Source organism: Pseudomonas sp. Irchel s3h9 (assembly GCF_900187475.1).
Classification (GTDB): Bacteria; Pseudomonadota; Gammaproteobacteria; order Pseudomonadales; family Pseudomonadaceae; genus Aquipseudomonas; species Aquipseudomonas neuropathica.
This window is the reverse complement of the sequence record NZ_FYDH01000007.1, coordinates 229,102-321,866: the sequence shown is the minus strand read 5'-3', so window position 1 is coordinate 321,866 and position 92,765 is coordinate 229,102. Positions and strand designations below refer to the sequence as shown.

General features: G+C 59.9%; 74 protein-coding genes, 1 tRNA gene and 2 pseudogenes. 55 read left to right on the top strand and 22 right to left on the bottom strand.

Translation table 11 applies throughout. The features are described from left to right. The coding region (locus CKW26_RS14435; protein ID WP_141228961.1) for a transposase at positions 1-121 on the top strand (121 nt) is incomplete at its 5' end. Positions 122-152: 31 nt separating this feature from the next. Here the strand turns inward: CKW26_RS14435 and CKW26_RS14430 are convergent. After that, entirely contained in the window at positions 153-848 is a 696-nt protein-coding gene (locus CKW26_RS14430) for a pirin family protein (RefSeq protein ID WP_093431306.1), read from the bottom strand. 277 nt (positions 849-1,125) lie between these two features. Between CKW26_RS14430 and CKW26_RS14425 the strand changes: the two genes are divergently transcribed. Beyond that, the gene (locus tag CKW26_RS14425; protein ID WP_095049086.1) at positions 1,126-3,600 is read left to right on the top strand and encodes a UvrD-helicase domain-containing protein; all 2,475 of its coding nucleotides are present in this window, start codon (positions 1,126-1,128) and stop codon (positions 3,598-3,600) included. Positions 3,601-3,649: 49 nt separating this feature from the next. On the opposite strand, the gene CKW26_RS14420 is transcribed toward CKW26_RS14425, so the two are convergent. After that, positions 3,650-3,922 (bottom strand): DUF1652 domain-containing protein, encoded by a 273-nt coding sequence (locus tag CKW26_RS14420; RefSeq protein ID WP_025109621.1) that lies wholly within the window; start codon positions 3,920-3,922, stop codon positions 3,650-3,652. A 263-nt stretch (positions 3,923-4,185) separates the two neighbouring features. On the opposite strand from CKW26_RS14420, the gene CKW26_RS14415 reads away from it, so the two are divergent. From CKW26_RS14415 to CKW26_RS14350, 14 genes are all read left to right on the top strand, one after another. Continuing rightward, on the top strand, positions 4,186-5,001 hold the full coding sequence (locus CKW26_RS14415) for an AraC family transcriptional regulator (protein WP_095049085.1): 816 nt from the start codon (positions 4,186-4,188) through the stop codon (positions 4,999-5,001). 52 nt (positions 5,002-5,053) lie between these two features. Then, positions 5,054-6,460, top strand: coding sequence for an FAD-binding oxidoreductase (locus CKW26_RS14410; protein ID WP_095049084.1), 1,407 nt, complete (start codon positions 5,054-5,056; stop codon positions 6,458-6,460). 42 nt (positions 6,461-6,502) lie between these two features. After that, a complete protein-coding gene (locus tag CKW26_RS14405) occupies positions 6,503-6,847 on the top strand; it encodes a cupin domain-containing protein (protein WP_034154173.1) in 345 nt (114 codons plus the stop codon). 58 nt (positions 6,848-6,905) lie between these two features. Continuing rightward, entirely contained in the window at positions 6,906-7,991 is a 1,086-nt protein-coding gene (locus CKW26_RS14400; RefSeq protein ID WP_095049083.1) for a polyamine ABC transporter substrate-binding protein, read from the top strand. 456 nt (positions 7,992-8,447) lie between these two features. Then, complete coding sequence (locus CKW26_RS14395; protein ID WP_095049082.1) at positions 8,448-9,893, top strand: serralysin family metalloprotease; 1,446 nt, start codon at positions 8,448-8,450, stop codon at positions 9,891-9,893. 93 nt (positions 9,894-9,986) lie between these two features. Next, a complete protein-coding gene (locus CKW26_RS14390; RefSeq protein ID WP_156685509.1) occupies positions 9,987-10,409 on the top strand; it encodes an AprI/Inh family metalloprotease inhibitor in 423 nt (140 codons plus the stop codon). Between the two features lie 209 nt (positions 10,410-10,618). Beyond that, entirely contained in the window at positions 10,619-12,394 is a 1,776-nt protein-coding gene (locus CKW26_RS14385; protein WP_095049081.1) for a type I secretion system permease/ATPase, read from the top strand. Further along, positions 12,391-13,740: an HlyD family type I secretion periplasmic adaptor subunit gene (locus CKW26_RS14380; RefSeq protein ID WP_034154169.1), complete on the top strand. Its 1,350-nt coding sequence runs from the start codon at positions 12,391-12,393 to the stop codon at positions 13,738-13,740. The genes CKW26_RS14385 and CKW26_RS14380 overlap by 4 nt, the downstream gene beginning before the upstream one ends. A 2-nt stretch (positions 13,741-13,742) precedes the next feature. After that, positions 13,743-15,113 (top strand): TolC family outer membrane protein, encoded by a 1,371-nt coding sequence (locus CKW26_RS14375; protein ID WP_095049080.1) that lies wholly within the window; start codon positions 13,743-13,745, stop codon positions 15,111-15,113. A gap of 263 nt (positions 15,114-15,376) precedes the next feature. Further along, positions 15,377-18,328: an autotransporter serine protease gene (locus CKW26_RS14370; protein WP_095049079.1), complete on the top strand. Its 2,952-nt coding sequence runs from the start codon at positions 15,377-15,379 to the stop codon at positions 18,326-18,328. 192 nt (positions 18,329-18,520) lie between these two features. Then, positions 18,521-21,598 (top strand): autotransporter serine protease, encoded by a 3,078-nt coding sequence (locus tag CKW26_RS14365; protein ID WP_095049078.1) that lies wholly within the window; start codon positions 18,521-18,523, stop codon positions 21,596-21,598. Positions 21,599-21,653: 55 nt separating this feature from the next. Continuing rightward, positions 21,654-23,342 (top strand): polyurethanase, encoded by a 1,689-nt coding sequence (locus CKW26_RS14360; RefSeq protein ID WP_095049077.1) that lies wholly within the window; start codon positions 21,654-21,656, stop codon positions 23,340-23,342. Positions 23,343-23,551: 209 nt separating this feature from the next. Then, positions 23,552-25,405, top strand: a complete 1,854-nt coding sequence (locus CKW26_RS14355) for a polyurethanase (RefSeq protein ID WP_095049076.1) — start codon at positions 23,552-23,554, stop codon at positions 25,403-25,405. A 241-nt stretch (positions 25,406-25,646) separates the two neighbouring features. Further along, the gene (locus CKW26_RS14350) at positions 25,647-26,021 is read left to right on the top strand and encodes a hypothetical protein (RefSeq protein ID WP_095049075.1); all 375 of its coding nucleotides are present in this window, start codon (positions 25,647-25,649) and stop codon (positions 26,019-26,021) included. A 138-nt stretch (positions 26,022-26,159) separates the two neighbouring features. On the opposite strand, the gene CKW26_RS14345 is transcribed toward CKW26_RS14350, so the two are convergent. Continuing rightward, entirely contained in the window at positions 26,160-26,384 is a 225-nt protein-coding gene (locus tag CKW26_RS14345) for a YgdI/YgdR family lipoprotein (RefSeq protein WP_095049074.1), read from the bottom strand. A gap of 194 nt (positions 26,385-26,578) precedes the next feature. Here CKW26_RS14345 and CKW26_RS14340 point away from each other — a divergent pair, with 194 nt between their 5' ends. Genes CKW26_RS14340 through CKW26_RS14325 form a run of 4 tightly spaced genes read left to right on the top strand, consistent with a single transcriptional unit; the run spans position 26,579 to position 33,085 of the window. Further along, the gene (locus tag CKW26_RS14340) at positions 26,579-28,231 is read left to right on the top strand and encodes a VRR-NUC domain-containing protein (RefSeq protein WP_095049073.1); all 1,653 of its coding nucleotides are present in this window, start codon (positions 26,579-26,581) and stop codon (positions 28,229-28,231) included. Then, positions 28,228-30,546 carry an ATP-dependent DNA helicase gene (locus CKW26_RS14335; protein ID WP_095049072.1) on the top strand — a complete coding sequence of 773 codons (2,319 nt, stop codon included), beginning with the start codon at positions 28,228-28,230 and terminating at the stop codon, positions 30,544-30,546. The genes CKW26_RS14340 and CKW26_RS14335 overlap by 4 nt, the downstream gene beginning before the upstream one ends. A 5-nt stretch (positions 30,547-30,551) precedes the next feature. Continuing rightward, entirely contained in the window at positions 30,552-32,492 is a 1,941-nt protein-coding gene (locus CKW26_RS14330; RefSeq protein WP_095049071.1) for a PAS domain-containing sensor histidine kinase, read from the top strand. A 56-nt stretch (positions 32,493-32,548) separates the two neighbouring features. Then, on the top strand, positions 32,549-33,085 hold the full coding sequence (locus CKW26_RS14325) for a hypothetical protein (protein ID WP_016983364.1): 537 nt from the start codon (positions 32,549-32,551) through the stop codon (positions 33,083-33,085). 304 nt (positions 33,086-33,389) lie between these two features. Here the strand turns inward: CKW26_RS14325 and CKW26_RS14320 are convergent, their stop codons facing one another. The 4 genes from CKW26_RS14320 to CKW26_RS14305 all read right to left on the bottom strand — a co-directional run bounded on the left by CKW26_RS14320 (position 33,390) and on the right by CKW26_RS14305 (position 37,467). Next, entirely contained in the window at positions 33,390-33,686 is a 297-nt protein-coding gene (locus CKW26_RS14320) for a hypothetical protein (RefSeq protein WP_095049070.1), read from the bottom strand. 188 nt (positions 33,687-33,874) lie between these two features. Further along, the gene (locus CKW26_RS14315; protein WP_095049069.1) at positions 33,875-35,218 is read right to left on the bottom strand and encodes a sodium:proton antiporter; all 1,344 of its coding nucleotides are present in this window, start codon (positions 35,216-35,218) and stop codon (positions 33,875-33,877) included. Between the two features lie 90 nt (positions 35,219-35,308). After that, on the bottom strand, positions 35,309-36,166 hold the full coding sequence (locus CKW26_RS14310; protein WP_095049068.1) for a glucose 1-dehydrogenase: 858 nt from the start codon (positions 36,164-36,166) through the stop codon (positions 35,309-35,311). A 146-nt stretch (positions 36,167-36,312) separates the two neighbouring features. Beyond that, on the bottom strand, positions 36,313-37,467 hold the full coding sequence (locus CKW26_RS14305; protein ID WP_095049067.1) for a MalY/PatB family protein: 1,155 nt from the start codon (positions 37,465-37,467) through the stop codon (positions 36,313-36,315). Between the two features lie 334 nt (positions 37,468-37,801). On the opposite strand from CKW26_RS14305, the gene fdnG reads away from it, so the two are divergent. From fdnG to CKW26_RS14265, 7 genes are all read left to right on the top strand, one after another. Further along, positions 37,802-40,867, top strand: coding sequence for a formate dehydrogenase-N subunit alpha (fdnG, locus tag CKW26_RS14295; protein ID WP_141231862.1), 3,066 nt, complete (start codon positions 37,802-37,804; stop codon positions 40,865-40,867). After that, positions 40,868-41,803, top strand: coding sequence for a formate dehydrogenase subunit beta (gene fdxH, locus CKW26_RS14290; protein ID WP_093431371.1), 936 nt, complete (start codon positions 40,868-40,870; stop codon positions 41,801-41,803). Next, positions 41,800-42,465 (top strand): formate dehydrogenase subunit gamma, encoded by a 666-nt coding sequence (locus tag CKW26_RS14285; protein WP_095049065.1) that lies wholly within the window; start codon positions 41,800-41,802, stop codon positions 42,463-42,465. The genes fdxH and CKW26_RS14285 overlap by 4 nt, the downstream gene beginning before the upstream one ends. 3 nt (positions 42,466-42,468) lie before the next feature. After that, entirely contained in the window at positions 42,469-43,395 is a 927-nt protein-coding gene (fdhE, locus tag CKW26_RS14280) for a formate dehydrogenase accessory protein FdhE (RefSeq protein WP_095049064.1), read from the top strand. A 60-nt stretch (positions 43,396-43,455) separates the two neighbouring features. Then, positions 43,456-44,859, top strand: coding sequence for an L-seryl-tRNA(Sec) selenium transferase (gene selA / locus CKW26_RS14275; protein WP_177409254.1), 1,404 nt, complete (start codon positions 43,456-43,458; stop codon positions 44,857-44,859). After that, the gene (gene selB / locus CKW26_RS14270) at positions 44,856-46,772 is read left to right on the top strand and encodes a selenocysteine-specific translation elongation factor (protein ID WP_095049062.1); all 1,917 of its coding nucleotides are present in this window, start codon (positions 44,856-44,858) and stop codon (positions 46,770-46,772) included. The genes selA and selB overlap by 4 nt, the downstream gene beginning before the upstream one ends. A gap of 6 nt (positions 46,773-46,778) precedes the next feature. Beyond that, positions 46,779-46,874 (top strand) — tRNA-Sec (locus CKW26_RS14265). 156 nt (positions 46,875-47,030) lie between these two features. On the opposite strand, the gene CKW26_RS14260 is transcribed toward CKW26_RS14265, so the two are convergent. The 5 genes from CKW26_RS14260 to CKW26_RS14235 all read right to left on the bottom strand — a co-directional run bounded on the left by CKW26_RS14260 (position 47,031) and on the right by CKW26_RS14235 (position 53,888). Then, a complete protein-coding gene (locus CKW26_RS14260) occupies positions 47,031-47,390 on the bottom strand; it encodes a DUF6124 family protein (protein ID WP_095049061.1) in 360 nt (119 codons plus the stop codon). A gap of 619 nt (positions 47,391-48,009) precedes the next feature. Next, positions 48,010-48,369 (bottom strand): DUF6124 family protein, encoded by a 360-nt coding sequence (locus CKW26_RS14255; protein WP_095049060.1) that lies wholly within the window; start codon positions 48,367-48,369, stop codon positions 48,010-48,012. 490 nt (positions 48,370-48,859) lie between these two features. Next, positions 48,860-50,155, bottom strand: coding sequence for an OprD family porin (locus CKW26_RS14250; RefSeq protein ID WP_095049059.1), 1,296 nt, complete (start codon positions 50,153-50,155; stop codon positions 48,860-48,862). A 334-nt stretch (positions 50,156-50,489) separates the two neighbouring features. Continuing rightward, positions 50,490-52,193: an amidase gene (locus CKW26_RS14240; RefSeq protein WP_095049057.1), complete on the bottom strand. Its 1,704-nt coding sequence runs from the start codon at positions 52,191-52,193 to the stop codon at positions 50,490-50,492. Between the two features lie 312 nt (positions 52,194-52,505). Then, positions 52,506-53,888: an aspartate aminotransferase family protein gene (locus CKW26_RS14235; RefSeq protein WP_095049056.1), complete on the bottom strand. Its 1,383-nt coding sequence runs from the start codon at positions 53,886-53,888 to the stop codon at positions 52,506-52,508. Positions 53,889-54,045: 157 nt separating this feature from the next. Here CKW26_RS14235 and CKW26_RS14230 point away from each other — a divergent pair, with 157 nt between their 5' ends. From CKW26_RS14230 to CKW26_RS14215, 4 genes are all read left to right on the top strand, one after another. Then, positions 54,046-54,651, top strand: a complete 606-nt coding sequence (locus tag CKW26_RS14230; protein WP_095049055.1) for a TetR/AcrR family transcriptional regulator — start codon at positions 54,046-54,048, stop codon at positions 54,649-54,651. Positions 54,652-54,724: 73 nt separating this feature from the next. After that, entirely contained in the window at positions 54,725-55,840 is a 1,116-nt protein-coding gene (locus CKW26_RS14225) for an AI-2E family transporter (protein WP_095049054.1), read from the top strand. A 108-nt stretch (positions 55,841-55,948) separates the two neighbouring features. Continuing rightward, on the top strand, positions 55,949-56,737 hold the full coding sequence (locus tag CKW26_RS14220; RefSeq protein WP_095049053.1) for a DUF2092 domain-containing protein: 789 nt from the start codon (positions 55,949-55,951) through the stop codon (positions 56,735-56,737). Between the two features lies 1 nt (position 56,738). Next, the gene (locus CKW26_RS14215) at positions 56,739-57,323 is read left to right on the top strand and encodes a hypothetical protein (protein WP_095049052.1); all 585 of its coding nucleotides are present in this window, start codon (positions 56,739-56,741) and stop codon (positions 57,321-57,323) included. Here the strand turns inward: CKW26_RS14215 and CKW26_RS14210 are convergent, their stop codons facing one another. Then, entirely contained in the window at positions 57,324-57,917 is a 594-nt protein-coding gene (locus CKW26_RS14210; RefSeq protein ID WP_095049051.1) for a hypothetical protein, read from the bottom strand. 124 nt (positions 57,918-58,041) lie between these two features. Here CKW26_RS14210 and CKW26_RS14205 point away from each other — a divergent pair, with 124 nt between their 5' ends. After that, complete coding sequence (locus CKW26_RS14205) at positions 58,042-58,686, top strand: nucleotidyltransferase domain-containing protein (protein WP_095049050.1); 645 nt, start codon at positions 58,042-58,044, stop codon at positions 58,684-58,686. On the opposite strand, the gene CKW26_RS14200 is transcribed toward CKW26_RS14205, so the two are convergent. Continuing rightward, positions 58,660-59,322: an NAD(P)-binding domain-containing protein gene (locus CKW26_RS14200; RefSeq protein WP_095049049.1), complete on the bottom strand. Its 663-nt coding sequence runs from the start codon at positions 59,320-59,322 to the stop codon at positions 58,660-58,662. The two genes, CKW26_RS14205 and CKW26_RS14200, sit on opposite strands and share 27 nt — an antisense overlap. A gap of 99 nt (positions 59,323-59,421) precedes the next feature. Here CKW26_RS14200 and CKW26_RS14195 point away from each other — a divergent pair, with 99 nt between their 5' ends. After that, the gene (locus CKW26_RS14195) at positions 59,422-60,309 is read left to right on the top strand and encodes a LysR family transcriptional regulator (RefSeq protein ID WP_095049048.1); all 888 of its coding nucleotides are present in this window, start codon (positions 59,422-59,424) and stop codon (positions 60,307-60,309) included. A gap of 31 nt (positions 60,310-60,340) precedes the next feature. Here CKW26_RS14195 and proP read toward each other — a convergent pair whose 3' ends face one another. The 3 genes from proP to CKW26_RS14180 all read right to left on the bottom strand — a co-directional run bounded on the left by proP (position 60,341) and on the right by CKW26_RS14180 (position 63,070). Then, on the bottom strand, positions 60,341-61,843 hold the full coding sequence (proP, locus tag CKW26_RS14190) for a glycine betaine/L-proline transporter ProP (protein WP_093431427.1): 1,503 nt from the start codon (positions 61,841-61,843) through the stop codon (positions 60,341-60,343). Positions 61,844-62,093: 250 nt separating this feature from the next. Next, the gene (locus CKW26_RS14185) at positions 62,094-62,753 is read right to left on the bottom strand and encodes a DUF3313 domain-containing protein (RefSeq protein ID WP_095049047.1); all 660 of its coding nucleotides are present in this window, start codon (positions 62,751-62,753) and stop codon (positions 62,094-62,096) included. Further along, complete coding sequence (locus tag CKW26_RS14180) at positions 62,753-63,070, bottom strand: hypothetical protein (protein ID WP_093431433.1); 318 nt, start codon at positions 63,068-63,070, stop codon at positions 62,753-62,755. The genes CKW26_RS14185 and CKW26_RS14180 overlap by 1 nt, the downstream gene beginning before the upstream one ends. A gap of 148 nt (positions 63,071-63,218) precedes the next feature. On the opposite strand from CKW26_RS14180, the gene CKW26_RS14175 reads away from it, so the two are divergent. The 6 genes from CKW26_RS14175 (at position 63,219) to CKW26_RS14150 (ending at position 69,634) form a co-directional block, all read left to right on the top strand. Further along, the gene (locus CKW26_RS14175; RefSeq protein WP_095049046.1) at positions 63,219-63,941 is read left to right on the top strand and encodes a response regulator; all 723 of its coding nucleotides are present in this window, start codon (positions 63,219-63,221) and stop codon (positions 63,939-63,941) included. After that, positions 63,938-65,266, top strand: coding sequence for an ATP-binding protein (locus tag CKW26_RS14170; protein WP_095049045.1), 1,329 nt, complete (start codon positions 63,938-63,940; stop codon positions 65,264-65,266). Before CKW26_RS14175 ends, CKW26_RS14170 begins: the two co-directional genes overlap by 4 nt. A gap of 56 nt (positions 65,267-65,322) precedes the next feature. Then, positions 65,323-66,612, top strand: a complete 1,290-nt coding sequence (locus CKW26_RS14165; protein ID WP_095049044.1) for an FAD-binding oxidoreductase — start codon at positions 65,323-65,325, stop codon at positions 66,610-66,612. Positions 66,613-66,637: 25 nt separating this feature from the next. After that, entirely contained in the window at positions 66,638-67,195 is a 558-nt protein-coding gene (locus CKW26_RS14160; protein WP_095049043.1) for a helix-turn-helix domain-containing protein, read from the top strand. A gap of 21 nt (positions 67,196-67,216) precedes the next feature. Then, positions 67,217-68,563, top strand: coding sequence for a glutamine synthetase family protein (locus CKW26_RS14155; protein ID WP_095049042.1), 1,347 nt, complete (start codon positions 67,217-67,219; stop codon positions 68,561-68,563). 102 nt (positions 68,564-68,665) lie between these two features. Next, complete coding sequence (locus CKW26_RS14150; RefSeq protein ID WP_095049041.1) at positions 68,666-69,634, top strand: aldo/keto reductase; 969 nt, start codon at positions 68,666-68,668, stop codon at positions 69,632-69,634. Positions 69,635-69,637: 3 nt separating this feature from the next. On the opposite strand, the gene CKW26_RS14145 is transcribed toward CKW26_RS14150, so the two are convergent. Further along, the gene (locus CKW26_RS14145) at positions 69,638-71,611 is read right to left on the bottom strand and encodes a GTP-binding protein (RefSeq protein ID WP_095049040.1); all 1,974 of its coding nucleotides are present in this window, start codon (positions 71,609-71,611) and stop codon (positions 69,638-69,640) included. Between the two features lie 781 nt (positions 71,612-72,392). On the opposite strand from CKW26_RS14145, the gene CKW26_RS14140 reads away from it, so the two are divergent. The 14 genes and pseudogenes from CKW26_RS14140 to CKW26_RS14075 all read left to right on the top strand — a co-directional run bounded on the left by CKW26_RS14140 (position 72,393) and on the right by CKW26_RS14075 (position 85,873). Beyond that, positions 72,393-73,634, top strand: a complete 1,242-nt coding sequence (locus tag CKW26_RS14140; protein WP_218251766.1) for a M48 family metallopeptidase — start codon at positions 72,393-72,395, stop codon at positions 73,632-73,634. Further along, positions 73,631-74,065 (top strand): VOC family protein, encoded by a 435-nt coding sequence (locus CKW26_RS14135; protein ID WP_095049038.1) that lies wholly within the window; start codon positions 73,631-73,633, stop codon positions 74,063-74,065. Before CKW26_RS14140 ends, CKW26_RS14135 begins: the two co-directional genes overlap by 4 nt. Then, positions 74,059-75,183, top strand: coding sequence for a PQQ-binding-like beta-propeller repeat protein (locus CKW26_RS14130; protein ID WP_095049037.1), 1,125 nt, complete (start codon positions 74,059-74,061; stop codon positions 75,181-75,183). Before CKW26_RS14135 ends, CKW26_RS14130 begins: the two co-directional genes overlap by 7 nt. Positions 75,184-75,219: 36 nt before the next feature. Continuing rightward, complete coding sequence (locus tag CKW26_RS14125) at positions 75,220-75,867, top strand: class I SAM-dependent methyltransferase (protein WP_095049036.1); 648 nt, start codon at positions 75,220-75,222, stop codon at positions 75,865-75,867. A 73-nt stretch (positions 75,868-75,940) separates the two neighbouring features. Continuing rightward, entirely contained in the window at positions 75,941-76,759 is an 819-nt protein-coding gene (locus CKW26_RS14120; protein WP_141231859.1) for a hypothetical protein, read from the top strand. Positions 76,760-76,840: 81 nt separating this feature from the next. Continuing rightward, positions 76,841-77,827 (top strand): ATP-binding cassette domain-containing protein, encoded by a 987-nt coding sequence (locus CKW26_RS14115; RefSeq protein ID WP_095049034.1) that lies wholly within the window; start codon positions 76,841-76,843, stop codon positions 77,825-77,827. Next, a complete protein-coding gene (locus CKW26_RS14110) occupies positions 77,827-78,633 on the top strand; it encodes an ABC-2 family transporter protein (protein ID WP_095049033.1) in 807 nt (268 codons plus the stop codon). Before CKW26_RS14115 ends, CKW26_RS14110 begins: the two co-directional genes overlap by 1 nt. Continuing rightward, positions 78,630-79,418 carry an ABC transporter permease gene (locus tag CKW26_RS14105; RefSeq protein WP_095049032.1) on the top strand — a complete coding sequence of 263 codons (789 nt, stop codon included), beginning with the start codon at positions 78,630-78,632 and terminating at the stop codon, positions 79,416-79,418. Before CKW26_RS14110 ends, CKW26_RS14105 begins: the two co-directional genes overlap by 4 nt. A 63-nt stretch (positions 79,419-79,481) precedes the next feature. Next, positions 79,482-80,282 carry an amidohydrolase family protein gene (locus CKW26_RS14100; RefSeq protein WP_176471316.1) on the top strand — a complete coding sequence of 267 codons (801 nt, stop codon included), beginning with the start codon at positions 79,482-79,484 and terminating at the stop codon, positions 80,280-80,282. Further along, positions 80,264-81,847: a M20/M25/M40 family metallo-hydrolase gene (locus tag CKW26_RS14095; protein ID WP_095049030.1), complete on the top strand. Its 1,584-nt coding sequence runs from the start codon at positions 80,264-80,266 to the stop codon at positions 81,845-81,847. The genes CKW26_RS14100 and CKW26_RS14095 overlap by 19 nt, the downstream gene beginning before the upstream one ends. 108 nt (positions 81,848-81,955) lie before the next feature. After that, entirely contained in the window at positions 81,956-84,661 is a 2,706-nt protein-coding gene (locus CKW26_RS14090; RefSeq protein ID WP_095049029.1) for an AAA domain-containing protein, read from the top strand. Positions 84,662-84,712: 51 nt separating this feature from the next. Beyond that, positions 84,713-84,853: pseudogene (locus CKW26_RS30265) on the top strand (glutamine synthetase); the annotation flags it as partial. 77 nt (positions 84,854-84,930) lie between these two features. Beyond that, positions 84,931-85,419 carry a DUF2867 domain-containing protein gene (locus CKW26_RS14080; RefSeq protein WP_095049027.1) on the top strand — a complete coding sequence of 163 codons (489 nt, stop codon included), beginning with the start codon at positions 84,931-84,933 and terminating at the stop codon, positions 85,417-85,419. 91 nt (positions 85,420-85,510) lie between these two features. Then, positions 85,511-85,873, top strand: coding sequence for a metal-binding protein (locus tag CKW26_RS14075; RefSeq protein ID WP_095049026.1), 363 nt, complete (start codon positions 85,511-85,513; stop codon positions 85,871-85,873). An 87-nt stretch (positions 85,874-85,960) separates the two neighbouring features. On the opposite strand, the pseudogene alaE reads toward CKW26_RS14075, so the two are convergent. Together alaE and CKW26_RS14065 are read right to left on the bottom strand one after the other, a co-directional pair. Beyond that, positions 85,961-86,355: pseudogene (alaE, locus tag CKW26_RS14070) on the bottom strand (L-alanine exporter AlaE). A 97-nt stretch (positions 86,356-86,452) separates the two neighbouring features. Next, on the bottom strand, positions 86,453-87,376 hold the full coding sequence (locus CKW26_RS14065) for a LysR family transcriptional regulator (protein WP_095049025.1): 924 nt from the start codon (positions 87,374-87,376) through the stop codon (positions 86,453-86,455). Between the two features lie 178 nt (positions 87,377-87,554). On the opposite strand from CKW26_RS14065, the gene CKW26_RS14060 reads away from it, so the two are divergent. Next, a complete protein-coding gene (locus CKW26_RS14060; protein WP_093431462.1) occupies positions 87,555-88,202 on the top strand; it encodes a hydrolase in 648 nt (215 codons plus the stop codon). Between the two features lie 175 nt (positions 88,203-88,377). Further along, positions 88,378-88,623 carry a hypothetical protein gene (locus tag CKW26_RS14055; protein ID WP_095049097.1) on the top strand — a complete coding sequence of 82 codons (246 nt, stop codon included), beginning with the start codon at positions 88,378-88,380 and terminating at the stop codon, positions 88,621-88,623. A gap of 64 nt (positions 88,624-88,687) precedes the next feature. On the opposite strand, the gene CKW26_RS14050 is transcribed toward CKW26_RS14055, so the two are convergent. Together CKW26_RS14050 and CKW26_RS14045 are read right to left on the bottom strand one after the other, a co-directional pair. Next, a complete protein-coding gene (locus tag CKW26_RS14050; RefSeq protein WP_095049024.1) occupies positions 88,688-89,986 on the bottom strand; it encodes a carbohydrate porin in 1,299 nt (432 codons plus the stop codon). A gap of 85 nt (positions 89,987-90,071) precedes the next feature. Continuing rightward, on the bottom strand, positions 90,072-92,477 hold the full coding sequence (locus tag CKW26_RS14045; protein ID WP_095049023.1) for a glucose/quinate/shikimate family membrane-bound PQQ-dependent dehydrogenase: 2,406 nt from the start codon (positions 92,475-92,477) through the stop codon (positions 90,072-90,074). Positions 92,478-92,765: the final 288 nt, after the last annotated feature.

Below are 92,765 nucleotides of genomic sequence, written 5' to 3'. Positions count from 1 at the left end.
CACCGGTCAGTTGGAAGGAATAAACAATCGAATAAAGGTCATCAAGCGGATGGCGTACGGTTACCGAGATAGCGAATTCTTTTTCATGAAGATCAAGAGCGTCTTTCCCGGTAATCCGTGAAGAACCCTTTTTTTGCCTGCCATTCAAGCCATCAGGCCAGATCCACCAGGACGATTTCGCTGTCCTCAAGGGCCGTAACGCTCAGCACCCGTTCCTGCGCTACCGCCACGCCGTCTCGAGCTTGTGCGCGCAAGCCGTTGACTTCAATCAGGCCAGTGGCCGGCACCAGGTAGGCGCGACGGCCTTCATCCAGATGATATTCGGCAGTTTCGCCCGCCTTGAGGTTGGCTGCGACCAATCGCGCATCAGCGCGAATCCGCAGGCTCTGGTCATCGCCGTCCTTGCCGCTGGCCAAGGTGACAAAACCTTCGCGCTGGCCTTTCGGGAACGGTTTGGCACCCCAGGAGGGTGGTGCGCCGGTTTCCGTTGGCAGGATCCAGATCTGAAAGATCTTGGTGTCCTTGGCTTCCAGGTTGTATTCGCTGTGAGCGATGCCGGTACCCGCGCTCATTACCTGCACGTCGCCAGCTTCGGTGCGGCCCTTGTTGCCCAGGTTGTCCTGGTGAGTGATAGCACCTTCACGAACATACGTGATGATTTCCATGTCGCGATGCGGATGCTGGGGAAAGCCAGTGCCGGCTGCGATCACGTCATCGTTCCACACCCGCAGGTTGCCCCAGCTCATGCGCTGCGGGTCGTAGTACTCGGCGAACGAAAAGTGGTGATGGGCATCCAGCCAGCCGTGATGGGCGCCGCCCAGCGAGCTGAAGGGTCTGAGTTCAAGCATGATCGTCTCCTCAAAAGGTTCGACGCGAGGTGTGAAGGGCGCACCCGACGCGGGACCGGTGGTTTATGACGGCCATCATCTATCAGTCAATAATCGATAAAAAGCGTAAAAAGTGCGGCGTTATAATCGAAATACTCGATAAGAAAATAGTTGTGAAGCATCTCATCCCACCTTCAGTTCATCGCCTAAACCAATGACCTGAAAGCATTTCGCTAGAACTGAGCGGCAAATACAGACACCATAGCCGCAACAGCCTCACACACTGGAGCCCGTCAGCGTGGCGCAACACACCCCCGATCTTCCTCCCGAACTTCGCCCCTTGGCCGAGATGCCATGGTTCAAACGCCTGGCTGCACGCTTCTTCGGCCACGGTTTGACCCGACTGCGCGCGCAGCACCGTGCGTCGTGGTTGCACGGTCAGGCCGATGGTTTCCGCAGTGGCCATACCGCTGGCGTCGAATATGGCTTTAAGGAAGGCAAGCTTGAGGGGCTGGAAGAGGGCCGGCAGGTGCTGCTGATCCGTGACAGTCGCAACACCGAGCATCGCCCGCCCAGCGTCGACAATCATCTGTTCGATGATTGGCGCCTGCCGTTGACGGCCGAGCTGAAAAAACGCATGAAGGCCGATGTTGCCCGTTTGTTGCCTGAGCATGCTCAGCCAAGTACCGCGCAATGGAAGATGATTTTCAGCGAAACCCCGTCAACCTCAGTGGTTGCCGGCGCGGGCGCGGGTAAGTCCACCACGCTGGTTCTGCGTATTCTGTTGCTCAACCACTATCTGGGTTTTGAGCTGGATTCGATGACCGTAGTGACCTTCACCCGCGAGTCGCGCAAGGATTTCATCAACAAACTGATCGAGCTGTTCGCGCTCTGGGGGCACGCGCTGAACCTGCGCCAGGCACGCGAACTGGTGCGTACCTTCCACTCGCGCATTCTGCCGATGGTGCGCAGCTTGCCGGGTTTCGAGCGCTTGCAGGCCTTTGAAAACCTCAGTCATCGAGTTCAGGGTGCTGAGGAGGAGGTCGACAGTAATCCGTTCGACCTGCGCATCAACGATGCGCAACGTCAGCAACTCAACGCCTGCTATCACCGCTTGTTCAACGAGGACGAGCGTTTTCGACATCTGATTCAGCCACTGTCGCGCGCGGGTTTGCAGCTCAAGGAGCTGGAGCGTGATCACCCGGATGTGCAGAAGCGCGTCGCGGTAACGGAGCTGGCATCCCGGCGCGACGAAGAGCTGTGCGACGCCATCGAAGATCTGTGGTTCCGCGCGGGTGCTTGGCCGATCAAGGGCATTGAGCCGAATCGGCAGAGTTTCGATATCAACGGCGCGAAATTTCATTGTCATGGTTACATTCCGAGCCTGGATGCGTGGGTGGTGCTCGGTTTCGATCCGCGGGAAAACCCGCAGGTCAGTCGGCCAAACGCCAAGCTCAGCGTGCGCGCAGAGTGGGCAGTCAAGCGCACCCTGTTTCAAGCTTTCTGTCGTAAGCCTTTGATTTGGCTTGATAGTTATGAGTCATCAAAACGTGTTCTGGCTACTTTGGCAGGCGATGCCAGTGCCGGGCCGGGCTTCGATTACAAGGTCAAGGGTGAGCTGGCTTCCGCGCCATTGCTCGACTGTTTTGTGGCGGCGGCAGGCTTCATCGAGAACCTCGGCCTGGATGTGCCTGACGCGGTCGGTCGCATGAGTTTCGCCAAGGACGACCCGGATCGTTTCTTCTTTGAAGCCTTGAGTCTGTTCTGGCGCGCCTTTGAAGATCATTTGCTCGATCAGAAACCGCCGATCATGACCTACAACCGCATGTTCGCGCTGTTCAGCGAGCATTCGCCGGAGAACCTCAAGCTGTTGAGCGACGAGTTACTCAGGCCGTTGTCGCACTTGATGATCGACGAATTTCAGGACGTTTCGCCACAGATCGTCTCGTGGATTCGTGCAAGTCTGACGGAAATCCGCAGTCGTGGCCCGGCCATGCACGTCGGGCGGGGCGCGCAGCGTTCGTCGTTGCTGTGCGTCGGTGATGACTGGCAGTCGATTTACGGTTGGCGCGGCAGTTCGCCGAGTTATTTCATGGCGTTCGACAAGGAGTTCCCGTCGCCGAGCACTACGCGGGTAATGCTCAGTGATAACTACCGCAGTCACCAGCACATCATTGATGCCGCTGAACATATCGTTCGCGCGGCACCGGCGATCCCGGGCAAAAAAGCCAAGGCCAGCGGCGCACCCAAGCCGTTGCAACCGGTCAATGTGCTGGAGCGCGACGATCAGGCCTTGGGCCAGCGCCTTGCCGAACATTATCGTCAAGGTCACTCAATCTTGATGCTTTATCGAAAAAGCAGCGATAAGTTATTGATAGAAGAGCATATTCAGTCTGTAGTTAATGTTGATTCGAGCTTGCCGTACGAAGCGCGACGCCTGAAGCAGCTGACCTACCACAGCGCCAAAGGCTTGCAGGCTGACGCGGTGTTTCTGCTCGGTGATTGCCAGCATCTGACCAGTTCGCCCTACAAGAATCAGGTCTATCGCATGGCGGGCCTAGGCAAGTCGGGCGACAGCGAGCCCTACGACACGGCGCAGAAAGACGAAATCCTGCGCCTGGCGTATGTCGGCATCACGCGGGCGGTCAGCCATTGCTACTGGTATGTCGAACCGCAGGAAGCGCAAGCGGTGAACATGCCCCGGGCGTCCGACCGGGTGGCCAAAGGCAAACCGTTCTTCGTTGATCACCGCGCCGCCAAGCAAACCGCGTAAGCACAAAAAAGCCCGCATCGCTGCGGGCTTTTCGTTTTAAATCATAAACTTATGCGTAACTCTTGAGAGACTCCGGAGGAATGAACGCTTCCAGCTCGTCCTCCACAGCCTCGATGATTCGCTCGACATCCGCTGCATTCATCACCGTCGCGCACGGGATCCCGGCGATAGCGATCATGGTTTCGCCGCTGGCACGATCGAACAGTCGGGCGATCATACTGCCCGGTGCGTCCATCGTTGCCTCGAAACCCATCGGATGGAAATGCCAGCGCATCAACTGGCATGCGTTGGGGAACGTGACTTTGCTTGACCCTTTATTCATATGTTGCCCGCCTTCTTCATCGAGCGCTTCCGTTTGCTCATGTTAGGTGGGAAGAGCCTTCATTGGCTCAACCGGTGACTGACATTAAAAGTAGCATCCGCATGTGAAATTCCTGTGAGATTTTTCAGTTCATTTTGCGATTGCTTCGCATTTTTTGATGTAAGTCACGGCCTACGCAATCATCGCCAGAACGCCACTATGGATTAGTCATTGAAGCCTGTGGCGAACTTGGGCAAGCTCGGGTTTTTTGTGCCGAGCCCTTTATGCACGCCGACGACGACGGCCCTGAACAGACCCAAGCCACGGCTGCAACGGTCATGCGCTATCACCTGAGCTGGAAACACCGCGACCTCGACAGCGTCATGGCGCTGTATCATCCGGACATTCAGTACAACGATTTCTTCCAGAACCGCGTGCTCGGCCTCAACGAGTTACGCGAGTACGTGCGCGTCAGCATGCCGCGAGAATCCGACGAACTGCTTGAGCATTGCGACCGCATTCGCGTCGACGGCAACACCGCATTCATCCAATACGAAGTGACCTTGCGCGGCGGCGACGGTCTGGTGTCGTTTCGCTCCAGCGAGGCGCTCACGGTCAGGGACGGGCTGATCTGGCGCGTCAACGAATACGCTTCGCTGGTGCGCACGCAAACTGCTGGCAAGGCCTCGTCAAGTCAGCGCCCGGCAGTCAGTCGCCTGGGCTTGTCGCCGCGTCAGTTGAGCTTTATGGCCGAAGACCTGCAGCAGTATTTCGAAAAGCAACAGCCGTATCTTGATCCCGAACTCGATTTGCAGCGGGTGGCGAAGGAGTGCGGGTACAGCCGCAATCAGATTTCCTATCTGCTCAACCAGGTGCTCGGGCAAAGTTTCTATCGCTACGTCAATCAGGCGCGCCTGCAACATCTGCTGCGCTCGCTCGATAACGCCGCGCCGCCGGTGCGCATCGATGAACTGGCTTTCGCTGCGGGTTTCAATTCGTTATCGGCGTTCTACAGCTGTTTCCGTCAGCACACCGGTCAGTCGCCCAAGGCTTACGCGAAACAAATTTCTTTGCGGGCACGCGCGCAAGACATCCACTGAGCACAGCCACTAGGATCGACGCCATCGAAGGTTTTCAGTGGCGGAGTCTTGCATGCCGGCGTGGCGCACTATCAGTTTGTGGATGGACCAACTCGATGAGCCGCTGACCGCGCGGCCCGAGCTTGAGCGTGATCTGGACGTCGACGTGGCGATCATCGGCGCCGGTTACACGGGCCTGTGGACCGCGTACTACCTGAAGAAACTCGCGCCGGGACTCGACATCGCGATTGTCGAAGCACAGACCGCCGGTTTCGGCGCTTCCGGTCGCAATGGCGGCTGGTTGATGGGCAACCTGCTCGGCGAAGATCGTTTGTTGGCCGGCCTCTCGCCGGAACAGCGCCGCGCGTCCTTTGATCTGCTGCACAGCATTCCCGATGAAGTGGAAGTCGTCCTCGAACGCGAAGGTATCGATTGTGATTACCGCAAGGGCGGCGTGTTGTACTGCGCGGCGCGTTACCCGGAACAAGAAGCCTCTCTGCGCGAGTACTTGGGCAAACTGCACGCCCAAGGCCTGACCGACGACGATTATCGTTGGCTCAGCCCCGAGCAACTGGCGCAGCAGATCCGCGTCGCCAAGCCTTATGGCGGGATTTACGCGCCGCACGTGGCGACCATCCACCCGGCGAAACTGGTACGCGGCCTGGCGCGCACCGTGCAGAGCATGGGCGTGAAGATCTACGAAAACAGCCCGGTTACCCATTGGCAGTCGGGCAGTCTACGCACAGCGAAAGCCAGCGTGCGCAGTCGCTGGATCGTGCCAGCCGTCGAAGGTTATTCGGTGACCTTGCCACCGCTGGGCCGCTATCAGCTACCGGTGCAAAGCCTGATTGTCGCCACCGAGCCATTGTCTGCCGCGACTTGGGACGAAATTGGCCTCAGCCGGGGTCAGGCGTTCAGCGAATTCAGCCGTCAGGTCACTTATGGCCAGCGCAGCGCCGACAATCGGCTGATCTTCGGCGCCCGTGGCGGTTACCAGTTCGCTGGCAAGCTGCGCCATAACTTTGATCTGACTCGTGATGAAGTCGAGTTGCGCCGTTATCTGTTCGGCGAACTGTTCCCGCAGCTGAAAAACGTGCAGATCACCCACGCCTGGGGCGGCAACCTCGGGATGTCCCGGCATTTCAAACCGCACATGCTTTGCGATCGCGCCAATGGCATCGCGCTGTCCGGCGGTTATGGCGGGGAGGGCGTCGGCGCGAGCAATCTCGGCGGGCGCACCCTGGCGGACTTGATTCTTGAGCGCGACAGCGAACTGACCCAGCAACCGTGGGTGCTGCCGGATGGTGGCATTCATGCGCTGCGCGCGTGGGAGCCGGAGCCATGCCGCTGGTTGGGCTACAACGCGATCATCAAAAGTTTCGTCCACGAAGACCAGACCCTGGCCAACCCGGCGACCGCGCCTTGGCGGCGCAAACTCGCCAGCCAAGTGGCGGGTTTCATGGAAGGCTTCATGCATTGAACGTCGATTTACTTTAAGAAAGCCCAAAAGACAGGTCAGACCATGAGCATTACCCAGTTCAAAAACACCGCGACATTGCAACTTGACGAGTCCAACCCGGTGGCCGTGCCCCTCGGCGAGCCGGTGGCGATTGCTTCGACCACCAGCGTCGAGCGCGATGACGGCGTCGAAACCGGCGTCTGGGAATGCACGCCCGGGCGCTGGCGTCGGCAAATCACCGCGCAAGAGTTCTGCCATTTCATTTCCGGGCGCTGCACGTTCACCCCCGACGGTGGCGGCGAAACCCTGCACATACAAGGTGGCGACGCACTGATGTTGCCGGCCAACACGCTCGGTGTCTGGGATATCCAGGAAACCGTGCGCAAGAGCTACGTGCTGATTTTCTGATTGTTTGATCCTTTGATTGCCTGCCAACAAAAAAGAAAACCCACACAGGAATCGATCCATGATCCGCAAGACCCTCGCTCTGGCACCGCTGATGCTTGCTGTTTCCCTTGCTCAGGCAGCGGAAACGGTCAAGGTTTACAACTGGTCCGACTACATTGCGCCGGACACCACCAAGAACTTCGAAAAAGAGACGGGCATGGGGGTCACCTATGACGTCTACGACAGCAACGAAACCCTCGACGGCAAGTTGATGACCGGTAAATCCGGTTACGACGTGGTGTTTCCGTCCAACCACTTTATGGCCCGGCAGATTCAGGGCGGGGCGCTGAAGAAGCTCGACAAGAGTCAGTTGCCGAACTGGAAGAACCTCAATCCGGTGCTGCTCAAAGCGCTGCAGACCAATGATCCGAACAACGAACACGGCTTCCCCTATCTGTGGGGCAGCACCGGCATCGGCTACAACATCGCCAAGGTCAAAGCGGTGCTGGGCGAGAACGCACCCGTGGACTCCTGGGACCTGATCTTCAAGCCCGAGTACATGGAAAAACTGCAGAAGTGCGGTGTGGCGATCCTCGACAACGGCCCGGAATTGCTGCCGGCGGCGCTCAACTACCTGGGTCTGCCACACCACAGCAAAAATCCCGAGGACTATAAAAAAGCCGAAGCGCTACTGATGAAAGTCCGGCCTTACGTCAGCTATTTCCACTCCTCGAAATACACCAGCGACCTGGCCAACGGCGACATCTGCGTGGCGGTCGGTTTCTCCGGCGACATCCTGCAGGCCGAGAACCGCGCCAAAGAAGCGAAAAATGGCGTCGACATTGGCTACGCAATTCCCAAGGAAGGCGCGGCGATCTGGTTCGACATGGTCGCCATGCCTGTCGATGCGCCGGACGAGAAGGCCGGTTATGCGTTCATGAACTACCTGCTGCGCCCGGACGTAATGGCCGGCATCAGCAACTATGTGCACTACGCCAATGGCAATGAGCAGGCGGACAGCCTGATCGACCCGGCGATCAAGAACGACACCAAGGTTTACCCGAGCCCGGAGATGATGGGCAAACTGTTTGCGCTGGAGGCGATGCCGTTGAACATTGACCGGATCCGCACGCGGGTGTGGAACAAGATCCGCACGGGTAGCTGACCCGCTTTTCCCCTGTAGGAGCTGCCGCAGGCTGCGATCTTTTGATCTTGCTTTTGAAAGGCAAAGTCAAAAGATCGCAGCCTCGTTTCACTCGTCAGCTCCTACAGTTTGGGCGAGCAATCTGGTTGATATCAATACACTGGCATCGCACTAATAAAGTGCAGAAAAGTGAGACGCGCCTAACAAAAAACAACTTACCCATATTTAATATTTAAATAGAAAATCGTCAGACAATTAGGCAAAAGCTTCGCAACTAAAACATTCTTCCACCTCCGCACGCTTTGTTTACGGCAGTTTTACGAAACAGCCCGATTTGATCTCAAAAAAATCCTTTACGGCAGATTTCAAATTGTGTCAGGTTTCTTACGCCTTCATTGGGCGAGTGATAGGACGATCTCGCCAGAGAGAGTCCTATCGGACAAAAACTGTTCCATTGCTAAACAAGGAAGTGTGTTTATGTCGAAAGTTAAAACGAATGCTATTGATACCGCCGAACAGGCTTTCCAGCTGTCAGCCTTCAGCTCGGCGTACAACCAGATCAATAGCTTCAGCCATCAATACGATCGTGGCGGCAACCTCACGGTCAATGGCAAACCCTCCTTTTCCGTCGATCAGGCCGCAACCCAGTTGCTGCGCGACGGCGCTGCCTACCAGGACAAGGACGGCAGCGGCAAGATCGAACTCACCTATACGTTCCTGACCTCGGCATCGTCCAGCACGATGAACAAGCACGGGATCACTGGGTTCAGTCAGTTCAGTGCACAACAACAGGCCCAGGCCAAGCTCGCCATGCAATCCTGGGCTGACGTGGCCAACGTGACCTTCACCGAGAAAGCCTCGGGCGGTGACGGCCACATGACCTTCGGTAACTACAGCGGTGGCCAGGATGGCGCTGCAGCGTTCGCCTACCTGCCAGGCACCGGCGCCGGTTATGACGGCACCTCGTGGTACCTGATCAACAGTGGCTACACGCAGAACAAGAATCCGGATCTGAACAACTACGGTCGTCAGACCCTGACTCACGAAATCGGCCACAGCCTGGGCCTCGCTCACCCTGGTGACTACAACGCCGGGAATGGCAATCCGACCTACAACGACGCGTCCTACGGCCAAGACACCCGCGGCTACAGCGTCATGAGCTACTGGAGCGAAAGCAACACCAGTCAGAACTTCAGCAAGGGTGGTGTCGAAGCGTATTCGTCCGGCCCGCTGATGGACGATATCGCTGCCATCCAGAAGCTCTACGGTGCCAACACCACCACCCGTACCGGTGACACCACCTACGGCTTCAACTCCAACACTGGCCGTGATTTCCTCAGCGCTTCGTCGTCGAGTGACAAAGTAGTGTTCTCGGTGTGGGACGCGGGCGGCAAGGACACTCTGGACTTCTCGGGCTTCACCCAGAACCAGAAGATCAACCTCAAAGACGCCTCGTTCTCCGACGTTGGCGGCATGGTGGGTAACGTATCCATCGCCAAAGGCGCGATCATCGAGAACGCTATCGGTGGTTCTGGCAACGATCTGTTGATCGGCAATAGCGTGGCCAACGAACTCAAGGGCGGTGCCGGCAACGACATCCTCTGGGGTGGCGGTGGTGCTGACAAGCTGTGGGGCGGTGCCGGTTCGGACACGTTTGTGTTCGCTGCCAGCTCTGACTCCAAGCCAGGTGCGATCGATCAGATCCTCGATTTCGTCAGCGGTCTGGACAAAATCGACCTGACCGGTATCACCAACGGTGCCGGCCTGCACTTCGTCAGCAGCTTCACCGGTTCTGCCGGCGACGCCATTCTGACTTCGTCGGGTGGCAATAGCCTGCTGTCGGTGGACTTCTCCGGGCACGGCGTGGCGGACTTCCAGGTCAGCACCGTTGGCCAGGCAGCGACCAGCGACATCGTGGCGTGATGTAGAAGTGGAAAGCGGCGTGTGATACGTCGCTTTCTCCACTTGCATCGTGTTGCTCTGTAAGCAAGGCTACACGCCGGAGCGAATATTCCTATGATCTGTAAAGCTTTTACCTACAAGGCAATGGCGTGGCTCTCGGCGGCGCTCATCATGATTTCAGGAGAAACCGGTATGGCAAGCAGCCTCAGACTTGAAGAACCCTCGGTGTTTGCGGGGCAGTGGCAAGCGACATTGTCAGAGCGTTCTGATGATGCAAAAGCGCAAAAGCACCAGGACAAGCCTTCGAACACGTGCATCGTCGAATTGCAGGCAAACAAAACCTTGAGCAAAGGTGCTGACTGCCTCGGAGCATGGCTTGAAGCAACCCCGATCGGCTGGTTTCCCGATCCGGACGGCCTGTCGATCACCGGCGAGGAAGGTTCAAGAATCCAGTTTTTCAGTCGACAACGTGACGGGTTTTATCAGACTACTTTGAAGTCTGGCTTGATGATTACCCTTGAGCGCGTGGCGCAATAACCTTGATTATCCACAACGCGACAAAGTTTTAATATAAAGCGCCACGCTATGGTTATAAGCAGCGCGGACTGACAACTGCACCGCAATTAATTACGCAAGTTGTTATGAAAGTGTAAGCGGGTACTTGCAAGTCATCTTTCGCAGGTAAGCGGAACATTAATTGAAGGCTCGCCCAAGTGTGGCGGGTCCAATCATTTCAGGACGAATCGATGAAGATGGCGAAGGCCCCAGCCACCGCTCCCTTATTCAAGGCATTGGCTGACTATAAAAGTATCCTGATCAGCGTCGGCTGCTTTACCGCACTGATTAACGTGCTGATGCTGGTGCCCTCCATCTATATGCTCCAGGTCTATGACCGGGTGCTGTCGTCGCAGAACGAAACGACCCTGGCGATGCTGTCGCTGATGGTGGTCGGTTTCTTCGCCTTTATCGGCCTGCTGGAAGTGGTGCGCAGCTTTATCGTGATTCGCATCGGCAGCCAGTTGGAGCGCCGCTTCAACCTGCGCGTCTACCAAGCTGCGTTCGAGCGCAACCTGTTCAAGGGCGAGGGCAACGCTGGGCAATCACTGGGCGATCTGACGCACATTCGTCAATTCGTTACCGGGCCGGCGCTGTTCGCGTTTTTCGATGCGCCATGGTTCCCGGTCTACCTGTTTGTGATTTACCTGTTCAACGTCTGGCTCGGTGTGCTCGCCACAGCAGGCGCACTGCTGCTGATCGGCTTGGCCTGTCTCAACGAATACATGACCAAAAAGCCGCTGGGCGAAGCGGCCGGTTATTCGCAGAAGTCCAGCCAGTTGGCCACCAGCCATTTGCACAATGCCGAAACCATTCAGGCGATGGGCATGCTGGGTTCGCTGCGTAAGCGCTGGTTCCAGGTGCATTCGCGTTTCCTCGGCCTGCAAAACCAGGCCAGTGACACCGGTGCGGTGATCAGCTCGTTGAGCAAAACCCTGCGCCTGTGCCTGCAATCATTGGTGTTGGGCCTGGGTGCTTTGTTGGTGATCAAAGGCGACATGACCGCCGGGATGATGATCGCCGGTTCGATCCTGATGGGCCGCGTGCTCAGCCCGATCGACCAATTGATCGCGGTGTGGAAGCAGTGGAGCGGGGCGAAGCTGGCTTACCGCCGTCTCGATGCCTTGCTGCAAGCGTTCCCGCCTAGCGACGACGCCATGGCGCTGCCGCCGCCGAAAGGCCAGATCACTTTCGAACAGGTCAGCGCCGGCCCACCGGGACAACGTGCGGCGACTTTGCAGATGGTCAATTTCAACTTGGGCGCCGGTGAAGTGCTGGGTGTGCTGGGTGCTTCCGGTTCCGGCAAGTCGACGCTGGCCCGTGTGCTGGTCGGGGTCTGGCCTACCCTTGGCGGCACCGTGCGTCTCGATGGCGCGGATATCCATCGCTGGAACCGCGACCAACTCGGTCCCTATATCGGTTATCTGCCGCAAGACATCGAGCTGTTCAGCGGCAGCATCGCCGAGAACATTGCGCGTTTCAGCGAGGCCGATCCGCAGAAAGTCGTCGCCGCTGCGCAACAGGCCGGCGTCCACGAAATGATCCTGCGCCTGCCGCAAGGCTACGACACGCAACTGGGCGAGGACGGCAGTGGTTTGTCCGGCGGCCAGAAGCAGCGTGTGGCACTGGCGCGTTCAATGTACGGCACGCCGAGTCTGGTGGTGCTGGATGAGCCGAATTCCAACCTCGACACCGTCGGTGAAGCGGCATTGGCCAGCGCCATCGCCGCGCTCAAAGCCCAAGGCACTACGGTAGTGCTGGTCACGCACCGTTCTTCGGTGTTGGCCCAGGCCGACAAACTGCTGGTGCTCAATGACGGGCGTCTGCAAGCCTTCGGCCCGAGTCAGGACGTGCTCAAGGCACTTTCCGGCCAGCAAGAACAACAACGGGAAAAAGCTGCACCGGCACCGGGCGGGCTCAGCATGAGCCGACAGTATCAGCCCTCGACAAGGAATTCGGGTGTATGAGCAGCGCAAGCATGAACACTGAAAACGAAGCGAGCATGGAACACGCCTACATCACCGAACGCCCAGAACGCGATGCGAAGTTTTTCGCGCGCATGGGCTGGATTCTGGCGATCGTTGGCGCCGGCAGTTTCTTCACTTGGGCGGCCCTGGCGCCGCTCGATCAAGGCATTCCGGTGCAAGGCACGGTCGTCGTGTCGGGCAAGCGCAAAGCCGTGCAGTCGATGAGCAGCGGCGTGGTCAGCCGGATCCTGGTGCGCGAAGGCGAAATCGTCAAGCAGGGCCAGCCGCTGTTCCGCCTCGACCAGACGCAAGTCGCCGCTGACGTGCAGTCGCTGCAAGCACAGTACCGCATGGCTTGGGCCAGCCTCGCGCGCTGGCAGGCCGAGCGCGACAACCTCAAGCAAGTGACCTTTCCCGCCGAGCTGAGCAATGACCCGGATCCGCGCCTGGCGCTGGTGCTTGAAGGTCAGCGGCAACTGTTCAGCAGCCGTCGCGAGGCTTACTACCGCGAGCAGGCCGGACTGCGTGCGAGCATCGAAGGCGCCACCGCACAACTGGCCGGCATGCGCCGCGCCCGTACCGATCTCAATGCCCAGGCCGACTCGCTGCAACAGCAGTTGAGCAACTTGCAACCGCTGGCCGACAACGGTTACATCCCGCGTAACCGCTTGATGGAGTACCAGCGGCAACTGTCGCAAGTGCAGCAGCAACTGGCGGAAAACACCGGCGAAAGCGGCCGGGTCGAGCAGGGCATCCTCGAGTCGCGGCTGAAACTGCAACAGCACGCCGAGGAGTATCAGAAGGAGGTCCGTACGCAACTGGCCGACGCGCAGCTGAAAAGCGTGACTCTGTCGGAGCAACTGACTTCCGCCGGTTTCGATCTGCAACACAGCGAAATCATCGCCACTGCCGATGGCGTGGCGGTCAATCTCGGCGTGCATACCGAAGGCGCGGTCGTGCGTCAGGGCGAAACATTGCTGGAGATCGTCCCGCAAGGCACCACGCTGGAAGTGGAAGGGCACTTGCCGATCAACCTGATCGACAAGGTCGGCGCGCATTTGCCGGTGGACATCCTGTTTACCGCGTTCAACCAGAGCAAAACCCCGCGTGTACCGGGGGAAGTCAGCCTGATTTCCGCCGACCAGATGGTCGATGAGAAAACCGGCGTGCCGTACTACGTGTTGCGCAGCAGTGTCAGCGATCAGGCCATGGAAAAACTCAACGGTCTGGTGATCAAGCCCGGCATGCCGGCAGAAATGTTCGTGCGTACGGGTGAGCGTTCACTGCTCAACTATCTGTTCAAACCGCTGCTTGACCGGGCCGGCTCTGCGCTGACCGAAGAATAAGGATGTTCGGCTGTATGAATAAGCTTTCCACGCTCGCAGCAGCATTCTTGCTGCTCGCGAGTCACTCGGCAGTGGCGGCCATGGGGCCGTTCGAGATCTACGAACAGGCGTTGCGCAATGACCCGGTGTTCCTCGGCGCGATAAAGGAACGCGATGCCGGCCTGGAAAACCGCGCCATTGGCCGCGCCGGCCTGTTGCCGCGCATCGGTTACACCTACAACAAGGGGCGCAACTCGTCGAAAGCGACGTCTCTCGATGAGCGCGCGCGTAACCGTACCGACGATCGTAACTACAGCAGTTACGGCTCGGCGCTGACCCTGCAACAACCGCTGCTCGATTACGAGGCTTATGCCGCGTATCGCAAAGGTGTCGCGCAGTCGTTGTTTGCCGACGAGAACTTTCGCGGTAAGAGCCAGGAGTTGCTGGTTCGCGTACTGGACAACTACACCAAGGCACTGTTCGCGCAGGACCAGATCGACATCGCTCAGGCGAAGAAAAAGGCGTACGAGCAGCAGTTCCAGCAGAACGAACACATGTTCAAGCAAGGCGAGGGCACGCGTACCGATATTCTCGAGGCTGAGTCGCGTTATGAACTGGCGACTGCCGAGGAGATCGAGGCGCGCAACGAACAGGACGCCGCGCTGCGGGAGTTGGGTGCGCTGGTGGGTACGCCGGCGGTGGACATCGGTGATCTGGCGCCGCTCGATCAGAACTTCCAGACCTTCGCGCTGATGCCTGCCAATTACGACACCTGGCATGAAATGGCGGTGAGCAATAACCCGAATCTGGCTTCGCAACGCCAGGCCGTGGAAGTCGCGCGTTATGAAGTGGAGCGCAATCGCGCCGGGCATCTGCCGAAAATCAATGCCTACGCCTCGATGCGCCAGAACGAATCGGAAAGCGGCAACACCTACAACCAGCGCTACGAAACCAACACCATCGGTTTTGAAGTCAGTGTGCCGCTGTATGCCGGTGGCGGGGTGTCGGCGTCGACGCGTCAGGCCAGCCGCACTATGGAGCAGGCCGAATACGAACTGGACGGCAAAACGCGTGAGACGCTGATCGAACTGCGGCGGCAGTTCAGTGCCTGTTTGTCCGGGGTGAGCAAATTGCGCGCTTATCAGAAGGCATTGAGCTCGGCGGAAGCGCTGGTGGTGTCGACCAAGCAGAGCATTCTCGGTGGTGAGCGGACCAGCCTCGACGCGTTGAACGCCGAGCAGCAGTTGTTCACCACGCGCCGTGATCTGGCGCAGGCGCGGTACGACTATTTGATGGCCTGGACCAAGTTGCATTACTACGCCGGGACCTTGAACGAGCAGGATCTGGCGCGGGTGGATGAGGCATTTGTGGTCGCTCAACAGCCCTCACCCTAACCCTCTCCCAGAGGGAGAGGGGACTGATCCGGGGATATTGCAGAAGTACACCGACTTGAACGAGCGGCACCGAATCCAACATCGAGCCGGTTTTTCAGGTCGATGCGAGACCAGCTGAATCCAAAATCGACGCGGTTTTTCACGTCGATGCATGAGGCAAGACACCTCGGTCAGCTCCCTCTCCTGGGGGAGAGGGCTGGGGTGAGGGGAACAGGCGACACCGCAAAAGAACCTGCATAAAACAATAAAAGTGAGTGGTGAACATGGACGTACGCATCAAGCCAATTTCGGTCGGTACCCTGCTGCTTGTGATTTCCGCAACACAGGTTCAGGCGCAATATCTCGAAACCGGCCAACCCGGCGATCCCGGCAGTTGGCGCAGCGCCGAATTCCTCCGCGACTGGGGCCTGAGCCGGATGCAGGCAGAGCAAGCCTACGCCGCCGGCATCACCGGTAAAGGCGTGAAAATCGGCGCCCTCGACTCCGGTTTCGATGCCGCCCACCCGGAATTCGCCAGCGACCGCTATCACCCGGTACTGGCCAGCGGCAGCTACATTGACGGTTCACTGTTCAACGTCAATGGCACCCTCAACCCCAACAACGACTCCCACGGCACGCATGTCGTCGGCACCATGGGCGCCTCACGCGACGGTACCGGCATGCACGGCGTGGCGTACAACGCACAAATCTACGTCGGCAACACCAACAAAAACGACAGTTTTCTCTTCGGCCCCAACCCCGATCCGCGCTATTTCAAAGCGGTATACGACGCCCTCGCCGATGCTGGGGTGCGCGCGATCAACAACAGTTGGGGCAGCCAGCCGCCGGATGTCAGCTACCGGACACTGGCTGATCTGCACGCCGCGTACGCTCAGCACTGGAATAAAGGCACCTGGCTCGACGCGGCAGCGGATGTTTCCCGGCGCGGCGTGATCAACGTATTCAGCGCCGGCAACAGCGGCTATCCGAACGCCAGCGTGCGTTCCGCGCTGCCGTACTTTCAGCCGGATCTGGAGGGCCACTGGCTGGCCGTGTCGGGCCTCGATCAAAGCAATCAGCAAAAGTACAACCAGTGCGGCCTCGCCAAATACTGGTGCATCACCACGCCGGGGGCGAAGATCGACAGCACCATTCCCGGTGGTGATTACGCGATCAAGTCCGGCACCTCAATGTCGGCGCCGCATGCGACCGGGGCACTGGCGCTGGTGATGGAACGCTACCCGTACATGACCAATCAGCAGACGCTCGAAGTGCTGCTGACTACCGCAACGCAACTGGATGGCTCGGTCACCGCTGCGCCGACCGAGCGGGTCGGCTGGGGCGTGGCCAACCTGAACCGGGCGATGCGCGGGCCAGGGCAATTGCTCGGTGCGTTTGATGCCAACTTGGGGGCAGGGCAGCGCGATGTCTGGAGCAATGACATCTCCGACAAGGCGCTGATTCAGCGGCAGGCTGAAGACCTTGCTGAGCACAGTGCCTGGCAGCAAACCCTGCAAGACAAGGGCTGGCAGAACGGCGTTGCTGCCGGTGCCAGTCAGCAGGATCAGACCGATTACGCGGTCGGCACTGCCCGTGATGCGGCAGCGGCGAGCAGGATTTATCAAGGCAGCCTGATCAAGTCCGGCGGCGGGCAGTTGATCCTCACCGGCGACAATACCTATCGCGGTGCGACCACGGTCAATGGCGGCTTGCTCACGGTCAACGGCTCGCTGACTTCCGCTGTAACGGTGAATGACAGCGGCAGCCTCGGCGGTTCCGGCCGCATCGCCGCATTGACCGCCAATAGCGGCGCTCGCGTGGCGCCGGGCAACTCCATCGGCACCTTGAACGTGGTCGGTGACGTGATCTTCGCGCCCGGTTCGACTTACGCCGTTGAACTGTCGCCGACCAGCAGCGACCGCATCGTTGCCGGGGGCACCGCCACTATCAGCGGCGCCACGGTCAGCCTGTCGCTGGAAAACAGCCCGACGCTGCTTAGCACCACCGAGGCGCAAAGCCTGCTCGGTCGCCAGTACGACATTCTGCAAGCGGCTGGCGGCATTCAGGGCCAGTTCGGTGCGGTGCTGCCGAATTACCTGTTTATCGGCGGCAGCCTCGACTACGCCGCCAATGGCATTCAACTCGATATCGAACGTAACTCGACCACCTTCGCCAGTGTCGGGCAAACGCCGAATCAGCGCTCGGTGGCCGCTGCCGTCGAAGGCCTGGGCGCGGGCAATTCGGTCTACGAAAGCCTGTTGCGTTCACCCGATGCGAGTTCCGCACAACAGGCGTTTCAGCAGTTGAGCGGCGAGATCTACCCGGCGTTGAGTTCAATGCTGATCAACGACAGCCGCCAGTTGCGTGACGCAGTAGGCGAGCGTCTGCACGATACCAATGCTGCGCAAAGCAATGGCTGGGTCAAGGCGCTCGGCGCCTGGGGCACGACCGATTCGAGCCACGACACGGCGGGCTACAACACCTCGATTGGCGGGCTGCTGGCCGGTGTCGATGGCGCGCTGGACGAGCAGACCCGCATCGGTCTGGTCAGCGGTTACAGCGACAGTTCGCTGAGCATGGGTTCGGGCACGCATTCCTCGGCCAAGGTCGACAGCTATCACCTCGGCGCGTACGCCGGCCGTGAACTCGGCGCCTGGCGCTTGAGCACGGGCGCGGCTTACAGCTGGCATCGCGCCGATGTGAAACGCGATCTGCAATACGGCGATGTCAGTGGCAAACAGAAAGCCAAAGTCGACGCGGCGACCACGCAAGTGTTCGGCGAAGCGGCTTATCGCCTGCACCTGCAACCGCTGGCGCTGGAGCCGTTCGCCAATCTGGCCTACGTGCATCTGGACACTGAAGGTTTGACCGAGAAGGGCGACGCTGCGGCGTTGAAAAGCTCCGGCGATCAACGTGACGCGGTGCTGAGCACCCTCGGTGTGCGGGCGATCAAGACGTTCAATCTTTCGCCCGCGCAATCACTCGACGTGAGTGGCCATCTCGGCTGGCAGCACAGCCTCAGCGACATCGATTCCGAGCAGCATCTGCGCTTTGCCAGCGGTGGCACGCCGTACGCGGTGGAGAGTTCAGCGCTGGTGCGTGACGCGGCGTTGGTCGGCGTGCAGGCCAGCCTGGCGCTGAGCCGCGATGTACGGGTCAACCTTGATTACAACGGACAACTGGCCAGTCGCGAAAAGCTGCATGGCGTTGGCTTGAGCCTGAACTGGCAGTTCTAAGCAAGATAACCCGGCTTCTGGTGATCGTTCCCACGCTCCGCGTGGGAATGCCTCTAGGGACGCTCTGCGTCCAGTGACGCGGAGCGTCACGGGCTGCATTCCCACGCGGAGCGTGGGAACGATCAACGACGATCATCGCCCTCAGTGGCAACGATCAGGATTTTTCGCAACATCACTAAGGAAGGTCGCTGGATGAATAACAACAATACCCCCGCGCAAACGGGAGGCCGCTTTGCCCTGAAAACCCTCACGCTTGCCGTGCTCTGTGCCATTGGCACCGCCCACGCCGCGCCCTACGTGGAGAGCGGTCGTACGGGCGATCCGTCGAGTTGGCGCAGTGCCGAATTTCAGGCCGATTGGGGCCTGGGCGCGATCGGTGCCGATCACGCTTATGCCGCCGGCTATACCGGCAAAGGCGTGAAACTGGGGATCTTTGATCAGCCGGTGTATGCCGCGCACCCGGAGTTCTCCGGCAGCAATAAAGTCGTCACCCTGGTCACCAGCGGGATTCGCGAATACACCGACCCGTACATCCCGGTCAAAGCCGGCGATGCGTTCCGCTATGACGGTTCGCCCTCGGTCGGTTCCGACGGCAAACTCGGCGCCCACGGCACCCACGTCGGCGGTATCGCCGCCGGCAGTCGCGACGGCGGGCCGATGCACGGCGTGGCATTCGGTGCGCAGATCATCAGCGCCGACAACGGTGACCCGGGCCCGGAGGACGGCATCGTTCGTGGCAACGACGGCGCGGTGTACAAGGCCGGTTGGGACGCACTGATCGCCAGCGGCGCGCGGATCATCAACAACAGCTGGGGCATCGGCATCACTGACCGTTTCGACCTCGGCGGCCGCGATCCGGCGTACCCGCACTTCACCGTCAATGACGCGCAAGTGCAGTTCAACGAGATCCGCACGCTGCTCGGCACCAAGCCCGGCGGCGCCTACGACGGTGCGATTGCCGCCGCGCGCAGTGGCATCGTGACGATCTTCGCCGCCGGCAATGACTACAACCTCAACAACCCGGACGCCATCGCCGGTCTCGGCTATTTCGTCCCGGACATCGCGCCGAACTGGATCACCGTCGCTGCGCTGCAGAAGAACCCGGATCTGGCCAGCGCCAATCCGTACATCATGAGTACGTTTTCTTCGCGTTGCGGCTACACCGCGAGTTTCTGCGTCTCGGCGCCGGGCACGAAGATCTTCAGCGCGATCATCGAAGGCACCAACGCCGACAACCTGACCACCGGCTACAAAAACTACAACGGCACCTCGATGGCCGCGCCGCATGTCGCCGGTTCCATGGCGGTGCTGATGGAACGCTTCCCGTACATGAGCGGTGATCAGGTCGCCACGGTCTTGCGCACTACGGCCACCGACCTCGGCGCACCGGGCATCGACGCCTTGTACGGCTGGGGCATGATCAACCTGCGCAAAGGCATCGACGGCCCGTCGATGTTCGTCACCGAGCAGGACATCCCGGCCGAATTCCGCATCGACGGCGCTTACGGCTCCGGCCAGTTTGTCGCGGATCTGCCGGGTATCGGCGCGATCATCGATCAAGGCAAACCGACCGAGCGCGTGTGCACCGACATCACCTGCGGCCTCGACACCTGGCGCAACGACATTTCCGGCCACGGCGGTCTGACCAAGCAAGGTATCGGCACACTGGTACTGACCGGCAACAACACTTACAGCGGCCCGACCCTGGTCAATCAGGGGCGCCTGGCCATCAACGGTTCGCTGCAATCGGCGGTGACGGTGAATGACGGCGGTATCCTCGGCGGCAACGGCCACATCGGCGCGCTGTCGGTGAACAGCGGCGGTACGGTGGCGCCGGGTAACTCCATCGGCACAATGAATGTGGCCGGTGACGTGACCTTTGCACCGGGTTCGACTTACGCCGTAGAGCTGTCGCCCACCAGCAGCGATCAGATCATCGCCACTGGCAAAGCGGTCATCGAAGGCGCGACGGTGAGCCTGTCGCTGGAAAACAGCCCGACGCTGCTGACCACCAATGAAGTGCAAAGCCTGCTCGGCACGCGCTACAACATCCTGCAAGCGGCGGGCGGTATTGAAGGGCGCTTTGGTCAGGTGTTGCCGGATTACGCCTTTCTCGGCGGCACGCTGGCGTACTCGGCCGATGGCATCCAGTTGGCGGTCGGGCGTAACGACGCTCCGTTCGCCAGCGTCGGTTTGACGCCGAACCAACGTGCGGTCGGTGCGGCGGCTGAGCGTCTGGGCGCTGGTAACGCGCTGTTTGAAACCCTGTTGCTGTCGCCGAATGCGGCGTCGGCGCAGCAAGCCTTCCAGCAGTTGTCCGGCGAAATCCATCCGGCCATTGGCACGATGCTGATCAACGACAGCCGTTACCTGCGTGAAGCCGTTGGCGAACGTCTGCGCGAGCGTGATTTGTTTAACGCCGATGCACCGACTGATGACCGCAGCAACGCCTGGGTCAAGGTCCTGGGTTCGTGGGGCAAAAGCGATGGCGGGCATGACAATGCCGACTCCAACAGCTCTATCGGCGGCTTGCTCGCCGGTGTCGATGGCTTGATCGCTGAAGATACCCGTCTCGGTTTCGTTACCGGTTATAGCGATAGCTCATTGAGCATGGGCAGCGGCACGCATTCGTCGGCATCAGTCGACAGCTACCACTTGGGTGCGTACCTGGGCCACCAGATCGACGCGCTGCGTCTGACCGTCGGTGGCGCCTATAGCTGGCACCGTGTCGACGTCAAACGTGACCTGCAGTTCGGGGACGTCAGCGGAAAACAAAAGACCAAGCACGATGCCGCAACCACTCAAGTGTTCACCGAGGCCGCCTATGATCTGGGCCTGCAACCGATGAACCTGGAGCCGTTCGCCAATCTGTCCTATGTGCACCTGAACACCGAAAGCTTCACCGAAAAAGGTGACGCCGCCGCGCTGAAGGGCGGTGAGGACAACCGCGATGTGGTGCTGTCGACCCTCGGCGTGCGCGCCAAGCGCAGCTTCGCGCTGTCGAATCAGCATCAGTTGGAACTCGGCGCGAGCCTCGGCTGGCAGCACAACCTGAGCAACGTTGATGCCGACAGCCATCTGGCGTTTGCCAATGGCAACAGCGCGTTCACCGTGCAGAGCGTGTCGATGGATCGCGATGCGGCGGTGGTCGGTGTGCGTGCGGGTCTGGCGCTCAATCGCGATGTGCGGGTGAACCTCGATTACAACGGACTGATCGGCTCGAACGAGAAGGACCACGGTGTGGGTCTGACCCTCGACTGGCAGTTCTAAGGCGTACCGGCAGTTCTGCGGAGCTGCCGGTTTTTGAAGGAAGAGAGAGCACAACATGGGACTGTTCGATTATAAAAATGCCGATGGCAAAGCGTTGTACAGCGACGCCATCGCACTGACGCTGTACGCCTACACGCCGACCGGCAAGCCTTTGCCGGCCACCGCTTGGGCACCGCTCACGGCAACCGCGCTGGGCTATCAGGGCAAGGTCGGGCCGCAGGGCACGTTCTTCGGCGAGAAGGACGGCTTCACCAGTGCCGAGGCCGAAGTGCTCGGCAAATACGACGCTGCCGGCAAACTGATCGGCATCGGCGTGGCCTTTCGTGGCACCGGCGGGCTGGGTTACAGCGACACCTTCGGCGACCTGAAAAACAACCTGCTGGCCGCCATCGGGCCGTCGGATTACGCGAGCAATTACGCTAAAAACGCTTTCGACAATTTGCTCAAGGCGGTCGCCACATTCGCCATTGCCAACGGCATTGCCGCCAAGGACGTGCTGCTCAGCGGTCACAGCCTCGGTGGGCTCGGGGTCAACAGCGTGGCCGAACTGAGCGCGAGCAACTGGGGCGGCTTTTTCAAGGATGCCAACTACATCACCTTCGCCTCGCCGACTCAGAGCAGCACCGGCAATAACGTGCTGAACATCGGGTTCGAAAACGACCCGGTTTTTCGCGTGCTCGATGGCACCACATTCAGCAGCGCCTCGATGGGCAAGCACGACAAGCCGCACGATTCGACCACCGACAACATCGTCAACTTCAACGACAACTACGCGTCCACCGCGCAGAACCTGGTGCCGTTCAGCATCATCAATCCGCTGAACTGGTCGGCCCACAGCTCGTTGGGCTATGCCGATGGCTTGAATCGGGTCATCGATTCCAAGTTTTACAACCTTACGCATAAAGACTCGACGATCATCGTCTCCAATCTGGAAGAAGCTTCTCGCGGCAAGACCTGGGTCGAAGATCTCGGCCGCAGTGGCGAGCCGCACACCGGCAGCACGTTCATCATCGGCACCCAGAGCAGCGACTGGCTCAAGGGCGGCGCGGGCAACGACTTCCTTGAAGGCCTGGGCGGTGATGATCGGTTCCGTGATGACGGCGGTTACAACATCCTGCTCGGTGGCCAGGGCCACAACACCTTCGAACTGCAGAAACCGTTGCAGAACTTCAGCTTCGCCAACGACGGTGACGGCACGCTGTACGTACGCGATGCCTATGGCGGCATCAGCATGACCCGCGACATCGGCGCGCTGGTGAGCAAGGAGTCGGGTTCGTGGTGGGGCAGCAAGGAAATCACTTGGGGCGTTACGGCCAAAGGTTTGACCAATGGCAACGAACTGACCCAGTACAACCACTCGCTCAGCGGCGATGGCTACGGCAATGCGCTGCACGCCACGGCTGACGGTGACTGGCTGTTCGGCCTCGGTGGCGATGACAAGTTGATCAGCGACAAGGGCCATGTGACCTTCGTTGGCGGTGCTGGCAACGACGTGATGACTGCCGTGGGTGGCAGCAACACCTTTCTGTTCAGCGGCGCGTTCGGTTTTGATGCCATCAACGGTTATCAGGGCAGCGACAAACTGGTGTTCATGGGCGTCGAGGGCGCGGGGCAGGGCTATGACTACAAACAGCACGCGGCGCAGGCCGGCAACGACACCGTGCTGAAGATTGGCGACTATGCCGTGACCCTGGTCGGGGTGGGAGTGGCTAACCTGTCGGACTCGGCGTTCGTGTTCGCCTAAACAGTAATCCTGTAGGAGCTGTCGAGTGAAACGAGGCTGCGATCTTTTGATCTTGCTTTTAAGAGCCAAGTCAAAAGATCGCAGCCTTCGGCAGCTCCTACAGAGGCAGCGTTAAAGAAGTGTTGTATCGAAATGCTCCGGGGCGTCCCCGTGGGGCGCCCTGGCTGTGAGCTATCTCTAACAATTCCAACAAGAGAGAGGCAATAGCAATGGGTGTGTATGACTACAAGAACTTCGGCACAGCCGATTCCAAGGCGTTGTTCAGCGATGCCATGGCGATCACGCTGTATTCCTACCACAACCTCGATAACGGCTTTGCCGCCGGTTATCAGCACAACGGCTTCGGCCTCGGCCTGCCCGCCACGCTGGTCACGGCACTGCTCGGCGGCACCGATTCCCAGGGGGTGATCCCCGGCATTCCGTGGAATCCCGACTCGGAAAAACTCGCCCTCGACGCGGTGAAAAAGGCCGGCTGGACGCCCATCACCGCCTCGCAACTGGGCTACGACGGCAAAACCGATGCGCGGGGTACCTTCTTCGGCGAGAAGGCCGGTTACACCACCGCCCAAGTGGAAATCCTCGGCAAGTACGACGCCCAGGGCCATCTCACCGAACTCGGCGTTGCCTTTCGCGGCACCAGCGGCCCGCGTGAGAACCTGATCCTCGACTCCATCGGTGACGTGATCAACGACCTGCTCGCCGCCTTCGGCCCCAAGGATTACGCGAAGAATTACGTCGGTGAAGCCTTCGGCAATCTGCTCAATGACGTGGTGGCGTTTGCCAAGGCCAACGGCCTCAGCGGCAAGGACGTTCTCGTCAGTGGCCACAGCCTCGGTGGCCTGGCGGTCAACAGCATGGCCGACCTGAGCGGTGGCAAGTGGGGTGGTTTCTTTGCCGACTCCAACTACATCGCCTACGCCTCGCCAACGCAAAGCAGCACCGACAAAGTGCTCAACGTCGGCTACGAAAACGACCCGGTGTTCCGCGCCCTCGACGGCTCGACCTTCACCGGAGCTTCGATCGGCGTGCACGATGCGCCCAAGGTCTCGGCCACCGACAACATCGTCAGCTTCAACGATCACTACGCCTCGACCGCGTGGAATCTGCTGCCGTACTCGATCCTCAACATTCCCACCTGGATCTCGCACTTGCCGACCGCGTATGGCGACGGCATGAATCGGGTGATCGACTCAAAATTCTACGACCTGACCAGCCGCGACTCGACGATCATCGTCGCCAACCTCTCGGACCCGGCGCGGGCCAACACCTGGGTACAGGACCTCAACCGCAACGCCGAAACCCATAAGGGCAGCACGTTCATCATTGGCAGTGACGCCAACGATCTGATCCAGGGCGGCAGCGGCAACGATTACCTGGAAGGTCGCGCCGGCAATGACACCTTCCGCGATGGCGGTGGCTACAACGTCATCCTTGGCGGGCAGGGCAACAACACCCTCGATCTGCAAAGCGCGGTGAAGAACTTCGACTTCGCCAACGACGGCGCCGGCAATCTGTACATTCGCGACGCCAACGGCGGGATCAGCATCACCCGCGACATAGGCAGCATTGTCACCAAGGAACCGGGCTTTCTCTGGGGGCTGTTCAAGGACGATGTGACCCACAGCGTCACGGCCAGCGGCTTGAAGGTCGGCAACAACGTCACCGCGTACGAGTCCAGCGTCAAAGGCACCAGCGGCGCCGATACGTTGAAGGCGCATGCCGGTGGCGACTGGTTGTTCGGGCTGGACGGCAACGATCACCTGATGGGTGGCGCGGGCAATGACGTGTTTGTTGGCGGCGCAGGCAATGACCTGATGGAGTCGGGGGGCGGGGCGGATACGTTCCTGTTCAACGGTGCGTTCGGTCAGGACCGGGTGGTCGGTTTCACGTCCAATGACAAACTGGTGTTTCTTGGTGTGCAGGGTGTGTTGCCGGCGGAGGATTTCCGGGCTCATGCTGCGACCGTCGGGCAGGACACGGTGCTGACGTTTGGCAATGATTCGGTGACGTTGGTCGGGGTGTCGCTCAACAGCTTGAGTGCTGACGGCGTTGTGATCGCCTGAGGTTGATGGGGCGCCGGTAAGGGCCTCTTCGCCAGCAGGCTGGCTCCCACACTGGATCTGTGTCGTTTATAAATCCCCTGTGGGGGCGAGCCTGCTCGCGAAGAACGATAACTCGGTTTCAAAAGTGACTCGACAGCCACTCCCTGACTCAAACCCCTGCGAAAACAGGAAATGCGGCCTAAAGCCAGCACGTGAGCACACGTTCTATAGCTAGCCGCCATTGAGTACAGGAGATTCAAACGTGAAAGGTTTCAAGGGGTATGTCGGGTTCGTCGCACTGGCGCTGTGTTCGGCCAATGCCTGCGCCGATCTGCCTCAAAGCTCGATTCTGAGCCGTTACGGCGTCACCACCGACCAACTGCCGAGCCCGCCGAAAACCGCGGAGGTCGAACCGGTCGAAGAGAAGAGCCGCTTTCAGATTCAGCCCGAACAACCGTTCGTGACCCTGCGCCTGGGTGACGGCAAGCCGCCGCAAACCACCGGCAATCTGAGCATTGATCGCATGGCGCAGCAGGATCTGGAACGCTGCCGGCGCTTGCAGGGGGAAGTGGTCAAGCGGGGTGGCACGTACATGCCTTGCGACGGCAGCATTCCGGGTATGCCTACCTTCGAATAAAAAAGCTGCTTTGATGATCGTTCCCACGCTCCGCGTGGGAATGCCTCAACGGACGCTCCGCGTTCGGCTCTGGATGGGACGCGGAGCGTCCCGGGCTGCATTCCCACGCAGAGCGTGGGAACGATCGATCGCCGTGAGTCAGTCTTCCTCGCGCACTGTGGCCACTTCATCAGCGCGAACCTTCACCTTGGCCCCGGAAATATCCTCGAACTCATAGAAGCCGTCCTTGGTTTTGGTCTTCGGCATGTCCTTGGTCAGGTACTGGGTGCCGTTCTGCAGGGTGACCACCGTCGGGGTCGAGCAACCGGCCAGTGCCAGCGCGGCGGCGATGGCGAAAGGGATGCCCAGTGCTTTGATTTTCATACCCACCTCTAAATCCTCATTCGATGTGATGCCGAGCATTGTCGGCCCTCTAACGCGGTTGGTGCCATCCCCGGGGGAAAAGTTCGATAGCCCGGCGAAAAAATGCCATTGATCATTTTCCGTTTGCACCGGGTGGGGCACAGCTGGTATCTGTACGCATAACCAGTACTCGCTTGCCATGGCCCAGAATTCCCGTGACTGCCAATCCCCTCGACGACCCGTTCTATTACCTTAACAACTTCCGGCAAGTGCTTGATTGGCTTGAGCTTCGTTATGCCGATGTAATGAGCGAACCGGAACACGCATTCATCCGCGACTTCAACGCGTTGCCCCGCCCGAGTCAGGGGCTGCTGGTGCGGATGGTGATGCGCAAGGGTGTGCATTTTCGTGCCGGCAAACTCAATTACGTGGAAATCGGTGACATCGCCGAGGCCGCGCAGCCCTTGTTGGAGCACGGCTGGATCGACGAACACGCGCCGCTGGTCCTCGCCGAGTTGTTCGATGTGTTGCTCAAGGCCGAGATCCTGCAAGCGTTCGCAGCCTTTATCGAGCAACCCAAGGGCCGCAAGGACGATTGGCTGCCGCTCCTCGCCGAGCAGTTTGCAGACGCTCGCAGCCTGCGCGACTGGGCTCCGCTGCTCGATGATCGCTTGTTCAGCCTGACCATCATGGACCTGTGCGATCGCTTGCGGCTGATGTTCTTCGGCAACCTGTATCAGGACTGGTCGGAATTCGTCCTCGCCGACCTTGGCATCTTCACTTATGAAAAAGTCGAATTCTGCGCCGACTCGCGGGGCCTGCGCAGTCGCGACGACGTCGATGCGTGCCTGTTCCTGCACAACTGTCAATTGCGTTTCGAGGCCGGTGAGCCACTGGACACCATTGTTGCGCAGGTCAGCGCCTTGCACTTCGACAACCCGTGGCTGCAACGCCGGCGTGGCAAGGTGCTGTTCCAGATCGGCCAGTATTGCGAGCGCATCAGCGAGTTTGCCCTGGCCCTGAGCATTTATCGCGACTGCGCCTATCCCGGCGCCCGTTTACGCATGATCCGCGTGCTGGAGCGCAGCGGCGAATACTCGTTGGCGCTGGAGCTCGCCACGCTGGCGGAGCAGGCGCCGGAAAGCGCTGCCGAGCAGCAAGGCCTGCAACGGATATTGCCAAGGTTGCGGCGCAAACTCGGTGGCCCGCCGCTCAAACGCGTAGCGGCCAGACCGGTCGAGCGGCTGGATCTGCAATTGCCACGCACCGACCCAGCCTTGTCCGTGGAGTTTTACGTGCAGGCGCATCTGCACGATGACGATGGCCCCGTGCATTACGTGGAAAACAGCCTGATCAACTCGCTGTTCGGTTTGTTGTGCTGGCCGGCGATCTTCGCGCCATTGCCCGGGGCATTCTTTCACCCGTTCCAGCGCGGCCCGGTGGACCTGCTCAACGAAGATTTCCAGCAACGCCGCGCCGAGCTGTTCCAGGCGTGCCTGAGCGAACTCGACGACGGCCGCTATGCCGCGACCATTCGCCAGCGCTTTGTCGACAAATGGGGTGTCCAGTCGCCATTCGTATTCTGGGGCGCGGTGAATGAACTATTGCTTGAGCAGGCATTGGCCTGTCTGCCCGCCGAACATCTCAAGCACTGGTTCAATCGTTTGCTGCTCGACATCAAGGCCAACCGCGCCGGCATGCCTGACCTGATCCAGTTCTGGCCGCAGCACAAAACCTACCGAATGATTGAAGTGAAAGGCCCCGGCGATCGCCTGCAGGACAACCAGTTGCGCTGGCTGGAGTTCTGTCATCAACACCAGATGCCAGTAGCGGTGTGTTACGTGCAATGGGCGGAGCAGAGCGCTTGAGCTACAGCATTGCCGTGCGCGCACTGTGCGAGTTCACCGCCAAGACCGGCGACCTCGACCTGCGCTTCACCCCATCGCCCACGGCGCTGGAAGGCATCGCCGGCCACCGCACTGTGGCCTCGCGGCGCAGCGAAAAGTATCAAAGCGAAGTGGCGCTCGAAGGCGAGTTTCTGCAGTTGAAGGTCAAGGGCAGGGCGGACGGCTACGACCCGGCGCAAACCTGCCTGGAAGAAGTCAAAACCTACCGTGGCGACCTGAGTAAGCAACCGGCCAATCACCGCCAGTTGCACTGGGCACAGGCGAAGATCTACGGCTGGTTGATGTGCCGCAAACTCGAACTTGAGCAAATCAATCTGGCGCTGGTGTATTTCGATATCGTCAGCGAGAAGGAAACCTGCCTGGTCGAGGCCTTCAGCGCCGAAACCCTCAAGGCCTTTTTCGAGCAGCAATGCACGCTGTTCCTGCAATGGGCCGAACAGGAAATGGCCCATCGCGAGGCACGCAATCTGGCCGCGCAGCAACTGGCGTTTCCCCATGCCGATTTTCGTCCCGGTCAGCGGCACTTGGCGGAATCAGTGTTCAAAGCCGTCAGCACCGGCCGTTGCCTGATGGCCCAGGCACCGACCGGCATCGGCAAAACCCTCGGCACGCTGTTCCCGATGCTCAAGGCCCTGACGCCGCAGCAACTGGACAAGGTGTTCTTCCTGACCGCGAAGACACCGGGGCGCAAACTGGCGCTGGATGCCAGTCAGGTGTTGTTCGATCAGTCACCAGCCTTGCCCTTGCGGGTGCTGGAAATGGTCGCCCGGGACAAGGCCTGCGAACATCCGGACAAAGCCTGTCACGGCGAATCCTGCCCGTTGGCCCAGGGCTTTTATGATCGCCTGCCGGCCGCGCGGGAAGCGGCCAGCCGAATCCGCCTGCTCGATCAAGCCGCCATGCGCGAGGTCGCTGCGCAACACGCGGTGTGCCCGTATTACCTGAGTCAGGAGATGGCCCGTTGGGTAGACGTGGTGATCGCCGACTACAACTATTACTTCGACTTCAGCGCCATGCTGTTCGGTCTGGCCCAGCTTAATCAATGGAAAGTCGCGGTGCTGGCGGACGAGGCGCACAACCTGGTCGAACGCGGCCGGCAAATGTACAGCGCCAGTCTTGATCAGTTCACCCTCGGCAGCGTGCGCAAAACCGCGCCGGCACCGCTGAAAAACTCCCTGCAACGGATCAACCGTGAATGGAACGCGCTGCATGCGCCGCAACTGGCGGCGTATCAGGCTTACGACAAGGCCCCGGAAAAACTCCTGCAAGCGATCTCGTTGTGTTGCGCGGCCATTGGCGATTACCTCAATGACCATCCGCAGGGTCTCGACAGCGCCGTGCAGAACTTCTATTTCGACCTGCTGCAATTCGCCCGGGTGGCAGAACTGTACGACGAGCATTACCTGTTCGACATCAGCAAGCGCGACCTCGACCGCAAAAAGCCGCTGTCGCAGTTATGCCTGCGCAACGTGGTGCCGGCCGCGTTCATTGGTCCGCGCCTGAAAGCGGCGCGCAGCAGCGTGCTGTTTTCCGCGACCCTCAGCCCGCGTCACTATTACGCCGATTTGCTTGGCACGCCCGCCGACACCGTGTGGATCGACGTCGAATCGCCGTTTTGCGCCGAGCAGTTGCAGGTGCAGATCGTCAGCCGCATTTCGACACGCTTCAATCATCGTCAGGCCTCGCTGGAGCCGATCGTCGAATTGATCGCGCAGCAGTTCAGCGAGCGTCCGGGCAACTATCTGGCGTTTTTCAGCAGCTTCGATTATCTGCAACAAGTGGCGTCGTTACTCGCTGAGCGTTACCCGCACATCACCCTGTGGCAGCAATCGCGGGGCATGCTCGAAGGGGCGCGGCAGGCCTTTCTCGATCAGTTCACCGCGCACAGCCAAGGTGTCGGCTTTGCCGTGTTGGGCGGTGCGTTCGGCGAAGGCATCGATTTACCCGGTGCGCGGCTGATCGGGGCGTTCATTGCCACGTTGGGGCTGGCGCAGTTCAATCCGGTCAACGAACAACTTAAACACCGCATGGCCGCCATCTTCGGCGCCGGTTACGACTACACCTACCTGTACCCCGGCGTGCAGAAAGTGGTACAGGCCGCCGGGCGAGTCATCCGCACCCGTGAGGATAGCGGCGTGGTGATGCTGATTGACGATCGCTTTGCCGAGAGCCGGATCAAACAGCTGCTGCCGCGCTGGTGGGCAATCAATCACGAGACGGACGCTTCCCAATTTGCCGGATTACCGCATACTTCTGCTCATGACAATGGCTGGTGAGTGTGATGAGCGAGAAAAACAAGACCGCGGCGATCGAAGAGATGCGTTTTCGTCTGCTGATCGATGCGGTGGTCGACTATGCGATCTACATGATCGATCCCGACGGCATCATCACCAGTTGGAACTCCGGCGCCAAACGCTTCAAGGGCTACGAAGAAGCGGAAATTCTCGGCGAACATTTCTCCCGCTTCTATACCGCTGAGGATCGCGCCGCCGGTCTGCCGCAACGTGCGCTCGATACGGCGATCCGTGAGGGACGTTTCGAAGGCGAGGGCTGGCGGGTGCGCAAGGACGGCACCAATTTCTGGTCGCATGTGGTCATCGATCCGATCATTGATCCCGACGGCAAATTGCTCGGTTTCGCCAAGATCACCCGCGACCTGACCGACCGGAAAATGGCTGAAGAAACCCTCAAGCAAAGCGAGCAGCAGTTCCGCTTGCTGGTGCAGGGCGTCACCGACTACGCGATCTACATGCTCAGCCCCGAAGGCCGGGTCAGCAACTGGAACCAGGGCGCACAGCGGATCAAAGGCTATCTGCCGGAAGAAATTATCGGTCAGCATTTTTCGCTGTTCTATACCCCCGAAGACCGCGAACTCGGCGAGCCGCAACGGGCGCTGGAAATCGCCACCCGCGAGGGCCGCTTCGAGAACAAGAGCTGGCGCATGCGCAAGGACGGCACGCGGTTTCTCGCTCATGTGGTGGTCGATGCGATTCGTGGTGACACCGGCACATTGCTCGGTTTTGCCAAGATCACCCGCGACATCACCGAAGCCCACCAGGCGCAACAGGCGCTGGAGAAAACCCGTGAAGCGCTGTTCCAGGCGCAGAAGATGCAGGCCATCGGTCAGCTCAGCGGTGGCATCGCCCATGACTTCAATAATCTGCTGACGGTGATTCTCGGTAACCTCGAGATCGTGCAAAAGCGCGTGGGCGACGATGCGAAAATCAGCCGCCTGCTGGAAAACGCCACCCAAGGCGCCTTGCGTGGCGTCTCGCTGACCCAGCGCATGCTGGCATTTGCCCGCCGTCAGGAATTGAAGACCGAGTCGGTCGATATCGCGCAATTGGTTCAGGGCATCAGCGGTTTGCTGCGTAGCTCCCTCGGGCCGGGTATCCGTGTCGACACGCGGTTTCCCGACGATCTCGAGCTGGTGCTGGCGGACACCAATCAGTTGGAATTGGCCTTGCTCAATCTGGCGACCAACGCCCGCGACGCCATGCCCGATGGAGGTACGGTGAGCATCAGCGCTGAACCGCAAGTGGTGCTAGAACTGGGGCATTCGGACCTGCCTGCGGGGCGTTACGTCTGCCTTAGCGTAATCGATACCGGGGAGGGCATGGATGATCACACGCTGGCGTCGGCCAGAGATCCGTTCTTCACCACTAAAGGCTTGGGCAAGGGCACCGGGCTGGGCTTGTCGATGGTCCACGGCTTCATGGAACAACTCGGTGGCCGTTTCATTCTCAAGAGTGCAAAGGCCCAGGGCACCACGGCAGAACTGTGGATTCCGGTGGCCGGCGAGGGTACCGTCAGCAATTCGCTGCAGCCACACGCCGAGCCCGTGGTGGTACCAAGACTCAGCGTGCTGGTGGTGGATGACGACTCACTGGTATTGAACAGCACCAGTCTACTGCTCGAAGACCTCGGCCATCGGGTGGTCAGTGCGACGTCCGGTGCGCAAGCGCTGGCGTTGTTCGATCAGGGCGAGGTCATCGACCTGATGATCACCGACATGGCCATGCCGAAAATGAGCGGCGCGCAACTGGCCCATGCCGTGCGCGTGCTCAAACCGGATCTGCCGATCATCCTGGCCACCGGCTACGCCGAACGTCTGGAAGGCTTTGCCGCGCAACTGCCACGATTGCCCAAGCCGTTTACGCAGATGAATCTGGTGGCAATCATTGCCCAATCGATGAAACAAGGCGTCGGTCAATCCGTCTGAACTTGGGCGCCAACGGGGACTTCTAAACGTTTTCCCCACCCCGGAGCGTGCATCTTTTGTCTCGCATACTGACTGAGCCCACCGCTGAAGAAACCCTGACCGAACATGACGCCAAGATGTTTGGCTCACCCAAGGAACGGCTGGATTTCTATCGGCGGGAGATCCAGTACGAAACCAGCATCCTCGCCAACCGTACCGACGCTTATCTGGCGGCGCAGTCGTTTCTGGTGATTGCCTTTGCCTCGTGCATGGCCAACCTCAACCCGGAGTGGGGCAAGTTGTTCACGCTGGTGGTGCCACCCTTTCTGGCACTGCTCGGGCTGCTCAGCTCGCTGAATGCCTGGCCGGGGATTCGCGCGGCGTACGACATCATCGATCACTGGCATTTCAAGCAGAGCCACTTGCTGCACAGCGAGCCGCTGATGGGCCTGGCGTATGACGAATCGCCGCTGTTCAGCGAGATGGAGTCGAGCCACAAGGGCTATCGCAAGTCGCTGCTGTTTTCGGTGCGTACGCCGTGGATCTTTGCGACGTTCTGGGTGTTGCTGGGGAGTTATGCGGTGTTTATTCAGGTGACCAATCCGGGCGGGTGATTGGCAGGTAGGGAAAAGCCCGGTTTATTTCGCCGGGCTTTTTTATTCGCGTGGATTTTGTGCTGCTATTCAGACCGATCCCCCTCACCCCAACCCTCCCGAAACGTCGGACCGCCCCCAATGGGGGCGAGGGGGAAGGGAGCAGATCTTCGTTGTACTCAAAATCTGCGTTCGACTCGGTATCTCAATGTCGTGGTCAGAATCTGCGTTCGACTCGGTATCTCAGGTCGGCGTACCTCGACCATTCACCTCGGTCAGTTCCCTCTCCCTTTGGGAGAGGGCTAGGGTGAGGGGCTGTTCTGGCTCATTCCACAGTTTCAAGCTCTCGACGCAATGCCGACGAGTTCTGCGAGGACATCGGGATCGGCGGGAAGTCTTCGTTCAAGACGCACAAATGGTCGATGGCATCTTCAAACATCGAATCGGCTTTCTTGCGCAGCGCGCGGTATCGCTCAAACTGTTCAATGTCCAGATCGGCCACGTCGAGCAGCGCATTGGCTGCGCGGTTGAGGGTGTGGGCGTTATCAAACAATTGACGATTGCGTTCCAGAGCCAGTGCTCTGCAAGCCTTGATTTGCGCAGGAGTCGAGCATTCTTTCATGACCGTGACCTTAATCTTCAAGGATTCCGTTTCATAGGCGTAGCGCCGCAGGGGAACCGAACCTGCCGGGCCCCGCCGGACATATTCGGCGAGGGGTTATGCTTGTGACTGCCGGCCATTAATCAGGGATCCATTTTTATATAGAAAAAAATTCGATCAATTCGCCGAATAAATTCGCAAATCAAAAATCAGTTTTTTTGTTTTTTGCGCTGTTCGTAACGGGCGAGGATCGGTTGCGTGCTGATGCCATGGAGCAAGATGCTCAGCGCCACCACCGACAAGGTCAGATCGGTACACAGGCTGGCCACCGTGTCGGTCAGCCCGTGGTTCAAGGCATAAAACAGATAGAACAGGCTGCCGATACCGCGAATGCCAAACCAGCCGATCAACAGCCGTTGCCTTCCTTTGAGCAGTGCGCCCCAAGGCATCAGCGCGACGCAGGCCGGGCGGATCAGGCAGAACAGCACGCCGCCCACCAGCAACGCCCGCCAGTCCCAGTGCGCCACCAGCACCACGCCGAGCAGGGTCACCAGAAATACTTCCATGGCGCGCTCGACCAGACTGCCGAACGACAGCATGTCGCCCATCATGATCCCGGCGGCGACCTGGCTGCTTTCCAGCCGTTCGGTGTCGCCGTGCACCGCGTGCTGCGGTTCGACGTTCTGATGACCGACCACCGGCTGTACCAAGTGCTCGGCGGGCGGTTGCCCGGCGCCGGTGGATTTGACTTCGACCTGACGCAGGCCCAACCCGGCAGCGAACACCGACAGAAAACCATAGCCGCCAATCGCTTCGGCAACGACATACGCCAGGGCAATCAACGACAACGCTAGATAGTCGTTCGGGCTGAGCGTGCTGTCGTCATTGTGAATACGCAGCGACAGGGTCACGCGGCCGATACCTCGGCCCATCCAGTAACCGGTGAGCAGACCTGCGGGCACCGCCCACAACAAACTGCGCAAGACCCAGCCCTGCCACTCGGCGGCAGAGCCATCACCGTGAATCAACAACAAGCCGAGAATCACAAACGGAAAGGCTACCCCGTCATTCAACCCGGCCTCACCCGACAGGCCGAAACGCACGCTGTCGACATCCCGCGCATCATTGACCTGCACCAACGCCGCCAGCACCGGGTCGGTGGGCGCCAGCATCGCGCCGATCAACAACGACGGCCCCCACGGCAAGCGCAAAGCAAAATGCAGCAGCAGGCACACCCCGGCGATGGTCAGCACCATTACGGGGCCGGCGAGGCCGAAGGCGATTCGCCAACGCTTGTCGCGCAGCGGCAGGCGCAATTTCAGGCCGCAGACGAACAGAGAAAACAGCACCGCGACTTCTGTCAGGTGCTCCATCCACAGCGAGGCGTCTTCCAGGGATAGTTTCAGCAGATCAAGGCCACTGGGGCCAATGCCAATTCCCAGCAGCAAACAAACCGCCGAGGTGGTCACCGGCATCCAGCGCAGGTATGACGACGTCAGTGCCAGGGTCAGCAGCACGGCGCCGAGTACGGCGACCCACACGATAAAACTCATGATCTGCCGCCCTCAAATGTTTGATGTGACGGCAATCGCACCGTGTTCAATGGGCCTTCAGTTTTACTGTAGGCGTTGGCGAAGGCGTCATCACAACATCGGTTTACCACCGGTCACGCCATAGCGCTGGCCGGTGATATAACTGGCTTCGTCCGAGGCCAGCAACACGTAGATCGGCGCCACTTCCACCGGTTGGCCGGGGCGGCCGAGCGGGGTGTTGCCGCCGAAGTTCTGCACTTCTTCATCGGGCATGGTCGAGACGATCAGCGGCGTCCAGATTGGCCCCGGTGCCACGCAGTTCACGCGGATTTCCTTTGGCCCGAGCATCTGCGCCAGACCGCCGGTGAAATTGGCGATCGCGCCTTTGGTGGTGGCGTAGGCGAGCAGGGTGGGTTTGGGCATGTCCGAGTTGATCGAGCTGGTGTTGATGATCGACGAACCGGCGCGCATGTGTTTTATCGCGGCCTGACACAAGCGGAAGATCGCAGTGATGTTGACGTCGAAGGTCATCACCCATTCCTCGTCGGGGATTTCTTCGAAGGTTTCGTGGGTCATCTGGAACGCGGCGTTGTTGACCAGCACATCGATTCGGCCGAAGCGTTCCACGGTCTTGTCGACCAAGGCCTGGCAATGGGCCTTTTGCGCGATATCGCCCGGCAACAGCAGGCACTGGCGCCCGGCCTGCTCGACCCAGCGCACGGTTTCCTGGGCGTCTTCGTGTTCATTCAGATAGGCGACCGCAACGTCGGCGCCTTCACGGGCGAAAGCAATGGCCACGGCGCGGCCGATACCGCTGTCAGCGCCAGTAATCAGAGCGATCTTGCCGGCTAGTCGTCCGGAGCCGACATAGCTTTGCTCGCCGCAATCGGGATAGGGTTCCATCTTGCGTTGCGAACCGGGAACGGTCTGGGCTTGTGCGGGGAAGGGTGGTTTTGGATAGTCGGTCATCGCGGGTCTCCGAGGTCTCAAGGCAGGTATGGGTGGTTGACCCGGTGCGTTTGCCGTGAGTTCGATCGGATTTACGCCGGTCTTCAGACTCGATACAGAACCTGTGGGAGCTGGCTTGCCAGTTCCCACAGGGTTTAGTGGTGGTTTCAGGTGTGGCGTTGTGTCAGGGCGCGCTCCATGCGGGCGATACCTTCTTCCAGCAATGAACGCGGGCAGCCGAAGTTCAGACGGACGAACTGCTGGTGTTGATCGCCGAAGTCCAGACCGGCGCTGAGGCCCACCTTGCCCTGCTCAAGGAAGAACTGCTGCGGGTTGTCCAGGTCCAGCGCCGAGCAATCCAGCCACGCCAGATAGGTGCCCTGCGGAACGTTGATGGTCACGCCCGGCAAGCGCTTGCGCACCGCTTCTACCAGCCAGTCGCGATTGGCTTGCAGGTAGGTTTTCAGCTCGGCCAGCCACGGCCCGCCTTCGCTGTAAGCCACGCGGGTGGCTTCCATGCCCAGCGGGTTGACGCTGTCGACCATGCCGCAACGGGCGTGATTGACGCGTTCGCGCAGGGCAGCGTTCTGAATGATCATGAACGAGGTCTTGAGGCCGGCGATGTTGTACGCCTTGCTCGCCGACATCAGAGTGATGGTGCGCTCGGCGATCTCCGCGCTCAGCGACGCGGTCGGAATGTGCACGCGACCGTCGAAGCACAGCTCGGCGTGGATTTCGTCGGAGATGATCCACGCGTCCTGCGCTGTACAAATGTCCGCCACCGCTTGCAGCTCTTCACGGCCAAACACCTTGCCAATCGGGTTGTGCGGGTTGCTGAGCAACAGCGCGCCACCGCCGTTCAGCGATTCACGCAATACGTCCAAGGGTGTCAAGTAAGTGCCGTCAGCCTGCGCGACGAACTCCAGTTCAACCTTGTTCAACCCCCAATTCCCCGGCGCATGGCGCAGTGGCGGGTAGTTGGGCACTTGCACCACGACGTTCTGCTGTGGCTGCACCAGCGCTTTCAAAGCCATGTTGAAGCCCGACTCGACGCCCGGCAGGAAAATCAGCTCCTGCGGTTTGACCTTCCAGGAAAACTTGTTCCAGAGGTCGGCGACGATGGCTTCACGCAGGTTGTCCTGCGCCACGCTGTAACCCACCAGCGGATGCAGCAAGCGTTGTTGCAGCGCCTCGATCACCACCGGCGGCGCGGCGAAATCCATATCAGCGACCCACATCGGCAACACGTCGGCCGAATAGCGGCTCCACTTGGTGCTGCCGGTGTTGTGGCGGTCGAATACCTGATCAAAATCGAAAGTCATGCGCGGTCTCGTGAAGGCGGAATGGTCCTGCGGGGCATGATAAACCCTTGTCCCTTTGGAAACACACTCAAACCCTGTGGGAGCTGGCTTGCCAGCGATAGCGGTGGGTCAGTCACCATCATTGTTGGAGGAGCCGACGTCATCGCTGGCAAGCCAGCTCCCACAGGGTTTGCGGTTGTTAGTAGGAGTGCCGACAAACGGCCGACGGTCGGTTTTCACACAGATCGTGTGGTCATTGTCTACAGTGAAAAAGTCGGCAGACGTTTGCCGCAACCGTGATTGTCCAGATAAAACCCGGCACCAGTACCGGGTTCCACCTGATCAGGAGTGCACGATGGATCTCAGCCGTCGTCAGTTCTTCAAGGTCGCCGGTATCGGCCTTGCAGGCTCTAGCCTGGGCGCGTTGGGCATGGCCCCGACGCCAGCCTTCGCCGAGCAGGTGCGCCACTTCAAGCTTGCCCACACCCATGAAACCCGCAACACCTGCCCGTATTGCTCGGTCGGTTGCGGGTTGATCATGTACAGCCAGGGCGATGCCGCGAAGAATGTCGCGCAAAGCATCATTCACATTGAGGGCGACGCCGACCACCCGGTCAATCGCGGCACCCTCTGCCCGAAAGGCGCAGGCCTTCTCGACTTCATTCACAGCCCCGGCCGTTTGCTCTACCCGCAAACACGCAAGCCCGGCAGCAGTGAATGGACGCGAATCAGTTGGGACGAAGCGCTTGATCGCATCGTCGACCTGATGAAAGCCGACCGCGATGCCAATTTCATCGAGAAGAATGCCAACGGGCAAACGGTGAATCGCTGGCTGAGCACAGGGTTTCTCGCCGCATCGGCGGCGTCCAACGAAGCCGGCTACATCACCCAGAAGGTGATTCGCAGTCTTGGCATGCTGGGGTTCGATAACCAGGCGCGTGTCTGACACGGCCCGACGGTGGCAAGTCTTGCCCCGACGTACGGCCGTGGTGCCATGACCAATACCTGGACCGATATCGCCAACGCGAATCTGATCCTGGTGATGGGCGGCAACGCTGCAGAAGCGCATCCGTGCGGCTTCAAATGGGTGACCGAGGCCAAGGCGCACAACGCTGCGCGGCTGATCGTGGTTGATCCGCGTTTTACCCGGACCGCGTCCGTGGCCGACTATTACGCGCCGATCCGCACCGGCACCGACATCGCCTTCATGGGCGGGTTGATCAATTACCTGCTGACCGAGGACAAGATCCAGCACGAATACGTGCGCAACTACACCGACATGTCGTTCATCGTCAGAGCAGGCTACGGCTTCGAAGACGGGATTTTCAGCGGCTACGACGCGAAGAAACGCAGCTACACCGACAAATCCGGCTGGGGTTACGAGATGGGCGACGACGGTTTCGTCAGAGTCGACCCGACCCTGCAAGACCCGCGCTGCGTCTATCAACTGATGAAGCAGCATTACAGCCGCTACACCATCGACCTCGCCAGCCAGATCTGCGGCATGCCGGTCGATGCCATGCAGAAAATCTGGGAAGAGATCGCCACCTGCTCGACACCGGGCAAGACCATGACGATTCTCTACGCCCTCGGCTGGACGCAGCACTCGATCGGCGCGCAGATCATTCGCAGCGCGGCGATGGTGCAATTGCTACTGGGCAACGTCGGCATGCCCGGTGGCGGCGTCAACGCCTTGCGCGGTCACTCGAACATTCAGGGCCTGACCGACCTTGGCTTGCTCTCCAATGCGCTACCGGGCTACCTGACCCTGGGCAGCGACACCGAGCAGGATTACGCCCAGTTCATCCACAAACGCACGCAAGTCCCGCTGCGGCCGGGGCAATTGTCCTATTGGCAGAACTACAGCAAATTCCACGTCAGCCTGATGAAGTCGTGGTACGGCGCAAACGCCACTGCCGAGAACAATTGGTGCTACGACCATTTGCCGAAGCTCGACATCCCCAACTACGACGTCCTGAAGATGTTCGACCTGATGAGCCAGGGCAAGGTCAACGGCTACTTCTGCCAGGGCTTCAACCCGATCGCCGCGCTGCCGGACAAGAACCGCGTGATGGGCGCCTTGGCCAAGCTGAAATGGCTGGTGGTGATGGACCCGCTCGCTACCGAAACCTCGGAGTTCTGGCACAACGTCGGGCCGTACAACGACGTGAAAACTGCCGAGATCCAGACCGAAGTCATTCGCCTGCCCACCACCTGTTTTGCCGAAGAGGACGGCTCACTGGTCAACAGCAGTCGCTGGCTGCAATGGCACTGGAAAGGCGCCGATGGCCCGGGCGAAGCGCAGACCGACATTCGCATCATGAGCGAGCTGTTCCTGCGCCTGCGCAAGCGCTATCAGGCCGAGGGCGGCAAATTCCCTGATCCGCTGCTGAAACTGACGTGGCCGTACAAGATCCCCGACGAGCCTTCGCCGGAAGAGTTGGCCAAGGAAATCAACGGCAGTGCCGTGGCCGATTTCACCGATGCCACCGGCGTCGCGGTCAAGGCCGGCTCGCAACTGGCAGGTTTCGGCTTGCTCAAGGATGACGGCAGCACCGCGTCTGGTTGCTGGATCTTCGCCGGCAGCTGGACCGAGGCCGGTAACCAGATGGCCCGCCGCGACAACGCCGATCCGTACGGCATGCATCAGCATCTCGGGTGGGCGTGGGCCTGGCCGGCCAACCGGCGGATCCTCTACAACCGCGCTTCGGCGGACGTCGCCGGCAAACCGTGGGACCCGAAAAAACGTCTGGTGTGGTGGAACGGCAAGGCCTGGGGCGGCACCGACGTGCCGGACTACAAGGCTGATGTGCCGCCGGAAGCCGGGATGAACCCGTTCATCATGAACCCCGAGGGCGTGGCGCGGTTCTTCGCCGTCGACAAGATGAACGAAGGGCCATTCCCTGAGCACTACGAGCCGTTCGAAACGCCGATCGGCATCAACCCGTTGCACCCGCAAAACAAGAAAGCCACCAGCAACCCGGCGGCGCGGATCTTCGATTCGGTCTGGGAAACCCTCGGCGAGGCCAAGGACTTCCCGTACGCCGGCACCAGTTACCGGCTCACCGAGCATTTCCACTTCTGGAGCAAGCATTGCAAGTTGAACGCGATTGTCCAGCCTGAGCAGTTCGTCGAAATCGGCGAAGTGCTGGCGAAAGAGAAGGGCATTGCCGCCGGTGATCGCGTACGGGTCAGTTGCAAGCGCGGCTTTATCGAAGCGGTGGCAGTGGTGACGAAAAGGATCCGGCCGCTGCAGGTCAACGGCCAGGTCGTGCACCAGATCGGCATCCCGCTGCATTGGGGGTTCACCGGCCTGACGCGCCACGGTTACCTGACCAACACCCTGGTGCCGTTCCTCGGCGATGGCAATACCCAGACCCCGGAATCCAAGTCATTCCTGGTCAACGTGGAGAAACTATAAATGGCCAGCCAAGACATCATTGCCCGCTCGGCCACCACCACGGTGCCGCCGTCGGTGAGGAATCAGGAAGCGGTGGCGAAGCTGATCGACACCACCAAATGCATCGGCTGCAAAGCCTGCCAGGTCGCCTGCTCGGAATGGAACGAACTGCGCGACGAGGTCGGCCACAACCACGGCACCTACGACAACCCGCAAGACCTGAGCGCGGAAACCTGGACGTTGATGCGCTTTACCGAGCACGAAACCGACGCCGGCAACCTCGAATGGCTGATCCGCAAGGACGGCTGCATGCACTGCGCCGAGCCGGGTTGTCTGGCGGCGTGCCCGAGTCCCGGTGCGATCATCAAGCACGCCAACGGCATCGTCGATTTCGATCAGGATCACTGCATCGGTTGTGGCTATTGCATCACCGGTTGCCCGTTCAACATTCCGCGCATTTCGCAGAAGGATCACAAGGCCTACAAGTGCACCTTGTGTTCGGATCGCGTGGCGGTAGGGCTGGAACCGGCCTGTGTGAAAACCTGCCCGACCGGCGCCATCGTCTTCGGCACCAAGGAAGACATGAAGGAACACGCCGCCGAGCGCATCGTCGACCTTAAAAGCCGAGGCTTTGAAAACGCCGGTCTGTATGACCCGGCAGGCGTTGGCGGCACGCACGTGATGTACGTGCTGCACCACGCCGACACGCCGAAAATCTATGCTGGTTTACCGCAAGATCCGGCAATCAGTCCGTTGGTGGGCCTGTGGAAAGGCATCAGTAAACCGCTGGGCCTGCTGGCCATGGGTGCGGCGGTGCTGGCCGGGTTCTTCCATTACGTGCGCATCGGCCCGAATCGCGTCGAAGAAGATGAACATCCGACGCCGCCCGACACCTCGGTGCATGTCGTCGATCCGGCGGTGCACACCTTCGATCCACGCGGGGAGGACCGGCCATGAGCAACAAGACGATCCTGCGTTACACCGCCAACCAGCGCACTAATCACTGGCTGGTGGCGATCCTGTTTTTCATGGCCGGGCTGTCGGGTCTGGCGTTGTTTCATCCGTCGTTGTTCTGGCTGAGCAACCTGTTTGGCGGCGGGCCGTGGACGCGGATTCTGCATCCGTACATGGGCATCGCCATGTTCGTGTTTTTCCTCGGTCTGGTGCTGAGTTTCTGGCGCGCGAACTTCTTTATCAGCAACGACGGCAAGTGGATGCGCCGCATTGATCGCGTGCTGGTCAATGACGAAGAAAGCGTGCCACCGGTAGGCAAATACAACGCCGGGCAGAAGTTGCTGTTCTGGACTTTACTCCTGTGCATGCTGGGTTTGCTGTTCACCGGACTGGTGATCTGGCGCGCCTGGTTCAGTGCGTATTTCGGCATTACCGTGATTCGCTGGGCAATGCTGCTGCATGCGCTGGCCGGGTTCATTCTGGTGCTGAGCATCATCATTCACATCTACGCCGGGCTGTGGATCAAGGGTTCGGTGGACGCGATGATGCACGGCTGGGTCAGCCGCGCCTGGGCGAAGAAACACCATGAACTCTGGTATCGCGAGATCACCCGCGATGAGCGTCAACCGGACGTGCCGGAGCGACCGATCACCAAAAAGGGCTGACTTTTGCCAACCATTCTTGAACCTGGGGAAATCGAAGCGGCGGCGAGTTCGCCGCCGTTTCTGCATCTGCCGCCTTCGAACCTGTTTGCTCTGCGGGCTGATCGACTGGAACAACTGGCCGAGGGGCATGCGCTGGCAGAGTACCTGCGACTGATTGCCGGGTTGTGCCGGGTTCAGCAGCAGGTGTTTGATGATCCGCCGCTGACGGCGCCGTTTGATCAGCAGCGGATCGAGGCTTGTCAGCAGCATGGTTTGCCGCCGTTCGCGGCTGATAGCTTGGTGCGCGAAGAGGGCTGGCAGGCTTATCTCGAAGCTTTGCTGCAGCGTTATGAACCTGATGAACAGCCCGCCGTCATTGAGGCGGTGACAACGTTGCGGGTCGCCAGTCCCGGTCAGTTACGTGCATGGGCCGTGGCGTTGGTCAGTGGCCAATACTCAATGGTGCCGGCGCAACTGGTGCCGTTTCTTGGCGCAGCGCTGCAAGTGGCCTGGAGTCACTGGCTGCTCAGCGCGGCGAATCTGCAACTGAAACCCGGCGACAGCCTCAGCCAATGCCCGGCGTGCGGTTCACCGGCGATGGCCGGGGTGATCCGCCATCGCGGCAAACACAACGGTTTGCGTTATCTGGTCTGCTCGCTGTGCGCCTGCGAATGGCATGTGGTGCGGGTCAAGTGCGTGTATTGCGAGTCGAGCAAGGGTCTGGATTATCTGAGCCTTGAGGACGATCGCCATGCTGCCAATCAGGCGCCGCTTAGGGCGGAAGTCTGTCCGGGCTGCAACAGCTATCTGAAACTGGTGTATCTGGAGAACGATGCCGATGCCGAGGCGTTGTCGGCGGATCTCGGCAGTTTGCTGCTCGATATGCGTCTGGCTCAGGATGGTTTTCAGCGGCTGGCACCGAATCTGTTGCTCGCACCGGGAGACGAATGACCTCAAGGTCTACACTCTTGTTTTTCACTGCGGGGCGCAGTGAACTGTCTCCAGGAGTGACTGATGTCCCTGCGGTTACCTTCCATTGATGGTGTGTTGCGTCATCCGGCCTGTGTGCCTTTGCTTGAGCGTCATGGGCGTGAATCACTGCTGGCGGGTTTGCGCCAGTTGCTCGATGAACTGCGCCCCGGTGTGTTGAACGGGCAATTGTCAGCCGTCGAAATCAGCCCTGAAGTGCTCGCTGGCCGCGTCAGTGAACGCCTGCTCCAGCAACAACGCAGCCACGTGCGCCGGGTCTTCAACCTCACCGGCACGGTGCTGCACACCAACCTTGGTCGCGCCTTGTTGCCCGAAGAAGCCATCGACGCGGTGCAAATGGCCGCGCGTTATCCGCTCAATCTGGAATTCGATCTGGCCAGCGGTAAGCGCGGTGATCGTGATGATTTGATTGAAGGCCTGATCCGCGAACTGACCGGTGCCGAGGCCGTCACCGTGGTCAATAACAACGCCGCCGCCGTGCTGCTGACACTCAACAGTCTAGGCGCGCGTAAGGAAGGCATTATTTCCCGTGGCGAGCTGATCGAGATCGGCGGCGCCTTCCGCATCCCCGACATCATGGCCCGCGCCGGCGTGCGCCTGCATGAGGTCGGCACGACCAATCGCACCCATGCCCGCGACTATGAAGCGGCGATCAACCCGCGCAGCGGTTTGATCATGCGTGTGCACGCGAGCAATTACAGCATCGAAGGGTTTACCGCTCGCGTGCCGACTGCGGAATTGGCCGAGTTGGCCCATCGGCATGGTTTGCCGTTGCTGGAAGATCTGGGCAGCGGCAGCCTGTTGGATTTGACCCGTTGGGGATTGCCGGCGGAACCGACTGTGCGGCAGGCGCTGCTGGATGGCGCGGACATCGTCACCTTCAGCGGTGACAAGTTGCTTGGCGGCCCGCAGGCAGGGTTGATCGTTGGGCGCAAAGAACTGATTGCGAAGATCAAGAAGAACCCGTTGAAACGCGCTTTGCGCGTGGACAAGTTGACCTTGGCGGCGCTGGAGGCGGTGCTGGGTTTGTATCGCGATCCCGATCGCCTCGCTGAGCGTCTGCCGAGCTTGCGTCTGCTCACCCGGCCGCAGGCAGATATCTTTGCGCAGGCCTCACGCTTGCAGCCCTTGATGGCTGAAATCTTGGGGTCGGTTTGGCAGGTTAGCGCAGTCGAGGCCTTGGGCATGATCGGCAGCGGTAGCCAACCGGTGGCGCGTTTACCGAGTGCGGCATTGTGTATGCGCCCGCAAGTCTCCAAGCGTTTGCGCGGGCGTTGCCTGCTGAATCTGGAAGCGGCGTTGCGCGCCTTGCCGATCCCCGTGCTTGGGCGGATTGACGACGATGCCCTGTGGCTGGATCTGCGTCAGCTCGACGATGAACCAGCGTGGCTCGCGCAATTGCCGCAGTTGCAGGTCGAGTCGTGATCGTCGGCACGGCGGGGCACATCGACCACGGCAAGACGTCGCTGCTACAAGCGCTGACCGGGCAAACCGGTGACCGCCGCCCGCAGGAACGCGCGCGCGGCATGACCATCGACCTCGGTTATCTCTACGCTGAACTGGAACCCGGCGCGGGGCTGACCGGGTTTATCGACGTGCCCGGCCACGAGAAATTCACCCACAACATGCTCGCCGGTGCGCAGGGCATCGATCTGGTCTTGCTGGTGATCGCCGCAGATGACGGCGTGATGCCGCAGACCCGCGAGCATCTGGCAATTGTCGAATTGCTCGGCATCCCGCGCGCCGTGGTGGCGATCAGCAAATGCGACCGGGTCGAGGCGGGCAGGGTGGAGGAGGTTCAGCGGCAGGTGCTGGATTTGCTTGAGGCCGGGCCATTTGCTGAAGCGCCGATCGTGCTTGTGTCGAGCGTGACCGGGCAGGGCGTTGATGAACTGCGCGAGACGTTATTGCAGACGCAACGTGAAGTACTGGAGCGCAGCCGCGAAGGTGGTTTTCGCCTGGCCATCGACCGCGCGTTCAGCGTCGCCGGTGCGGGGATTGTGGTTACCGGGACGGCGTTGTCGGGCACAGTTGCCGTCGGCGACAAGCTCACCCTCGGGCCATCCGGAAAATCGGTCAGGGTTCGCGGCTTGCATGCACAGAATCAACCCGCCGAACTTGCTGTTGCCGGCCAGCGGGTGGCGTTGAACCTGACCGGCGAACGCCTCGAACTTGCGCAGATCCATCGCGGCCAGTGGCTGCTCAGCGAATGGCTGCACGCGCCAACACAACGGGTCGACTTCGACTTTAAACTGCTGCCCAGCGATCGCACGTTCGAACACTTTCACCCGGTACATGTGCACCTCGGTACGCAGGACGTCATCGCTAGGGTGGCTTTACTTGAAGGCCCGCGGCTGAGTCCCGGCGAGCGCATGTTCGCGCAACTGCTGATCAATGCGCCGGTGCATGCGGTGAAGGGCGATCGCCTGATCCTGCGCGACCAGAGCGCGCAACGCACCTTGGGCGGCGGCCAGGTCCTCGACCCGTTCGCCCCGGCGCGACAACGGCGCAGCCCTGAACGTCTGGAGCAACTACGCACCTTGGCCTCCGGCGGCGAACTCGAACACGTCTTGCCCGTGCTGCTCAACTACAGCGCCGGCGGCCTCGATCCGCAAAGGCTGGAGCGCCAGTTCAATCGCTCGCGCGCGTCGTGGTCGTTAGCGGAAAACGTCCGCCTGATCGACACCCGCCAAGGCCCGGTGCTGTTCAACGTGCAACGCTGGGCGCAGTTGAAATTCACCCTGCTGGAACAACTCACACAGTTTCATGAACAGGAGCCCGACCAGATGGGCCCCGACCGCGATCGCCTGCGCCGCTTCAGCGGTCTGGCGCTGGAGCGTTCGACGTTTGTAAGTTTGCTGGATGAATTGCTGGCGGCCGGATCGATCCAAACGAGCGGCCCATGGCTGCACCTGCCTGAGCATCAGGTGCGCCTGAACGCCGAAGACGAAACCCTCTGGCAACAACTGCAACCGCTGTTTGAAAACGCCAAATTCGACCCGCCGTGGGTGCGCGACATCGCGAAAATGCTCGGTCAGGACGATGCCGTCGTACGTCTGCTGCTACGCAAACTGGCGCGTTTGGGTTTGATGCATCAAGTCGTGCGCGACCTGTTCTTGAGTGACGCGCAACTGCGCCAAATGGCCGACGTGTTGTTAAAACTGGCCAAGGAAAATCCGCAGATCCAGGTGACAACCTTCCGCGATGCGCTAGGCTTGGGACGCAAACGCTGTATTCAGTACCTCGAATATTTCGACCGCGTCGGCCTGACCCGACGCCTCGGCGAATCCCGCCAGATCCGCCCCGACAACGCGCTGGCCAACGCCGACGCGCAATGAGTTCAAGGAAGGCAATCGCGCCCGGTGGCGCGGCCGGGCTTCAAACCCGGTTGGGGACGGCATCCGTTCCCGGGCAGGTTCGACTCCGGCTGCCTTCCGCCAGTTTCCAACAAGCCAAAGAACGGCTGCCGTAGATTGATCGTTCCCACGCTCCGCGTGGGAATGCAGCCCGGGACGCTCTGCGTCCCATCCAGAGCCGAACGCGGAGCGTCCGTTGAGGCATTCCCACGCAGAGCGTGGGAACGATCTGTATCCCCGCTACTGCGGCAACTCCAGATTATCCATCACCCGATTCACCGCCAGCTCACCGAGCATGATCAATTGCGCAATCCCCAACAGCGTCCGTCGTTGCGACGCGTGTATGAGGCGGGCGAAGTCATGGGCGATGGTTCTGGCTGAGGCGAGTGTTTCGCTGGCATCGGCCAGCAGTTCTTCGTTTTTGAAGTCGGCGGTCACGGCGTACATCCGGCGGGTTTTCCGTGGCGGCGGGGTGGAACCGGGTGGGCAGAGGTAGTGATCGAGCGCGCGTTCGGCGGCGTCTTTGAGCTTTCTTGAATCGAGGGATTCGTAGGGGGAAGCGAGGTCAGTTTCGGGCGGGTTGGGTGTTGGTTTTATCATGGTGAAGCTCCTTGAGATGTGGAGCCGTCATTCCATCGCTGCTAAACGGATAGGGTGGCGGCTGTACGCGGGTTAGCAGACCAGGCTCAAGGATCCCGGCGCACCGAAGTGCCCCACGCAAAGCCGCCATAACGTAATGGCGATACTCGCGTGCCTTGAAATTTGCCGAGCTGCTAAACCCGATCGCTGATTCGTCAGCGACCGCACCACAATAGAACCCGCCCCCAAGGCGCACAAGCCGGCGGATTCTGGCGTAGCTGTAGGCAATGGCGCAAGAATTTGTAGCCTTGAAGGCGTGTCTGGAGGTGTCTTTTAAACACTGAAGTTTAAAAGACGAAAAGTCGGGCAAAGGTCTGGGGGCAAACGGGGTTTGTCCCTGATACCTGATAACGCGTTCCGCCAGTTTGCCAAAAGCAAAAGATCGCAGCCTTCGGCAGCTCCGACACCGATCTATGTAGGAGCTGCCGAAGGCTGCGATCTTTTGATCTTGCCGGTGTTGATCGTTCCCACGCTCTGCGTGGGAATGTAGCCCGGAACGCTCTGCGTCCCATCCAGAGCCGAACGCGGAGCGTCCGTTGAGGCATTCCCACCCAGAGCGTGGGAACGATCTGTACCCGAACTAATTCGGCAATTCCAGATTATCCATCACCCGATTCACCGCGAGTTCGCCGAGCATGATCAATTGCGCGATCCCCAGCAGCGTCCTGCGCTGCGACGCGGGGATGAGATGGGCGAAGTCATGAGCGATGGTTCTGGCGGAGGCGAGTGTTTCGCTGGCGTCGGCCAGCAACTCCTCGTTTTTGAAATCTGCGTTAACGGCGTACATCCGGCGGGTTTTACGTGGTGGTGGGGTGGAGCCAGGTGGGCAGAGATAGTGATCGAGGGCGCGTTCGGCGGCGTCGTTGAGTTTTTTGGAATCGAGGGATTCGTAGGGGGACGCGAGGTCTGTTTCGGGTGGGTTGGGTGTTGGTTTTATCATGGTGAAGCTCATTGATTGCTGGAGCCGCCACATTTCGCTGCGAAACGAAGAGAGGTGGCAGCTGTACGCAGGTTCGCAGACCGGGAATCAAGGAACCCGGCATACCCGAAGGTATCCCGCGCACAGCCGCCATGAAGCATCATTGCCATTAATCTTGATGGCAATGCACTGGAGCGCTGTGCGCCTTGATTGATCCGGGCTGCGAAACCCGATCGCAGATTTGTCAGCGACCGCACCACAATAGAACCCGCCCCCAAGGCGCACAAGCCGGCGGATTCTGGCGTAGCTGTAGGTAATGGCGCAAGAATTTGTAGCCTGAAAGGCGTGTCTGAAGGTGTCTTTTAAACACCTGAGTTTAAAAGGCGATTTGCGCTGATTTCACTGGCCCCTTCGCGAGCGGGCTCGCTCCCACAGGTTCGGCGGTGTAAACACAGCCTGGTGATCGACGCAGAAACCTGTAGGAGTGTTTCAATTCGGGATGGGCGGTGGGTTAGAAACCCAGTGGGTACTGGATCACCACGTAGATACGGTCAATGTCATCACCGGCCTGCGCCTCGTTGGCCCGGTGTGAAACATGCGACACCTGCACCGACAGATCCTTCGCCGCGCCCGATTGCACGACGTATTTCAAATCGATATCGCGCTCCCAGTGTTTGCCGCCGTCACCTTGCTGCGGCTGGTAACTGCCGCTGTCAGGATCGAACGGGTTGTACGCGCCACCCTTGGGCGCGTGGGTGCCGTCGATGTGGCTACCGGAAACATAGCGGGTCATGAACTTCAGGCCGGGGATGCCGAAGGCGCCGAGGTCGAGGTCGTAGCGCGCTTGCCAGGAGCGTTCGTTGGCGCCGTTGAAATCGGCGTATTTGATCGAGTTGGCGAGGTAGATCGAGTCGCCGCCGACGAAATCGAACGGTGTGTCGCCATTGATCTTTTGCCAGCCGAGCATCACCGCGTGCGGGCCGAAGGCGTATTTGCCGGAGAGGCTGAACGCGGTGTTGTCGATGGCGCCGGCCAGCGCTCGGCCGGTGTCGCGGGTGTGGTAGAGGTTGGCGTCGAGCAGCACCCCGGACTGCTTGAAGTGCAGATTGCCGTAGTACTGATGCCAGGTGTCGCTCAGGTCGGAGGCATACAGCGCGCCGCCCACTGGGCTGTCGGTGAACAGATCGGCGCCGAGAAAACTGATCGCGCCGGCCTCGGTATTGGCGCCATAGCCGTAGAAGTCGCCTCTGCCGGAGGAGCTGTCCTGGTTCTTGAAAGCGGTGAAATGCCCGGCCATCAGGTTGATGTGGTCGAACTCGGCGCTGTTGAGCAGGAAGCCTGTGGCGTACTCCGGTTGCAAGCGTTTGTCGGAGGTGTCGAACACCGGGGTTTCCACGGTCATTTCACCGAAGGCGAGGGTGGTGCGCGAGGCTTTCAGCTTGAGCGCACCGCCTGCGCTGGAGTAATCGTTTTCGCTGCGGCCATCGCTGTCGACCGGCAGCAGACCGGTCCCGGAATGGCCTCTGCCACCGTCGAGTTTCAGCCCGGCGAAGGCGTGGGCATCGATGCCGAAACCGACCGTTCCGGCGGTGAAACCGGATGAGAAAGTGCCGATAAGACCTTGAGCCCATTCCTGTTTGTAGTTTTTTCCGGACGGTGAGGGGGAGCGATAGTCGTTGCTCAAGTAGAAGTTACGGGTGAGCACTTCGCTTTTGGCATCGTCGAAAAAGCCGCTGGCTTGGGCGGTTGAGTTCAGACCGCAGAGCAGCGCGAGGAGGGTGAGGCGTGAAGAGGCGCGGTCGATCATGGTCGGTGGCCAGCGGCAATTAAGATGGCTGGGATGATCGCGGGAATGTAGGGCAGGGGATTGAGCGGATGTGCTCAATGAACGGCATCACACAACCCCCTGTAGGAGTGAGCCTGCTCGCGATAGCGGTGTGTCAGTCTCGATAAATTTAACTGACAGACCGCTATCGCGAGCAGGCTCACTCCTACAGGGTTTTGGGTTGAATGAGGGTTTTGTGGCGGGAGCGGAAATCTGTGGGAGCTGGCTTGCCAGCGATGGCAGTGTGTCAGCCAAGTTTATCCAAGCTGACACATCGCTATCGCGAGCAGGCTCACTCCTACAGTTTTAACCGCGTTTACGCCAGCGGCGGCGTGCGTGGCGGGATCTGGCGTTTGCTGCCGGTCGATTCAAACGCGGCGGCGAAACGCAGCAGGTTCGAGTCGTCGTAGGCGCGGCCGGCGAAGGTTAAGCCCACCGGCATGCCGATGTCGGCCATCACGCCCATCGGCACGGTGACGGTCGGCACGCCGAGATGACGGATCGCCAGGTTGCCGTTGGCCACCCAAATGCCATTGCTCCAGGCGATGTCAGCCGACTCCGGGTTGACGTCCGCGTCCGCCGGGCCGACGTCGGCAACAGTCGGGAACAGCACGGCGTCGAGGCCAAGCGTGTCCATCCAGTCTTCGAGGTCGATGCGTCGGGTTTGCTCCAGGCCGCGCAGGCCGTCAGGCACGGTGCTGATTTCATTCCACGGGATGATGCCGCGCTCGGCCATGCGCACGTACTCATCCATGCCGGCAGCCAGATCGCCTTCACGGTTGGGCAGGGTGCCCGGGTCGTGCGGGAAGATTTTCGGCCCGTCGACGTCGACCAGACGATTGAGTTTCGGATCGCCGTTGGCTTGCAGGAAGTCGTCGAACGCCCACGCGGTCAGGTCCCACAGCTCATGGTGAAGGAACTCTTTGGAGACCAGCCCCCGAGTGAACACGGTTGGCGCGCCGGGGCGATCGCCTTCGCAGTTGGAGACCAGCGGGAAATCGGTTTCGATGACTTCGGCACCGGCTGCTTCGAGGGCTTGGCGCGCTTGCTTCCACAAGTCGATCACCGAGGCGCGGGTGTTGATGCGCTGGCCGGTCGGGCCTCCGATGCCCGGGGCTTCGCTGGTGCCAGCCTCAGGGTCGGCATTGATAAACATGCGCGGCACGGCGAAACGCTTGCCGGCCAGCGCTTTAGCGTCGGCGGCCAGATCGGCGTAGGCGGCGGGGCGCACTTCGCTGACGCTCGGGATCGGCACCCACGGTTGCAGACGCCAGAGGTCGCCACGGGTGTCCGGGTCTTCGGCGACGACGATGTCGAGGACTTCGAGCAGGTCGGCCATGGTGCGTGCGTAAGGCACGACGACGTCCATGGTCGGCGTCAACGGCCAGTTGCCGCGCACCGAAATCACCCCGCGCGACGGGGTGTAGGCGCACAAGCCGTTGTTCGACGCTGGGCCACGCCCGCTCGACCAGGTTTCTTCAGCCAGACCAAACGCGGCAAAACTCGCGGCAGTGGCGGTACCGGCACCGTTCGACGAACCGGAGGCAAACGGCGCGGTGAGGTAATTGGCGTTGTAAGGACTTTCGGCGCGACCGTAGACGCCACGTTGCATGCCGCCATTGGCCATCGGCGGCATGTTGGTTTTGCCCAGGCAAATCGCCCCGGCCGCGCGCAGACGTTCAATGGTGAAGGCGTCGCGATAAGCGACCAGATCGGCGAAGGCCGGGCTGCCGGACGCTGCAGTGAGGCCTTTGACCAGATAGCTGTCTTTGGCGGTGTAGGGAATGCCGTCGAGCGGGCCGAGGGTTTTGCCTTCGGCACGACGGGCATCGGACGCCCGGGCTTCGTTCAACGCTTCAGGGTTGCGCACGACCACGGCATTCAGCGCCGTTGGGGTGTCGGCGCCATCGTAGGCATCGATGCGTGCGAGATATGCCTGTACCAGTTCGACAGCGGTGGTCTGGCCGGACTCGAGCGCGGCGCGCAGTTGGGCAATGGAAACTTCGGTGACTTCGATCATGCGCTCACCGCTGTTTGAATTTGGGTGTTTTTCCTGGAGTGGGTGTTCATATCGGTTCTCGTTGCACAGCTATAAGCGACAAGGTTAAGACTGGCGCCTATTTAACACCAAGCGGCGCGCGGAGTAATCGGCGGGATTGATCTCCAACCGATTTTCCCTTTCAGGCTTACACCATTCCCTGTGGGAGCTGGCTTGCCAGCGATGGGGCCAGCCCATTCGATAATGATGTGTCTGAACTATCGCCATCGCTGGCAAGCCAGCTCCCACAGGGATTTTATGGTGTTCACAGACGGCAGGTATGACCGCAGTCGATCACAGCACCCCGTACTCCCGCGCCGTCCGATCCACCGCAATCCGCGTCTTGTCGATCAACTCATCCAGCTCCGTGCGCGTGGCGACCAGCGCAGGGGCCATGATCATCCGTCCCAATGTCGAGCGAATGATCAATCCCTCCTCAAAGCCAATCGTGCGGCAACGCCAGGCGATGTCGTTTTCATTGGCAAAACGCTTGCGGCTGGACTTGTCCTCAGCAAACTGCAACGCCGCCACCAGCCCGACGCCCTGAATTTCACCCACCAAAGGGTGATTGCCAAACACTTCGCGCAGGCAATTCTGCAGATACGGCCCGGTGTCGGTTTTCACCTGGGTGACCACACCTTCATCACGCAACGCCTTGAGGTTGGCAATCGCCACCGCGGCCGCGACCGGGTGCCCGGAATAGGTCAGGCCGTGGGCAAACACGCCACCTTTCTCGACCAGTGCTTCTGCCATGCGCCGCGACAGAATCAATCCACCCATAGGGATGTAACCCGAGGTCAGGCCTTTGGCGATCGATAATGTGTCGGGCTCAAAACCAAATGCCTGATGGGCGAACCATTCACCGGTGCGACCAAAACCACCAATCACTTCATCCGCACACAACAACACATCGTATTTACGGCAAATACGCTGGATTTCCGGCCAGTACGTCGCCGGCGGAATGATCATCCCACCCGCACCCTGAAACGGTTCTGCGACGAACGCGGCGACCTTGTCGGCGCCTAGCTCAAGAATCTTGTCTTCCAGTTGCCGCGCCGCTTGCAGGCCGAATGCTTCCGGGCTGAGATTACCTTCATGGGCGAACCAGTACGGCTCATCAATGTGCGCGACATCGGGAATGGTCCCGCCCATCTCATGCATGAATTTCATCCCGCCCAACGCCGTCGCGGCCAGGGTCGAGCCGTGGTAGCCGTTCCAGCGGCCGATCATGATTTTCTTCTCGGGCTGGCCCATCACCTGCCAGAACTTGCGCACGGTGCGGATCAGCACTTCGTTGGCTTCGGAGCCGGAGTTGGTATAGATCGCGTGGCTGTAGTGCTTGGGCAACAGACTGAAGAGCAGTTCGGACAGCTCGATCACCGCGGGGTGAGTGGTGTGGAAGAACATGTTGTAGTAGGGCAGTTGTTCCAGCTGTGCGGTCGCGGCGGCCGCGAGATCCTTGCGCCCGTAGCCGAGGTTGGTGCACCACAGGCCGGACATGCCATCCAGGTAACGATTGCCGTCGTTATCCCTCAACGCCAGCCGATCACCGCTGACCATCACCCGCGGACCTTCCTCGTTGAGCGCCTTCTGATCAACGAACGCGTGGATGTGGTGAGCGGCGTCAGAGGCTTGGTAATCGCGGGTACTGCGGGTCGAATCGAGTTCGGCGGACATGGCGGATCTCCAGAGCAAAGGGCAAGTGAGTGAGCTCGTTGCAGCGCTGCACGGAGAAAGTTTTGTCATCTAAAAATATTTTTGTAAAGAAAATATTTGTCGGTGAAAAAAGATCTCCGTAGGCTGAGGGCCATTGGCAAGGATCATCAGAGGCAACATGAGCGGACTCAGAGAACGGCAGAAGGAACAGCGCCGGCAGGTGATTGCCGAGGCGGCGCTCGAGTTGTTCAAGCGCAACGGTTTTGCGGCTACCACGCTGGACCAGATCGCCGTGCAGGCGGGGGTTTCCGCCCCCACCGTGGTCAACTATTTCGGCGGCAAGCAGGAGATTCTGCTGGCCTTGCTCAAGCAACCCGACGAGCAAGCCATGCGCGAGGCGCGGGCGAATCTCGACGATGCCAGTGATCCGCTGGAAGCGCTGTGCGAGTTCGAAGGGCTGATGACCGATTACCAGCTACAAGCGATGCCGGCTTCGTTATGGCGAGAATTGGCGCCGTTCCTGCTGACCGGTGAGTTGGCTGAGGCGATGAGCCCGTGGAATGCCGCCGTGATCGAAGAGACCAAAGCGCTGCTTCTGCATTTTCAGCAGGCCGGCAAAGTGCGCGAATTGATCGATCTCGACGTGGTGGCGACGCTGTTCAACCAATACGCAAACATGGCGTTCATTCGCCTCGCCACGCAGGAGGTGCCGGATCGCCCCGCGCACGCCTTGCACATGCGCGGGGTTCTGAATCTGTTGTGTCACGGCATGCTGGAGCGCTAAGGCTAAAAGACGATGAGCTGGAAGTGGACTAGGCTCACAGCGGTTCAACGCTGGCCCAATCAGGAGAGCCGACATGGAAGACAAACCGCTGATAACGTTTCAGAGTTCCAGAGCATTGCTCGACGTGCTCATTCGAGCGGGCCTGATCACCGTTCTGGTGCTGTTCTGCTACGACATTTTCCATCCGTTTCTCAATGTCATGCTGTGGGCGCTGATCCTGGCCGTCACGCTGTATCCGCTGAATCAGGCTCTGGGCGCCAAACTCGGTAATCGCTACGGTTGGGCGGCAATCATTCTGGTGCTGCTGGGCCTGGTGATTCTGATGCTGCCGTTGAGCCTGCTGGGTGCTTCGATCGCCGATTCGATCAAGGGCAGCATGCACACGTTCGAAGCGGGGCAGTTCGAGATACCGCCGCCACCGGCCAGTGTTGAAGGCTGGCCGTTGATTGGCGCGCCGCTTTACGGCATCTGGATGCATGCGTCACAGGATCTGAGCTGGGTGTTTCAGGAACTGGCGCCACACCTCAAGGACTGGAGCAAAGTGGTGTTGCATCAAGCCGCCGGCGTCGGCGCAGGCATCGTGGTGTTTGTGATTGCCTTGATCGTTGCCGGGCTGATCATGCATCACGGCGAGCGCGGCCACCGCACAGCAGTGGCTGTCACCACACGCATTTCCGGGCCGGTGCGCGGCCCGCAGATTGCCCAACTGTGCACGGCAACCATCCGCGCCGTGGCACAGGGTGTGGTCGGCATCGCCTTTATTCAGATGCTGCTGGTCGGCGTGGCACTGGTGGTCATGGGCGTACCGGCGGCCGGTGTTCTCGCCTTGATGGTGCTGCTGCTGGGCATCACCCAATTGCCGGTGTTGCTGATCACGCTGCCCATCGTGATTTATGTCTTCGCCGTGGACGGGGTCAGCGCCAGCACGATTATCTTTGCGGTGTGGATGGCGATTGCCGGGCTTGCCGACAACGTGCTCAAGCCGATGCTGCTGGGACGCGGCGTCGCGGTGCCGATGCCAGTAGTCCTGATCGGCGCGCTCGGGGGCATGGTCACCAGCGGCATTATTGGTTTGTTCACCGGGCCGGTGATTCTGGCGGTTGGCTATGAATTGTTCATCGGCTGGGTCTATCAACCGGCCGATATCACCGAGCTTCTGGAGAGCCAGCGCAAAGAAAATCTACCGTGACACTCATCCCTCTCGCTGATGCATTGGCGTACACCTTAGCGGACGTCTAGGCTGGTCAGTCAGTCGCCCTTCGGGCGCAACGCCCACGCAGGGACAGGAGCGGAACCGATGAAAGCCCCAGCCAGTATTGTCTGCCTGATGTTCACACTGGTTCTCGCGCCGGGAGTCCGCGCCGAAGACCCGCCGGCGGCGCCCCCTCCAGCGGCCACCGATGATGCGCCGTTGATCAACCCGCAAGTGGTCGACAAGCTCATTGATATGGGCGATTACCTGCGCAGCCTGCCGAAATTCCAGGTCGACGCCCAAGTCTCGCGCGACACGGTTCTGGAGTCCGGGCAGAAGATCAAGACCGAGTCCGCCAACACCCTGAAAGTGGTCGGCCATGATCGCCTGTATGCGAAAAGCGAAGGCGATGTGCGCACCCGCGAGTTTTTCTATAACGGCAAAAAACTCACCCAGTATTCGCCATACCTGAAGTACTACACCACCGTCGACGCCCCGGCCACCGTGGCGGAAACCCTGCACAAGGTCGAGAATTTCTACGGTGTGCAGGTGCCGATGGAGGACCTGTTTCTGTTCGGCAGTGATCAGGCGCAGATCGATGCCTTGAAAGCCGCGTTGTACGTGGGCCCGTCGGTCATCAAAGGCCAGCTCTGCGATCATTTGGCGTTTCGCCAGGAAGGTATCGACTGGCAATTGTGGCTGACCCGCTCCGACAAACCCTTGCCGTGCAAGCTGGTGATCACCACCACCGACGATAAGAGCTTCCCCGAGTACAGCGCGGTGTATCAGTGGAACCTCAAGCCGACCATTCCGGACACGCAGTTCACCTTCAAACCGGGCAAAGGCGATGTGGCGATTGCGTTTAAAAAAGCCAGCGATCAGGGAGGGCAGTGACATGAACAAGTCGATGACGTGGAGTTTGTTGTTGTCGCTGGCCGCCGCCACGCTGCTGACCGCCGGTTATGTCGTCGAAGCCGATGCCCGGGGGCAACGCGCCCAGGGGCATGCCCGCGCCAACGTCAACCGCGCGCCGGCGCCGAATGCGCAACGGGCGCAGCGGATCAATGCGCCGCAGCGCACCAACAATGTCAGTGCCGGTAACCGGGTCAATTCGGGCAATCGGGTCAATTCGGGTAACCGGGTCAATGCCGGCAACAACGTTGGTAACCGTACGAACGTCAACAACGGCAACCGAAACGTCAACATCGACAACAGCCGCGATGTCGATATTGATGTCGACGGCCATGGCCGTTATGGCTACGACGATCACTACCATCCGGTGGCGGCCGCAGTGGCGGTAACGGCAACCGTCGCGGCCACTGCGGCGGTGGTAGGGGCAATCTTTACCCCGGCGCAAATGCCCAGCAGTTGCGTGCAGGTGATTCAGTACAACGTCGCCTACATGCAATGCGGCTCGACCTGGTACCAGCCGCAGTATCAGGGCAGTGATGTGACGTATGTGGTGGTCAATGCGCCTTGATCAGGCTTTCGGCACCCACGCTTGCATCTGCGCCAACATGCCACGGCCGCCTCGGCGTAACCCGGTGGCCAGGGTCAGCCACGACAGCTCAGTAATGATGACGTGTGCGGCAGGCACCAGTCGCACTTCACCGGCAGTGCTGCCCGCCGGGCCACCGTCCGGCATGAAAATCGTCAGCCAGTCATCCACGCTCTCAACGATCAGGCACAGGCGAAAGCCTTCGCCCTCGGCAATCAGGCCGACCTTGGAACCGTCCTCGTTTTCCAGCCCGGCAAACCGCGCCGTGGTGTCCTTGAACAACTGGTAACCGGGCAGGTTGCTGAGCAGCTTGTTTTCCGTGGCCTCCAGCGCCCGCGCCGCCGCAGACGTGCGTGCCAGCAGCCCGGCGAGAAAACACAGGACGATCAGGCCCAGCAACGTCGCCACACTCACCAGCGTCACGCCCGCCACGTCATAGCCTTTGAACATCGGCAACAACTTCTCCATCGGCCCGCGCAGCAGGTGGATGGCTTTTTCGATCAGCACGACAATCAGCACCAGCGGCAGGATGAACAGCAGCCCGCCGATCACGGTGGTCTTGATGAACTTGAACATGACGGCTCCTTGAATGACGTGCGATCCGTTTCAAGGCTAGCTGATAAAAATCTTGAGCCGGGTGGTGAAAGCGGTTCGAATGGCGCACTCCCGTTATCCATCAATAGAACAACGAGCCTGAGACATGACGACAGCCCGGCCGCTGGTGCCCGATCAAGAGCAATGGCAACCCTGGACACCTGACGAATTAGCCCGACGTCTGAGCGCGGTAAACTACCCGTGGTGTGTAGTCGGCGGCTGGGCGCTGGACTTGTGGCACGGGCGGCAAACCCGGACTCACAATGATCTGGAGTTCACGGTGTTGCGGGCGGATTTTGCGTGTTTTCGTCAGGCGCTGAGCGATCTCGACTTCTACGCGGTGAAGGACGGTACGTTCCAGGTTTTGTCAGCGATTTGCTTGCCCGCCGCAGACATTTTTCAGGTCTGGGGATACGACCGCGCCGCACAGGCCTGGCGCGTGGATGTGATGATCGAACCAGGCACGCCGGACACCTGGGTTTATAAACGCGATCCGTCGATTGTCTGTTCACGCGCCGACATGGTGATGCGCAGCACGGCCGGCATTCCGTATCTGCGACCTGCTGCCGTTCTCTTGTTCAAAGCCAAGCACACGCGCGCCAAAGACCGCAGCGATTTCGCCATGGCTTTACCGCGGATGTCGGTGCAGGAACGCGTGTGGCTGGTTCGACATTTGACGCTGTTGCACCCGGAGCACGACTGGCTGGACGCTGTTCAGGCTTTATCAGCGCCGCCAACTGCCCAAGGGTAACTCGACCTCGCGCTCGGCAGCAGCCAGGGCTATCTCCAGCCCGGACTTGTCCAGCGGCGCGCAGTAAGCCGGTTTCGCCCGCTCGAATCGCCAGCTCTCATCGAGGCCTCCGGCGTCGACCGCATCGAAGCCGAGTTCGTCCAGCAAACCCACGACCAACGCCTTGGCGTCAGCGTCATCTGCGGCGACGGGCAGGGCGCGCCGCTCGCTGGAGCCGTGCGGGCGGGCATCGGTGAGCAAGTCCGCGGCGAGGATGGCATTGAACACCTTGACCACGGTGGCGCCCTGCAGATGCTCGGCGAGCAAACGGCTGGTGGTGGTCTGGAAGGTGTCGAGTCCGGCGATGTGTCCGTCGCGATCGGGGTAATAGTTGTTGGCGTCGAGCACGATTCTCCCTTCGAACCAGGCTGGCGGCAGGCTCGGGATGTGTTCGTAGGGGATGGCCAGCAACACCACGTCGGCAAACTGTGTGGCCTGTTCGGCCGTGCCGATCTGGCAGCCGGTGATGCCGGCGAGCACGCTGCTCATGGTCTTCGGGTCGCGTGAGTTACTGAGCATTACTTCGTGCCCGGCGGCGAGGGCGATTTGCGCGACGGCGCGCCCAATGAATCCGGCTCCAACGATTCCAATTCGCATGGTGTGTTCCTCTGTCAGGTGGGGAGCCACTATGATGATTCATGACCAGATGCAGATAAATTGCACTCTGTTACTTACTTTCGCTAACAGGAGTTTCGAATGGATCGTCTGACCAGCATGGCGGCTTTCGTGATGGCGGCCGAAGCGGGCTCCTACGCCAGTGCCGCGCAACGCCTCGACATGTCGGCGCAAATGGTTGCCAAACACGTGGCCGCCCTTGAACAGCGGCTGGGTGCGCGGTTGCTCAATCGCACCACGCGCCGGCAGAGCCTGACCGAACTGGGCCAGGCCTACTACGAGCGCTGCAAGCACATCGTCACTGAGGCAGAGACCGCTGATTCGCTGGCGCAAATCATGAATGACACGCCGCGCGGCAAGCTCAGGATCAGCGCGCCGGTAACCTTCGGTTCGTACAGCCTGATGCCGTTCATGACCGCGTTCTTGCGCGAATTCCCTGAAGTGGAAATTGATCTGCACCTGACAGACCGTGCGGTGGATCTGGTGGAGGAGGGGTTTGAGGTGGCTTTCCGGATCGGCCCGTTGGCCACGGCTAGCCTCACCGCCAGGCCCTTGGCCGCGTATCGCTTGATTGTCTGCGCGGCGCCACGCTATCTGGCAGAACACGGCACGCCGCAAGTGCCCGCCGATCTGCAACAACATGAGTGCCTGGGTTATGCCTATTGGTCACGGCCTGCCGATCACGAGTGGTCGTTTTTCAACGGTGCGCAGGTCGAGCGCGTGCCGGTGAGCAGTCGCTTGCACGTCAACGAGAGCAAGGCGTTGTTGTCAGCGGCGGTGGATGGTTTCGGGATTGTGCTGGGGCCTGCCGACTTTCTTGAAGCGGCATTGCGCAGAGGCGAGTTGGTGAGGTTGTTGGAGGGGTTTGAGGCGCCGAGCAGAGCGATGCATCTGCTGTACACGGCGCATCGGCAGAAGACCGCGAAAGTGCGCCAGTTCATCGATGCCGCGGTCAGCCGATTTGGCTGACCGGGCGATTTGGATGAGTGAATAAAACGACTCAGTTAATTCGCGGATGCTGCTGCACCAGTTCCTTGCGCTTGGCTTCCAGCGCGGCGATTTCGGCGTCGATGTCTTCGATCTTCTGCTCGATGTTGTCGTGGTGCTCTTGCAGCAGTTCCTTGGCTTCCTCGAGGTCCGAGGCTGCCGGCGCGGCACCGCGCAATGGCTTGTTCGCGGTTTCCTTCATGGTCACCCCGGTGGCCAGACCGATCACGGCGATGACCATCAGGTAATACGCCGGCATGTACAGATTATTGGTGCTCTCGACCAGCCACGCGACCACGGTCGGAGTCAGGCCGGCAATCAATACCGAGACGTTGAAAGCTGCCGCCAGCGCGCTGTAGCGAATGTGCGTGGGAAACATTGCCGGCAGGGTGGAGGCCATGACACCGATAAAGAAGTTCAGTAGCACGGCCAGCATCAGCAGACCGGCGAAGATCAAACCGATCTTGCCGCTGTTGATCAGCATGAACGCCGGAATCGCCAGAATGAACAAACCGATGCTGCCAACCACGATGAAAGGCTTGCGGCCGATCTTGTCGCTGATAAAGCCAATCGCCGGTTGTACGAAGAGCATGCCGACCATGATCGCGATGATGATCAACACGCCACGGTTTTCGCTGTAGTGCAGATTGTGCGAGAGGTAACTCGGCATATAGGTGAGCAGCATGTAGTAGGTGACGTTGGTCACCGCCACCACGCCGATGCAGGTCATCAGGCTGCGCCAGTGTTTGGTCGCGACCTCTTTGAACGAGACTTTCGGGCCACCGGCGAGGCCTTCGCGATCGCCTTGCTCAAGCTTTTCGACGTGCTGCTGGAACGCCGGGGTTTCTTCCAGGGCGTGACGTAAGTAGAGGCCGATCATGCCCAGCGGCAAGGCGAGGAAGAACGGCAGACGCCAGCCCCATTCCTCGAACTTCGCTTCGCCGAGCGTAGTGGAAATCAACACCACCACGCCGGCACCGAGGACGAAACCGGCAATCGAGCCGAAATCCAGCCAACTGCCGAGGAAGCCACGCTTGCGGTCCGGCGCGTATTCGGCGACGAAGATCGACGCACCGGTGTATTCACCGCCCACTGAGAAGCCTTGGGCCATTTTCGCCAGCAACAGCAGGATCGGCGCCCAGATGCCAATCGAGGCATAGGAGGGGATGAGGCCAATGGCGAAGGTGCTCAGCGACATGATCACGATGGTCGCGGCGAGGACTTTCTGTCGCCCGTACTTGTCGCCCAAGGCGCCGAAGAACAAGCCGCCCAGCGGCCGGATCAGGAAGGGCACCGAGAACGTCGCCAGCGCGGCGATCATCTGGGTGCCGGGGTCGGCGCCGGGGAAGAACACTTTGCCGAGCACATAGGCGACGAAGCCGTAGACACCAAAGTCGAACCATTCCATGGCATTGCCCAGGGCGGCAGCGGTAATCGCTTTGCGCATCTTGGCGTCGTCGACAATGGTGATGTCGTTCAGGCCGATCGGCTTGACGGTTTTCTTGCGTGATTTCATCCGGGTCTTCTCTTTGCTGATCCATCGTGCCGCGTAGATGCCATCTTTTTGATGGCGCGTACTCTTTGGCTCAGATACATGAGGACACGAAATAATTCACTGCTCGGCGCTTTTTTTCCTTGCACACCTGTGTAGGAGCTGCCGAAGGCTGCGATTGATCGTTCCCACGCTCTGCGTGGGAATGCAGCCGGGGACGCTCCGCGTCCCAATAAGATCGCAGCCTTCGGCAGCTCCTACAGGGGATATGTGTTTACCGGCGGATGGCCGTATACGATTGCCGCAGGTCGCTGGCCCAGCCATCCAGCACAACCTTGACATCATCGGCGGTCAACACCTGCTTGTCGTTCTCCAGCGGCACACCGGTGCCTTTGCGCACCACTTCGGCAATCACCTCGCCGGTCGAACCGTCCTCGAACGACACCTCGGTGGCGACTTGGCTGTCCTGATCGCGGATGCCGGTCGCCGTGCTCACACCGGCAGCGACGAGGGTGACCGGCAGCCACTCATAAAAGCGCAAACCCTGAGTGCTGGTCGCCACTTGGGTGATGGCGGGGCGCACCACCAACGTGTTCGGCCCCGGTTGGTTGACCAGATGCATCACCTTGCCTAATTCCAGTCGCAGCGCCGCATCGTAGTAGTCAGTGACCCCGGACAGCGTGCTCAGCGGAATCCGCGACGTCGGCTCGGCACTTGGGTAAAACTGGCTTGGCGCCAGGTAAACCTGGGTATATCGGCCCCGGGCGAGTGCCGGGCTGACCCACGCCAGGACAGGCTGGCCGGACGGCGACTGGCGCTCGGCCAAGACGCTGTAGTCATGCAGAAAACCGCTGTGTTCGACCTTGTTACTGCTGCAGGCGGACAGGCTCAGGGTGGTGGCGAGGGCCAGCGACAGCGAATGCGTGCGGGTCATTAACGGGTTTCCTTGTGAGGTTGCGTGGCGATGCTGTCGGAACATTCGATGTGCAACTGGCCGTGGCTCATGATCCATTGGATCAGGTCGGCGGCAGCAATGCTGTGGACGTATTCGACCCAGTGCGCATTGGTCGGGCTGAACTGCTCGAAGTAGCGGCGCAGGACGATGCGGCTCTGATCGCTGGAAACGCTCAGGCACGACTCCTGAAACACAATCGGCGTGTCGGGGCCGAGCGCGGCGGTGCGCTGGCTGAGGATCAAGGGACGATTGCTGTTGTGCCCCTCGGCGCAATGGTTGTCGTTCAATAGCTTCATGCGAACCCCCTTGGATTGGAATGGCCGCAGAATGCCCGCGAGGTTTTGCCAGAGAATGTCCGCTTGATGTCTGCTGCGTAGAAATGTTGCTCGATTGAAATAAATGACCCGGGCGCCGAAATGGCTTTAGATTGGCTTTTTTTGGTGCATGGATTCTGTAACTGTGAGCAGACTGCTGTTCGTCGACGACGACGTGGAAATTCTCGCGCTGCTGAAGAAGTTCTTCGTGCAGCACGCCTATGAAGTCGACGTGGCGCCGCACGGCGAGGCTATGTGGGCGGCGATCGCACTGAACCGGCCGGACACGATCATTCTTGATGTGATGATGCCCGGCGAAAGTGGCCTGAGCCTGTGCCAGAAGGTGCGCGCGCAGTTGGGCATTCCGATCATCATGCTCACCGCCATGGCCGAATTGAGTGATCGCATTGTCGGGCTGGAACTGGGCGCGGACGACTATCTGACCAAGCCGTTCGCCCCACAAGAACTGCTCGCTCGCGTACGTGCCTTGCAGCGTCGCGCCGCTGAACAGCGCAACCCGGTCGAGCCTTCCCGCCCGGTGATCGCCTTCGCCGGTTGGCATCTGGACATCACCTGTCGTGAACTGCGCTCACCGGAAAACGTGATGATTCCGCTGTCCGGCGGCGAGTTCGATTTGCTCGTGGTGTTCCTCGATCATCCACAGCGCATACTCACCCGCGAGCAGTTGATCGACCTGACCCACGGCCATGGTCACGACGCTTTTGATCGCAGTATCGATGTGCAAGTCAGCCGCCTGCGGCGCAAGATCGAGCCGGACAGCAAGCGCCCGGACCTGATCCGTACCGTGCGCAACGGCGGTTATCTGTTCACCGCCAAGGTCAGCCGCTCGTGATTCGCCGACTGTGGCGTGGCGACACCCTGCGCCGGCGCATCGCCCTGACGATCATTGCGGCAATGGTCGCGTCGCTGGCGTTGAATGCACTGTTCGTGCAAGTCGCCGGGATCTGGGCGCGGCCACCGATTGAACGCACCGGCCTGCTCGAGCAAATTGCCGCGACATCCCGGGTGATCGAGGCAGCCCCGGCCAACCTGCGCCCGCAACTGGCCGCTGCGGCGAGCAGCGCCATGCTGCAAGTGTCGTGGAAAGCGCAGCGCGCGGACTTCGATCTGCCCAATGACGGCCTTCGCCTGCCAGCGAGCAGGGTGCCGGTGCTGCAGCAACTGCTGGGCAATGATCGAAAAATCGAGGTGTTCAGCCCAGGCGACTGGCCGAACGGCAGTGCCCAGGCGCATTACGCCGCCGTCGTGCAATTGGTCGATGGCAGTTGGTTGTCATTTATCCCGCCGGAGCGCAGTTGGGGTCTGGAATTTGGCGTGCGTATCGTGATCGTCATCGCGTTGGGACTGATTGCCACATTGCTCGTCGCCTGGGTCGCCACCCGGCAACTGGCCAATCCGTTGCAGCGCTTCACGCGTGCCGCCAGAAGATTTGGCACCGACCTGCGCGCACCGCCGATCAAGCTCGAAGGCCCCGACGAAATTCGTCAGGCGATCATTGCCTTCAACACCATGCAGGCGCAGATCCAGCATTTCATCGCCGAGCGCACGCACATGCTGGCGTCGATCTCCCATGATTTACGTGCGCCGCTGACGCGCATGCGCTTGCGCAGCGAATTTATGGAAGATCTCGATCATCAGGGCAAACTGATTCGCGACGTTGAAGAGATGCAGTCGATGATCAACGCCGCGCTCGCGTTCTTCCGCGAAGACACCCACCGCGAGCAGACCACGGCGTTCGATCTGTCGGAGCTGCTGCAAACCATCGTCGATGATTACCGCGATCAGCAGATCAATGTCGACTTCGGCGGCCCGGCGCATCTGGTGTATGAAGGCCGGCCACTGGGGATCAAACGGGTGGTCGTCAATCTGTTGGAGAATGCGCTGAAGTATGCGCAGCGTCCGGTCATTGCGTTGAAGCGTGACGAGTATTCGATTCGCATCGAGATCAGCGACGAAGGCCCCGGCATTCCCGAGGTGGCGTTGGAGCAGGTCTTCGATCCGTTCTTTCGGCTGGAGACTTCGCGCAATCGTGACACCGGCGGTGTGGGTCTGGGTCTTTCCGCAGCGCGAGCCATCGTCCGTGAGCAGGGCGGTGAATTGACGCTGAGCAATCGCAAGAGCGGAGGGTTGATCGCGAAGGTCGAGTTGCCTGTGTGAAATTTCTTCTGTAGATTTTCATGAAATTACAAGAAACAAATTTCATGGGGTCGTGAATGTTTCAGCAATCCAGCCAGCACGTCGACAGCTATTACGCCCACAGTTGCGCCGATATTCTGCGCCATCGGCCGGCGCTGGAAGGCGAACATGACGTCGACGTGGTGATCATCGGCGCCGGTTTCAGTGGCCTGCACACCGCGCTGCGTCTGGCCCTGGCGGGCAAACGCGTGATCGTGCTAGAGGCCAGTCGCGTGGCGTGGGCGGCCTCGGGGCGTAATGGCGGGCAGGCGATTCTTGGCTGGTCGTGCGATATGCCGCCGCTGGAAGCCGCGCTCGGTTATGAGCGGGCCAGACGGCTTTGGGATGGCATGCGCTGGGCTGCCGACGAATTGCGCGAATTGCCCGGGCGCCATGGTTTCGATTGCGACTATCGCCCCGGGCATTTGTGGACGTCGGTGATGCCACGGCGGGTCAGCTTGCTCAGCGAATGGCAACACGAGGCCAGTCACAAGTGGGGCCACGATGCCTTGCAGTTCATTCCTCGTGATCAATTGCCCGAATGGGTGGCCACTGATCGCTATCAGGCCGCGCTGTACGACCCGCAAGGCGCACACCTCAATCCGCTGAAACTGGCGCTTGGCCTGGCGGCCGCCATCGAGCGGGCCGGCGGGCGTATCCACGAGCAAAGCAAGGCGTTGAGTTATCAGGAGGAGGACGACGGTTTCCGGGTCAACACCGCGCGCGGCTCGGTGCGCGCCGATGTGCTGGTGCTGGCGTGCAACGCTTATCTCGATGAACTCGACCCGCAACTGTCCAGTTGCATTCTGCCGGTGGGCACTTATCAGGTCGCCACCGCACCGCTGACGCCTGAGCAGGCCAAGGCGCTGTTGCCGCGCAATGTCTGCGTGACCGACAACCAGTTCGTCCTCGATTACTTCCGCCGCACACCGGACAACCGCTTGTTGTTCGGCGGCGGCTGCACTTACCTGGGCGGCATGCCCAAGGACATCGCGGCGGCGACGCGGCCGTTTCTTGAGCGAGTGTTCCCGCAGCTCCAGGGTGTCGGCATCGAGTTTGCCTGGGGCGGGCATATCGACCTGACGATCAACCGCACGCCGGACGTTGGCGGCGAGGGTAACCGTTATTGGCTGCAAGGCTACTCGGGGCACGGCGTCCTGCCGACATTGGCTGCCGCACGTGCGGTGTCCAATGCGATCCTCGGCGATAGTGATGAATTGGCGCTGTACCAGGGCTTGAGCAATGGCCGTTTCCCCGGTGGCAAACATTTCGCTGCACCGCTGGAAGCCATCGGCAAGGCCTGGTATCGACTGCGCGACAGTATTTGATGAGACTTTTTTTGGAATCGCGGCCATGAACAAGCAAGAAGAAATCGCCGCGCTGGCGATCCTCATCCACGACCTGCGCAAGCACAAGAAGTGGACCCTGAAAGAGCTGGCCGACAAGATCGGCCGTTCGGTCGGCTTCCTGTCGCAGGTCGAGCGCGGACTGTCGCGCCCCACCGTGGCGGACCTGACCGCAATCAGCGAAACCTTCGGCGTGCCGACCACGTATTTCTACAGCCTGCCCAAACCCAAGGAATTGCCGTGGGTGACGCGCCCGGACGAGCGTCGCACGCTGTATTACGCCAATGGCATCACCGACATTCTGGTGTCGCCGCAGATCCGCGCCTCGTTCTCCATGCTCGAAAGCCATCTGGAAGCCGGCGCGAGCAGCGGTGATCGCCATCTGACCGACAGCTCGGAGCAGGGCGGTTATGTCCTCGAAGGCGAGCTGACCTTATGGCTGGGCAACGACGAAGAACCGATCACGCTGAAGGCCGGCGACAGCTTCCAGTTCGACAGCCATACCCGCTGCCGCTACGGCAACCTCTCCGAGCAGCTGACCCGCGTGCTCTGGGTCTACACCTGATCACAACAAAGGATGAACACGATGGACGCTGTCTGCGCTGACCTGCTCGCCGAAGTGCGTGCCTTTCGCCAACGCTACCCCGAGGTGCGTTATGTCGATCTGATTTGCCTGGACATTCCCGGGCACTTCTATGGCAAGCGTTATCCAATCGACATGCTCGAAAAAGTCGCCGCCGGCAGCGTACTGAAGCTGCCGCAGAATTGCGTACTGTTGGGCGTGCAGGGTGGTTTGTTCCCGATTGGCGATTACTGCTTCAACGACGGCGATCCGGATGCCGTGCGCCGTCTGGTGCCGGGCACCTTGAAGCCGGTGACCTGGGAAGCGCAGCCGCTGGGGCAGATGCTGATCACTTCCGACGGCACTGAAAAGCCGATCGAATTCGAACCCCGTGAAGTGCTCGCACAGGTGCTTAAGCGCCTGGCGCGCAAAGGCATTCACCCGGTGGTGGCCTTTGAGCTGGAGTTCTACCTGTTCGATAAAAAGCTGCGCGACGGTCTGCCACAATTCCCCCGCGACGACCTGACCGACGACGCCGATGATCAACCGAACCTGCACATCGAGCGGCTCTCACGCTTCGCGCCGGTGTTGGATGAAATGGTCGAAGCGACGCGGGCGCAGGGCATCGACGCCACGGTGATTACCGCTGAACTCGGCCCTGGACAGTTTGAAATCAATTTCGGCCATCTCGACGACGGTTTGCGTGCGGCGGATTGGGCGGCGTTATTCTGCCGCAGCACTCGAGGTGTGGCGCTCAAGCATGGTTATCGCGCCAGTTTCATGGCCAAGCCGTACTTGCAGCATCCGGGCAGCGGCATGCATGTGCATGTCAGTTTGTACGACGCAGTCGGCAATAATCTGTTGGCGGCCAATGAGCAGCAGCCGCTACGCCATGCAGTCGCGGGGTGTCTGGAATTGCTGCCGCACAGCATGCCGATCTTCGCGCCGAACCAGAACTCAATGCGCCGATTGGGCGGCACGGTGAACACCGCGACCAAAGCCAGTTGGGGTTTTGAGGATCGTGATGCGTGTTTGCGGATTCCCGAGTCGGACGCAAAGAACCTGCGGGTTGAATATCGCTTGGCGGGGGCGGATGCCAATCCGTATCTGGTGCTGGCGGCGATTCTGGTGGGGCTTGAACACGGGCTGGAATCGGCTAAAGAACCGATCACACCGCTGAATGAAGACCGCAACAGCGGGATCGATTTTCCCAAGGAAATGTTAGAAGCCGTGCGTGCGATGCAGCATCAGCCGCAGTTGCGTGAGGGCTTGGGCGCAGAGTTTGTGGATGTATATTGCGAGAATAAACGCCAGGATCATTTGGCATTCATGCAGGAGATCAGTGCGCGGGAGTACCGGTGGTATTTGTGACACCTGCAAAGCAGTCAGCCTTGAAGGGGGCAGGTGCCGAGACTCCACTATACTGCCCCGCGACATCATGGAAGCTTCGTAACAGGGACGGCGATATCGATCATGAACTACAGACGACTGGGACGCTCGGGACTCAAGGTTTCCGCGATTGCGATGGGAACCGCACAATGTAACTGGTGGGTCGACGAGCCTACCTCACGCCGCTTGTTCGATGCCTATGTCGAAGCGGGCGGTAACCTGATCGACACCGCGGATGTCTACCCGGTTCTGGGCGACGGTGTCGGTGGCAAGGCTTCCGAGGCGTTCGTCGGCCGCTGGTTGAAAACCACGACCAGGCGTAATGAGGTATTGCTGGCAACGAAGGTGTCCGGGCGCATGGGGCCTGGGCCGAATGACGAGGGGCTTTCCTGGCGGCACATCGTCAAGGCTGTGGAGGGTTCGCTGGAGCGATTGCAAGTCGACTGCATCGATTTGTATCAGGCCCATGATGACTACGATGATATTCCGGTCGAAGAAACCCTGCGCGCCTTCGAACATCTGGTGCAGCGGGGCATGGTGCGTTACGTCGGTTGCTCCAACTTCAAGGCCTGGCGCCTGATGAAATCACTGGCGATCAGCGAGCGCAACGCACTGGTCGGCTACGTCAGTGTTCAAGAACGCTATAACCTGCTCGAACGGTGTCGTGTCGAATCCGAACTGCAGCCATTGTGCGTGGAAGAGGGCGTCGGACTCTTGCCGTATAACCCGCTCGCCAAGGGCTTTTTGTCTGGCCTGTACCACCCGCAGGCAGGATTGCCGGATTCTCCGCGCGCGCCGGGTGTACAGAGAGATTACTTCAACGAGCGCAACTGGCAGATCCTTGAATCACTGCGCCGGATTGCACGGGACTGCGACAGCACCTGTACGCAAGTCGCACTTGCCTGGTTGCTGGCGCAACCTGCGGTGGTGGCACCCGTGGTGGGGGCCAGTACTGTCGAGCAATTGCGCGAGATCATGGCGGCGCCACAACTGCACCTGCCGGCCGCCGATGTCAGTCATCTCAATCAGATCAGCCAGCCGCCGGTTCAATAGCCATCAAGCACTGCTTGCCGGCCGTCCGGTGCGCAAGCCCAGTCTGACTTGCCGCAGGTAATCCTGGCGATTGTAAGGGTTGGCCAAGGTGCGCTCCCGGCGAGGCGCAGTGCCCGTGACTGGCGTATACGTGGCCAATTGGCTTTCCATAAAACCAAGGCCGCTGGTGACATCGGGTATCTGGTGCTGCAACTTGTAGATTCGCGTGGTGACGATCGAGCCTTCGATCCGCGCGGTCTCTGCGTCCAGCGTGGTGCCATGGATTGTGGCCCCGGCCTTGGCCAGCAAACCATGCACCGCGCTGCTCAAGGCCGCCGGCACTTCGATGCTGAACTGGCTGCGCGGCTCGCAGACCGCGGTGCCGGCGCGGCTGATCGCTGCAGCCAGTACCAGCGGTGTGAGGTGTCGAAAATCAGCCGCAGTGCTTGAGGGCGATGCATAGTCGACGGTGGTCAATATCACCTCGCAATCGTGAACCATCCAGCCGCACGGGCCTTCCTTGAGACTCTCGAAGACCGATTCTTCAATCGCTTTGTAGAAGCTCGTCGGCATCAGCCCGGCATGGGCTTGACGAATGAATGTGAGCCCCGATCCTGCCGTCCCTGGACTGACACGAATACCGACGGTGGCGAGAAACGGGTTGTCGGGTTCATCGATTGATTCCTGGGCCTGACCAGACGCTTGCAAGGTTTCAACGCAGATCGCCGAGCTTTCCTCGAAGATCGCCTCGATGGCGTACTCCTCTTGCAGCGTGGCCTGGATGATTTCCTTTTGCACCTCGCCGTACAGCGAAACGAACATTAGCCCCGCCGGGTTTCGGCGCAAATCGATCAGTGGATCCTGTTCGGCCAGCAGGCTCAATGCTTCCCAGAGGGCTTTGGTCTGCGCTGGCAAAGCGGCTGAAACATGGGTTTCGATCGCCGGCGGGGTAAAGGTGCGCGCGGCTGTGTTGCGTTCTCTGCACGCGCCGATCCGATCGCCGATGCGCACGCCTTCAAGCCCGGTGACGCAAGCGATCTGGCCTGCGCGGGCAAGCGTTGCCGGTTGCAGACCGCCGCTTTCGGAGACCTGAATGGCGGTGATCCGGCTGGTGCCTTGCGGCGTCTCGATCGATTGGCGTACGTGCAGCGTGCCGGCCTGGACACAGACATGAAAACGCCGGTGCCCACCCCAGCCCCGATCGATCTTGAATACCGAGGCAAGCACAGGTGCCTCGGCATCGTGACATCTGGCCGGGGCCAACCGCGTGAGCGTCTCGATCATCTGTGCGACGCCAACACCGGTAATGGCGGACCCGGCAAACACCGGATTGACCAGGCCTCTGCCCAGTTGCTCGCGCACCACTTGTTCAAGGCGCGAACCGTCGATTGTTTGCGCCGCCGTCACGTAGTCGTGCAACAACGTCTCATCGTGTTCGCACAGCACGTCCAGCCACTGTGACGTGACCTCGGCTGACGCCTGATCAATGCGTTCGACCGTGGCCTGTGCCGTGCCGGCGTCTCGCACAGTGCACAAGGCCAACGGGTGACTCTTGAGCTGAGCCTGGAGAGCCTCCAGGGTGCGCAGGAAATCGGCGCCTTTACGATCAACCTTGTTGATGAAGAAAACATGAGGTATCGCCATTCGTTGCAGGGCGTTGACCAGTACCCGGGTTTGCGCCTGAACCCCCTCGACGGCCGACACCACGACGACGGCGAGGTCGAGCAAGGCGAGCGTACGCTCCACCTCGGCAATGAAATCCGGGTGCCCGGGGGTGTCCAGCAGATTGATCAGCAGGTGGTTGAGCTCGAACGAGGCCACGGCGGATTTGATCGTGATGCCACGCTCCCGTTCCAGCAGCAGGCTGTCGGTGCAGGTGTTGCCCGAATCCACACTGCCCAGGCGCAAACGCGCACCGACATCGAACAGGATCCGTTCGGTAAGGCTGGTCTTGCCGGCATCGACGTGCGCGAGGATTCCCAGATTAAGGGACTTCATGGTTGATCGCTCCTGATCATACGGCTGACGAGGCGGGTGTCGGCCGGTCGAACTCCATTCGAATGCGCTGTCCCACGGCGGATACATCCAGTTACCACCGGTGACGGTTGTTTAAACTAGTTGAGGTTTGTAGGTGCGTCAATTCACCACGGACTGTTGCAATTTGTTTCTGCTGTACCTTTTAACGCTGAAGGTGCCGAAATTGCGAGGCGCGACGGCGGGTAACTTTCTGTGCACCGTCGCGCATCGCAAAAAACATGATCGGGTTATTTTTCATTTAAACCATTGATACACGTCGAAAAACGCCAACGGAACTAACTAGAAGGTTCGTTTGGCCCTGGCGCGTGCCTTTCACAAACTTTCTTGACGTATCTTCGGACGACAGCTAAATCTTACGTCGCTGCAATTTGCAGCAAACTTTAAATCACATGGAGACAGTGAAATGATCAAATATCAAAGCGTACAAAATCGGATGCTGTCGGCGCTGTTCATCCTCTGAGAAGCAGTAACTTCCATTTCGGCCGCATTGAAAGATTCGGTCGTGAACGAAGTAACGGAATCGCATGGATATGCCATGCATACTTTTAAAAAGGAGCTTCAACATGATTAAGTTCAATAGCGTACAGAACCGAATCCTTTCGGCACTGTTCATCCTCTGATTGTCCGCTGTACACAAGATACCGGTGTCTTGTGAGGTACGGCCGAAGCATTGTTTCGGCCGTATTTAATCTCGACAGCGCAGTTTCTACATGTCATTAGGGAAAGTGATATGCACAGCAAATTGGACGATGCTTTTTCGCGCGCCGTGTTTTTCTATGATGACGCAGGCGCCCATCCGACGAATTGGTCGCGCTCCGTGTGTGCGGGGCTGGCGGAGCAGAACTTCGATGAGGTGCCTTACCGGGTGCCTCAACTGCTTGAGCCCTCAACGCTGATTGAAGTGGCGCAGCGCCACGCAATCGGTGTCGACGAACTGGAGTTTTTTTCTTACCCGATGGATGGCCCGGTGACCAAGGTCAAGTGGTTGGCCGACATGCTGGAATGGGCCCCGCCGGTGCAGAAATTGAGCCTTGCACAGTGTCTGGCCGCCAGTTGCAGGTACCGTTACGCCAATCAGGTATTGACCAAAATACCTTACGAGGCACTGTTTCCCGACCAGCGTGTGACATTTCATCTGACCCGGTTTGCCATTCAGAACCGTCTTGAAATGACCACTTCGCATCAGCAAGACTTCACTGCGCTCAAGGCATTGCTACAGGCTCAACGTATGCCACCGTCCAGGGTTCTGGACGTTTGCTCGCAGGCGATTGTCTGGAAACTGAAAGGCGATTCCATCGATGATGAATTGAATAAATGGTTCATCGACGCTGGCGAAAAGGCCGCCCGGCAGATTGCTTCGAGCGACGCGCCGGTGGATCTGGTTTCGCTGTCATCGTTCTATCGCGGACTGGCCATGGTGCCGGCAGCCCGGGGCGACGTGGCAACCACGCGACAATACATGCTGCTGGCCGAAGAATATGCCGATGCGGTCATCCGTGGAGAAAAAGGCGCGAGTATTCCGGCAAGGGAAGCGCGCAAGACTGTTTACGAATCCAAGCTCAAGGAAATGCTCTATGTCGCCCGCGACATCGAGAGCGCACGCCAGGTGGCCGACGAGTTGATCGCCTACGATCCTCACTGGAGCATTTCCTATCACGAGGCTGCCGAAATCGAAGTCAAGGATCAGCAGTGGCAGCGTGCGTTGCAACGTTATCAGCAAGCTTACGATATCGGTTTTCCACGCGTGACGTATTCGCAGTACATGATCGGTGCCTGTCATCAGCAAATGGGTAACTTCGATCAGGCACTGGCGGCATTCAAAGACACCTTGTCGCTGGACACGACCAATATATCCGCAGGCGTCGCCGGTTATGAGGTCGCCTTACAGCACCTTCCAGAACAATTGCCTTTCTTCACGTCCTGCATCGACCGTTGGCAAGCTGACGGTATATTGCCCGACGAATATCGAGGGTTAGTCCAATGAGCGCTGCACTCGACAAGATCAAGATAGTTGCTGTGGATCATATTCAACTGGACGTCGCCGACATTGAAGAGAGTCGCGATTTTTATGCGCGCGTGTTTGGCTTCGAAGTCAAGGAAGTGGGCATTCGCGCATTTACCCGCTGGATGACGATCGGTGCCAATGAAACACTTTACTTATGCATGCATGAATATGCAGAAGGCCGCGGCGTAAAAAACGACGGACTGGAAATTACCCACTTCGGGATTTTAGTAGAAGACTTCGATCGGGTGCTGACGCAACTTCGCGATCACGGCGTAAAGTTGCTGCCGGACTATGAAGTTCAATACCATTCTTCACGTTCCGTTTATTTTATTGATCCTAACGGTTACAAAGTCGAAATCTCCGAGAAGTACGGCGGCGGTATCGAAAGTGCCAGGCACACCTCATGCTGAACGGACCCGGAACGGCATATGCGCAGCACCTGCAAAGCACTTGGTACAAAAACAACCAGGCGCTGCGCAGCCACAGACCCTGGCGCGAAATCTCGCACAAGAACTGGCAGGCTCCTCCTGCTTTTCAACGCACGGTTTCCTGCGACGAGAGGGTATGGAGCATTCCCGGCAGGATCGCAGATGACCGGATTCTGTTCGGCTGCTGGGACAACAGCTTGCAGTGCGTACGCTTGAGTGACGGCGAGCCGCAGTGGCGGTTTGCGACTCAGGGACCGGTCTATAGCTCGCCCGCCGTGTCGGCGGACGGCAGTTTCGTCGTGGGCTGCGAGGACCATCTGCTACGTCGCATAACCTGTGACGGCGAATGCCTGTGGACGTTTCAGGCGCAAGGGCCGTTTCACGCCAGCCCGACCATCGACTCCGCCAGACATATCGTCTACGCCGGCAGCTACGACCATACGCTCTACGCCGTCGACCACGTTTCGGGCACGTTGCTGTGGAAGCAGTCCTTCGACGAGCAGGTTGAGGATGACCTCTATAGCTCGCCGGCACTGGACGGGAACGGCAATGTCATCGTCGGCACAGACAATGTGCTGATGTGCTTCAGCCCCGAAGGCGAGGAGCGCTGGAGAATTACCGAAACCAGCCGGTTTGAAGGCACTGCTGCGATCGATCATGCCTCGGGGCGCGGGATCATCGGCACCGAAGTCGACGGCAAGATCATTGTCTTCGATGCTGCCGACGGTACGGTGCTGCGGCAATTTCACACCGACGGTTTCGTAGTCTCGTGTCCGAGTCTGTCACCGGAAGGTGTGGCGTACGTCGGCAGCAATGACGGTCACGTGTACGGCATTGATCTGCACAGCCTGAAAATGTTGTGGCGGGTCAATCTCGCCTGCGAGTTCCGCTACACACCCTTTACCGTGCTGCCAAGCGGCGACGCGTTGTTCGTCGGCACCGACGAGCGTTTGCACTGCCTGGCGCAACATAGCGGACAAACCTTGTGGCAACTGGAGCACGACACGGGATTTCATTCCTCTCCGTTGCTCACTGATGATGGGCACCTGGTGATTGGCTCGCACCGTAACGCTGTGCATTTTTATCAATGGATCCGCTAGCGTGGATCGAACCCCGGCAGTAAACAGGAGTGGTGGATGAGTCACGAACTGCAAGTCGAGACGCTCTTCGACGAATGGGCCATCGAGGATGGCGCGGTGGACATGGCGCGCGAGCATTGGGCACGGGTCGAGCCGGTATTGTCCGCGCTTGAATCGTCTACAGGTCGCTACCTGGAGATCGGTCCGGGCAACGGATATGCCCTGGAGTATATGGCTCGCTCGAAGTTTGCCAACGGCTATTGCCGGGCTGTGGAGCTCAGTCAGGAAATGGCGCGCATGTGCAGAACCAGAGTCGAGGATTGCAACAATGTCGACATCGATGTCGAGAGTTTCATGAACTGGCGCCCACCGGCGGGCATGCAGTTTGAGCTGATTTTTTCCATGGAGGTGTTCTATTACTTCGAAGACGTCACCGCCGCTATCGAAAAAGCCGCCGGCCTGCTGGCGCCCGGTGGCGAGCTGATTGTCATGGTGGACTATTACGAAGAAAGCGAAGAGTCGCAGGGATGGGAGCAAGAGCTGGAGGTCAAGCTGACACGCTGGTCACGAAGCCGATTCCTCGAAGCTTTCGAAGCGGCTGGCCTGCAAGCCGTCAGCCAGGAGGAAAAACGTGGTGGTGTGCACGAGCATGGCGTAACGCTCTGCACCCGAGGCACAAAAGCCTCGACAGGCGTAGCTGCGTGACGCAGCGCAAAAAACCATTGCGGCAGTCGCCAGGTGTAGCGGGTGAGCGATGTGCTTTGCGGGGAAGGCGCCGGTGATTTCCCACCTGGATCACGTCGTCTACCCCGTGTCGCAAGGCCTGTTCGATGAGGTCATCGGTCAGTTCACCCGCGCAGGCTTCATGGCGCATACGCGACAAGTGCGTCACGATGATGGCCGCGTCAGCGCATTCTTCCGGTTGAGCGGCGGGTATCTGGAGTTCTGCACGGGCAATGCGCCGGGGAGCGATCGAGGCTGTTCAATCTGGCTGTGTTCAACGGATCTGATGGCACATCTGGCGTGCCTTTTGCCCTCGCAGCGCGCAGCCCTGGCCCTGTCGGCCAAGGCTCCGGCGGGCGAGACGGCGCCGGCCTGGCTGATCGCCGACTTACCCGCCGGTGATACGGGCGATGTCAGTGTGTCGCTCATCGAGTACGTGCGCGGCATCGGTGGCGACCTTGCCACTCAAGTCTCGGATAACGGTTTGTTTGCGCTCGGCGGAGTGTCATTGCTCTGTGCCCGGCCGAAGCAGGAACAACACCATTACTTCACACACCTGGATGACCGGGTCAGCATCGCAATGGAGCCGGGACGCTTGATGATCGGTCAGCAGCGTCTGGCCTTTCTTGAACGTCAGGCGTTACCCGGCAACGCGTCGACCGCTCTGATGGCGGCGCCGTGTCTGGTGCACCTGATCACGGTCGACGTCGATCGGACGAAGGCGTTGCTGCAGGCGGCCGGTTTCAAACTGCAAGAAGTACTCGGCCTCGGCCTGTTGGCCCGATCGAGTCTGGCGCCAGCGGTTTGCCTGGTGATCGACGACGGTTTGTCTGTGCAAGCCCATCACGATCAACTGCTGGCTCGCCGTGGCTGAGTACGCCAACATACAGGGATCGCCACCGTTACATGCTGGCGTGTTGACTGAAGTGAAGGATGCGGGATTTCAAGGATAGGTATGTCAAAAGCAATCGAGCTGTGTGGTATCAGCAAGGTTTACGAGGTTTACCGGGCCCGTGACGACCAATCGCGCAGCCTGTTGCGTTACTTTCGTCGCGAGAAGACGTACGTGCCGGCTGTTACGGATGTTTCCTTCTCGATAGACGCGGGTGAAGTGGTTGGTTTTCTCGGCGGTAATGGCGCGGGCAAGACCACCACGCTGAAAATGCTCTCGGGTATCGTGCGACCGAGCGGCGGCCATCTTTCGGTATTGGGCCATGACCCGTTCAAGCGGCGCGCGGAGTTCCTCAAGTCAATCGCCCTGGTGATGGGGCAAAAGCAGCAACTGACATGGGATCTGCCGGCGCTGGAGTCCTTCCATCTTCATGGTGCGCTGTACGATATTGCGCCTGTCGAATGCAGGCGCCGGATCGATGAGCTGTGCCAGTTGCTGTCGGCCGGTGACATCATTCGGCGTCCAGTCAGGAAGCTGTCGCTGGGCGAGCGGATGAAATGCGAGCTCATCCTGTCGCTGCTGCATCGCCCGAGTATCCTGTTTCTCGACGAGCCGACCATCGGCCTCGATCTGGAGATGCAGGTCGCCATCCGCAAATTCCTCCTTGAGTACAATCGCGAGTCCGGCGCCACGATTATTCTCACCTCACATTACATGGCGGACATCGAGGCATTGGCCAACCGCGTCATTGTGCTGGACCAGGGACGCGTGGTGTTCGATGGCGCACGTCAGGCACTGGTCAAGGCGCACGTCAATGAACGCCAGGTCAGCCTGCGCTTTTCCTCGCAAGTGGGCAGTGACGAACTGAGCGTTTACGGCACTCTGCTCAGCCTGGACAGTGATAGTGCCGAGTTGTTGGTGCCTGAAGAGCAATTCGCCGACACCGTGGGGCAACTGCTGGCGAACTTTCCGGTGACAGACATCTCGATCCAGACGCCCTCCCTGGAGCAGGCGTTTCCGCGCCTGCTGCTGCCAAAGGAGCACGCGTAATGGTTGCGCTGGCTTCGTGGCCCGGCATTGCCGGACGCCTGCTGCGCACAAGCGTGCTGGTGACCGTGGTCTACCGGGCGCAGTTGTTTGTCTGGTTGGTCAGCGGCGTCGCACCGTTGTTCATGATGATGATTTGGTGGGAGCTGTCACGGGACAAGGTCATCGGCGGTTATGCGCCCAGTGATTTCGTGGCGTATTTCCTCGGCATCTATCTGGTCAGACAGCTGACTGCCGTATGGGTCATCTTCGTTCTGAACGACGAAATCCGCCAAGGCACGCTGTCCGGTCGACTGCTGAAACCGGTCGCACCTTTCTGGTTTCACGTGGCAGAGCATTTGGGGCAGATGGTGGTGCGCGCACCGATCGTCATCACCGTGTTCTGTGTCGGCGCCTCGTTGTTTGCCATCGACCTGGCAGCTGTCGCCTGGCGATTACCGTTGTTCCTCGTCTCGCTGGTGCTGGCCTGGATCATTATTTTCCATATCTATTACTGCGTCGGCCTGCTTGCGTTCTGGATGGCCAATTCGCTGGCGCTGGATGCAATGGTCTGGTCGATGTACACGGTGCTGGGCGGCATGCTGATTCCGGTTGACCTGTTTCCCGAAGCGACCCGTCATCTAGTGGCGCTGCTGCCGTTTTCCGCCTCACTGGATTTTCCGGTCAAGGTGCTGATCGGCAAGGCCGCCGACGGCGGCGATCTGCTGCAGGGGTTTGCGGTGCAACTGTTCTGGGTGGTGCTGCTGGTGGGGCTGCGTCGGGGGCTGTGGCGCCAAGGGTTGAAGCGTTTTTCGGGGGCCGGCATATGAACCTGCGACCGTTGAAAGTGCTGCTGGCGCTGATCAGGCATTCGATGCTTGCGGAACTGGAGTTTCGTATCAATGCCGTCACCAATGCCCTGAACACGGTGGTCGGGATGCTCCTGGCGCTGTACTTCCTTGATGCCATGTTCAGCGAAGTCGGAAGTCTGGGCGGCTGGAACCTGCATCAGGTACTGGCGCTGTTCGGCGTGGCTCTGGTGCTGGAAGGTTTGCTTGAGGTCTGGCTGTTTCCGAGCCTGCATGCGCTGTCGGAGCAAGTGCGCACCGGGGATCTGGACTACATGCTGGTGCGCCCGGTCGACAGCCAGTTTCTGGTGTCATGCTCGAAAATCAGCCTTTGGGAACTGCCCCGCGTATTGATCGGGCTCGCGGTCGTTGTGTATGCGATGCACAGCGAAGGTGCGCTAGGGCTGGGCAATCTCGCGGCGTTTCTGGGGTTGATGGCGGCAGGGGTGGCGATTTTCTACTCGTTGTTCCTGATTACCTGCACCTTGTCGATCTGGTTTGTGAAGATCGGTGATGTCTGGATCATCAGCTACACGCTCATGGAGATCGCGCGGTTTCCGGTCACGGCGTTTCCGCAGACGATCCGCATGGTCCTGACGTTTCTGGTCCCGGTGTATTTCGTTTCCAATGTCCCGGTTGCGGCGGCGATGGGCATGGTCGGCTGGCAGGAAGTCATGGGCGCGCTGCTTTTTGCCGTCGCGTTTGTTTGTCTGTCACGGGTGTTCTGGCTGTTTGCGCTGCGCTCTTACAGCAGTGCCAGCAGCTAGCGCTTGAGAAACCGCGCAACTGGATGCGCGGCAATGAGGATCGTCTACACAGGGAAGTCTTCGATGAGTCGTTATTCCGGGCCTGTTTTCGACGCGCACGTGCATACCGAATTTGCGCGAACGGACAGTCTGCAAGCATTCAAGGCGCTGCAAGCGCGCTTCGACATCCGCGCATCCGTAACGGATTCGCATAACCCCGGTTGCGATGCCGGGCAGTTGCAGGCGCTGGGCGTGGCCAGGTGTGCGGTCATCGCTCAGCCTGAGTGGTCGCCAGCGTCGCTGGCGCAGGGACTGGCGCGCGGTATCTATGGGGCCATCAAAATCAATCTGGGATTTATGCATGTGCATGCTGACGATCCCAGGCTCATGCCGCTGTACGCTCTGGCGCGTGAGTTTGATGTTCCTGTGCTGTTCCACAGTGGCGACACAGGCTGGCATCGCTCCAAGCTCAAGTACGCCCACCCACTCAGCCTGGACGAGGTCATCGTGGACCACCCGGACGTGAACTTCGTTCTGGTTCACAGCGGTAACCCGTGGTTTACCGATGCCGCTGTGCTGGCGGCGAAAAACCACAATGTCTGGCTCGAACTCAGTTCGATCATCGAAGGATCGCTAAGCGACGTTTCGCAAGCCACGCTTGGCCGATTGATGGTCGAACCGATCCGCTGGATGCTCGATTACACCGGCAAACCGGAGCGGTTCCTCTTCGGATCGGGCTGGCCCAGCGTCGACTACCCTGGCTACGTGGCCGCGTGCGCCAGTGCCATCGACGAGCAGTATCACCGGCAAGTGTTCTTTGACAACGCCGCACGACTGTTCAAGTGGACGGAGGAAGAGGAGCCGACATGCGACGAGCGCTCCTGAAAAAAACCAGGCAAAAAAACTCTCGTGCCCCGGTGTTTCGCGGTTACCTGAAAAACAAGCTGCATGCGGCAGCGCTCGCCGACACCTGTCGAACCCTGGCCGGTGCCCGGTTTGCCGGGCGCGGGGCAGGGGAGCCCGGTGCGTGGCGAGCCTCCCTGTGGATTGCGCGAAAAGTACGGGCGCAGGGGTTGACGCCCTGGCAGGGCCGCCGGGGCCTGTTCCAGTCAGTACCTCTCGGTTGCGCCACGGCGCGATCCGGCGCCGAAAGTTGTCGGACGATTATTCAGGGTGATACCCGCTACGACCTCGAACAGGACGATGAACTGCTGATTCGCTCACAGCAAACCAGGGTTTGGCTCGACCACGCGCCTTTGGTCTTTGTCGGCTATGGCATTGTCGCTGCGCAGTTCGACTGGGACGATTACGCCGGACTGGATGTCGTCGGCAAAGTGGTCGTGGTGTTACCCAATGATCCTGGACGCAACAGCCCGGGAGGCGAACTGTTCCTCGGCCAGCGCATGAGTTACTACGGGCGCTGGGAATACAAGTACGAGGAAGCGGCCCGCCAGGGTGCGGCGGGCGTCATTATCGTCCACACCGATGAACTGTTCGGCAGCGCGTTTCACCTTGTGCAGGACGAAATGCGCCGGCCGTTTCGCTTTCTTCCGCACGCTGTGCGCAGTCGGCTGGATTTCGAAGGGTTCTGCAGTGAACGGTTTGCCCGGCGACTGTTAGCCGACGGCGGTGTTGACCTTGATGCATTCATCGCTGCCCCCAGGCCAATGGCGGGACGCCCGTGCCGGCTCGATGCACACCTGCAACTGCGGCTCGATTGCGACATTGTCATTCGGCATTGCCGGAATGTGCTGGCGATGAAAAAGGGCCGACTGTTTCCCCGCCAGTGTGTCCTGTTCTGCGCGCACCTGGATCACCTCGGCAAAACCGCCGACGGCAGAGGCTATTACCCCGGCGCTGTCGATAACGCGATCGGTGTGGCGGTCTTGCTTGAGCTGGCCAGGCGTCTGGCCGCCACGGCGCCGCTGCGGCGCACGGTGCTCTTTGCCTGGACGTCTGCCGAGGAGGTCGGCATGCACGGTTCCGCACGGGTCGCACAGTTGATCCGCGAGACGGGGCTGGATGTGGTGGCGGCGCTCAATGTCGATGGTTTCGTACCGATTGGCAGAACCCGTGACCTGTTTCTGGTGGACGGCGATCAGTCCGATTTGCCCGAGGTGTTTGTCAGCGCTGCCCACACCCTCGGGCGCAAAATCAGCCTCGATGAAGAGCCTTCGGCGGGATATTTTTTTCGCTCCGATCAGGCAAGTTTCGCCAAAATTGATATCCCCACGGTGCAGGTGAGCACTGGCGACGATTTGCTCAAAGGAGGCATCGAGGAAGGCATGAAGCGGCATGATTTCTATGACTCGAACACCTACCACCGCACATCCGATACGTTCAACCGCTACTGGGATTTCGCCAGCCTCATCGCTGACGTCGACGTCCTTGAAGAAACCCTGCATCTGCTCGGCGACTCGTCACTGCGTCCGGCGCTGCGGGGGCGTTAACGGCCGGGCTATCGACCTTGTAGGCAATGATGGCAATATGTCACCTCTTGGAGAGGTAGCGTCCGGCGCGAAGCGAAGCCGGATGTCATGCGTATAGGGACGAAGAATATGGCTTCGATTCAGATGGATGGTGAGGACAAAACCGCAAAGATCAGCGACTGGGCGATTCGCTGGAGCGACAAAGACGCATTGCTGGAGCTGACCTGTCACTACCCCTCCAGGAAAAAATACACCCGCCCGCTCAGTGATTGCCTGGTTTCGCCCACCCGCGAGTTGAGCAATGCCTTGCTGCACCAGCGCGGCAGCACCAAGCCCATCGCCAGCGCTACGATTTACGGTGAGCGCTATGCCGTTGTGCACTACCCGGACAGTAAAAAGCCCTATGTCTACAAGATGGACGGCATCGGCTTTTCCGCTCCGACACCGATGAAGGACACGCCGGTCTTCCGCTATCTCACTACCGTGGCGAACGCGCGACAGCATCACGCCAAGTCGCAGAATGATCGTGAAATTGCCGACAATGTGGTGCGCCAGCTCGAAAAACTGCCGGCCATCGCTGGCACAGCCTTGCAAGCCTACTGTACCGGGCGCAACGGCACTCTGGCGCCGGGGCAGGGGCTCATCTATCCATTCGGGCTGAACGAGAGTCAGCTTCAGGCCGTCGAGCGGGCGTTCAGCGCGCAAGTCAGCGTAATCGAAGGCCCGCCAGGGACCGGCAAGACCCAGACAATCCTCAACATCCTCGCCAATATTCTGCTACGTGGGCAGACGGTCGCGGTGTTGTCCAACAACAATGCTGCTGTGGAAAACGTCTACGAAAAACTGGAGAAATACGGCCTAGGCCACTTGGTCGCGAAGCTTGGCAACCAGGACAAACGCAAGGCCTTCTTCTCCGACCTGCCTGCGTGGCCGTCAAGTGTGCCGGAGCCGGCACTTTCCCTGGATGAGATCCAGGCCTTGCTGGCCCGCTTGAAACAGCATCTCCAAAACCACAACAGGGCGGCGCAACTGCAAATCGAGCTGGACGAGTTGGTCATCGAGCGACGCTACCTGCAGCAGTGGCAGGCAGAAAGCGCTGTGCCGGTCACAGCCTCGCTCGACAAGTACGGCCTGACACCGCGCAAGACGGCGGACCTCATGGCCTACCTGGCTTACCTCGGCGAGCAGCGCATTCATCTCAAAGACCGTATCGAGCTACTGTTCAAATTCAGGATCTTTCGCACCAGGCCATTTGCCGACGGCGAGGCGCGGATGGCCGTTTTCCATGCACTGCAAATGCATTATTACGACCAGTCGCTGCGGGACAAAGAAGCGCAGCTGCGCGAGTGTCGCGAAGCATTGGTACGCGCGAATTTCACGGCGCTGCTCAAAGAACTCACAACCGCTTCGATGCAGCATCTCAAGCGCCATATGCAACTTCAGGTAATGCCGTCGGACAGCTTTGATGTCAAAACCTACCGTGAGCGTTTCGATGCCTTTATGCAGCGCTTCCCAATCCTGGGCAGCGGCACGCACTCCATCGTCAATTCGATCGCGCCGGGAGCGGTCCTCGACTACGTGATCATCGACGAAGCCTCTTTGCAGGACATCGTGCCGGGTATCTTGCCGCTGGGCTGCGCCAAGAACCTGATTGTCGTGGGTGACAACCGCCAGTTGCCGCATATCCCCGTGAAACTTGGGCTTCAACCGCCCGCCGAGGCCTACGATTGCGAGCGCTACAGCTTGCTGGATTCATGCATTGCCGTGTTCCAGGACGTGCTGCCCAGAACCCTGCTGAAAGAACATTACCGCTGCCACCCCAGGATCATCCAGTTCTGCAACCAGCAGTTCTACGACAACGCACTGGTGCCGATGACCGAGGACAACGGCGAAGAACCCCTGCGCCTGGTGGTGACCGCCAAGGGCAACCACGCCAGGCAGAACACCAACCTTCGGGAACTGGACTCCCTGTTGAAGGTGCTTGAGGAGGAGGGGCAACCCGTCGGAATAGACGGCGAAGGCCGCGGTTACATTGCCCCGTACAGGGCACAAGTCAACCTGTCCGGCACGCACTTGCCGGCGGATTTCGTCAAGGACACCGTGCACAAGTTTCAGGGGCGCGAATGCGACGAGATCGTGTTTTCCACGGTGCTCGACAAGAAACGCTACAACCAGGCGCGTACACGCCTGGATTTCGTCGACGACCCCCGCATGATCAACGTGGCCGTTTCGCGGGCCAAACATCGCTTCACCCTGGTGACCGGCGACGAGGTGTTCACGGACAACAATGGGCACATCGCCGCGCTGATTCGCTACATCAGTTATTACGCGCAAGACGAGCAGATCGTGCGCGCGCCCGTGGTGTCGGCATTCGACTTGCTGTACCGCGAGTACGACCAGTCTCTGGCACGCCTGGACGCCCGCTTGCGGCCCGAGGATTCACGCTACAGGTCCGAGCAGATCGTGGCACAGTTGCTGCGCGAAGCGCTGTCCGCCCCGGCGTGCCAGGCATTGAAGTACCACACACAGATCCAGCTGGATAAGCTTGCATCGCCGGTTGGCCTCAGCTGGACAGAGCCGCAGCGAGCGTTCATGCGGCGCGCCAGTTGCGATTTCGTGATCTATTTCAAAGTGGGCAAGCAACCGATAGGGGTGATCGAAGTCGATGGCGGGTATCACGACCACCCCGTACAGGCAGCTCGGGACGCCATGAAAAACGAGATTCTGGCTAGAAGTGGCATTCCCATTCTGCGGCTGCGGACCGTTGAGAGTGATATTGAGCGCAGAATTGGCGACTTTATCGGGCAGTGGGCCAGTCCTGCAGATGGCGCTTAAGCACTGGGGCAGAGGCCCTCAGATACTGAGGGTCTGCCCCCAATTGATCCGGGCAAGGAACCGATTGCGCCGCTGAATGAAGATCGCAGCAGCGGGATCGACTTCCCTAAAGAGATGTGCGAAGCCGTGCGTGCAATGCAGCCGCAGCCGCAGCCGCAGCCGCGTGGCGGGTTGGGCGCGGAGTTTGTCGATGATCTCCACAGTCGTTGCGCAGAGACGCAAGGAAAGTGATGTCGAGTAACAAATCGGCCCATTGAAAGGAATCATGTATGACCGCCCCTTCACCTGCTCACACCCTGAGGGCATTGCCTGATCTTGATTACTATCACAGCCGATCGGTGCTGCTGCCTGTTGAAATAACCACTCTTGATGCCTGGAACTGCATGCGGGCCAAGCCGGGACTGGTCATGCGACTGGCGTTTCGAACGAGGGATGCGATTTCCTCGTTAGTTGGCGTGAAGCGCATCGGTGGTTTCTCTGGCGCCCGTCGAGAGGCAATACAGGCTGGCGAAAAGCTGGATTTTTTTCTGGTCGAGCATAGTGCCCCCGACGTGCTCGTTCTGAGCGTAAGAGACCGACATCTGGATGTCATGATTTGCCTGTCGATAACAGATCATGTGTTCACAATCACATCGTCTGTCGTAACGCATAACGTCTTCGGGCGCATCTATATGTTGCCGGTGGGCGTAGTCCATAAGGTGCTGATCAATAGGGACCTCGAGCGTCTCAAGCGGAATACAGGCGCCGCCCAAATGTAGTTAACGGTGCCAGCGCCGGCACAGCTGCTGTGGGGCAGAGGCAGACGTTGACGGTGGAACGAGTAGAAGCAAGAAGATTTGGAGTGGAACCATGCAATGCACCTGCAACGGTCAAGACAACCTGGTAGATATCAGTCAGCGTTACACGGCGTTTGTCGCAGGAATGCGCTGCCTGGCAACGGGGGACTGGATCAAACTATTGCAATGTGCCGTGTGCGGGCAGCTTTGGCGAGCGGATGAGTGGGATAAATATCAAACCCTGTACGCCCGCAAACTGGACTCGCCCGAGGGCTGGGAATCAGCTGAAATGGAATCTTTGATAAAGCTACGCATCGTCGAGAATCATGGCGGTCTGGGTACATCTGCTTGTCTGGCGAAGGACTGCCAGCAACCTGTACTCAAGGAAAGAGCCTATTGCGTTGACCACTTTTATGAAACCGGAGCAAGAGCATGAACTGTTGGAACTGGCCAGTAGAGCGGGATTAAAGGACAGGTCACGTTTTTCTGAATGGGGTCTGTCCCTGAAGTTTTCCCCCGCCACTCAACCCTTCAACGACATCGGCTTGTCCCCACCCGGCGGCAAACCAAACAGCTTCCGCACCCGATTAAGAAACGCTCCATAGGGTCGCCCCAGAACCAGCATCATCACGGCCGCGCCAAGTGTGCCGCGCACCAGACCTTCGCCCGATGCACCACTGAAGGCAATGATCGCGGCATAGATCGGCACTTGAAAACTGATTAGGGCAATACTGTCCCATATCAATCTCGACACCCGACCCGAACTGGCTCGCGTCATCACCCAATCGCGCCAGATACGTAAGGTCGCGCGACCGGAATCATCAGCGCCGCGCCCAGCAGGCGCGCGTGCAGAACCTGATCCCACGTCATGCCGGCAATCAAACGTTCATTGAGGATGCCGGTGGTGGTGAAAAACACGATCAGCGCCGTGGTGTCTGCAATAAATGCAGTCCGACGCGTTGACTGTTGCAGGCGTTGCGGCACCTCAATTCTCCTTTCATGGCTTCAGCTTTCCTCAGCCAAACGCCGACACTTCATCGTGCTGTGACAGCGGCTGCACGGCGAGGTGCGGAGATTCGCCGAAGTACTCGATCAGCAGATCCGTGAGCACGCGGATCTTGCGCGCGGGATGCGGGCCCGGCGCGCGGAGGAGGTAGGCGCCGGCCGGGGGCGGTGGATGGTTGGTCATGATCGGCACGAGTGCACCCGAGGCAATGTGTTCGTGGGTGAGGCAATCGGGCAAGTAGGCGACGCCGAGGCCGGCAGCTGCGGCTGCGGCGAGGGCCGTGCCGTTGTCAGCCTTGAAGCGTCCTTGCGGGCGAACCGTGATGACCTTGTCAGCCGCCATGAATTGCCAGGCTTCGGTGCCTTGCATGAGCGCCTGATGAGCGTGCAGTTCGTCCGGGGTTTCCGGGGCGCCGTGCGCTTTGATGTAGTCGGGGCTTGCGACGAGCTTGGTGTAGACCGGGCCGATACGCCTCGCGATCAAGTTGGAGTCCTGCAGATAACCCACGCGAATGGCGCAATCATAGCCCTCGGTAATCAGGTCAACGAAGCGATCGCTGTAGCAGGTCTGCATGTGCAACTGAGGATGACGGCGAGCCATTTCCGCCAGCACCGGGGCGAAGTGTGTCGGCCCGAACGACAACGGCACTGCTACGCGCAAGCGACCGCGCAGGGCGCCGGCGGGCAGGATGGTTTCCTTGGCGATGTCGATTTCGCTGCAGACTCGGGCGGCGTAATCGCGGAACGTCGCGCCGGCCTCGGTGAGTGATGCCCCGCGCGTCGAGCGTGCCAGCAGTTGTACGCCCAGTTCTGCTTCAAGTCGGGCCAGACGGCGGCTGACGATTGATTTCGAAACCCCGAGCCGCAGCGCTGCCTGTGAAATGCCCCCGGCATCGGCCACTTCGACGAAGGTTTGCAGTTCTTCGATATCCATTCTCGCGTTCCCCTTGGCGCGACACAGTTCGCCTCGGGATGCTACTACTGCCGCGAACAGGGGAACAGCACAATGGGTTTTCCAGGCACGGCGTCACTCGCGTGCATTCTGGAACCATCAGCCGCACGGGCTCCGGCCGTTTTACCGACGTGCGTTACCCATACAAAAGGACCTGCAAATGGCAAGCGAACCCATCCGTAACCCGCACACCGATCAACTGCTGACGCCCGACAATTCAGCGTTGATCATCATCGACTATCAACCGGTTCAGGTGTCCTCGATCCGCTCGATGCCACGGGATGAACTGGTCTTCAATATCACCAGCGTTGCGAAGGCGGCGCTCAACTACAACCTGCCGATCATCCACTCGACCGTCAATGTCGCGACCGGCCGCAACAAACCGCCGATTCAAGAGTTGCAAGCGGTGCTCGGCCATCTGCCCACCTATGACCGCACGTCGATCAACAGTTGGGAGGACACCGGGTTCAAACAGGCAGTCAAAGCGCTCGGGCGCAAGAAACTGATCATGACCGCGCTGTGGACCGAAGCCTGCCTGACCTTCCCGGTGCTCGACGCCATTCAGGAAGGCTATGAAGTTTACGTGCCGGTCGATGCGGTGGGCGGCACGTCGCTCGCTGCGCACGAGGCGGCGTTGCGCCGAATGGAACAGGCGGGGGCGAAGCTCATCAGCCGGGTACAGATGTACTGCGAACTGCAGCGCGACTGGGCGCGCGAGGTGACCGTGCCAGGCTTTATGGGCGTGTTCGAAAACTTCGATGGCTTCAACGCTGAAAAGGCGCTGGAGGCGGCGGGCAACAAGGCCTGATTCACGAGGTGTTGCTGAAGGTGGCGTGGGCGATAGCCGGCGCTGCCTTCATTTGGCCTGTTTCAACGCTTGAAAATAATCTGAACCGCTGTCGGAGCCGCTCGCCTAATGATTAGCTTGTGGTCAATCGCACAGGCGATGTGTCAATAACGGCACACTCCGAGAGGTGGTCAACGTGGCTAAAGACGAAAAGAAAAGCAAAGACAAAGGTGACGCTTCGAAAGCCAGCAAGGATTTGAAAGACAAAAAGTCATCACCTGAGAAGAAATCAGCGGCAGCCTCAGCGCTTTCAAAATCTTCCGACAAGAAGGACAAGAAAAAAGACGCCGAGCCGAAGAAGTCGGCGAAAAAAGCCGACAGCAAACCTGAGAAGGCCAAGGATTCGAAGAAGGCTGATAAGCCGGCCAAAAAGAAAAAGTGATCTAGAAGGCAAGAAAAAACCCGGCAATTCGAGCCGGGTTTTTTATTGTCTGCTTTTCGGGGCCTCAGAGCGCTGCTTTCATCTGCAAACCAAACACCAGTGCATTGTCGATGTCCTGCCCGGAAAACGCGCCCGGCTCGATGATGTACTGCACATTTGGGCGCAGGGTCAGCCAAGGCGTGGCCTGATAACCGTAGCCGAGTTCGATCAGTTGCTCGGCGCTGTCCAGGTTCGGCAACGCCGTGCCGTTGTTCAATGCGGCGTCCTGCAGCACGTCACGGCTGCGCGGGTTCGGCACGGCGCGTCCGTAACCCAGGGCGACGGTGTCACGCGGGCGACCTTCGAACGGTTTGTACAAAACCACCCCGGTGCCATACCACTTGCTGAACGGCGACGCCGCTTCGCTGGCCGCCGAGTATTGGCCGAAGGCATGCAGGCTGCGGCCTTCGGAAGTTGGCGAGTTCCAGACCGCCTGATCGATCAGCAGATAATGACCGCCGCGACCGGACACTTCTTTGTCGCTGCCGATGCGTTTTACGTCGGAGCTGTCGTAGTAGTAGCCGAGCTTGTATTCGCCAGGCAGCTCGCCCGCGTGTTTGTAAACCAGCTCGATCGGCACCACGGTGCCGGTGGTGTGTTTTGGCCCGAGGTGCCAGGCACGGCTGGAGTTGCCGTTGCTTTCCGGGTCGACGTTGAACGCGGCCACGCGCAGTTGCCAGGAAGACGACAAGTCGTATTTCACCCGCACACCGAGGCGCGCATTGGGGTAGTTGGTCCAGCCGCTGCCGCCGGACATGTTCAGCGGATGGCCGCAGAAACCGGCGTTCATGAAGTTGCACAGAATGCCGCTGTCGAGGCCGCCGAGGTCGTTGCCCATGGCCATGTAGCCGAGTTTCACATTGAGTGCTGGAGTGAACAGCGTGCGCTCGTAACTCAGTTCGGTCAGGCGCGTGTACAGGCCACCGTAGTTTTCCTGGATCGGCAGACGGTTGCCGACCAGATCTTCCGAGGCGCTGTTGCCGCGACGATCGTTGATGGTCAACTGGACCTTGCCGGCATTGTCGACGCCGTACAGTTTGCTCAGGTCGAACTGCACGCCGAGCTTGATGTTCTGCGAGTAACGCGCCGAGCGATGCAAACCACCGTCGGCGTTGTAGGCCATTTCGCCGCTGTAGTCGCCGGTGAACTTGATGCCCTGTTCATCCATCTGGTGACGCAAGCCACCCCAGTCACCAGTGAGGGTGCTGCGGGTCAACAAATCGGAATCGTTGTCGGCCAGCGCGGGGAGGGCGGTGGTGCACGTCAGGCCCAGCAACAGGCCTTTGAACAGGTCGGAACGGGAAAAACCAACAGCCGATAGCATGTAAATCTTCCTGCAAAAAACATGAGCAATAGGGGGAAAGCAGCGCGGCACCCGAAGGTGCCGCGCTTTACGTGAACACCGTGGTTTACGGCAGGGCGTAAGCCATCACGTAGTCGCCGCGATCGGTCGACTGGCGGGCACCACCGGCGGTGATGACGATGTATTGCTTGCCGGTTTTCGGCGAAACATAGGTCATCGGGCCACCTTGGCTGCCGACTGGCAGACGTGCTTTCCAGACTTCTTCACCGTTGCCGCTGTTGAACGCGCGCAGGTAGAAGTCCTGGGTGCCGGCGATGAAGATCAAACCACCTTGGGTCGACAGGGTGCCGCCGAGGGTTGGCAGACCAATCTTGATCGGCAGGTGCATGCGGATGCCCAGTGGACCGGTGTCTTCAACGGTACCGACCGGAACCTGCCAGGCGACTTTCTGGGTTTTCATGTCGATCGCCGTCAGTGTGCCAAACGGTGGTGCTTGGCACGGAATGCCGGCTACCGACAGGAAGCGGTTTTTGTTCACCGCGTATGGCGTGCCTTTCAATGGCACGGCGCCCATACCCGTGTTCAGCGCTTCGCCGCCACCAGCAGCCTGGCCTTTGTTCTGCGACGGGATCATCTGAATCCACAGGCCCAGACGCATGTCGTTGACGAAGATAAAGCCGTGTACCGGGTCAGTGGAGATGCTGCCCCAGTTCATGCCGCCCAGCGAACCCGGGAAACTCAGCGATTTATCGGTGCCCGGCGCGGTGTACAGGCCGTCGTAGCGCATGCCTTTGAAGTCGATGCGGCAGAGCAGCTGGTCGTAAGGGGTTGCGCCCCACATGTCCGATTCGGTCAGGTGTTGTGCGCCGATTTGCGGCATGCCCAGCGATTTCGGCTGGGTTGGCGAGTACGGTTCGTTCGGGATGTTCGCCGCTTTGACCGGGACTTCTTTAACGTCGGTCAGCGGTTTGCCGGTGGCGCGGTCGAGCACGTAGATCTGGCCGGCCTTGGTGCCGATGACCACTGCTGGTACGGTTTTGCCGTCCTTGGTGAAGTCGATCAGGCTTGGCTGCATCGGCAGGTCGAAGTCCCACAGATCGTTGTGCACGGTCTGGAACACCCAACGCTCTTCACCGCTGGTGGCGTCCAGCGCGAGGATCGAAGCGCCGTAGGTGTGATCGAGTTTGCTGCGCTCGACACCATAAATGTCGGTAGACGAGCTGCCCATCGGCAGGAACACGGTGTTGGTCGCCGGGTCGTAGGACATCGGTGCCCAGCTGTTCGGCGTGCTGCGCACATAGGTGCTGCCGTCTGCCGGCGCCTTTTTATCCTGCGGGTTGCCCGGGTCGAAGGCCCAGCGCATGGCGCCAGTCATCACGTCAAAGCCACGGATCACGCCGCCGGGCATGTCGGTCTGCACGTTGTCAGCCACGCGACCGCCAACCACCACGGTGGTGCCGGCCATCAGCGGAGCGGAAGACAGCTGATAGTAGCTGTCCGGGACATCACCCAGACCGGCCTTCAGATCGACCTGGCCATTGTTGCCGAAACCCTGGCAGAACTCGCCAGTGTCAGCATCAACCGCGATCAAACGGGCATCGATGGTGTTGGTCAGCAGACGGCGCTGGCAGTTGGCGGCCGGCGCTGGTTTGGCTTCGATGATTTTCGAATTGGCTGGCTGAGCAATGGCAGCGCTGGCGTCGAAGTAGGCCATGCCACGGCAACGCTGCCAAACTTTCGACTGGGCGTTGATCGCGTTCTTCCACAGCTCTTTACCGGTGTCGGCATCAAGGGCGATCAGGTTGTTGTGCGGGGTGCAAATGAACACCTTGTTGCCAACCTGCAGCGGAGTGAGCTGGTCTTCAGCGCCATTGCCATCGCTCTCGGCGACGTCACCGGTGTGGTAGGTCCACGCGACTTTCAGTTTGTCGACGTTGGCGCGATTGATCTGATCCAGCGCGGCGAAGCGGCTGCCACCTTCGGTATTACCGTAGTGCGCCCAGTCCTTTTGCGCCTTGTCCGGCTCGACCGGGGTCAGGCCCGGGCCAGTGCCGGTGGCGGCAACGGTCGGGTGCGCGACGAACATGTTGCCCGCCGCGACCGCCAGACCAATCGCCAGCACAGCGGCAACGCCGTAGGCACCGCGACCTGGAACACCACCGCTGGCACGCTTGAGCAGTGGGTAGACCAGCGCCACGGCGAGGCCGACGGCGCTGAACATGAACAGGCGCGAGAACACCGGCCAGAACACCAGCCCGGCATCGCTCACTGCCCAAATCGCTGTTCCAACCAGAAACGCGGCAAACAACCAGGCACCGGCTGGCTTGTAGCGCGCGATCAGCAGACCGGAAACGGCCATGACCAAGCCACCCACCAGGAAGTACCACGAGCCTCCCAGGCTGACCAACTTCACGCCGCCCGCAGCCAGCGCCAAGCCGAGCAGGGCGATGACGACGCCCAGCCCGACCAGAATGAATTTTGATATGCCCGAGAGGCGTTGACTCTGCTTCACGTTGAATGTCCCGTTGAAATGAGGAGGGCATTATATAGTTAGGTAACTACCTAGTTAAATCACTAATTCAGTAATAAAGCGTTGTTGGATTTTTGATAACCCGCTTGGGCCGCAAATGGCGCTCTAACAGGCTTCAGCAGAGCTTTTGAAAACCTGCAAAAGACGCCGTTTTGTCAGAAAAAATCATGGTTATGACAGCATTTCTATTTTGCTGTTTTCAGTCAGCCAACAACGTTCAACTGACGCACGGCCCTAAAACCAGCTTAGCGGGTACGCGACAAATGGCGC

What these genes read in the sequence shown, in the direction of transcription:
- CKW26_RS14430 (WP_093431306.1), bottom strand. Translation starts at nt 848, where the DNA reads ATGCTTGAACTCAGACCCTTCAGCTCGCTGGGCGGCGCCCATCACGGC.
- CKW26_RS14420 (WP_025109621.1), bottom strand. Translation starts at nt 3,922, where the DNA reads ATGAATAAAGGGTCAAGCAAAGTCACGTTCCCCAACGCATGCCAGTTG.
- CKW26_RS14415 (WP_095049085.1), top strand. Translation starts at nt 4,186, where the DNA reads ATGCACGCCGACGACGACGGCCCTGAACAGACCCAAGCCACGGCTGCA.
- CKW26_RS14410 (WP_095049084.1), top strand. Translation starts at nt 5,054, where the DNA reads ATGCCGGCGTGGCGCACTATCAGTTTGTGGATGGACCAACTCGATGAG.
- CKW26_RS14405 (WP_034154173.1), top strand. Translation starts at nt 6,503, where the DNA reads ATGAGCATTACCCAGTTCAAAAACACCGCGACATTGCAACTTGACGAG.
- CKW26_RS14400 (WP_095049083.1), top strand. Translation starts at nt 6,906, where the DNA reads ATGATCCGCAAGACCCTCGCTCTGGCACCGCTGATGCTTGCTGTTTCC.
- CKW26_RS14395 (WP_095049082.1), top strand. Translation starts at nt 8,448, where the DNA reads ATGTCGAAAGTTAAAACGAATGCTATTGATACCGCCGAACAGGCTTTC.
- CKW26_RS14390 (WP_156685509.1), top strand. Translation starts at nt 9,987, where the DNA reads ATGATCTGTAAAGCTTTTACCTACAAGGCAATGGCGTGGCTCTCGGCG.
- CKW26_RS14385 (WP_095049081.1), top strand. Translation starts at nt 10,619, where the DNA reads ATGAAGATGGCGAAGGCCCCAGCCACCGCTCCCTTATTCAAGGCATTG.
- CKW26_RS14380 (WP_034154169.1), top strand. Translation starts at nt 12,391, where the DNA reads ATGAGCAGCGCAAGCATGAACACTGAAAACGAAGCGAGCATGGAACAC.
- CKW26_RS14375 (WP_095049080.1), top strand. Translation starts at nt 13,743, where the DNA reads ATGTTCGGCTGTATGAATAAGCTTTCCACGCTCGCAGCAGCATTCTTG.
- CKW26_RS14370 (WP_095049079.1), top strand. Translation starts at nt 15,377, where the DNA reads ATGGACGTACGCATCAAGCCAATTTCGGTCGGTACCCTGCTGCTTGTG.
- CKW26_RS14365 (WP_095049078.1), top strand. Translation starts at nt 18,521, where the DNA reads ATGAATAACAACAATACCCCCGCGCAAACGGGAGGCCGCTTTGCCCTG.
- CKW26_RS14360 (WP_095049077.1), top strand. Translation starts at nt 21,654, where the DNA reads ATGGGACTGTTCGATTATAAAAATGCCGATGGCAAAGCGTTGTACAGC.
- CKW26_RS14355 (WP_095049076.1), top strand. Translation starts at nt 23,552, where the DNA reads ATGGGTGTGTATGACTACAAGAACTTCGGCACAGCCGATTCCAAGGCG.
- CKW26_RS14345 (WP_095049074.1), bottom strand. Translation starts at nt 26,384, where the DNA reads ATGAAAATCAAAGCACTGGGCATCCCTTTCGCCATCGCCGCCGCGCTG.
- CKW26_RS14330 (WP_095049071.1), top strand. Translation starts at nt 30,552, where the DNA reads ATGAGCGAGAAAAACAAGACCGCGGCGATCGAAGAGATGCGTTTTCGT.
- CKW26_RS14320 (WP_095049070.1), bottom strand. Translation starts at nt 33,686, where the DNA reads ATGAAAGAATGCTCGACTCCTGCGCAAATCAAGGCTTGCAGAGCACTG.
- CKW26_RS14315 (WP_095049069.1), bottom strand. Translation starts at nt 35,218, where the DNA reads ATGAGTTTTATCGTGTGGGTCGCCGTACTCGGCGCCGTGCTGCTGACC.
- CKW26_RS14310 (WP_095049068.1), bottom strand. Translation starts at nt 36,166, where the DNA reads ATGACCGACTATCCAAAACCACCCTTCCCCGCACAAGCCCAGACCGTT.
- CKW26_RS14305 (WP_095049067.1), bottom strand. Translation starts at nt 37,467, where the DNA reads ATGACTTTCGATTTTGATCAGGTATTCGACCGCCACAACACCGGCAGC.
- fdxH (WP_093431371.1), top strand. Translation starts at nt 40,868, where the DNA reads ATGGCCAGCCAAGACATCATTGCCCGCTCGGCCACCACCACGGTGCCG.
- CKW26_RS14285 (WP_095049065.1), top strand. Translation starts at nt 41,800, where the DNA reads ATGAGCAACAAGACGATCCTGCGTTACACCGCCAACCAGCGCACTAAT.
- CKW26_RS14260 (WP_095049061.1), bottom strand. Translation starts at nt 47,390, where the DNA reads ATGATAAAACCAACACCCAACCCGCCCGAAACTGACCTCGCTTCCCCC.
- CKW26_RS14255 (WP_095049060.1), bottom strand. Translation starts at nt 48,369, where the DNA reads ATGATAAAACCAACACCCAACCCACCCGAAACAGACCTCGCGTCCCCC.
- CKW26_RS14250 (WP_095049059.1), bottom strand. Translation starts at nt 50,155, where the DNA reads ATGATCGACCGCGCCTCTTCACGCCTCACCCTCCTCGCGCTGCTCTGC.
- CKW26_RS14240 (WP_095049057.1), bottom strand. Translation starts at nt 52,193, where the DNA reads ATGATCGAAGTCACCGAAGTTTCCATTGCCCAACTGCGCGCCGCGCTC.
- CKW26_RS14235 (WP_095049056.1), bottom strand. Translation starts at nt 53,888, where the DNA reads ATGTCCGCCGAACTCGATTCGACCCGCAGTACCCGCGATTACCAAGCC.
- CKW26_RS14230 (WP_095049055.1), top strand. Translation starts at nt 54,046, where the DNA reads ATGAGCGGACTCAGAGAACGGCAGAAGGAACAGCGCCGGCAGGTGATT.
- CKW26_RS14225 (WP_095049054.1), top strand. Translation starts at nt 54,725, where the DNA reads ATGGAAGACAAACCGCTGATAACGTTTCAGAGTTCCAGAGCATTGCTC.
- CKW26_RS14220 (WP_095049053.1), top strand. Translation starts at nt 55,949, where the DNA reads ATGAAAGCCCCAGCCAGTATTGTCTGCCTGATGTTCACACTGGTTCTC.
- CKW26_RS14215 (WP_095049052.1), top strand. Translation starts at nt 56,739, where the DNA reads ATGAACAAGTCGATGACGTGGAGTTTGTTGTTGTCGCTGGCCGCCGCC.
- CKW26_RS14210 (WP_095049051.1), bottom strand. Translation starts at nt 57,917, where the DNA reads ATGTTCAAGTTCATCAAGACCACCGTGATCGGCGGGCTGCTGTTCATC.
- CKW26_RS14205 (WP_095049050.1), top strand. Translation starts at nt 58,042, where the DNA reads ATGACGACAGCCCGGCCGCTGGTGCCCGATCAAGAGCAATGGCAACCC.
- CKW26_RS14200 (WP_095049049.1), bottom strand. Translation starts at nt 59,322, where the DNA reads ATGCGAATTGGAATCGTTGGAGCCGGATTCATTGGGCGCGCCGTCGCG.
- CKW26_RS14195 (WP_095049048.1), top strand. Translation starts at nt 59,422, where the DNA reads ATGGATCGTCTGACCAGCATGGCGGCTTTCGTGATGGCGGCCGAAGCG.
- proP (WP_093431427.1), bottom strand. Translation starts at nt 61,843, where the DNA reads ATGAAATCACGCAAGAAAACCGTCAAGCCGATCGGCCTGAACGACATC.
- CKW26_RS14185 (WP_095049047.1), bottom strand. Translation starts at nt 62,753, where the DNA reads ATGACCCGCACGCATTCGCTGTCGCTGGCCCTCGCCACCACCCTGAGC.
- CKW26_RS14180 (WP_093431433.1), bottom strand. Translation starts at nt 63,070, where the DNA reads ATGAAGCTATTGAACGACAACCATTGCGCCGAGGGGCACAACAGCAAT.
- CKW26_RS14175 (WP_095049046.1), top strand. Translation starts at nt 63,219, where the DNA reads ATGGATTCTGTAACTGTGAGCAGACTGCTGTTCGTCGACGACGACGTG.
- CKW26_RS14165 (WP_095049044.1), top strand. Translation starts at nt 65,323, where the DNA reads ATGTTTCAGCAATCCAGCCAGCACGTCGACAGCTATTACGCCCACAGT.
- CKW26_RS14160 (WP_095049043.1), top strand. Translation starts at nt 66,638, where the DNA reads ATGAACAAGCAAGAAGAAATCGCCGCGCTGGCGATCCTCATCCACGAC.
- CKW26_RS14155 (WP_095049042.1), top strand. Translation starts at nt 67,217, where the DNA reads ATGGACGCTGTCTGCGCTGACCTGCTCGCCGAAGTGCGTGCCTTTCGC.
- CKW26_RS14150 (WP_095049041.1), top strand. Translation starts at nt 68,666, where the DNA reads ATGAACTACAGACGACTGGGACGCTCGGGACTCAAGGTTTCCGCGATT.
- CKW26_RS14145 (WP_095049040.1), bottom strand. Translation starts at nt 71,611, where the DNA reads ATGAAGTCCCTTAATCTGGGAATCCTCGCGCACGTCGATGCCGGCAAG.
- CKW26_RS14135 (WP_095049038.1), top strand. Translation starts at nt 73,631, where the DNA reads ATGAGCGCTGCACTCGACAAGATCAAGATAGTTGCTGTGGATCATATT.
- CKW26_RS14130 (WP_095049037.1), top strand. Translation starts at nt 74,059, where the DNA reads ATGCTGAACGGACCCGGAACGGCATATGCGCAGCACCTGCAAAGCACT.
- CKW26_RS14125 (WP_095049036.1), top strand. Translation starts at nt 75,220, where the DNA reads ATGAGTCACGAACTGCAAGTCGAGACGCTCTTCGACGAATGGGCCATC.
- CKW26_RS14115 (WP_095049034.1), top strand. Translation starts at nt 76,841, where the DNA reads ATGTCAAAAGCAATCGAGCTGTGTGGTATCAGCAAGGTTTACGAGGTT.
- CKW26_RS14110 (WP_095049033.1), top strand. Translation starts at nt 77,827, where the DNA reads ATGGTTGCGCTGGCTTCGTGGCCCGGCATTGCCGGACGCCTGCTGCGC.
- CKW26_RS14105 (WP_095049032.1), top strand. Translation starts at nt 78,630, where the DNA reads ATGAACCTGCGACCGTTGAAAGTGCTGCTGGCGCTGATCAGGCATTCG.
- CKW26_RS14100 (WP_176471316.1), top strand. Translation starts at nt 79,482, where the DNA reads ATGAGTCGTTATTCCGGGCCTGTTTTCGACGCGCACGTGCATACCGAA.
- CKW26_RS14095 (WP_095049030.1), top strand. Translation starts at nt 80,264, where the DNA reads ATGCGACGAGCGCTCCTGAAAAAAACCAGGCAAAAAAACTCTCGTGCC.
- CKW26_RS14090 (WP_095049029.1), top strand. Translation starts at nt 81,956, where the DNA reads ATGGCTTCGATTCAGATGGATGGTGAGGACAAAACCGCAAAGATCAGC.
- CKW26_RS14080 (WP_095049027.1), top strand. Translation starts at nt 84,931, where the DNA reads ATGACCGCCCCTTCACCTGCTCACACCCTGAGGGCATTGCCTGATCTT.
- CKW26_RS14075 (WP_095049026.1), top strand. Translation starts at nt 85,511, where the DNA reads ATGCAATGCACCTGCAACGGTCAAGACAACCTGGTAGATATCAGTCAG.
- CKW26_RS14065 (WP_095049025.1), bottom strand. Translation starts at nt 87,376, where the DNA reads ATGGATATCGAAGAACTGCAAACCTTCGTCGAAGTGGCCGATGCCGGG.
- CKW26_RS14060 (WP_093431462.1), top strand. Translation starts at nt 87,555, where the DNA reads ATGGCAAGCGAACCCATCCGTAACCCGCACACCGATCAACTGCTGACG.
- CKW26_RS14050 (WP_095049024.1), bottom strand. Translation starts at nt 89,986, where the DNA reads ATGCTATCGGCTGTTGGTTTTTCCCGTTCCGACCTGTTCAAAGGCCTG.